This is a genomic window from Rhizobium sp. BK591 (genome assembly GCF_014195045.1).
Classification (GTDB): Bacteria; Pseudomonadota; Alphaproteobacteria; order Rhizobiales; family Rhizobiaceae; genus Rhizobium; species Rhizobium anhuiense.
In genome coordinates this window covers 263,063-378,310 of sequence record NZ_JACIAZ010000008.1, presented here as the reverse complement: position 1 = coordinate 378,310, position 115,248 = coordinate 263,063, and the positions used below count along the sequence as shown (strand labels likewise).

The following is a 115,248-nucleotide window of genomic DNA, read 5'->3' as shown; positions in this document are numbered from 1 at the left end:
GCTTCCTTCAGCCGCAGCGCCTCTTCCACCGAGATCTCGTCGAACGGGTTCATCGACATCTTCACATTGGCAAGCTCGACACCCGTGCCATCCGGACGAACCCGGATCTTCACGTTGTAGTCGACAACCCGTTTGACTGGCACGAGAATTTTCATCGGTTTTCCCTATGCAAGCGTGTAGGCGGTTTTGACCGAGGTGTAGAATTCCGCGGCATATCGGCCCTGTTCGCGCGGGCCGAAGGACGAGCCCTTGCGGCCGCCGAACGGCACGTGGAAATCGACACCGGCCGTCGGCAGATTGACCATGACCATACCGGCTTCGGCATTGCGCTTGAAATGCGTCGCATGTTTCAAGCTGGTGGTGGCGATCCCGGAGGAGAGGCCGAAGCTGGTATCATTGGCGACGGCGAGCGCCTCGTCGTAATCCTTCACCCGGATGACGGCGGCGACCGGGCCGAAGATTTCCTCCCGCGCGATCCGCATCTGGTTCGTCGCTTCGGTGAAAAGTGCGGGTTCGAGATAGAAGCCGGGTGTCGCCCGTTCCAGCCTGTTGCCGCCGAAGGCGAGCCTTGCGCCTTCCTGTCGGCCGATATCGATATAGTCGGTGTCCTGCCGCAACTGGCCTTCATCGACGACGGGGCCGATATGCGTGCCGCTCTTCAGAGCATCGTCGACGACAAGCCCCCCAAGACGTCTGGTAAGTGCCGCCACGAAGCGGTCGTGAATGCCTTCCGTCACGATCAGTCGTGAGGATGCCGTGCAACGCTGGCCGGTGGAGAAGAAGGACGAATTGACGGCCGCCTCGACGGCGACCTCGAGATCGGCATCGTCAAGGACCACGAAGGGGTTCTTGCCGCCCATCTCCAGCTGGAACTTGCGATTATGCTCGATCGACGCGAGCGCGACACGCTTTCCTGTCGCTGCCGACCCGGTAAAGGTCAGGGCGTTGATATCGGGGCTGTCGAGCATCGTCTGGCCGACCACGCTGCCGCGTCCCATGACGAGATTGACGACACCGGCCGGCGCGCCCGCCCGGTGAAGGATCTCGACCAGGGACCAGGCCGAGCCCGGCACCAGATCGGCGGGTTTCAGGACGACCGTATTGCCATAGGCAAGGGCCGGCGCGATCTTCCAGGCGGGGATGGCGATCGGAAAGTTCCAGGGCGTGATCACTCCGACGACGCCGACCGGTTCGCGGGTGATGTCGATGCCGACGCCGGGGCGAACCGAGGGCAGCGTTTCTCCCGACAGCCTGAGAACCTCGCCCGCAAAGAAATCGAAGATCTGGCCGGCGCGGGTGACTTCGCCGATTGCCTCGGGCAAGGTCTTGCCTTCCTCGCGGGCCAGCAGGCGTCCGAGCTCCTCCTTGCGCGCCAATATCTCGTCGCCGGTCTTCTTCAGAATGGCATGGCGGATCAGGATCGGCGCTTGGGACCAGGCTGGCAAAGCCGACTTTGCGGCCGCGATGGCAGCCCTGACGTCATCGGCATTGGCGCGGGCAAATTCGCCGACGACGTCATGGGTGTTGGACGGGTTTATGTTCGCCGAAGCGTCGCCGGCAACCCATTCCCCGGCGATCAGGTTCTTGTGCAGCATGGAAATCCCTGCGTTCAGTGCAGCCCGAGATAGGCCTTGCGGACGTCTTGGTTGTCGAGAAGGGCGGCGCTGTCGCCGGAGAGATGAATGCGGCCGTTGACCATGACATAGGCCCGCTGGGAGAGCTTCAAGGCGTGATTGGCATTTTGCTCGACGAGAAATATCGTTTTGCCCATTGCGGCGATTTCCCGCAAAACCTCGAAAACGCGCTTGACGATCAGCGGCGCCAGGCCGAGCGAGGGTTCGTCGAACAGGATCAATTCGGGCCGCGCCATCATGGCGCGGGCGATGGCGAGCATCTGCTGCTCGCCGCCGGACATGGTGCCGGCGGTCTGGTTTCGACGTTCCTTGAGACGCGGGAAGAGCTCGAACATGGTGTTCCTGTCTTCTTCGAAATGGGCCATGCCGATCGGTGTCGTGCCCATCATCATATTCTCCTCGACGGACATCTCCTGGTAGATCTGCCGGCCCTCCGGAACGAGCGCGATGCCACGCCGGGAAATCCTGCTGGTCGGCATATGGGAGATATCTTCGCCACGATGCAGGATCTTGCCCGATGAGGCGCGCGGGGCGCCGAAAATAGAAGAAAGCAGTGTGGTCTTGCCGGCGCCGTTTGCACCGATCAGGCTGACGATCTCACCGGCGGAGATGTGGACGTTTACCGCCTTCAGCGCTTCGACCGCGCCGTAATGGGCATGGACGCCGGCGAATTCGAGAAGCGGTACCTGCGTGTCGGACGATTGGCTCATGCTGGTACCTCTTCTTCGCTGACACCGAGATAAGCGGCGACGACGGCCGGGTCATTGGCGACATGCTCAGGCGTGCCGTCGGAGATCACCTCGCCATGATCGAGCACGACGATGTGGTTCGAAATGCGCATGACGAGGCCCATGTCGTGTTCGATGACGAGAACCGTCTGATCGTGATCGTCACAGAGCCGCTGGATGACTTCCGCCAGATCCAGCGTTTCGGAGGGGTTCAAGCCCGCGGCTGGTTCGTCGAGGCATATGAGGCTCGGGCCCGTACACATGGCGCGGGCAATCTCGACGCGGCGCTGCCGGCCGTAAGGCAGTTCACCGGCCAGGCGGTTGGCGTCGTCGGCAAGCTTCATCTGCCCGAGCCAGTAATAGGCACGGTCGATGGCCTCTCCCTCGGCCTTGCGGAACGCTCCAGTCCGGAAAACACCGCTGAGGATGTTGTTGCGGGTGGTGAGGTGCTGGGCGATCAGAAGGTTCTCGATAACCGACATTTCCTTGAACAGGCGGATGTTCTGGAACGTCCTGGCAATCCCGGCGCGTGTCACGAGGTGCGAGCCGCCGGTAACCGGTTTCGTCACCAACTGGCCGATATCGATCGGGCCTTCGCGTCCGTTCAGCATGATGCGGCCTTCGCTGGCGCGATAGAAGCCGGTGATGCAGTTGAACATCGTCGTCTTGCCGGCGCCGTTGGGACCGATCAGGGCGGTCACCGCGCCGCGTTCGACCGAGAAGCTGACGTCCCGGTTGGCGACGATGCCGCCGAACCGCATCGTGACATTCTGCACGTCGAGGATAGGTCCGTTCATCGTCCCGCCTCCGCCTTGCCCTCAAAGGACAGTTCGGTTCCGATGCCTTCTTTCATCGAGCTCGGAAAGAAGGCCGGGCGCTTGATGCGGACCAGGCCACGCGGTTTCCAGATCATCATCACCACCATCAGAATGCCGAAGACGAGAACGCGGTATTCGGCGAATTCGCGCAGAAGTTCCGGAAGAATGGTGAGAACGAGCGCTGCCGAGATGACGCCGGCCGTCGATCCGAGGCCGCCAAGGACGACGATGGCCAGGATGAGGGCGGATTCGAAGAAGGTGAAGGATGTCGGATTCACGAAGCCCTGCTGTGCAGCAAAGAAGACGCCGGCCAGGCCACCTGTGGAGGCGCCGAGCATGAAGGCCGTGAGCTTTGTGAAGACGTGATTGACGCCGAGCGAACGACAGGCGATCTCGTCTTCGCGCAGCGCTTCCCACATGCGGCCGAGAGGGATGACGCGCAGCCGCTCCACGGCGTAGATGACGAAGCAGACGACAAGAAACAGCACGAAATAGAGAAACCAGAACCGGTAGTCCGCGCTGTAGGGGATGCCCAGATATTCATGAATGGGAACGCCGCCCTGTTTGGCGGTACGAGTGAATTCGAGGCCGAGGAAGGTCGGTGCCGGAACCGGAGCGCCGTTCGGCCCGCCGGTGAAATCAAGCCAGTTGTTCAGCACAAGACGAATGATCTCGCCGAATCCGAGCGTGACGATGGCAAGGTAGTCGCCATGCATCTTGAGAACGGGAAAGGCGAGGACCATGCCGAAGAGGCCGGCCAGGAATGGGGCGAGCACCAGAGCGCCCCAGAACCCGATGCCGAGATATTGCGATCCGAGCGCCAGGAGATAGGCGCCGACGGCGTAGAAGGCGACGTAGCCAAGATCGAGCAGGCCAGCAAGCCCGACGACGATGTTGAGCCCCAGGCCGAGCAGGCAATAGATCAGGGCGAGGATCGCGATACCCAGGAGGTATTTGTCGGCAAAAAACGGCAGGCTCAGCCCTGCGAGAAACAGCACGGCAAGGAGCAGCGCCGGCGACCTTTCCTTGCCGGTCATGACGGTCACGCCGGCACCGTTGCCTGCGATGCGCCGGGTGAGTTTTCGGCCGACGCTGCTCATCTGGAACAGCGAGAGTGCTAGACGTCCTGCCGTGACGACGGCAGCCAGCAACACCGCGCGCATCAGTTCGTTGGTGAACGAAAATCCTTCGAGCACCAGTCCCGAGATCGGGCCGAACAGGATGAGGGAGACCGTAAAGGTGAGGAGCGCTTTCCTGACGAGCGCGCGAAGGCGGTTGGATTCCATGGTTTCTTGCTCCTCTCTCAGACTTTCTGGATTTCCGGCCGGCCAAGCAGGCCATACGGTCGGAAAAACAGGAGGGTGATGAGCAACGCAAAGGCGAAGACGTCCTTGTAGTCGGTGCTGACATAGCCTGCGAACAGAGCCTCGGTCAGGCCGAGGACGATACCGCCGAGCACGGCGCCGGGCAGTGAACCGATCCCGCCGAGCACTGCGGCCGTGAAGGCCTTGATGCCCATCACGAAGCCGATGAAAAAGTTGAAGGAGCCGTAATTGAAGGTGACGAGCGTGCCGCCGACGGCGGCCGTGGCCGCGCCCATGACAAAGACGGTCGAAATGATCCGGTCGGTGTTCACCCCCAGTATCGCGGAGATCCGGATATTCTGCTGGGTGGCACGGCATTCGCGGCCGATCCTGGTGTAGTTGATCACATAGGTCAGTATGCCCATGGCGATCAGCGACGCGAACAGGATCACCGTCTGCATATAGGTGATCTGTGCGAAGTGGACATCGCCACCGATGCGAAACGCACCCTGGATGAGTGTCGGCACGCCCTGGTCGCGTGCGCCCTGAGCGATCTGGACATAGCTCTGCAGCATCAAGGAGATGCCGATGGCCGATATCAGCGGAGCAAGCTTGGTCGAGCCGCGAAGCGGCCGATAGGCGACGCGTTCGATCACCCAGCCATAGACGGCCGTGATCGCGCAGCTGATCACCAGCACGGATATCAAGGCGAAGGGAACCGACTGAACGCCGAAATAGCCAAGCACGGCGAGTGTGATGGCGGCGATATAGGCCGATACCATATAGACGTCGCCATGGGCGAAGTTGATCATCCGGATGACGCCGTAGACCATGGTGTATCCGACCGCGATCAGACCGTAGATCGTCCCCAGCGTGATGCCATTGAACAATTGTTGAACCAGGATGTAAAAGTCCATGGTGAACCCCTCTTATGGTTTTCGGGGATGGATAAGCCGGCCGAACCTTGCGGTCCGGCCAACTCGGGCAAAATGCCTTACTTCACCAAGACAGGGGTTCCCTTGTCGTCGAAGTTGTAGAAGACGAACTTGAAGTCCTTGATGTCGCCCTTGGCGTCCCAGGTGATTTTGCCGATGGCAGAATCGACCGTGTTGTTGCGGAGATAGTCGGCCTGGGCCTTCAGCTCGTCGCCGGCCTTCAGCGCAGCGACGATGGCCTGCGCATTGGCGTAGCCATAGAGCACGTAGTTGGCCGGCGTGATGTTGGCTTTCTTCAGCGCATCCTGGACGCCCTGCGTGGAGGGATCGGCCAGCGGATCGGGCGTCGCCGAATAATAGACGTTCTTCAGATTCTCAGGCCCGCCGGCGGCTGCGACGAGTTCCGTCTGCGCGAAAGCATCGCCGCTGACGACGACTACGTCGACACCCTGTTCCTTCAGCTGGCGGATCAACGGACCGCCTTCGGGAATGAGACCACCGAAATAAACGGCATTGGCGCCGGAGCTCTTGATCTTGGTGACGAGCGCGTTGAAGTCACGTTCGCCACGGGTCAGGCCTTCGTACATCACCGGCTTGATTCCGCGTGCTTCGATCGTCTTCTTGACGGCGTCCACCAGGCCCTGGCCATAGGTGTCCTTGTCGTGGATGAGCGCGATCTTGTCCCGCTTCAGCGTATCCAGGATGAAGCTGCCGGCGACGACGGCCTGCTGGTCGTCACGGCCGCAGCCACGGAACAGGTTGTCGAAACCGCGATCGGTCACGGTCGGATTGGTCGAGGACGGCGTCATTTCGAGGATGCCGGCATCATTGTAGATTTCCGAAGCGGGGATCGTGTTGGACGAGCAGAAATGCCCGATCACGGCCTGGACCTTGTCCTGATCGACGAAACGATTGGCGACGGCAACGGCCTGCTTCGGTTCGCAGGCGTCGTCACCCTTCACCAGTTCAATCTTCTTGCCATTGATGCCGCCCGACGCATTGACGTCGCTGACATAGGCGGACACGCCGCTGAACACCTGCTCGCCGAAGGTCGCATTGGCGCCGGTATAGGGGCCGGCGACGCCGATCTTGACCGTGTCGGCGGCCAAAGCGCTGGAAAACAGCAAGGCGGAGGCCACAGCGGTGGCGCTCAGAAGTTTCGAGATGGATTTCATGTGCTTTTCCCTCTGGTTGAAGCTCTCTGGTTTTGGTGGCTCTTGACGCGGTTTAGTCCGCGTTCATGCTTCGCATCAAAGGCGAAGCTATTATTTTTGTTGGATAATTTCTCTTTCCCGAAGTTGCGGAGAAGAGCGGATTTCGAGATTTTCGATCCTTTTCTTAATTGACACTTATATGATAAGTGACATATACGAAGATCGTCAAGCGGAAATGTTGCAGTGTCGTTTGCAACAGTGAAGAATGGCACGGCGCATGGCCGCGCGAGCGCGGCCTCCAACGTTAAGAAAGCGGGGAACAAGACGGTGAGCAGCACGCCACGAAACTGCCGGGTGGGCGTCGATATCGGCGGCACCTTTACGGATATCGCTCTCGACCTCGATGGGACGCTCCACTCGACGAAGATCCTGACGGATTATACGGCACCGGAGCGGGCGATCCTCAAGGGCGTGAAGGCCGTCGCCGACATGGCGGGTATCGCTCTTTCAGAGATCGGTATCCTCATTCATGGCACGACGCTCGCCACCAATGCGCTCATCGAGCGGCGCGGCGCCAAAACCGCCTTCGTGACGACGGAAGGTTTTCGTGACGTGCTCGAGATGCGCACTGAGAACCGTTTCGAGCAGTATGATCTCAATATCTCCCTGCCGCCGGCGCTCATTGCCCGCGCCGACCGCTTCGTCATCCGGGAGCGTATCGATGCGCAGGGCAAGGTTCTGCTCGCTCTGGATGAGGCTTCGGTCGCAGCCGTCGTCGAGAAGGTTGCCGCCGGCGGCTATGAAAGCGTCGCGGTCGGCTTCATTCATGCCTATGCGAATGGCGCGCACGAAGTCGCCGTCCGCGATGCGATCCTGAAGCGCCTTCCCGGCATTTCCGTTTCGATCTCGTCGGAAGTTTCGCCGCAGATGCGCGAGTTCGAGCGCTTCAACACGGTTTGCGCCAATGCCTATGTCAAGCCGGCGATCAAATCCTATCTCGACCGTCTCGTCGTGTCGCTGAAGGAGATCGGAGTCGGCTGCCCGGTCTTCATGATCCATTCCGGCGGCGGGATCGTCTCGGTCGAGAGCGCCTCCGAGTTTCCGGTGCGTCTGGTCGAATCCGGTCCGGCGGGCGGCGCGATCTTCGCGGCCGACATCGCCCGTCAACATGGTCTCGATACGGTTCTTTCCTTCGATATGGGTGGCACGACCGCCAAGATCTGCCTGATCGAAAACCAGGTGCCGAAGACGGCCAAGACGTTCGAAGTCGCGCGCACCTATCGATTCCGCAAGGGATCCGGCATGCCGATTTCCATCCCCGTCGTCGAGATGGTCGAAATCGGCGCGGGCGGCGGTTCGATCGCTTCGGTCGACGCAATGCGCCAGATCCGCGTCGGGCCGCACTCGGCGGCCTCGGAGCCCGGCCCGGCCTGTTATCAGCGCGGCGGCAAGAACCCCACCGTCACCGATGCTGACCTGATCCTCGGCAAGCTCGATCCCGCCAATTTCGCCGGCGGCGCCATCCCGCTTTCCGTCGAGGCGAGCCGCCGCGCGATGAGCGACGATATCGGCTCGGTCATCGGCCTCGATCCGGAAGCATCAGCTTACGGCACCTGCGAAATGGTCGACGAAAACATGGCCAATGCCGGCCGCGTCCACACCGTCGAGAACGGCAAGAACATTTCCGATTTCACCATGATCACCTTCGGTGGCGCCGGGCCGCTGCATGCCGCGCGCCTCTGTGAAAAAATGGGTATCTCGACCTTCCTCGTTCCGCCGGGTGCCGGCGTCGGTTCGGCGATCGGCTTCCTCAAGGCGCCGTTCGGCTATGAGTCCGTCCGCAGCGCCGTCTTCAACCTGTCGAATTTCGAATATTCCGAGGCCAACCGGCTCCTGCAAGCCATGAAGGCTGAGGCGCTGGGCTTCGTCGAAGGCGGGCTCGATGCGGGCTCCCCGGTGATCGAACGCACGCTGTTCATGCGTTATGCCGGGCAGGGCTGGGATATCCCGGTCCCGCTTGCCGATGACAATTTCGACGCCGCGAGTGCTGAGACGATCGCCGCCTCGTTCGAAAAGGAATATGAGCGTTTCTTCGGCCGCGCCATCGAAGGTCTCGATATCGAGATCGTCAGCTGGTCGGTCAAGGCGAGTTCGCCGCTGCCGCCGGTGGAGCGCGTATCCTCCATCGCCGAAGGCAATGTCGTGCAGCCGGGCAAGACCCGCCGCCTGTTCGAGGCTGCGCAGGGCGCCTATCTCGAAGCGGGCATTCACGAGCGTACCGGCCTGACGCCCGGCGACGTGGTCAAAGGCCCCGCCGTCATCGTCGAGCGCGAGACCTCGACGGTTCTCACCGCCTCTTTCAAAGCCGTCGTTCAGCGCGATGGCTGCCTTCTCGTAACCCGGATCTGAGGATAGTCACATGAACCAATCCATGATCGATATCCATATGCAGGTCATGTGGAACCGGCTGATCTCCGTCGTCGAGGAGCAGGCGCAGACGCTGATCCGCACGGCCTTCTCCACCTCCGTACGCGAGGCGGGCGATCTGTCGGCCGGCGTCTTCGACCTGGAAGGCCGCATGCTGGCGCAGGCGGTTACCGGCACGCCCGGTCACGTCAACGCCATGGCAGAATCCGTCGCGCATTTCATTGCCGATATCGGGCCGGACAATATCTTCGAAGGCGACGTCTACATCACCAACGATCCATGGAAGGGAACGGGCCATCTGCACGACATCACCGTCGTCACGCCCTCCTTCCATCACGGCAAGCTGGTCGGTTATTTTGCCTCGACCGCGCATGTCGTCGATGTCGGTGGTCGCGGTTTCGGCCCGGATGCCCGCGAAGTCTATGAAGAGGGCATCTTCATCCCGATCATGAAATTCTTCGAGCGCGGCGAGCTGAACCGGACGCTGATCCATATTGTGCGCAACAATGTTCGCGAAAACGATAAGGTCGTCGGCGACTTTTATGCGCTCGCCGCCTGCAATGAAACGGGCCATCGCCGGCTCGTCGATATGCTGACGGAATTCAATCTTCCTGATTTGTCGACGATCGGCGGCTTCATCCTCAAGCACAGCCGCGAGGCAACGCTGGAGCGGCTGCAGAACCTTCCGCATGGCTCCTGGAATTATAGCCTCGATCTCGACGGCTATGATGAGCCGGTGCATCTCGCCGCAAAACTTACCATCGGTCCCGAGGGGGTCGTGGTCGATTTCGATGGCACCTCCGGCATGAGCAAGTTCGGCATCAACGTGCCGCTCGTCTATGCCAAGGCCTATGCCTGTTACGGCATCAAATGCGTCGTGGCGCCGGAAATTCCCAACAACGCCGCCTCGCTCGCACCCTTTGACGTCGTGGCGCCGGAGGGCTGCATCCTCAATGCCAAGCGGCCGGCGCCGGTCGCCGTCCGCCACGTTCTCGGCCATTTCGTGCCGGACCTCGTGCTCGGCGCGCTGCATCAGGCGCTTCCGGGCCAGGTGCCGGCGGAGGGTGCCAGCGCACTCTGGAACCTGCATATGAGCGTGCGCCCCGTCTCCGATCAGATCGGCGGCAAGGGCGCGGAAATCCTGATGTTCAATTCCGGCGGCTCCGGCGCGCGTGCCGCTCTCGATGGCTTGAACGCCACCGCCTTTCCGAGCGGCGTGCACACGATGCCGATCGAGGCGACGGAAAATGTCGGCCCCGTCATCATCTGGCGCAAGGAGTTGCGCGAGGGGTCCGGGGGTGCCGGCGCGCAACGCGGCGGTCTCGGTCAGATGATCGAGATCGAAGCGGCCGAAGGCTTCAGCTTCCGCTTCTCCGCCATGTTCGACAGGCTCGGCCACCCCGCACGCGGCCGCGAAGGCGGACAGAGCGGCACGGCCGGCGCCGTTGTGCTCGACGACGGTACGGTTCTCAAGGGCAAGGGGCTGCAATTCGTACCGGAAGGCCGGCGCCTCGTTCTGTCGCTTCCGGGCGGCGGCGGTTACGGCGATCCGGCAAATCGCCCGACTGACGCGATCGAACACGACCTAAGGCATGGATACATCACCGAAGAACAGGCTGAAGCCTACGGCAGGGGCCGGACCCAGGGAGGCAAGGCATGAATATGATTGCATTCGAAAGCACGCGCGTCGCGACGATCAAATCCTCGCCGTCCATGGCGGTGTCGATCGCCGCCAAGGCGATGCGGGCCAAGGGAGAGCATGTCGTCGACCTCTCGCTCGGCGAGCCCGATTTCGATACGCCCGATCATATCGTCCAGGCGGCGATCGAGGCGATGCGCAAGGGGCTTACCCGCTATACCGCGCCGGACGGCCTGGTGGAGCTGCGCGAAGCGATCGTCGCCAAGTTCAAACGCGAGAACGGCCTTGACTACGCCATGGATGAGATCTCCATCGGCAACGGCGCCAAGCAGATACTCTTCAATGCATTCCTGGCAACGCTGGAGCCCGGCGACGAGGTGGTCGTGCCGGCGCCTTACTGGGTCTCCTACACCGACATCGTCATCCTGCATGGCGGCATTCCCAAAACCGTGCCTTGCGGTGTCGAGGATGCCTTCAAAATCACAGCCGAGCGGCTGGAAGCAGCCATCACGCCGAAGACGCGATGGTTCCTGTTCAACTCTCCCTCCAATCCGACGGGGGCGATCTATACGGCGGACGAACTGAAGGCGCTTGGTGCGGTGCTGGCGCGCCATCCCCACGTGGCGATCATGTCGGATGAGATCTACGAACATATCGTCTGCGGCGAGGTGCCCTTCACGTCCTTCGTCGTCGCTTGCCCGGAGCTGAAGGACCGGACGCTCATCATCAACGGCGTATCCAAGGCCTATGCCATGACGGGATGGCGCCTCGGTTATGCGGCCGGCCCGCGGGAACTGACCAGGGCCCTGAACAAGCTTCAGTCCCAGAGCACGACCTGCCCGTCCTCCATCACCCAGTTTGCCGCCGCGGCAGCGCTCAATGGTCCCCAGGACTTCGTCACGACGGCGGTTGCCGAATACAAGGCGCGCGGCGAACTCGTTGCAAGGGGCTTCAGCGCGATACCCGGTCTTGAGGTGCGAGCACCGGAAGGGGCCTTCTACCTCTTTCCAAAATGCGCCCACTATATCGGCAAGACGGCGCCCGACGGCGCCAGGATTTCCAACGATACCGAATTGGCCTCCTATCTCCTGAGGGAAGGCAAGGTCGCAACCGTTCCGGGTGCCGCTTTCGGTGTCGAACCCTATATTCGCCTTTCCTTCGCGACATCGCGCGACAATCTTGCCATTGCCATCGAGCGCACCGCCGATGCACTGGCCAAACTTCGCTAAAGGGAAAATTCGATGACCGATTATCAGCGCACGCTTCTGACCGGCGCGGCCGGCGCTCTGGGAACCCAGTTGCGCGAATCCGGAACAAGGCTCGGCAAGATCGTCAGGCTGTCCGCACGCAAGCCCTGCGACAACCTCGCGCCGCACGAGGAAGATTTCCCGGCGGACCTTTCCGACTTCGACGCCGTTTCCAAAGCCGTGGAGGGTTGCGACGCCATCATTCATATGGGCGGCCAGGGGCTGGAAGCTCCCTGGAACACCATCCTCAACGCCAATATCGTCGGCAGCTACAACATCTATGAGGCGGCGCGTCAGCATGGCGTCAAGCGCATCGTCTATGCCAGCTCCGTTCACGCCATCGGGTTTTACGAGCGCACCGAGACGATCGACGGCAACGTGCCGACCCGCCCGGACAGTCTTTACGGCGTGTCGAAGACCTTCGTCGAAAACCTCGGCCGTTACTATTTCGACAAGTTCGGGATCGAGACCGTGAGCTTGCGCATCGGCTCGTCCTTCCCTGAGCCGACGGACCGGCGCCATCTCATCACCTGGCTTTCCTATCGCGATTGCCGCCAGCTCGTCGAAAAGAGCCTGTCGGCCGAACGCGTCGGCTTCATGGTCGCCTATGGCATGTCCGACAACAGCCAGGCCTTCTGGGACAACCGCACGGCGGCATCGCTTGGATACAAGCCGGAAGACAGCGCCGACGATTACGCGGACAAGGTCTTTGCGAAGACGAAACAAGGCGATCCCAACGATCCGGCGGTGCGCTTCCAGGGCGGCAGCTTTGCCGCTGCCGGCCATTATGAAGACGAGAAAAAGTGAGACGCCCCGATGCAAGCTTCCAAGTCGTCCTATGACGTGGTGATCGTCGGCGGTGCAGTGGTCGGCAGTTCGACGGCATATTTTCTGGCGACCAACCCCGATTTCAACGGATCGGTCCTGGTGATCGAGAAGGACTGGACCTATCAGCGGTCGGCCACCGCGCTCTCTTCCAGCTCCATCCGTCACCAGTTCTCGAATGCGATCAATGTCAAAGTCTCGCAGTTCGGGACGGAGTTCATCCGCAACTTCAAGGAAAACGTCGCCATCGACGACGACACGCCGGAGATCGGTTTTCATGAGGCCGGGTATTTGTTCCTCGCCGAGGACGAACGCGGCGATCAGGTTCTCCGGCGCAATCACGAGACCCAGATCTCCTGCGGGGCTGATGTGACGCTGCTCGATCCTGACGGCCTCGGCCGGCGGTTTCCCTGGCTGAACCTGGAAGGGCTGACGCTCGGCAGCACCGGCGAACGGGGTGAGGGCTGGTTTGACAGCGTCGGCCTGCTGCAGGGCTTCCGCAAGAAAGCGCGCTCTTTGGGCGTCGAATATATCGAAGACGAAGTCGTTGCCGTCAACAGAGAGGGAGACCGCATGGTTTCCGTGTCGACGAAGAGCGGCCAGACGATCGCTTGCGGCACGATGGTCAACGCATCGGGCACCAACGGTAAAAAGGTCGCCCGCATGGCCGGGCTCGACGTTCCCGTCGAGCCACGCCGACGCTCGCTGTTCGTCGTCGATTGCCGCACACCGCTCGAAGGAAAGGTCGGCCTGACGATCGACCCCACCGGCGTTTTCTTCCGGCCCGAGGGCAAATTCTATCTGATGGGTACCTATCCCAAGCACGATCCGGAGGTCGATCCCAACGATTTCGACGTCATGCACGACGAATTCGATGAGGAAATCTGGCCGATCATGGCGAACCGGGTTCCGGCCTTCGAGGCGATCAAGGTCGTCAATTCCTGGGCCGGCCATTACGACTATTGCACCCTCGATCACAACGTCGTCCTCGGACCGCATACAGAGGTCAGCAATTTCCTCTTCGCAAACGGCTTTTCGGGGCACGGTCTCCAGCAATCGCCGGCGATGGGACGGGGTCTCTCGGAACTGATTGCCTATGGCGGCTTCAAGACGCTCGATCTTTCGCCATTCGGCTACGAACGAGTGACGGCAAACCGGCCCTTCCTCGAAGACGCCGTCATTTAACGCACAAGGAGAGGGGCTCCCGATGAGAAATGAGACATTGAAGCGCAGCGGCGGCCAGGTGCTCGTCGATGCCTTGCGCATCCACGGTGTCGGGCGCGTGTTCGGCGTGCCGGGCGAAAGTTATCTTGCCGCCCTCGACGCCTTTCACGACATGGAAGACGCCATTGAATTCATCGTCTGCCGGCAGGAAGGCGGGGCTGCCTATATGGCGGAAGCCTACGGCAAGATGACCGGCAAACCCGGTATCTGCTTCGTGACCCGCGGGCCGGGCGCGACCAACGCTTCCGTCGGTGTGCATACGGCTTTCCAGGATTCGACACCGATGATCCTGTTCGTCGGCCAGGTGGCGCGCGACCAGATGGAGCGCGAAGCGTTCCAGGAGATCGATTATCGCCGCATGTTCGGCCAGATGGCGAAGTGGGTCGTCGAGATCGAGGATGCCGCCCGCATTCCCGAGCTCATCAGTCAGGCATTCCACAGAGCCGTCAACGGTCGGCCCGGGCCGGTGGTCGTCGCTCTTCCGGAAGACATGCTGACCGATATGGTCGATGTCGCCGACACCCCGACTTACAAGAAGGTCGAGGCCTTTGCCGGCGAACCGCAATTCGAAGAATTGCTCGGCCTTCTCTCCGAGGCGAAGCGCCCAATGGTCGTCGTTGGCGGCGGCGGCTGGACGCAGCAGGCTGTTGTCGACCTGAAGGCGTTCTCGGAAGCCTTCAGCCTGCCGATCGCCGCGTCCTTTCGCTGCCAGGATCTGTTCGACAATAGGCATGAGAATTATGCCGGCGATCTTGGCCTTGCCGCAGGGCCGAAGCTGATCCGCCATGTGACGGATTGCGACCTGCTGATCTCCATCGGTGCCCGTCTCGGGGAGATGACGACGGGCGCCTATACGCTGATCGACATTCCAGTGCCGAAGCAGTTGCTCGTTCATATCCATCCGGGCGCGGAAGAATTGGGGCGCGTTTATCACGCGCGATTGCCGATCAATGCCAGCGTTGCGGGTTTCCTGTCGCAGGCGGCAAAGTTGAATCCATCATCTGCGCCGGTGTGGAAGGATTGGACCAGAACGGCTCATGCCGACTACCTCGAAAACCTCGCGCATCCCGAGGTCCCGGGTCCCGTGCAGATGGGCGACATCATGGAATGGTTGCGCGGCCATCTCAAGCCCGACGCCATCCTGACCACCGGCGCCGGCAACTATTCCGCCTGGGCGCATCGCTTCTATCAGTACCGCACCTTCCGCACCCAGCTCGGACCGACGAACGGTTCCATGGGCTACGGCGTACCGGCGGCGATCGCCGCCAAGATCACCGATCCCGCGCGCACGGTCGTTGCCTTTGCCGGCGACGGATGTTTCCTGATGAACGGTCAGGAACTTGCAACCGCCATGCAGTATGACGCTCGGGTGATCTTTCTCGTCATCAACAACGGCATGTATGGCACGATCCGCATGCATCAGGAGCGCAGCTATCCCGGCCGTGTCTCCGGCACCGGCCTGACGAACCCGGATTTTGCAGCGCTGGCGCGGTCCTATGGCCTCCACGGCGAGACCGTGGAAAAGACCGAGGACTTCGCCGGCGCCTTCGAACGCTGCGAGGCGTCAGGCAAGCCGGGCCTCATCGAAATCCGGATCGATCCGGAAGCGCTGACACCGAAAATGACACTGACGCAAATTCGCGAACAGGCGATCGCCCAGGGAAAGTGATTACGGCTAAGTGATTGCGGGGAAGTGATCGCAGGAAAACGCACCGCCTGAAAAGCAGGCGGTGCGCATCAATCCTCTGTTTCGCTGCTCGCCGGCTCATTGAGCATCGTGCGGTAGCGATGGAGGCTTTCCTCCAGATGGACGATCAGCGCAGCCTTGGCAGCCTTGGCATCACCTTGGGTGATCGCGGCCAGAATAGCGGCGTGTTCCTTATTGATCTTCTTCAGGTAGGTGCTGTAGCCGCGCGCCGATTGGCGATGTTTGAGCACGAGTTCGAAATTGATGCTCTCTATCACCGCTTCCAGAAAACTCGGGAAGTGGGGATTGCGGGTGGCGCGGGCGATCGCAAGATGGAATTCGAAGTCGGCGCGCGCCTCGACCTCGGCATCGTCCGTCACCAGGTTTTCAAGGTTGTCATAGGCGCGGGCGATCTCGGCCAGCGCCTCCGGCGTCCGCCTCGACGCTGCAAGGGCAACGGATTGGATCTCGACGCCGAGCCGTAATTCCAGGATCTGCATCGCCGAGCGAATGTCCTCGATGCGGCTGATCTCGAAATTGAGGGTCTTTGCGTCCTTCTCGCTGACATAGACCCCCGCACCCTGCCGCGCTGTCACCCGTCCGCCCACCTTGAGGGAGGTGAGCGCCTCGCGAATGACAGTTCGGGAAACCCCGAACTCTTCGCATAGCTGGGCACTTGACGGAATTTTCTCGCCCGGGGCATAAAGACCGGAATCGATCCGTTCCATCAGCTTTGCAACGACGATTTCCGCGAGATTGCCTCGTTGCGTGATGATTGACACTGGTTCGCTCCGGTTTTCACGATCAAATTTAGCACATATCACATATCATGCCACGTCTGATTGTGGGATGCCGGCGTTTTCAGACATTATCTTATCGATGACCTGAAAGGGGTGCGGGATGCGTTTGTTGTCGATTTCCTTCACCTGGGAGCGGCACGAATATCCGGTGGCCATGAGACTGTCTGTATCGCCTGATGCATCGACCTCCGGCTTCCAGCTCATCGCATAAAGGCGCTCGGAGATCGGCCGGTTGCGGGCCTCGTGGCCAAAGGTGCCGGCCATTCCGCAACACCCCGTTTGTGCCGCCTGAAGGTCGATGCCGAGGCTTGCGAACACTTGTTTCCATTGTGCGACGGAAGAGGGCGCATTGGTGCGTTCGGTGCAATGCGCCATCAACCGGAAGTTTTTACCCTTGGCGGAGGAGGGTGACGCGGCAAGCCGGTCAAGAGTGGTGACCAGCCATTCCTGCGGAAGAAGAATAGCCGCCTTCAGCATGCCCTTGTATTCGCTGCGAAAGGCGAGCGTCATCGACGGATCGAGCCCGACGAGCGCCACACCCGCTTCATCCAGCCGCTGAAGATAATGCGCGGTCCGCCCGGCCGCAGCCTCGAAACGTCCGAGATAGCCATGAACGTGCAGCGCTTTGCCATTAACGTGGGAAGCGGCGAGGAAGGGCGAGAGCCCCATTTTCCGCGCAAGCCTGATTGCGGCGAGGGCGACCTCAGGATCGAAATAGGCGGTAAACGCATCGGCGACGAAGATAACGCTCTGCCCCCTCTGGCGCGGCGACAAGGCCTCGATCCGCGACGGGGTCGCAAGCGGTACCCCAAGGCGGGCGGCCTCTTTCGCCAGAGAGATCCGCGGCAGGCGGGGCAGGGACGTCAGTCCGGCGACGCGCATCATCATCCTGCCGGCGCGCGTGCTGACGATAAGGTTATAGGCAGGTCGTATCCGCTGAACCAGGGGCAGGGTGGTCTCGATGGCGGCGACGAGCGGATCCTTCAGCGGACGGAGGTAACGTCCGTAATAAAGTTCGAGGAATTTGGAACGGAAGGCCGGGACGCTGACTTTCACCGGACATTGCCCCGCGCAGGCTTTGCACGCCAGACAGGTGTCCATCGCAGCGCGGACCTCATGGGAAAAGTCGTCACGATTTTGGGGGTTCAGCGAGTTGAAGGCGCGCCGCGCCAGGTTCGCCAGCGGACCGCTCCGCCGCAAGCGTTTTGCCTCCTCGCGAGCATCGATGCCCTTCTCGGCAAGCAGCTTCAGCCATTCCCGCATCAAAGCCGCGCGGCCCTTGGGCGAAAAGCGCCGATCGCGTGTCGCCTTGTAGGAGGGGCACATGGGGCTGGTTTCATCGAAGTCGAAACAGGCGCCGTTGCCGTTGCAATAGGCGGCGTTGTCGAAGGCCGAGCGGATCTCGTTGCCGATGATGCGGTCGGTCTCTCCTCGCAGCGGCACGTCGTCGATCTTCAGCAGCGCCTGGCCGGCAGGGGCTGCAATCTTGCCTGGATTGAGGCGGTTTTCCGGATCGAAAGCCCGTTTGATCTCCTGCAGGCTGGGATAGAGATCGCCGAAAAATTCCGGCACATATTCGGAACGCACGCCTTTGCCGTGCTCTCCCCAGAGCACGCCGCCATATTTGCGCGTCAGCGCCACGACGGCGTCGCTGATCTCCCGAACCAGCCGGACATGGTCGTCGCGGGTAAGGTCGAGTGCCGGCCGCACATGCAAGACGCCGGCATCGACATGGCCGAACATGCCGTAGGAAAGGCCCGCGCCATCGAGAAGCGCGCGGAATTCGCGGATATAGGGCGCGAGGTTTTCCGGCGGCACGGCCGTATCCTCGACGAATGCAACCGGTCTGACTGGCCCTTCCACGTTTCCAAGCAGGCCGACCGCCCGCTTGCGCATCGACCAGATCGCCTCGACATCGGCATGACCTCGGGCGATCGTGTAACCGGCATGGCGTGCATTTGCGCCGGTGGCAAGCGCTGCAGTCACCTCGGCGAGTTTGCGTTCGAGTTCGGCTTCATCGTCGGCCAGCACTTCGGCGATATTGATGCCGTTGGTCGCTCCGCCCGCGTCGTCCGGAAAAAAGCGGGCAATGCCGGTCCAGACGATGTCGCCTCTGGCGAGGCCGAGAACCTTTTCGTCGACCGTTTCCACCGAGGCGACGTTCAGCGCCACGAGGCTGCGGGCATCCTCCAAGGCGGTGTTGAAGTCGCCGTAGCGGATGTTGATCAGGGCCGCATGGGCGGGGATCGGCAGAAGGTTGAGTTCGGCTTCGGCGATCATCGCCAGCGTTCCCTCCGAGCCGCAGAGGATGGCATTGAGGTCGAAGCGCCCGTCGCTTCGGAAGATGTGAGCGAGGTCGTAGCCGGTCATGTAGCGGTTGAGTTTCGGAAAGATCTCGGCGATCCGGTCGCGCTTTTCCCGCGCGATCCGCTCGACTGTCCTGTGGATCTCGCCGACACGGTCCTGGCGCGCGACGATCTCCGTGAACGCCTCCGGATCGAGCGGGCGCGACCACCAGTCGGAGCCATCTACAAGCACGATGCGCAATCCCAGTACATGGTTGCTGGTCTTGCCGTAGAGGCATGACCCCTGGCCGCAGGCATCCGTGGAAACCATGCCGCCGATGGTGGCGCGATTGGAGGTGGAGAGTTCAGGCGCAAAAAACAGGCCGTAAGGCTTTAAAGCCTGGTTCAGTTGATCCTTGACCACGCCCGCCTGGACGCGGGCAATTCTCCTGACCGGGTCGATTTCGAGAATGGAATTCATGTGTCGCGAGCAGTCGACGACGATGCCCGATGTGAGAGATTGGCCGTTCGTGCCGGTTCCGCCGCCGCGCGGCGCGACGGTGATCCCGCGAAAAGCCGGCTCCGACAAGACGGCCGCCGTGATCTGCAGGTCTTCGACGCCTCGGGGGAAAAGGATGCCGGTCGGCTCGATCTGATAGATGGAGTTGTCGGTCGAAAAAACAGTCCGGCTCGCCGCGCCGGTTTCGATGTCGCCATCGAACCCCGCCTCGATGAGCCGCTGGAAGAATCCTGCAGGAGGAAGGGGGATTGAACCATGCGGCCGGAGGCGTGGAATCATTGCGAAACCTTCAGAATGCACTTGAGCTTTGTCAAGCTTGGCATATAAGTGATAACATACAATGGCAGCTGCGCAACGCAAAACACTGAGGTGGAACTTTGAAGAACCAGACCGCAATCATCGTCGGCGGCGCTTCCGGACTCGGCTTGACGACGGCCAAGCTGATGATCTCGCATGGGGCGACCAGGATCGGGCTCATCGATCGCAATGAGCAGCTGCTTGCCTCTTCGGCCGAGGCGCTTCGTGCTCTCGGCGCCGAGGTTGCGACGGCCGCTGCCGACATTTCCCGGGCGGAAACGGCTCATCGTGGGTTCAACGAGATCGCCGGCAAGCTCGGCCGGATCCATGTGCTCGTCAACAGCGCCGCCATCTATCCGAGACGTCCTATCCTCGAGATCACCGACGAGGAATGGGACCTCGAAAATGCGATCAACGTGAAGGGTACCTATCATATGATGGTGGCTGCCGTTCTTCATATGCGCCAGCACGTGAACGCGCCCGAGGTTACGGGGCGGATCGTCAATGTGACCTCGGTCGATGCTTTCAAGGCTCATCCCCAGAATGCGCATTATGCCGCAACCAAGGCGGCTGTCGTCAGTCTGACGAAATCCTTTGCCCAGGAATGCGCCAAGGACCAGATCCTTGTCAATTCCGTAGCGCCCGCCGGTTTCGCGACGGATCGCGCCAAGGAGCTCGGATTCCTGCCGGAGCTGGCCAAAGCCAGCGCCCTTGGCCGCGCGGCCGAGCCGGTCGAAATGGCGGAATGGATCGTCATGATGGCATCGAGCCGCAACACCTATGCAACAGGCGAAAACGTCGTCGTCAGCGGAGGCTACATCTATGTCTGAGCCGCTGCCCTATCGGGTCGCCGTGGTCACCGGTGCGACGAGCGGCATCGGTCGCGCCACCGTCGACAAGCTGTGTAAGATGGGGCTGACGGTCTATGCCGTTGGCCGAAGCGCCGAGGCTCTTGAAGAACTCGCTGGGGAAAGCGGGGCGAAGCCGATCCGGGCCGATGTGCGCGATACCGCCGAAATCGTCAAGCAGCTTCACGGAACTGAGGTCGATATCCTGATCAACAATGCCGGCATTCTCTCGACTCGGGCGACATTCAGCGAGATCGAACCGTCCGAAATCGATGCCATGATCGACATCAATCTCAAGGCGCCGATGCAGCTGACCCGTGCATTCCTGCCTGCCATGGTTGAGCGAAAGCGCGGCCACCTGATCTATATCGGCTCGAGCGGCGGCCAGGCGCCGTATCCGAATATGGCGGCCTACGGCCCGTCGAAGGCCGGGCTCAGCCTGTTTTGCGACAATTTGCGCTGCGACCTGCTCGGGACCTCCGTTCGGGTAACCGAGGTGGTGCCGGGCCGCGTCCAGACGGAACTTTATCGAACCGCAATGGCGGGCAATCAGGCGCGGACGCTGCTCTATGACGGCTACCGTCCGATACAGCCTTCACACATCGCCTCGATCATCTCGAGCGCCATCGAGCTTCCCGTCTTCGTCGACGTGTCGCGGATCGAAGTCTTCCCGACGGACCAGGCGACCGGCGGCGGCACCATGGTCAAATTTCCCGGGCCGTAGGCGGGCGCTCGCTTGTTTCGAAGAGACCGCGGGCCGCCTCGACCATCGATTGCAGCTGATTGGGGTCGCGTACGCCCTGTCGGTAGATCTCGATGATGATGCTCGCCATTCGTTCGGCTTCATCGCTGTCTCTTGCTATTGCGTAATCGGCGCGCAGCTTGTCGAAGACGTGCTGGCAGGTTTCAAGATCGCGGGAGTCCAGCGGTACCTGCGATCGGTTTTTGATCGTTTGAACCATCTCTATTCCCTCCGAAAGGCCCGCCAGCGAGGCCGGCGGGCCGGCAGATGTGTTAGAAATCCATGCCCGGGCCGGCGGGCAATGGCGGCGGCGCGTCCTTCTTGGGTTTCTCGGCGATCATGGCTTCGGTCGTGACGAGAAGACCGGCGATGGAGGACGCGTCCTGCAGCGCGGTGCGAACAACCTTGGCCGGATCGATGACGCCCTGCGCATAAAGGTCGCCATATTCGCCGGTCTGAGCGTTCCAGCCGTAGGCGAAGTCACTTTTCTCGCGCAGCTTGCCGACGATGACCGAGCCTTCCGCTCCGGCATTTTCGGCGATCTGCCGCGCCGGCGTCTCGAGCGCGCGGCGAACGATGTCGACACCGACACGCTGGTCGCTATTGGCGGTCTTGAGGTTGTCGAGCGCCTTGACGGAGCGCAGCAGCGCCACACCGCCGCCCGGCAGAATGCCTTCCTCGACCGCCGCCCGGGTTGCATGAAGCGCGTCGTCGACGCGGTCCTTCTTTTCCTTCACTTCGACTTCCGTCGAGCCGCCGACGCGGATGACGGCAACGCCGCCGGCGAGCTTGGCAAGACGCTCCTGCAGCTTCTCGCGGTCGTAATCGGAGGTGGTTTCTTCGATCTGGGCCTTGATCTGGGCAACACGGCCTTCGATGTCGGACTTGGCGCCCGCGCCGTCGACGATCGTGGTGTTCTCCTTTTCGATCGACACCTTCTTGGCACGGCCGAGCATGTCGAGCGTTACGGATTCGAGCTTGATGCCGAGGTCTTCGGAGATGACGGTGCCGGCGGTGAGGATGGCGATGTCTTCGAGCATGGCCTTGCGGCGGTCGCCGAAGCCAGGCGCCTTGACGGCAGCGATCTTCAGGCCGCCACGCAGCTTGTTGACGACGAGGGTTGCAAGAGCTTCGCCTTCGACGTCTTCAGCGATGATGAGGAGCGGCTTGCCGGTCTGGACGACGGCTTCGAGAACCGGCAGCATCGACTGCAGGTTCGACAGCTTCTTCTCGTGGATGAGGATATATGGGTCTTCGAACTCGGCCCGCATCTTGTCGGCATTGGTCACGAAGTAGGGGCTGAGGTAGCCGCGGTCGAACTGCATGCCTTCGACGACTTCGAGTTCGGTTTCGGCGGTCTTGGCTTCTTCAACGGTGATGACGCCATCATTGCCGACCTTTTCCATGGCTTCCGCCAAAAAACGGCCGATTTCGGCATCGCCATTGGCGGAGATCGTGCCGACCTGGGCGATTTCGGCATTGTTGGAGATCTTGCGGGCGTTGGCCTTCAGTTCCGCAACGATGGCGCCGACGGCGAGATCGATGCCGCGCTTCAGGTCCATCGGGTTCATGCCTGACGTGACGGCCTTGGCGCCCTCTTTGACGATCGCCTGGGCAAGCACCGTTGCGGTCGTGGTGCCGTCGCCGGCGATGTCGCTGGTCTTCGAGGCGACTTCACGGACCATCTGGGCGCCCATATTCTCGAACTTGTCTTCGAGTTCGACTTCCTTGGCGACGGAGACGCCGTCCTTGGTGATGCGCGGCGCGCCGAAGGACTTGTCGATCACGACGTTGCGGCCCTTCGGGCCGAGCGTCACCTTCACGGCGTTGGCCAGGATGTCGACGCCGCGCAGCATCTTCTCCCGGGCTTCGGTGCTGAATTTGACTTCTTTAGCGGCCATGTCCTCACTCCTTCATAGGCAGCCAGAGCAATTCCGGGAAAGGTGCGAAGCGGTTTTCCGTTCGGAATTGCGTCAGAAATAAAATATTGGAGCTGTTCTGCTTTTCTACGACAAGCTGAAGCGCTCCAGCGTTGACGAATGTTCGCAGGGACCTCAGGCGGCCTGCTGCTGTTCGCCCTGGGTTTCGATGACGCCCATCACGTCGCTTTCCTTCATGATCAGCAGGTCTTCGCCATCGATCTTGATCTCGGTACCGGACCATTTGCCGAACAGGATGCGATCGCCGGGCTTGACGTCGAGCGCCTGGATCTGGCCGGCATCGTTGCGTGCACCAGGGCCGACGGCGATGACCTCACCTTCCTGCGGCTTTTCCTTGGCAGTGTCGGGAATGATGATGCCGCCCTTGGTCTTGTCCTCTGACGTGACCCGGCGGACGAGAATGCGATCATGAAGCGGTCGGAACGACATGTCTTCCTCCATCGACAAACAGTGATGATGTTGCTCCCCCCGGGCCGGACCGGATGACCAATCCGGGGCGGGTGCAAGGTTCCGCACGAGCGCGCCTTGCGCGACTGATCTGGTTCGACGGCACTGCAATTTCAAGAGGGAATGAGAGAAAAATTAGCACTCTCCACCGGCGAGTGCTAACGTATTGCAGGGAACAGAAAATCGGCTCCCGCGTTCGGACTACAAGGTGGATGACACTGTGTCGAATGCGCGTTCAAGCCGCATCGAGGCTTGAATCCGGAATTTGACATTCCCAACTGTCTCATGATCGAGGCTTGACGAGCTCGATCACCGTCCCACGTCTTTTGGAGTGAGTGACATGGAAGAAAAGACCAATATAATCAGAGACCTCAGCATTGAGGAACGTGAGGAAATCTTCGTCGATATCGCTCGCACGCTGGAGGATACGGCGCGTGAGGCTCTTGTCGAAGGCAACATGCAGTTTGCGGCACTGTCCAACAACATGGCTGAAGCGATCCGCGTCAACGCCGACGAACTGGCCCGTGACGATCCCGACAATGCCGAGCTCGTGTTGCTGCAGGCGACGGCGATGATTTCGCAGTTCGAGGCCGTGCACCCCTATCGAATGGTGAGTATGGCCGTTCATTGATTGCCGCCGGCGCGTGCGGCTCGATCGCGCGCTCAAATCAATCGCCACCCACGCGGAACTCTCACTGCTTGCGAAGGTTATTGGATCACAACATCGAAGGGTGATCCATGATGACCGTCAAATCCACCGTGCCGCCCGAGAGCGGGACCGACGACGCGCGTTCCGCCGACACCGAACGGACCGAAGCCGATCGCAAGAGGGCATTGGAAACTGCCCGGGAGGCCGAACGCTTCTGGAAGGAACGGGTGGAGACGCTTTCAAAGGACGAGCACAAACGGGTGGAGGATTTTCTTCCAACCATCAACACGCCGTGAAAGTGGCTGGGCCTGTTCTTCGGACGGCTTATTTAAATGCGCTTGGAGGAGATCATGGCGATAGACAAGCACGAGCAGATACGTCGCCGTGCCTACGAAATCTGGGAGGCCGAAGGCCGCCCGGACGGCGCCGACCAGCGTCACTGGTTGCAAGCCTGTGATGAACTTGCGGGCGAGGATGAGCATGAAACACTGCAGAACCTGCTCGATGAAGACGACAGGGATGATGCAGCACTGCTCCAAGGCGCCGGCGAGAGCGGCGATTTCGATCGGCGACAAACGCCTGTCCAGGCCGCGGCGGTTCCCGTCCCTGACATCGAGATGACGACGGGCGAGAAGCCTTCCCGACAGAAGATCGGGAAGACCGAGGGCCCGTGATCGCCATGCAGCATCTCGACCATGCCATCCAAGTGGCTCTTACAGCCCATGAAGGTCAGGCAGACAAGACCGGCCGGCCGTTCTTCGAACATTGCCAGCGGGTCGCACTTCTCGTTTCCGGCGATGAGCGGCGGACGATCGCCTACCTTCATGACGTGGTCGAGAAAGGAAGCGGCTGGACGCTCGACAGGCTGAGGGAAGATGGCTTTGCGCCAGCGATCATCTCCGCCGTGGACGCTCTGACACGGCGGCCGGACGAGCCGGACGACGACTTCGTCAGACGCGCGGCATCCAACCCGCTGGCCTTGCCGGTCAAGCAGGCCGATCTCGAAGACAATCTCCGGCAGGCCGAACAGACCGGCAAGAACACCGAAAAGTACCAGCGCGGCCTGGATCTCCTGCGCGACATCAAGAGCCGACAATAGGAGCTCGGACAAATTTGCGCAGTTCGCCTGGCCGCCAAGATCGATAATGGGCCGATGGCGACCGTAACCTGACTTCCGCTGGTGCAGCGAAGGTTTTGTGCCTCATTTCATGTTTTGTTGGTAAACCACACTGTCGGGACGCCGAGCACGCCTCCCGTGCGCATCGCCGTCTTCAGTTCGTCCAGCTTGCTGAACGCCTGAGCCGCTTCAAACGTCGCAAACTCATGGGTGACGGTAATATCGTTCGGGTTGTCGATGGCGCGATAGACGGCTTGCGCTGTCACCCCATTGGCCTTCTGAACCTGATGAAACGCATCATATACCTTGCGCCAGGCGGCGTAGTCGGAGACCTCGTGCCTCACGAATAATGTCGTCATATCATCCTCCCCGATTGCATTTCCAAGTCTCGTGGATGGCTATTACGATTGAACCAGGAACATCATGGTCTCGGGCAAGACGCCGTCACTCGCCATCGCATCGGCGGCTGCCTTGGTCTGCATGAAGGCCATCAACTTTTCCATGTCTGCGACGTCCATGACCAAACCAACGCGGTTGGAGTTTTGCGGGTCTGTAAACGTACGAATGTTCGTGACGCCGATGGGTTCCAATACCTGTTTGCGGATGGGTGAAGCGAGCCAGTGTTTCGTGTCCTTGACGTCGTGACAGATCATTATGGTAGGCATTGTGTCCTCCTCTCAAGATCTCGGAAAACTGAAAGCTAAGTATGCTGTTGCGCTTTGCCGGATTTCATTACAGCAATGTTGCGAAGAGTGGGTTTTTCTTATTCATTAGTTGGAGATGTAAATATAACTATTGAGTAATTCGAAAATGTTATGCGACGGCGGCGTCGGGCGCGCATTGGGTTTTTGCAATAGCTTTGGTGACGGTTCCGGAGTCAGTGAGTGTCATTGGCGCTAATGACTTGGTCAATTTGACTTCCCTCCGATTGTCGCATCAATCTGACAATAGGATACGCCGCGTGCGAGATGGCAGAGGTTTGGAATGATCGAACGCCAGCCATTTGATCTCAAAGCCTATGTCCACGACATCGGAACAAGGCCGTGCTTTATCTGCGGCTTGCTCAAGAACGACCCCGCTTTCTTTCATCATCGCGTTTTTGAAGACGATGAGACGATCATTTTCCTGAGCAAATATCCCACGTTACCCGGCTATTGCCTTGTCTGTCCGAAGGAGCACCGTGAGGATCTGGCGCGAGACATGTCGAAGGATGAATATCTTCGACTACAGGGCAAGGTGCATGTCTTGTCGCGCGCCCTCAAAAGCGTGTTCGACGCCGAGCGAATTTATGTGCTTTCGCTCGGCAGCCAGCAAGCCAATAGTCACCTGCATTTTCATGTCGTTCCCTTGCCTTCAGGCGTGCCTCTCGAAGAGCAGCAATACCATGCGCTGATGGCGGAGAATGGGGTCCTGCACATACCTGACGATCAAATGGCAGAGTTGGCACAGCGCATCGCAGAAGCATACCGTGCCGAGTTGACCGCACGATAGTCACTCCTGTTCCCCCAATCCCAGGCTATGACTGGAGGGCGAATGCCGGCACCCGCTCGCCGTTCTCGCGAAAGAGCCGCTCCAAGTCTTCGAGGCGAGGGCAGGCAGGCGGATTATCGAGCGCTTGTGCCCAGTTCTCGCGGCTGGGCAATGCCATTGCCGCGGTCACGAGCACGGTGGTTCCGGGGCCGATTTGGCCGCGCAACTGCGGCAGCAGGGTCTTGGCGTGGATGAGATTGGTATTCGGGATCGGGCTCATCGCATGGCCGGCCCTCGGATCGGGCGATAGATCCACGATCGCGCTGACATCGGTCTGTCCGTACCAGACGGCTCGGCCTTCCCCTGCATCGGAACGGTCGGCATTGAAGTCCGCGCGTTCGATCGCAAAGCCGCCCTCGATTGTGCTGAGGGCGCGCGGCGTGGCGATGCGGTGGATGCGGATATGCCAGGGGTTTTCGGGAAGCAGCCAGGTTTCGATGGTGACATCGTTCCAGGGGCGCCAGCGCGAATAGAGGCGATTGTCGGCGATGAGCGCCTCTTCCATAGTTTCGCGCATGCGAAAATGGACGCCGTCGTCGGAGAGGCCGAGCATGCCGTCGAAGCTTGCGGCGGCAAAATTCCGGTCGTCGGCTTCGATGTTGAAGGCGTAGCGCGTGGAATAGACGAATTTCGAATATTTCTCGTTTGCGCCGAGCATCTTGTCATGCTGCTGTCCGGAGGAGAGCACGACCACATTTCCTGGCGTGTGCATGGCGACCATGCCCGCCGGTTTCAACGCAACCGGCTCCGGAAATTCCGGCTGCGGCGCCTCGTCGGCGGTCCAGAAGGGGTGATCCCCGGGAAGAGCCAGCGGTAGGAAGAATTTCAGCGCCCAATAGGGCGAACCGGGCGAATTGTAGCTCTCGCTCATGAAGAGATTGGGATAACCGTAGCCGACGGAGAGAACGCCGTCGCGCTCGGCAATCGGCATCGCCGACCACCAGCGGATATGGCGCATGTAATAGCCCTTGATCTCGGCCCAGGGCAGCGCTTCGACGCCGGCAAAGGCAAGCGCGCCCCAGAAACCACCGGCCGCGAAGCGGTAGGTCTGGCTGCGGCCGAAGGCAAGGGCTGCGCCATCGGGGCCGAACCAGTGGCGGATATCCCCGGCAAAGGTCTGGGCGCGATCCCGGAAGCGGTCCTTGCGCGCTTCGTCGCCGCGCGCCAACACGGTATAGATCAAGCCGTAGAAATGCATGGCGAAGGGGATGTAATGATCGACCCGACGCACCGGCCCGTCGCGATACCAGCCTTCCCCGAGGTCGAAGGCTTCCAACTCGTCGAGATAGGCAAGGGTTTTCCCGTGGTCGAAGGCGACACCAACGCGCTCCAGCCCGAGATCGATGAGGACGCGGAAGAATTTCCAGTTGTTGTCGATGAATTCCAGTTCGCGCGCGCTGAGAAGATAGGCGGCGACGGTCTTCTTTTCGCTATCGCTGAGCGGTTTCCAGATGTGTTCGGGGACAAGTGCCAGCGCGAAACCGACGGCGGCGAGCTCGACCAGTCGCTGATTGCGGTCGGCAAGATCGCCCCAATATTCGGGATGAGCGGGGTTCGTGCCGTTCGCCAGCCCGCGCCGATAGAGGTCCCAATGCGGGAACGCGCCGCCGCCTGCAGCGAACGGAACAATGCCCCAGAGCGGCCGTGCAAATCCTTCCAGATCCGCCGCCGCCCGGTCGAAGATCGCGCCGGCCGCACCGAGGCGCACACGGGCGCCGCTTTCAGAAAAATACGGCAGGAGCGGCTCGAAGAGATCGGTGACGGCCTTGGCGAGGTCGTCGCGGGTCTTCAGCGGATTGCCGAAGAGCGGATTGGCCCGGGCGGGATCATATATCATTGTCAGGCTCGAAATTCATGAAAAACTGGATCGGCCGCGGGCAGATATTGCCCGCGGCCGTCGACATTTCTTGACGTCTACTTGATGGCCTTCACGCCGTCGGTCATTTCCTTCAACCCGTCGTCGACGGACGTGTTGTCGGTCATGATTGCGTCATGCGCACGGTTGAGCACGACCTCGATCTTGGCGGCGTTCGGGTTGACCGCCATCTCCAGGTAGGTTTTCGTCGGCTTCAGCGCCGCCTTGCTGGCCTCGTCCTGCGGGAAGCCGGGCGTTGCCGCGATCGTGGCGCTGACGTCATCCGTCTTGAGCGCGGGGAACGTGCCCGTCGACGCGATAACGGCCGCACCCTCGGGACCGGTGACGAACTTGATGAAGTCGAGTGCGGCATCCTTGTGGTCGGAATTGGCGTTGACCGCCAGGCCGGAAATCTGGGCGGCCGTCGTGCCGGCCGCGACGCCGTCGGGATGCGGGAATTTCACGATGCCCCAGTTCTTGCTCTTCGATTCACCTGATTTCACCTTGGTGATCTGGGTGCCGACGAACCAGGTTCCCATCGGCAGCATGCCGATCGTACCGTTGAAGAAGAGCGCCGAATAATGCGTGTTCGACGTCTTCAGGAAGGCGTAGGAGGGAATCGCGCCATCCTTCTGTAGGGTGAGCGCCCTCTCGTACCAGGGCTTCAGGAAGTCATACTCACCGTCGACCAGCGTGTGTTTTCCGTCGAGGACGCCGGGCAGCTGGACGGTCGACCGCCAGGTATGCAGGAGCGCGCCATAGGTCTTGTTGGTACCCATGCCACCCGTAAGCTTCTCGGCGGTCGCGTCGAATTGCGCCCAGGTCATGTCATTCGTGGGGTAGGGCACGCCGGCTTTGTCGAATATGTCCTTGTTGTAATAGACGATCCAGAAGTCGGAGCGGAACGGCAGCGAATAGATCTTGCCGTCTATGGTCAGTTCCTCGATCAGGCCGCCATAGGGAGCCGGGTCGATCTTCTGATCCTTCACGAAGCTGCTGAGATCGGCGATGTTGCCGGCGCGCACCAGATTGGTGTAGCCCGGCACGTCCTTGATGGTGACGATGTCGATGTCCTTGGAGCCGCCGGTCAGCTGCGTCGAGATCATCTGCTGATAGTCCTGCGAGCCGAGGTCCATCTGCTCGAATTTCACGTTGGGGTGTTTGGCCTGATAGGCTTCGATCAGCGGCTTGTAATAGGCAGTCTTGTCCCAGTCCCACAAAGCCCATTTGAGCGTCACGGCGTCCTGGGCAAATGCTGCCCCGGCCGTCGTTGCAGCCAAGCTGAAACCCGCCAAGGCAAGTTTCATCGTCCTCCCAAATTTATCCAAATACATTCCCGTTCTCCTTCCCTGGATCATCTCTGGATCAGTTATTTATGAAGCGTTTCGTGCATGCGGTTTGCGGTACGGCGGCAGCTCGAGAACCATCACCGCCGCCCGATGGGCGCCGAATACGACGGCGAACATTCCGAGTGAAAAATTGAAGGTTGCCGGCATGAACACGGAAACCGGATAGAAGAGGATATGCGCCAGCCAGAGGCTTGCAACGAAGGCGAGCGCTGCAAGCGCCGGGAGCGGACGGATGATGGAGGCGAGCGCGGCGAGGCGCAGCAGCCTGGAAGCCGGCAGATCGCGCATCACCATCAGAATGATGAGATGGCAGGCGAGAACGGTGACGAAGGCGGTGGCGACGAGGGCAATCGCCAGCGGCACGCTCAGCAGCAGGTTGTCGCGCGCGCCGGCGGTATAGGCAACGATCGCATGGATGCCGATTGCAAGCCCGCCCGCGAGCACCAGCCCCCAAGCGGTGGCGCGCCAGAAATAGCGCAGAAAAGCTTCGGTGAAGTCCCGCAGCAGGTAGGTGTTGCGATCTTCCACAAAGGTCACCGAGACCCGGGCCATGGCGACCAGGGCTGCCGGTAGCGTCACCACGAGGAGCGAGGCCAGGATGAACAGGATGTTGAGCTTGACCATCTCCCACCATTCGCGGACGAGGATCTCGGCGAACAGCGCAAGGCCGGTCTTCTTCGGAGCATCCTTCGGAATGCCCGGTCCCTCCCTCGTCCACATCTCCCGCAACCACTGCATAGCCGTCTCCCGCAGGCGCCTCAGTATAGAATCGAACGTTCCGTTTCCTTGTCGAACAGCTGCGCGTTGGTCATATCGGCGACCAGCGTCGCCTCCTCGCCGATATCAGGCCGGTAGCGCGGCGAGACGCGGGCGATGAGATTGCGTCCGCCCGCCACCATGTTCAGGTGCACTTCAGAGCCCATGGGTTCGGCAAGCTCGACGACCGCCTTGAGGGGCGCCAGGTTCTCCGGTGCGATGTCGGCCGGCGGCAGTTCGTGGAAATTCTCGGGGCGGATGCCGAGCACCAGTTCGCGGCCTTCGTAAGGAGCGATCCTGTTCTGGTCGAAATGGGCAGGCAGCGGCAGTTCCCGGCCGTCGAAGACGGCAACGTAGCCTTCGCCACGGCGCAGGATGGTCGAGGGCAGCATGTTCATCTGCGGCGCGCCGATGAAGCCGGCGACGAACATGTTGACGGGGCGGTCATAGAGGTTCTGCGGTGTGTCGACCTGCTGGATATGCCCGTCCTTCATGACGACGATCCGGTCCGCCATGGTCATGGCCTCCACCTGATCGTGGGTGACATAGATGAAGGTGGCATTGAGGCGCTTGTGCAGCTTGGTGATTTCGGAGCGCATCGTGCCGCGCAGCTTGGCATCGAGATTGGAAAGCGGCTCGTCAAGAAGGAAGACGGCGGGATTGCGCACCATGGCGCGGCCGAGGGCGACGCGCTGGCGCTGGCCGCCCGAAAGCGCCTTCGGCTTGCGGTTCAGGAGATGACTGATGTCGAGGATCCTGGCGGCATCCTGCACCTGGGCATCGATGTAATCGCGCGACACCTTCCTGAGCTGGAGGCCGAATGCCATGTTCTTGTAGACGGTCATATGCGGGTAGAGCGCATAATTCTGGAAGACCATGGCGATATCCCGATCCTTGGAAGGAACGTCGTTCATGACGTCGCCGCCGATCTTGAGCTCTCCTCCCGATATTTCTTCGAGGCCGGCGATCATCCGCAGCGTCGTCGATTTGCCGCAGCCGGAGGGGCCGACCAGGATGATGAATTCCTTGTCTGCGATCTCGAGGTCGATGTCGTGGACGACGGTAAGCGCACCGTAGCTCTTGTTCAGCTCTTTAAGCGAAATGCTGGCCATCGGGTTCTCCTGAATTCACCAATAGGAAGACCAGCTGCGCGAAAGGCGCGTCAAAGCTTCCATGTAATAATAGTCTCCCCAGGAGACGCATTCATCGACGCCCTCGCCGCGGCAGGTGTTGAAGGGCGATTTCTTCGAATAGGTGGCGTGCAGCACCAGGCCGTTCGAGACGGTGGGATCCTTGACCGCATAGTGATCGGCAAGGCTCTTCATCATGCGCCGCGCCAGTATGTGATAACGCTCGGCCGGCTCCGGTTCGACGAGATCGGCCATCTCCAGAAGACCGCAGGCGGCGATCGAGGCCGACGAGCTGTCGCGCGGCTCGCCGTCGCCGTCGGAAAAGACGAGATCCCAATAGGGCACCATGTCGGCCGGCAGCCGGTTGAGATAGAAGGCAAGCAGCCGGTCGAAGGTTTGGCGATATTCCTCGATCCGCTCATAGCGATAGGAGAGCGCCATCCCCGAGATTGCCCAGGCCTGTCCGCGCGCCCAGGCGCTGTCGTCCCGGTAGCCCTGCTTGGTCGCGCCGCGCACCGGCGCTCCGGTGACCGGGTCCATGTAGAAGGTGTGGTAGGTGGAATCATCCGGCCGAACCGAATTGGCGAGCGTGGTGCGGGCGTGGGTGAGAGCGATCTCGCGGTATTTCGGATCGCCGGTCTCGCGGCTTGCCCAATAGAGAAGCGGCAGGTTCAGCAGGCAGTCGATGATATAGCGGTATTCTTCCGCCACCCCCTTGCGGCCCCATGCCTGGATGAACTGGCCGACGGGCTGGAAACGCTCGATCAGCTGGTCGGCGGCGAGCAAGGCGGCCCTGCGGCCATCCTCGTCTCCGACGAGCTTCCAGGCGGCGATGCAGGACGGCGAATAGAGGAAGCCCATATCGTGATGATCGGTCTCGATGCGGTTCACGATCCGATGCAGGAACGATTGGACCTGGATCTGCGCCGCATGTCGGAAGACCGGATCGCCACTATGCTCGAAGGCGAGCCAGAGTTCGCCGGGCCAGAAGCCCGCGGTCCATTGAGTGTTCGCTACAGCCGGATAGAAATTCCCGACACTCGAATGGTTCTGCGAAGCATAGGTGAAAGTAGGAAGGTTGCGGCGGATCTGCGCGACGGCAAGATCGAGCGCGGCTTTCACTTCCTCGTCGGTGATCGGTTGCGGGGCGACGGACGGAACGGCGTTCATGGATTTAACCCTTCAGTCCGGTCGAGGCGATGCCCTCGACGAAGAAACGCTGGAGAGAGAGGAAGACGATGAGGACCGGAATGAGGGCGACGACGGAGGCCGCCATGATCAGCCCGTATTCGGCCGAATATTGCGAGATGAACATGCGCAGGCCGATCTGAACGGTCTTCAGCTCGGTCTTGGTCAGATAGATCATCGGCCCGAGAAAATCGTTCCAGGTGGTGACGAAGGTGAAGATCGTCAGCGTCGAGAGCGCCGGCTTGGAGAGCGGCAGCATGATGCGCGCCCAGATCTGGTACTCGTTCATGCCATCGATGCGGGCCGCTTCGCAAAGCTCGGTCGGGATCGACATGTAGAACTGCCGCATCAGGAAGACGCCGAAGGCGGTAAAGGCCTGCAGGCAGATCAGCGCCAGATGAGTGTTGTTGAGGCCGAATTCGCGCATCAGCAGGAATTGCGGCACCATATAGACCTGCCAGGGCATGGCGATGGTGGCGATATAGCCGAGGAACAGCGTGTTCTTGTAGGGGAAATTCAGCTTGGCGAAGGCGTAGGCGGCAAAGCTGGAGGTCAACAGCTGCAGCAGCGTGACGATGATCGTCAGTTTCGAGGTGTTGTAGATGAAGAGGGCGAGCGGGATCTTCGTCCAGATATCCACGTAATTCTGCCATTGCGGCTCCGCCGGTATCCACTCGATGGGGAAGGCGAAGACGTCGCGGCTGAGCTTCAAGGATGCCGAGAGCATCCAGGCGAAGGGCATCAGCATGACCACCGTGACCGTGATCACGATGGCATAGAGGAGGACCGTTTTGGCGGTGACTCTGCGTCCTGCGATCCTCATGCCTCGTCCTCCCTCTGGCGCCGGAACTGGAAGACGGTGACGGCGAGCACGAGGAAGAACAGAACGAGCGCAACCATGCTGGAATAGCCGAGATCCCAGGAAATGAAGGCTTCGTTGTAGATGTGGTAGACGAGGACGAGGGTCGAGGTGCCGGGACCGCCCTGGGTGATCATGTAGATCTGGTCGAAGACCTTGAACGACTGGATCGTCAGCATGACGGTGACGAAGAAGGTCGTCGGTCCGAGCTGCGGCACGGTGACATGGATGAACTTCTGCCAGGAATTGGCGCCATCGAGATCGGCGGCCTCATAGAGCTCCGAATTGATGCCCTGCAGACCGGCCAGATAGATGACCATGTAATAGCCCATGTTCTTCCAGATGCCGAAGAGGATCACCGTCACCATTGCCCAGTGGCGATCGGCAGCCCATCCCGGCATGTTCTTGGGATCGAGGCCCAGCGTGTAGAGGATCATGTTCACCGGTCCCATTTCGGGATTGAAGATCATGTTCCAGACGACCGCGACGGCCACCAGCGAGGCGACATAGGGAAAGAACATCGCCGTGCGGAAGAAATCGCGTCCGACAATCTTCTGGTTGAGGAGGACGGCGAGGCCGAGCGCGCAGAGCAGCGTCGCCGGCACGGAGGCGACCGTATAGATGACTGTGTTCCAGAAGGCCGCGATGAAGGCCTTGTCCTCGAAAAGTCGCCAGAAATTGTCGAGGCCGGCGAAGGTAATCGCATTCGAGCCGTCCCAATGCATGAAGGCGAGCACGAAGGCAAACAGGATCGGGCCGAGCGTGAAGACGGCAAAGCCGAGGAAGTTCGGCGCGATGAAGGAATAGGCGACGAGCGCGCTGCGTATCCTGCGCTGGCGCTTGGACAAGACGGTGGCTTTCCTGCCGGAAGTTGCCAGAGCGCCATCTCCAGCGATGGCCGAATTCGATATGGACACCGATGCCTCCTCTTCCTCTCGCAACCACATAGCACAGTTCCGATACTGGTCAAACAAGTTCTGAATAGGTCATACGAATTTAATAGAAAGCGCAAAATACATATGATAGGTGAGCATGCAGGCCAAACGCTCATCAATGCTTTCCGGTGCGGGGAGGGACATGTTCAGCGAGATTTCAGGGGAGCTGCCGGATGTGCTGGGCGATTTCACGCCTGGGTCGATTTGCTCAGATCGCGCCATATGGAACTCCGTGCCGCAGACGGTCCGGGAACGGATCATTCGCGACGCCGAAGAGACGCTTGCGCGCGCCTTTCCGCTCATCACCGCCTCGGATTACCGGGAGTTCACCGCAACGGGCAACCGCTCGCGCTTCGAGGAGCTTTATTTCACGCGGCGCCGGATGCTCAACAATCTGGTGCTCGGCGAACTCGTCGAAGGCGGGGCGCGGTTCCTGCCTGGGATTGTCGACGGCATCTTCCTGATTGCCGAGGAGAGCGGCTGGCAGCTCCCGGCGCACAACGCCTATGAACGAAGCGGCGCGCGGCTGCCGCTTCCCGACAATTCACAGCCTGTCGTCGATCTCTTCGCCGCCGAAACGGCGGCGCTGCTTGCCACCGTCGTCGCCTTGCTGGGCGACGCGCTCGACGGCATCAGCCCTGAAATTACCGCCCGGGTGGAACGCGAGATCCAGATCCGCATCCTCTCGCCCTATCTCGGCCGGCATTTCTGGTGGATGGGCCGCAGCGAGGAGCGAATGAACAACTGGACGGCCTGGATAAGCCAGAATGTCCTGTTGACGGTCTTCTCGCTGAAAACCGACCAGCCGGCGCGCCGTGCTGTTGTCGAAAAGGCGCTCGGCAGCCTCGATGCTTTCCTGAAGGACTATGCCGAGGACGGGGCCTGCGAGGAAGGCGTGCTCTACTATCGCCACGCAGCACTCTGCCTGCATGGCGCGCTGACCATTCTGGATGGCGTGGCGCCGGGCCTGTTCGGCAAGCTCTGGCAACAGCCGAAAATCCGCAGCATGGCTGAATATATCGCCCATATGCATGTGGCCGGCCGCTATTATTTCAACTTCGCCGATTCCTCCGCGGTGGTCGAACCCTGCAGTGTGCGGGAATATCTGTTCGGACAGGCGGTCGGTTCGCAGGTGCTGGCTGAGTTCGCCGCGGCCGATAGGGCGGCCTCCGGAAGCTCGCACCTGCCCGGAGAATGGAACCTCTGGTATCGCGTGCAGGAAGTGCTGATCGGCCCGACGCTTCCCGATGCCGCCCCGCCGCATCCTGCGTCCCGACGCGATATGTTTTATCCCGGCATTGGCCTGTTCATCGCCCGCGACGAGCAGTTTTCGCTCGCCGTCAAGGGCGGCAACAATGGCGAGGGCCACAATCACAACGATGTCGGAAGCGTGACGCTCTACAAGAATGGGCGCCCGTTCCTGATCGATGTCGGTGTCGAGACCTATACCGCAAAGACCTTTTCGGCGCGGCGCTACGAGATCTGGACGATGCAATCGGCGTTCCACAACCTGCCGACATTCGCAGGCGTCATGCAGTCGGCCGGCGACACATTCGGCGCGCGAGACGTCGAGGTCGGGTTTGACGAGGAGCGCGCGCGCATATCGCTCGATATAGCAGGCGCCTATCCCGCCGAAGCAGAGCTGCACAGCTACCGGCGCATCGTTTCCCTGCTGCGCGGCCGCCATGTCGAGATCGTCGACAGCTATGACGGCGGCAAGCCGGCGGTGCTGTCGCTGATGACGTGCCTGGCGCCGACCGTCGTCCCGGACAGGATCGATCTCGCCGATCTCGGCAGCATTTTCGTCGATGGCGGTGGCGAGATCGAAATCGACGAAATCGACGTGGAGGACGCCCGGCTGAGATCGGCCTGGCCCGGGAAAATCTACCGGCTGCGCGTGCCGTTCGCCGGCAGGGTTCTGAGATTGCGGATCGTATGAGGAAGGCGAGCATGGAATTGACGTTGAAGATCGTGGATGCCGATGGGCTGGTGCTGGCAAGCTCCACAGGGCGGGAGGAGACCTTCCTGGTCTATCGACAGAGCTATCGCGAAGGCGATCGCGTGGTCTTGGAGGTCTCCGAGCCTGGACATGTCTTCCTCGCCCTCGATGGCGCGATCCAACCCGGCCTGGTCTATATGAAGGAATGCGCCTATGCCCTCGCCGTGCCCTTCGGCGACAAGCGCAAGCCCTATTCGCCGAATGCCTTCCGGGGTGATCTCCACCGGCTTTCGGCGCGAAGCGCGCGCCCCGACGAGATCGTGCAACGCCGTAATCTCGCTCTGAACCCCTGGGACGATCATGCCAACCGGGCGCTGTTTCCGCATGCGCGCGCCAATGTGGAGACCCGGGGCGAAGCGGCCTTTGCCGCGCGCAACGCGATCGACGGCGAAAAGGCCAACGACGATCACGGCTTCTGGCCCTATACGAGCTGGGGCATCAATCGCGATCCGCAGGCGGCGCTGAAGCTGGAATTCGGCCGGCCGGTCAGCATTGACGAGATCGTCTTCTATCTCCGGGCCGATTTCCCGCATGATTCTTGGTGGAATGAGGCCAGCGTCACTTTCTCGAACGGCAGGACCTCCCGCTTTCCCTTGGTGAAATCGGGTGTTGCTCAGAGCTTTTCCATAGAACCCTGTATCGTCGAATGGGTGGAATTGCATGGACTGATCAAGGCCGAGGATGCCTCGCCCTTTCCGGCGCTGACCCAGATCGAGATCTGGGGAACGGAAGTGCCGGGCGCCGTCGATCGGGACGTCGCAGTTGCGGCCGAAGATAAACCAGAGCCGGCCGCTCTTCCTCTCAACTTATGACCCCACGGATGCGCTTCCGCCAAGCACTCTGCACATGCTAAGGAGGTCGGATGCGACTGCTTGTGGTGGAGGACAACAAGGATCTGGCGGCCTGGCTGGGGAAAGCCCTGCGACAGGCGCAATATGCTATCGATATTGCCCACGATGGCGAGGATGCGGAGCACATGCTCAAGGTGGCGGAATATGCCGCGATGATCCTCGACCTGGCGCTGCCCAAGCTTGATGGCTTGACGCTCTTGAAACGATTGCGGCAGTCCGGGAACAAACTGCCGGTCATCATCTTGACCGCGAATGCGAGCCTGGACGGTCGTGTGGCGGGGCTCGACAGCGGTGCCGACGACTATCTCGCCAAGCCCTTCGAAATTGCCGAACTCGAGGCGAGGATCCGTGCGGTGGTCCGCCGCGGCCAGGATCGGGCATCCTCCGAGATCACCGTCGGCAATTTGCGCTTCTCCGGTGGAACGCGGCAGTTTTTCGTCGCAGGCGAACCGCTGCAACTGACGCCGCGCGAATATGCCGTTCTTGAACAGCTCGTCATGAAGCTCGGCAACACGATCTCGAAAGCCGCTCTTTCCGAAAGCGTGTTCGGTTTCGACGACGAGGCGGATCCGAGCGCCATCGAAATCTACATCCACAGGCTGCGAAAGAAGCTCGAGAGCAGTTCGGTTCAGATAGCGACGTTGCGCGGGCTCGGTTATCTCCTCCGACATGTCCAGTAGCCTCGTCACAAAGCTGGGCGCCACGATCGCGCGGCTCAGCCAGAGCCTGAGGGTACAGCTGCTCTGCTGGGTGCTGCTCACTCTCTTCGGCGCGATTGGTTTCAATCTTTACGACAGCTTCTGGACGGCGGATGCGACAGCAAAGCTGGTGACGGATCGAACGCTTCTGGCCTCTGCCCGCGTCATAGCTGAAGCCGTCCGCGTCGATGAGGGTGGCAATGTTCAGGTGGACGTGCCGCCTTCCGCGCTGGAGATGTTCGATACAGGCTTCGGCGACCGGGTATTTTACCAGGTCATCACTGTATGGGGCAGTCTGGTGAGCGGTCTTCCCGACCTGCCGTTGCCAGCCGTACAGCGGGCGGGCGAGGATCGTGCGTTCCATGGTGCCGATGTGCGCGTCCTGATGCTCGACCATCCTGTCGTCGGCCTTCCCGATGATGGCACGATCTCGGTCACCGTCGCCGTGACGCATAACAGCCAGTATGCGATGCGAAGGCAGCTATGGCTTTCGGATTTTTCGAAGCAGTTCGTGCTCGTCTTCGTCGCAAGCCTGGTGACCATCCTCGGGCTTCAGCGGGGCTTGGCACCGGCTCTGAGACTGCGGGACGCCGTGCGCCAGCGCGGGCGCAACCGTCTCGATCCGCTGCCGCCCGAGATGGTGCAGAGCGAACTGCGACCGCTCGTTCATGCCCTGAATGACCATATGGAGCGTGTCCAGAACCAGATGGCCGCACAGCGACGCTTTGTATCGAATGCCGCGCATCAACTCAGAACGCCGCTCGCGCTGATTTCGACGCAGGCGAGCGTGGCGGCCCGCGAAGCCGATACGGCTCGCCGCGACGAGGCGCTTTTCGCCCTTCGCACCAGCACGAAGCAGATTTCGCGTCTTGCCAGCCAGCTCCTCACCTTGTCACGGGCCGAGCCCGGAAGCCGCCGTCCGCGCAGCGATACGACCGATCTCAGCAAGGCTGCCCGCGAGATCCTGGAAGCGCATGCCGAAGAGGCGCTCAAGCGCAACATCGATCTCGGACTGGAAGCGGACCGACCGGTCATCGTCGAAGGCGACGCTACGATGCTGCGCGAGATGCTGGTCAACCTCATAGACAACGCCATACGCTATACCTGTGCCAATGGACGGGTGACCGTCGCGATCGGCCAGGCGAACGGCAACGCCGTCGTCACCGTCGAGGACGACGGACCGGGTATTCCGATCGGCGAGCGCGAGCAGGTTTTCGAACGCTTCTACCGGATCATGGGGACCGAAGCCGAGGGGAGCGGTCTGGGGCTTGCGATCGTGCGGGAGGTTGTTGAAGGCGCCGGAGGTTCAGTCTCGCTCGATGACGCGGAAGGCGGTGGGCTGGTCGTGACGGTGCGGCTTCCGCTTGCTTAAACCTCAAGTGCATCAAATGACAGAAGGCCGGGCATGCACCCGGCCTCCTGTTCGATCTGCCTTGGGAGGAGGTCGGATTGGATCACTGCGTATCGAGATGCTGCTGCGGGCGCCACTTCGCCAGGCGGTTCTCGATCAGCGTCATGATATATTCGGCAAAAAGCGTGACGACCATGACGAGGAGGATTGCCGCGAACATGCCGGCGGCATCGAACGTACCCTTGGCGATCGAAATCAGCTGGCCGATGCCGAACCGGGCACCGACGAATTCGCCGACGATTGCGCCGATGATCGCGAAACCAAAGGAGACGTGCAGACTGGCGAAGATCCAGCTCATCGCCGAGGGGATGACCACCGTGCGGGTGACCTGCCAGTCCGAGGCGCCAAGGATGCGCGCATTGGCGATCATGTTGCGGTCGGCCTCGCGCACGCCCTGGAAGGCGTTGGCAAAAACCACGAAGAACACCATGATGAAGGCGAGAGCAACCTTGGACGGCAGGCCGAGACCCATGATCATGATGAAGATCGGGGCGAGAACGACGCGCGGGATCGAGTTGATCGCCTTGATGTAGACGGAGAAGATGTCCGACAGGAAGCGGTTGCGGCCAAGGCCGATGCCGACGAAGACGCCGGTGATCGAGCCCGCGAAGAAGCCGATCAAGGCCTCCTCCATCGTCACCCATAGATTATACCAGAGCGAACCTTCCGTGGTGCCTTCGGTCGCCCATTCGTAGAGGCGCTCAACGACGCCGCTCGGGCTCGAATAGAAGAACGGGTCGATCCACTGCATGTTGGAAGAAAGCTCCCACATGCCGATCACGAAGACCAGGATGGCAATCTGCCAGAAGCGCACCGCGGTGTTGCGCCGGCGCATCGCCTTCAGCGCCGACGCCTCGATTTCCGAGTCCGACGTGCCCGGCCGAAACAGGGTGGCCGAACCGGCCTCAAGAGTGGTGTGTGCCATGATATCCTCCCTCAGGCCGCTTCGCTCGCGCGCCGGTAGCTGGTCTCCACCTCCTCGCGGAGGTCTTCCCAGATCGTCTTGCAATAGTCGATGAAGCTCTGCTCGTAGCGGATTTCCGACACGACGCGCGGGCGCGGCAGATCGATCGTATAGACCGACTTGACCGTCGCGGGGCCGGCGGTCAGGACATAGACCTTGTCGGCGAGCGCGACAGCCTCTTCGAGATCATGGGTCACGAACACCACCGAGGCCTTTCGCTCCGCCCACAGCTTCAACAGCTCTTCATGCATGACGGTGCGGGTCTGGACGTCGAGGGCCGAGAAAGGCTCGTCCATCAGCAGAATTTCCGGCTCGTTGATGAAGGTCTGTGCCAGCGAGACGCGCTTGCGCATGCCGCCGGAAAGCTGGTGGGGATAGTGATGGACAAACTTCGAAAGGCCGACGCGGGCCAGCCAGTCGCGTGCGCTCTTTTCCGCTTCAGTGCGCGACTTGCCGCGAAACAGCGGGCCGGCCATGACGTTGTCGATGACGTTTTTCCAGGGAAAGAGCGCGTCGGTCTGGAATGCGAAGCCGACACGCGGGTCGATGCCGGTGATCGGGCCGCCCATCAGCCGGACTTCGCCGGCGCTCGGGCGTGCAAGACCCGTCACGAGGTTGAGGGTCGTCGATTTACCGCAGCCGGTGGGGCCGACGACGGCGACAAACTCTCCGCGGGCGACGGTCATGTTGAAATCGCGCAAGGCGGTAAGGGACTTGCCGGTCGGCGAGACGAAGCGGCGGCTGACATTGATCAGCTCGATCGCCGGAATCTGGTTGTTGTCATGTTGCATGATGATACCTGAAGCGTGCCTTTGGGCGCGTGCACGCAATGCCCATGGATCGATCGGTTGGCCGCTTCCGGTTGGTGCCGGAAGCGGCGTGACGCCCTACTTGACGTTCTTGACGAATTCCGTCGTGTAGGTCTTGGACAAGTCGATCTGCTTGCCCTTGACGTTCTTGGAGAACTCCGAGAGCACGGCAAGCACGGTTTTCGGACCGTCTTCCGGCATGACGCCATCGGGCGTGAACATGCCCTTGCCCTCGTCGAGAGCCTTGATGTAGCCGTCCTTGTCGCCGACGTAGAAGTCCTTCGGCATCTTGTCGGCGATCTCGGCGGCGGAATGCGTGTTGATATAGCGCAGCGTCTTGACGAAGGCGTTGGCGAGCTTCTGTGCCTCTTCCTTGTGCGCGTCGACCCAGGAGGCCTCCATGTAGAGCGAGGCGGCCGGATAGGTGCCGCCGAGCGCCTGACGGGTCGACTCGACCGTGCGCATGTCGACGAGCACACTCGCTTCGCCTGTTTTGACCATGCGCGAAATCGTCGGCTCGGTGGTCATGCCGGCCTGGATCTGGTCCTGTTGCATGGCGGCGATGAAGGTGCCGCCGGCGCCGACTGGAACCGTCACGACGTCGCCGGGCTTCAGGCCGGCCTTCGAGGCCATGAAGAGGGTCAGGAAGTTGGTGGACGAGCCGAGACCGGTGACGCCGAGGCTCTTGCCCTTGAAGTCGGCCGGCGACTTGATGTCGGGATGTTTGCTCGAGACCATCTCGACTTCGCCCGGCGCCTGGCTGAACTGGACGATGGATTCGACGAATTTGCCTTTGGCCTGCAGGTCCACACAGTGGTCGTAGAAGCCGACCACGCCCTGGACGGCGCCGGCCAGAAGCTGGTTTTCAGCATCGACGCCGGCGGCTTCGTTCAAGAGCTCGACGTCGAGACCCTCGTCCTTGAAATAACCGAGCGATTCGGCAAGTTTGGCGGGCAGATAGATCTGCTTCTCATAACCGCCGACCATGATGGTGATCTTGTCGGCTGCGTTTGCGGCACTCGTAGCGAAAGATGCTGCGGCGAGAAGCGTCGAAAAGGCGACGGTGTGAAAAAGGCTGCGTGAAGAACGCATGGAAATCTCCTCCTGTGGTTTGCTCGCATCGTCGTCTCGCCACCCTTGACCCGTGTCTCCTCCACGATGCTGCCCCTTCCTATGACGTCGAAGCTTTCAACTAGCTTTCAGCTGCAGCCGCGACCGTGCCGTGCTCGGCGGGCCATCATTCAGACGATTCCAGGCTCGGCGCAGCTGCCGCGCCGAGCCGAAGCCGGCGCGCATGGCGACGGCCTCCATGTCCAGTCGCGAACCGGCGAGCATCTCGCGGGCAAGAGCCACGCGCATACGGTTGACGAAATCCGTAACGCTCATGCCCGTCTGCTCGTTGAACAGCCGTGAAAGGTTGCGCGGGCTGGCGCCGCTGAGGCGGGCGAGCAATGCCACCGACCAGTCCCGAGAGGGGTCGGCGACCACTGCATCCTGCGCACGATGAATGACCGGGTGGATATGGTTGCGACCTTCGAGCCAGGGCGAAAGTTGCGGATCCGAGCCGCCGCGCCTGAGATAGACGACAAGGTATCGCGCCACCGCAAGCGCACAGGCATGTCCCGCCGCTTCGGCGACGATATGCAACATGAGGTCTATGCCGGCGGTGATGCCGGCGCTGGTGAGGCGGTCTCCATCCTCGACATAGAGCCGGTTGTCCCGGACGCGCGCCGTCGGCGCGAGCCGGATCAGATCTTCCATGCAGCCGTGATGGGTGGTGCACTCGCGGCCGTCGAGCATTCCGGCCTCGGCAGCGAGCAATGCGCCCGAGCAGATCGAGACCAGTCGAATTCCTGGACGAATGGCGCGCTGCAGCCATGCGACAATGGCAGCCTGGTCGGCGCGTTCCTGTTCGTCCCGCCGATGGCTGCTTTCCATCGGAACGTCGGTGCTGCCGGCAATGACGACAAGCGCGCTATCGGGCAAGCATTCCGGCAATGCTGCGACGCCCGTAACGGCAAGGCCGATCGAGCTGCCGACCGTCGCCGACGGGCCGATATAGGTGACGGTGAAGCGCACTGTGGGCTGTTCGAGGTTTGCCTTGCGCAGCACTTCGATCGGACCGGCCACGTCGAGCAGCAGCACGCGCGGCGGCACGACGACGAAGACCGGAATATCGAAGGGCTGCACGGCGTCTGTCATGCGGCGAGTGGCTTTTCACGCCCCGCCAGGGCCTGTTCGACGGTCGCGATCCGAGCGAAACGGCCTGACAGGACCAGTTCGGTCCGGTCCCGGATTTCTCTCGCACTCCAGGTGCGCCCTGTGGCGTCGGTCATCGGGAAGGTCAGGGTCGCTTCGCCGACATAGTCGACTTGATAGCCGAGATCGGAGGCGTGGCGGGTGGTGGTCTCGCAGCACTGTTCGGTGCGGATGCCGGAGACGAGGAGACGACGGACGCCGTTCTCGGTCAGCCACACGTCGAGACCCGAACCGACCAGGGCGCTATGGCGGTTTTTCCTGAATGTAGCCTTCGGCGCGATCCTGAGCGGTGCGAGTGTCCTGACGAACCCGGATGCCTCCGAAAACGGCGCGTTTTCATCGACATGGAAGATCTGGATGACGGGTATTCCGTCGGCTTCCGCGCCGTCGATCAACGCCTGCTGACGATCGATGTAGGCGGATGCCAGGTTTTCATCCCAGTAATCGCGTTGTCTGAAAGACTCTTGGGCGTCGATAACGAGAAGGACAGTATCATGGCCGGACATTTTTTGCTCCATGGCGGTTGATCATGAAGCCATATTCGGCAATTTGATGGCACGGGAAAATGCGCGCGCCGGACAAATAGCGGACAATTCGCGCCAATCGCTACGGGCGCTTTCAGACAGTTCCTGGGCCGACTATCAGCTGGTAAAGCTTCGCAGATCCCTCAGCAGGTTGCGGTACCTTGCCTGGCTGCCGACCAGATGCTCGCGCATCGCATTTCGGGCGGCCTGATCGTCCCTGTCGGAAATGGCGACGACGATCGCCTCGTGCTCCCTATGGATCAGCCTTCGGTAAGCAGTCTGTTCGGCTGTCCTTGTTTCCGGGACCAGCCTGGACTGCGGGATGATCGCCGAGCCCTGGGACTCCAGGAACTGCCGGAACAGCGGATTGTTCGTAGCTTCGGCGATGGCGGCATGGAGTTCGAGATCGGCCTCGCGAATGGATTGGTCGCTCTCGATGCACTGGAGAATTTTCCGGTGGCATTCGAAAATCGCCTCCTCCTGCGCGGGCGAGCGGCGCAAGGCCGCAAGACCGGCAGCTTCGATTTCGACAGGCGTTCTGATCTCGAGCACTTCCAGATCGGAAACAACGCGGGCCTTGTCGGCTTTCCCAGCGGAGACAGCCGGATCGGCGCCGAGGACGAAGATGCCTGCCCCCTGGCGCACCTCGACAAGCCCGTCGGAGCGAAGCGCGGCCACCGCCTCGCGCACGACGGTCCGGCTGACGCTGTGCGTTTCGGTCAGTTCATGCTCGCTCGGAAGCTTGTCGCCGGCAGAATACTGGCCGCTCAATATGGCTTGCCGAAGGCTTTCGCCGACCTGTGAGACCAGCGACCCGGAGCCTTTGCTGCGATCCTTCATCTGCATAGCCACGCCTGCCCCCGCATCGGCTTGATCCGAATGCCGTCCAAACGCGCGGCACTGCGAAACTCATGATTCATCACACATGTATGACAAATTTCGCACTCTTTCAATGGCCGCGGCAGTCGGGCTTGTTCCTTGGCGGTTTTTACTCGGAGATCAGCCGCTGTGTTTTATCGCAAACTCTCGGCATTCCGTCAGTCCGCCGACATGTTTCGAGCTTTTCTGAGATATAGGTGACTGGATATAATCAGAATTAATCGCTATGATTATAAGTGATTGACAAGGAGTTTTCGATGGAGACCAAAGTTCTGACTGCCCATGTTCCACTGCCGCTTGCGCAGAAGGTCGATCAACTTGCATCGCGGCTCGAACGCTCGCGCGGCTGGATCGTCAAGCAGGCACTGACTGCATGGATCGACCAGGAAGAGGAGCGTCGGCGTTTGACGCTTGAGGCGTTGGCCGACGTGGATAGTGGAAACGTTGTCGATCACCAGGCTGTTCAGGCCTGGGCTGATAGTCTTGACAGTGACGAGCCGATTTCGTTGCCCCGGTGATGGAAGTCAAATGGACGAACAAAGCGGTTTCGGATGTTACCCGCTTATACGACTTTCTCTCTCCGGTCGACCGGCGGGCTGCGGCCCGAACCGTACAGGCGCTGACGGCAGCCCCTGCGCGGCTGCTTGAGCAGCCACGTCTCGGCGAGCGACTCGAGGAGTTTGATCCTCGAGAGGTTCGCCGCATTCTCGTCGGCCGTTACGAGCTCCGCTACGAAATCCAGCAGTCGACAATCTATGTATTGCGGCTTTGGCATACGCGGGAAGATCGGTAGAAGCGCTCACAGCCGCCTGGTCGATTCCCCGCGCACGAATCTCGGCGTCAGGATGAAATCCTCAGGCGGCGCGGCGGCGCCCTCCGGGCTTGCTATTCTTGTCAGCAGACGTTGTGCCGCCAATTCCCCGAGCTTCTGCGCATCCTGCACCACCATGGTGATGCGCGGCGTGATGACGTTGCTCCATGGCACGTCGTCGACCATCGCCAGCGACACGTCGTCAGGGCAGCGGAAACCCATCTCCTGCATCACCTGCAGTGCGGCCAGGCCCGTCATGTTGTTGGCGCCGATGATGGCGGTCGGCCGGTCGCGGCGCGTCAGCAGCCGCATCGCCTGCGCATGGCCGCCGGTCCTGGTGTAGCCGCCTTCGACCACCAGCGAAGGGTCGATCTCCACACCGGCGCCGGTCATCGTGTTCAGAAAGCCTTTCAGGCGCTCGTCGGCGGTGTGCAGACCGGAAGGCCCGGAGATGAAGCCGATACGCCGGTGGCCGAGTTGCAGCAGATGTTCCGTCAGGATGGTGGTGGTCAGCGGATTGTCGGAGCCGACGAAATCGCGCTCTGCACCCTCCACCTTCTGGTCGAACATCACGATCGGCGTCTTGAAGTCGCGCAGGAACGTGGCGTATTCCTCGCCGCGCCCGTTTGCCGCCAGCGCAATGCCGGCGATCTTCTGCGCCTCCAGCCGCTCCAGCAGTGCCCGCTCGAGGTCGGCCCTGCCGGAGGAGTCGGCGATCAGGACGAAATAGCCGTGATCGAGCGCCTGGTGCTCGATCTCGCGGCGGATGTCGCCGAAGAACATGTTGCCGAGATTGGCCGAAACGAAACCGATCAGCGAGCTGCGTCCGCGCGCCAGCGTCTGGGCCACCGGGTCGATGCGGTAGCCCGTCGAATTTATCGCCTGCTGGATGCGGTCGAGCGTCTCGGCGCCGACCCGCTTCGGGCTGTTGAGCGCGAGCGAGACGGTCGAGATGGAAACCCCCGCAATGCGCGCTACGTCTCGTATCGTGGTCATGTCTGTCGAACCGGTTCTAATGCATTGTTATGTCCGATTTTATTGATCGGCGCAACATCCATGCCTCAAACTGGTTATTCCGCAGGGCTTGCATTTCTAAAACTGCGACCGCGAATTTGGCTTGACAGGTGCTGGATCAAGTAAGATTGTTACTCACCGAACCGGTTCGATATGATATTGAGCCGGAAAGCAGGGAGGAGAAACCTGTGACGAATTCGGAACGCCTGTCGGAAAATCCGGCATCGGAAGGAGCGGGCAAGCACGCCTGGTTCAGCCACGACCGCCTTGGCATGTTCATCCATTGGGGCCTCTATGCCTTGGGAGCCCGGCATGAATGGTTGAAGAACCGCGAAGAGCTGACCGACGACCACTACCAGCGCTATTTCGAAAATTTCGATCCTGATCTCTACGATCCCAAGGAATGGGCCCGCCGGGCACGTCTTGCCGGCATGAAATATGTCGTGGTGACGACCAAGCATCACGAGGGTTTCTGCCTCTGGGACAGCAAGGTGACGGGTTACAAGGCGACGAACACGCCCTGCGGCAAAGATTTGCTGACGCCGCTGGTCGAAGCCTTTCGCGCCGAAGGACTGAAGATCGGCTTCTATTATTCGCTGCTCGACTGGCACCATCCGGACTTTCCGATCGATGTCCACCATCCCTTGCGCAACCATCCGCAGGCCGAGGCGCTGAATGCTGGCCGCGATATGGCCAACTATGCCGCCTATATGCGCGAACAGGTGCGCGAACTTCTGACCGGTTTCGGCCGCATCGACATCATCTGGTTCGATTTCAGCTATCCCCAGCGCGAATATCGCGGCCTGCCCGGCAAGGGGCGTGCCGATTGGGAGAGCGAGCGCCTGCTCGCACTGGTGCGTGAATTGCAGCCCGGCATCATCGTCAACAACCGGCTCGATCTGCCGCCCGGCAATCTGCCCGACGTGACGACGCCGGAGCAATATACGCCGCGCGTGGCGCCCGCTATCGCCAGCCAGGGGGTGCTCTGGGAAGCCTGCCACACCTTCAGCGGCTCCTGGGGCTATCACCGCGACGAGGATAGCTGGAAAAGCCCGGAACAGATCATCCAATTGCTCATCGATTCCGTCGCGCTCGGCGGCAACCTCCTGATGAATGTCGGCCCGACCGGCCGCGGCACGCTCGATGCGCGCGCCATCGGCGCGCTCGAAATCTACCAGAACTGGATTGAGGTCAACGCACGCTCCATTTATGGGGCCGGGCCATCCGACTATCCGGTGCCGGCCGGCTGCCGCTATACCCAGCGCGGCAACCGCCTCTACCTGCATGTCTATAATTGGCCTTATCGCCACATCCACATCGAAGGCCTCGCCGACAGGATCGCCTATGCGCAATTCCTGCACGACGCCAGCGAAGTGCGCTGGCTGAGCCACACCAAGGATGTGGATTCCAATATCGGCGTGATGGTGCCGGAAGGCATGATCACACTCGAACTGCCGGTCCGGCGCCCGGACGTTACCGTGCCGGTGATCGAGATCATCCTGAAGGCGTGAGCTCGATCGCACTCGCGTGTCCTTTGCGTTCATGGAGGGAGGAGAAACCCATGAAGGTTCTGAAGAAAACGCTTTTGCTTGCCGCAATCGGCAGCAGTCTTTTTGCCACAGCCGCATCGGCCGAACAGGTCAACCTGACCTGGCAGATGTGGACCGGCTCCGAAGCCGACACCAAGGGCTGGCAGCACCTGGCCGACATGGTGACGGCCAAATATCCCGATATCAAGGTGACGCTGACGACGACGGGCTGGGTCGATTACTGGACGCGGCTGCCGGTGTTGGCAGCGTCCGGCCAGCTCGCCGACATCGTTTCCATGCAGTCGTTGCGCATGCCGAATTTCTATTCGCTGCTCGAGCCGCTGAATGACCGAATCGCGGCCGACAAGTTCGACGTCGGAGCCTTTACCCCCTCGATCATCGGCGGGATGTCGGTCGACAAGCAGCTTTACGGTCTGCCCTATGATGTCGGTCCGTGGGTCATCTACTATAACCAGGATGCGCTCGAAGCCGCCGGCATTCCCTTGCCGAAGCCGGGCTGGACGCTGGCCGAGTTTACCGATACCGCCAAGAAATTGACGAAAGACGGCAAGTACGGCTTCGGCATCACCCCGGTCAACTATTCGGTCCTGGCCTCGGCCTGGGGCGATAAATATGTCAACAACGCCGGAGAGCTCGACCTGACCAATCCTGGCGCCGTTGCCGCTGCCGACAGGCTGATCGGCTTTGCCGCCAAGGATAAGATCGCGCCGCTGGTGCCGCCGAGCGCCGATGTCGGCACGGTCGTTCAGGGCCGGTTCAATTCGGGCAACGTCGCCATGTATATCGATGGCCCCTGGTCGATTATCGGCATGAAGGACCAGGCGAAGTTCAAGATCGGCCTCACCACCTTGCCGCGCGCCGAAGGCGAACTTTCAGCCGTGACCGCGGGCTCCGGTTTCGGCATTGCCACGACAAGCAAAAACAAGGATGCGGCGTGGAAGGCGATCCAGGTGCTGACCAGTCCCGAGGCGCTGCAATATCTCGCCGAACAGGGGCGCGCGCTGCCGGCGCGCACGGCCTCGCAATCCTCCTGGTATAAGGTGGCGGCCAAGGACATCACCAATGGCGGCGAGGCGCTCGATTATTCCCTGGCGCATTCGGTGCCCTATGTGATCACCAACAATTGGGCGGCGGTGGAAAACCTCTTCAACCAGTATTTCCCACCGGCTTTCGCCGGCAGCGCCGATGCCAAGCAGACGATGGAGTCGATCCAGAGCCTCGCGCAGCAATAGGATGGCGCGGCAGGATTGCCGCGCATGGAGGAAGACATGTCGCAAAGCGCCGTCGCCGAAATTCCGTTGCAGCCCGGTCAGCCACGGCGCTTTCTGAAGCCTGAGACGCAGACGGCCATGCTGTTCCTGCTGCCGAGTTTCCTCGGCTTCATGATCTTCATGGCCCTGCCGATCCTGGCGTCGCTGGCGCTCTCCTTCACCAACTGGCAGCTGCTTTCGACGCCGTCCTTCGTCGGCTTTCAGAATTATATCAAGCTGTTCACCGTCGATCCGGCCTTCTACACGATATTGAACAACACGCTGTTCTTCGCCGTCGAGTATCTGGCCGTGAATATCATCGTCTCGCTGACGCTGGCGGTGTGGATATCCAGCCTGAAACACGGCAAGGCGATCTTCCGGGTGATCTTCTTCCTGCCGACCTTCACCCCTACCATTGCCGCCTCGGTGGTGTGGCTGCTGATCTTCACGCCGGACGGGCTCGCCGACAGCGTCATCCGCGCGCTCGGCCTCGGCCTGCCGAATTTCCTGCTGAGTTCGAGCTGGGCGATGCAGGCGGTCGTGATCGTCACGCTCTGGGCCAATGTCGGCTACAACGTCGTGATGTTCAACGCTGCGCTCGATCTGGTGCCGAAGCATTATCTCGAGGCGGCGACGATCGACGGAGCCAATGCCTGGCAGCGCTTCTGGCGCATTCGCCTGCCGCTCATCTCGCCGACCATCTTCTTTGCCACTGTCATGACGGCGATCACCTCGCTGCAGGTCTTCGACGAGATCTTTGCGATGACGCGCGGCGGCCCCGGCTCGGCGACGTCGACACTCGGCTTCGCCATCTACCAGAAGGGCTTCGCCAATTTCCAGATGGGCTATGCCTCAGCTCTTGCCTGGGTGATGTTCGTCATGATCATGGCGCTCACCATCCTGCAGTTCCACATGCAGCGCAAATGGGTGCATTATGACGATTGATCCGAGCTCACGGCACCCACATTCCGTCTCTGCGGATCGCCGCCGCATCTTGCGTGGGATCGGCACCTTCCTGAGCTATGCGGGGCTTTCGCTGGTCGCGCTGCTGTTCCTCTTTCCCTTCTTCTGGATGGTGTCGAACGCGGTGCGCTCGAATGCCGAGGTCATGGCCGTGCCGGTCCGCATTCTCCCCGAGGAATATCATTGGGGCACCTTCGTCGAGGCTTTGGTGTCGCTGCCGTTCGGCACGTTCCTGTTGAATTCCTTCATCGTCGCCTGCGGCGTCACCGCGATCGTGATCGCGGTATCCTGCCTTTCCGCCTATGCGTTCGCACGGCTGCGGTTTCCGGGCCGCGAAGGACTGCTGCTGACCTTTCTCAGCACGCTGATGATCCCCCAGGTGATGCTGGTCATCCCGCTCTTCCTTCTCGTCAGCAAGCTCGGCTGGATCAACACCTATCACGGCATGATCCTGCCGGTCGCCTTCTCGTCCTTCGGCACCTTCCTGCTGCGCCAGTTCATCCTCGGCATTCCCAAGGATCTCGACGAGGCGGCGATGATGGACGGGGCCTCGCGCCTGCGCATCCTGGTCAGGATCATCGTTCCGCTTGCCATGCCGGCCATCGGTCTCCTGGCGCTCTTCACCTTCATCGCGCAGTGGAAGAGTTTTCTCTGGCCGCTGATCGCCACCAGCGGCCTCGAAAAAGCCACGCTGCCACTCGGCCTCACCCTGTTTCAGACGCAGCAGGGCACCGCCTGGAACTACATCATGGCGGGTGCGACGATCTCCATGCTGCCGGGCGTCGTGCTCGCCATCGTGCTGCAGAGGGTGATCTACAAAGGCATCAGCGTCGGCTCCGGCTTCGGTGGGCGCTGATGTCTATAAGTACAAGGACTTAAGCGCATTGCGTCAAGTTCGATGCGATGTCCTTGAAGTCCGGCCGATTGCCGCCGAAGAACGCGCTGCTCGCGTTGCAAGATCATATCCCCTGCTTAACGTTTGTTTCCGGTCGAAAAGTAAAATTTAACCAAAATTTGAAATAACGCAGTTGTATCCGAATTGCGCAGGGGAATTCATGAAAACGGCCACGCTTGCATCCATCGCTCTGGCGATATCGGTCTCTGTTGCCAATGCGCAGACGATCGCGGTTTCGATGACCAATCTCGACAAATTCAGAGAGATGCTTCTGAACGGCGTCGTCTCGCACGGGAAGACGATATCAGGCCTCAAGCTCGTCACCGCGAATGCCAAGGGCGACAACGAACTGCAGAAGAAGCAGGTTCAGCAGTTCGTCGCCGACAAGGTCGATGCCATTATCATGATGCTGTCTGATGGCGATCTCGGGCCGCAAATGACCAAGATCGCAGCGGATGCCGGCATTCCGCTGATCTACATCAACACGACGCCCTCCAATCTTTTGGACTTGCCGGACAATCAGGTCGTCGTCGCCTCCGATGAGAAAGACTCCGGTACGCTCGAGACGAAGCAGGTATGCTCTCTCCTCAAGGGCAAGGGCCGCGTCGTCGTGCTGATGGGGGAGGTCTTCCATGTGGCTGCCCGCACCCGCACCCAGGACATCACCGATGTCATTGCGACGCCGGAATGCAAAGGCCTCGAGATCGTCGAGCGGCAGGCGGCCTATTGGTCACGCGATTATGCCGATCAGCAGATGCAGGAATGGCTGGCGGCCGGCGTCAAGTTCGATGCGGTTATCGCCAATAATGACGAGATGGCGCTTGGTGCGATCCGCGCCATGAAGAGGGCCAATATCCCGATGAAGGACGTCGTCGTCGGCGGCGTCGACGCGACCGACGACGCGCTCGCCGCGATGGTGGCCGGCGATCTCGACGTCACCATTCTCCAGAGCGCCGTCGGGCAGGGCGCTGCCGCTGTCGACGCCGCCGTGAAACTGATCAACAAAGAGAAGGTGCCGCGCGAAAACAACGTTCCCTTCGAACTCGTCACACCTGAAAACATTGCCGCCTATCTGCCGAAGAGCCAGTAAGCATAAGAGGACTATCATGTTGCATTTCTGGAATAAATTCGGCATTCGCGCGCAGATCACCTCCGGCTTCGTGCCGCTGATCCTGTTGATGAGCCTGCTCACGGTCAGCGCCATCTCGGGCATGAACGGCCTCGCCGCGATCTTCGCATCCTATCGCGTCACGGCCGGTCAAAGTCTCGCCATCTCGGACTACAGCGAGCAGCTGAACGAAATTCAGATGTCGGCGGAAGCGTTCCGCTCGACGCCGACACAAGCCGTGGTCGACAGCTTTCGCGCCGGCGTGAAGGCCTTCGAGGCGGATGATCCGCGTTTTGCCGGCAACAAGGAGCTGCAGTCCGGCCTTGCGGCGATCCGTCAGGAGATCACCGCCTATGGCAAGGCTTTCGAACAAATTGTTTCCCTCCAGGCCCGACGCGACATGCTGATCTCCAAGGTCACCGAATTCGGCCCCTGGACCAGCATCGCGCTCAACGACGTCGTGCGCAGCGCCTGGCGCCAGAACGACGTGGCCCTGCTGCAGATGACGGCGGCGACGCTGGAGGCCCTGAACCGCAGCCTCTATTTCTCCGAACGCTTCGTGCATTCCGATGATTTCGCCGCCTATGATACGGCGCAGGCAGCACTCGCCGAAGCCGTGGCGCTCAACGATGCCGCCGCCAAGGCTGCAAAGAACGAGCTGCAGAAGAAGCGCCTGATGGGCGCCGGCCAGCTCATGCAGAACTACACCGCCCGTCTCGGCGACATGAAGGAGGTGCTGCAGGCTGCCGGCAATATCCGCCAGACGCAGCTGAACGTGCTGGCGCCGAAGATATCAGGCGAGTTCAAGAACCTGCAGGCGGCAGTGACCGGCGCGCAGAAGAACCTCGACGGTTCGGTCGATGCAACGGTTGCCTCCGCGACCAGCACGACGCTGGTTATCAGCGGTCTCCTGATCGTCATCGGCCTGGTGCTTTCCTATTTCGTCGGCCGGCTGATTTCCTCGGCGGTGCGCAACATGGCTCAGTCGATGGAACAGCTTGCCCGCGGCGAGGAAGGGATCGTCATCACCGGCGTCGAGCATCGCCACGAATTGGGCGCCATGGCCCGGTCGCTGAAGGTCTTCCAGGAGACAGGCCGCGCCAAGCTGATCGCCGAGGCCAATGCCGAACGCGCGCGCCTCGCTGCCGAAGAGGAACGGCTCCGTCAGGAGGCCGAGCGGCTCTCCGACGCGCAGGTGATGGAACATGCCTTCCGCCAGATCTCCGTCGGGCTGGACGCATTGTCGAAGGGCGATCTCACCGTCCGCGTCGGCGAAGTCGATCATCGCTACGTCAGGATCCGGGATCATTTCAACAACTCGGTTGCGAGCCTCGAAGAGGCGGTGGATTCCGTCATTCGCGCGGTCGCCACCATTCGGTCCGGCCTTGCGGAAATCTCCACGGCGTCCAACGATCTCGCCCGCCGCACCGAGCAGCAGGCAGCGTCCCTGGAAGAAACGGTGGCGGCGCTGGGTGACGTGACCCGTGGCGTCAACGGAACGGCGGAGGGCGCAAGCCGCGCCCAGGGTGTCGTGGCAACCGCCCGCACCAATGCCGAAAAGGGCGGCGAGATCGTTGCCCGCGCCATCGACGCGATGACGGAAATTCAAAATTCATCGTCGAAGATCGGCAACATCATCAGCGTCATCGATGAGATCGCCTTCCAGACCAACCTGCTGGCGCTGAACGCCGGCGTGGAAGCGGCGCGTGCCGGCGAGGCCGGCAAGGGCTTCGCCGTCGTCGCTCAGGAAGTCCGCGAGCTCGCCCAGCGCTCCGCCAACGCGGCAAGGGAGATCAAGCAGTTGATCTCCACTTCCTCGGCGCAGGTCAAGACAGGCGTCCAGCTGGTGGGTGAATCCGGCCTGTCGCTCGAACAGATCGTCGAGCAGGTCACCGCCATGAATGCGACCGTGGCCGAGATCGCCGTTGCCGCCCGCGAGCAGGCGACGAGCCTGCGGGAGGTGTCGGCCGCCGGCGACCAGATGGACAAGGTGACGCAGCAGAACGCCGCGATGGTTGAAGAGACCACGGCCGCCGCCCAGAGCCTGACGCATGAAACCGAAAGCCTTGCCGAATTGCTGCGGCGCTTCAGGACAAGCAGCGGCCGGGCATCGGAGCATCGGCACTACGCCTTGGCATCCTGACCTTCCATCGATGCACGAAAGTAAGCGCCGCCGCCCGAAAGGGCGGCGGTCGCGTCAGTGGTTCCCGGATGCCGGACCGTGCGGTGCGCCGGCAATGCTCTTGCGAACGTGACGGACCGCCGTCCAGACGGCAAAGAGCACGAGCGGGATGGCGCCGAGTACGGCGAGCTTCGCCACATGCGGATCGACACCCAGTTCGGAAATGCTTTCCAGGCAGATCTTCGCCAGCCCGACGGTATAATAAGTGATGGCGATGACGGAGAAGCCTTCGACCGCCTGCTGGATATGCACCTGGATGCGCGCCCGCTCTTCCATCGACGTCAGCAACGACGCGTTCTGATCCTCGAGCTGGACCTGCACGGTCGTCCTGAGAAGGTCTCCAGCCAGGCTCACGCGTTCGGCGAGTTCGTCGAGCCGGCGCTCGGCGGCTTCGACCGAGCGGACGGCCGGTTGAAAGCGCCGGTCGATGAAGGTGCCGAGCCTCTGGCGCTGCTCGACGCGTGTCTCGCGAAGCTCCGACACTCTGCTCGCGACAATTTCGGCATAGGCTTTCGTCGCTCCGAAGCGGTGGCGGGCCAGCGCCGAGAAGTTGAGAACATCCGACGAGAGCCTGGTCACCTCGGAAAGCAGCGCCTTGTCGACCTTGATAGCACTCTGCATATGCGCGATCAGCAAGTCGAGGCGCCGGTCGAAGACGGAGAGCTTCGAGACCGTCTCGCGCGCCATCGGCAATGCCAGCAGCGCCATCATCCGGTATGTCTCGATCTCCAGGAAACGCCTGACCATGCGGCCGGTGCGATAGGCGTTGAGGTTGCGGTTGAAGAACAGGAATTCGACGAAACCGCTGTCGGTCAGCCGGAAGTTCGAATGCACTTCCGCATCGCCGCCGCCGACCTGAGAGGCGACATAGTCGAGTTTCGGTTTTTCCGGACGCTGTCCGTCCTTCTCGTCCCGCACCAGCACCCGAACGGCTGCAATGATCTTTCCGTCGATCTGGCGGCAGCAGGCCTGAAAGGCTTCCGGCGGCTGGCTGCCGGGTTCGGCCGATGCCGGAACGACGAAGGTCAGCGTCAGGAACTCGGTATGGGCCTCCCACTTCAGCCGGCCGTCGCCGAAACGGCCGATGCCGTGGTTACCCTCGCGAGTCGTGGAGACATCTTCCAGCCCCGGCAGCGAGACTGGGATTGAAGGAGGAGCATTCTCGCCGACGATGGCGACGTGCCAGACATCGGTGTCGCCGTCGAAATAAAGCGACGGCCGCGCGTGCAGCTCGTTGTGAAGTTCCCTTCGCAGCGGATGCTCGGAGCCCATCGGCATGGAAATGCACCTCTATACGGTAGGCAGTCGCTGGGTCGCCGGACGTAACCGGGTTGCCGGCACTTGTGAATTAACGGACCCGCAGGCTGGCGCAGACCGACAACGCCTATAGCCTCTCGCGGGGCTCGTGTCACGAGACCTTCGCCGGCGGATGCGGAGGCTGCGCATGACCGCGACATCCGGCCGCGCGTTCAAAGCAAGCGCCAGGCGATAAAGCTTCCAAGCAGCTGCGCGCTGCCGCCCGCCGTCATCGCGACGATGAAGGCAGCTTCCGCCTCCCCCAGGAAGGCGAAGATCGCCCCGAGCAAAGCGACGCCTATCGTCGCCCCGACCATGCGGGCAACATTGATCAGGGCGCTTGCCGTGCCGGCGCGATCGGCGGTGACGGTCGAAACCGCAACCGCCGTCAGAGGCCCCGTCGCCATGCCCATCCCGATCCCGGTCAGCAACAATCCGATCTCTTCGGCGATGAGCCAGTCGGCCAGAAAGGATGAGCCGAGCAGGAGGTTGCCCAAACCCATCAGCGCCAGTCCAGCAGATATGGTGCGGTTCTTCCCAAGGTGTTCCGAAATCGAGCCGGAGAAGGGTGAGATCGCGATGAAGCTGAGAGCCATCGGCAGCAGCGACAGTCCGACCTCCACCGAGGCCAGGCGTCCGAGGCCGAGGGAGGCGAGCGGAAAAAGAAAAAGCGTGCCGTACATGCCGAAAGTCATTGCGGCCGTTCCGGCCATGGCACCGCGGAACTGCCTGCCCGAAAACATCGAGATCGGAACCAGAGCCTTCTGCTCCAGGCGCTTCTCGACGATGATGAAAAGCAGCAGAAGCAGCGCGCCGGCGATTGCCATGAGTGCCATCCATAAGGGCGGCAGATGCGATGATTCGATTGCGGCGAGGGTCAACACGGTGAGAGATACGATCCCCAGCAATTGCCCCGGCATGTCGAAGGACCGGCCTTGCCGATCGGCACTTTCCGGAACGAAAAACCGTGCTGCCGCCGCCGCGATCTGCGCGATGGGAATGACGACGAAGAAGACGGATCGCCAGCCGAAATCACGGATGAGGAGGCCGCCGAGGCTCGGACCGATCGCCAGCGACATTCCATTGCAGCCGGCCCAGATTCCGAGCGCCCGGGCACGGACCTTCTCATCCCGGTAGATGACCCGGATCAGCGAAAGAGAAGCGGGCAGGAGGAGGGCAGAGCCGAAGCCGGTCAGGGCCCTCGCCGCAATGAGGACCGCGATGGTCGAGGCGAAAGCGCAGCCAAGGCTCGCCAGGGCAAAAACAGCGCAGCCGATCACGAACATCAGGCGCCGGCCGTAAAGATCGGCGAACAGGCCGCCGCTGATGAGAAGTGCGGCGTAAACGAGATTGTAGGCGTCGACGACCCACTGCAGCTCGGTGACGGAGGCCCTGAGATCGAGCCCTATCGGCTGAACCGCCAGATTGACGACCGATGTATCGACCTGCGCTACTATCACGCCGAGGCAAAGAATGGCGAGAGCGGCCGGCTTCAACTGCGAGTAAGCTTGGGTGCCTTGTTCGATTGAGTGCATGACGCTGCCTTTCCAGTACGGCGCCGTGCGTCTTTTCAGACGCGCAAGGGACGCTGCAACACTTTGAAGGCAGACGTAGCGTGGTTCAGGCCGTCGACAATTCGAAACTGGTCGAAGTGTCCGTAGGGAAAATGAAAAGCCACGGCCCTGTTGCGAGGCCGTGGCTGCTGCATGCGCGCATTTTGCGGGACAACGCGTGACCGGGTTACTTGGCGGCGAGTGCCCCGTTGACCTTGTCGACGTCGGCACTCATGGCCTTGAAGGTCTCGTCGAGGGAAAGCTCGCCGACGATCAACTGGCTCATCCTCTGGACGATCAGCTGATAGATGGCGGAGGATCCCTTGAGACGTTCCAGGTCCCGGGCTGCCTGCGGCACGCTATTGCGGCTTCCGAGGAAGACGGCCATGGCGTCCTTAGCATTCTTGCTCTCGAGCTTGTATTGCGGGTCCTTGATGTCGGCGCCCGTCAGGATGACGTAGTTTTCGGCGATTTCACGCTGGACCTTTTCGGAGCCGAGGAACTCGATGAACGCCGCCACGGCTTCCGGATACTTGGTGCGCTTGAAGCCGACGATCGCGGTGCCGCCCGGCATCGCATAGCAGCCGGCATCGCCGCAGGGGGCGCTGATCGCCGTCCAATCGAAGGCGTCGCCGATCTTCTTCTGGAACGGATTGACCATCCAGTTGCCGGCGAGATAGGTCACGACGTTGCCGTTGACGAATTCGTCGCCCATGTTCTTGTACTGGGTTCCGCCGGCAGCGCCCCACATTTCCTTGGGGAAGGAGCCGTCCTTCGTCCAGCCGTAGAGATCCGTGACATAACGCTTGGCGGCATCGTCGGGGAAGAAGAACTTGCCGTCCTTGACGTAGTTCGATCCGTAGGAGAATGCCGCGCCGGAGAAGCGATGGCCCGAGCGATCCATCGTGAAGGGGATCTGGGCGCCGGTCGCCTTGGCGACGCGCGCCGAGGCTTCGACGATGTCCTTCAGCGTGGCGGTGGGCTTCGGAAGCGGTTCGCCGGCCTGTTCGAAGAGCGTCTTGTTGACGAAGGGCAGGTTGAAGGTCTGCGAGGCGATATAGCCGTTGATCGACTTCGGATCGTTGACGCCGGGGAAGCGAAGCGTGTTCAGGCTGTCGCCGTGCAGCTTGGCAAAGCCGTCCGGGTCTTTCATGTAGGGACGCATGTCGAGGTAGTAGGGCGCAAGCTGCCAGTCGGTGATCTTGGCGATGTCAGGACCTTCGCCGACGGCGAGCTGCACCGGCAGCTGCTTGGCGACCGCATCATAGCCCGACGAGACGAAGTTGACCTTGACGTCGGGATGCGCCGTCTCGAATTCCTTGCTCAGCGCTTCCATCCGCTCGACGTAAGCCTGGTCGTCGTCGGTAAACAGAAAGGTGATCGTCTTGGTTTCCGCCATGGCCGCGCCGGCCCATGCGAAAGAAACGGTAGCCAGCGCCAGTGCGAGGGCTCCTGAGAGATAGGTTTTCATTTTCATCCTCCCATGAAAACATTTTCATCAATCGCGGCGTCAGCCATCGATAAATGAATTTCATATACTTGACATTCGTCCCGTCAAGCTATTTTCTGAGGCAATAGCGATGTTTTTGAGCATTTTTCAAAAACAACGCACCCAAATGACCTAATGAAAATATTTTCATAGGATTGCGGAGGAGGCGGTCTGTGAAAACGGAATGCATCAAGCGGCCGGACGATATGGCGCCGGCATATGGCGTGGCCGCGGGCCAGACGGTAACGGCATGGGCGGTATCCGGCCTCATCGCCAGCTATTTTCCGGGCGAGCCGGCGCCGGCCGAAGACCGCGTAAACTATCGTTTCATCAACGGTTTCGTCGATGTCGGCGACCTGCCTTGCCGCAAAGCCTTCTGGTCCACCATGGTGGGGCGGCCGCTCTCGCCCTACACGTCCTGGCCGACCGAGAGCCTCTATCTTCCCGGTTCGAACCGCCGCGTCGAGTTCACCGGCTTCTGGCATGTGCCGACGCATCTCAGGCGATGGCTGAGGGGCACGTTCAGGACGGAGACCGCGCGAATGCTCAATCTCAGACTGAAGACCTGCGGCGGCGTTCGCATATGGGTCAACGGACAGGAGGCGGTGCGCTTCGAACCCTTCAAGCGCAATGTCGAGAGCGCAACCGACATAAAGCTGACGCTCGAAGCCGGCGACAACCACATTCTCGTTCACACCGAAGACCTGGCCGAGCGCGACACGACGTGGTTTTTCGAGCTAGAGCTGCTGGATGAGGAGCCGCTCTGCGTGCTGTTGCCGGTATCGCTGGACCAGGATGAGGTTCGCGAGCTGGAAGCCCTTGTGCGCGGCGTTCGCCCGGCCCGCGACGTCTTCGTCAACCAGCCGCTGGAGATCATCTTCGACACGGCGCCGGAGCGCGACCTGCCTGTAGAGCTCAAGGTCATCGGCCATGGTCACGAGCGTCCCGTTCTCGCGCATTCGAAACTGACCCTGCATGCTCATCAGAACCGTCTGGTCGCCGAGAATGTCTCTGGCATCGCAGATGGTTATCACGGCATCCACATGACGATCGGTTCCGGTACGGGCTCGGTCACCCGCGTCATCGATGCCGCCTTCATGAGCAGCATTTCGCCGTTGCCGGCCGAGACATCGCTTTCTGCCCGCAAGCGGCAGGCGCTGGAATACAGCGCCCGCTTCGGCGCCAACCGCGTCGGGCGTCTCATTGCGATGATGGAAACCGGTCACCACGACCAGGAAAGCTTCGACCGCATCATCGACGCAACGCTCGCCTCCATCGATGCGCGGGAGGATTGCTCGGATTTCATCATGGTGCCGCTGTTGTGGCTGCTCGGCGCCTATGCCGACCGGATGCCCGCGGCGGTGGTCGATCGCATCCGGCATTCCGTTCTCTCTTATCGTTACTGGGTCGACGAGCCGGGCAACGATGCGATGTGGTTCTGGAGCGAGAACCATGTGCTCTGCTTTCACACGAGCCAGCTGCTGGCCGGACTTCTTCTGCCCGACGAGGTGTTTTCAGCCTCGGGCAGGACGGGCCGGCAGCAGGCGGAACTTGGCCGCGCGCGCCTCGCGCGCTGGTTCGACAGCGTCGAAGCCCACGGATTGGCGGAGTGGAACTCGGCGGCCTATTACCCGATCGACTTCATCGGCCTGCTGGCGCTGGAGCGCTGGGCCGAGACGGCGATTTCGGAGCGCGCCCGCGGCCAGATCGATCTCATCTTCCGCATGATCGCCCTTCACACGCTCGCAGGCGTTCCGGCCGGATCGCAGGGCCGCGCCTACGACAAGGAACTGCGCGCCGGCCCGCTGACAGAGCTTGCACCTTTCGCCCAGGTCGCCTTCGGAACCGGCTGGCTGAACAATGGCGTGGCGGCATTGACCATGTTCTGCGTCGGCGGCTACGAGCCGCCGGCCGATCTCGCCGAGCTTGCGTCGCTTGCCAGGACCAGAAGCGTCGAGGCGCGTTACAGCCAGGGGCTCGAGAGCGGAAAACTCGTGCTGTTCAAGAACGAGGCGGCGCAGCTTTCGACCGTCGTCGATCACAAGACCGGCCAGAAGGGCCATCAGCAGCATGTGCTCGACATCCGGCTCGCCGGCCACCCCATGGCGAGGCTCTGGGTCAACCATCCCGGCGAGGACGATCCCTGGGGCAATCAGAGGCCGTCCTATTGGGCCGGCAACGGCATTCTGCCGCGCGTTGCCCAGCATCGTGACGTCGCCCTGCTGATCGAGGACACAAGCGATGCGCGGCACGCATGGACGCATGCCTATATCGGTCGCGACGGCCTGGACGATCTCATCACCGAAGACAAGTGGCTGATTGCGCGATCGGGCAGGGGATTTGCCGCCCTCTGGGCGTCGAACGGCCTGGAGCTGATCACCGACGGCCCGACCGCCGGGCGCGAGGCGCGCTCCTACGGGCCGCTTTGCGGCTGGGCGGCCGTCGTCGGATGCGGCAGCTACGATGCCTTCAAGGCGTTCATCGAACGCCTGTGCCAGACGACGGTTTCCTTCGATCCCGGGCTTCGGCGGCTCGCGTTGACGCCGCCGGGCGGCCCGGCGCTCTGCCTGTCCTATGCCGACGGTCTTTCGATCGCCGGCAAGGCGAGGCCGTTCACGTACGATCAGCCACACCCGATCCTCACCCACGACAGTGCAGCCTCCGGGGCCGGCACTGACGGGCCGTTCTACTCCTGAAACATAGGTCTCCAAGCATGAACACAACATCTGTCGATAACGCCGCTCTCCTGACGACGATCGATCGCGTTGCAACGGCTTTCAGCCGGCTCAAGGGCATCAAGGAAGGTCTCGTGACCGGAAATTCCGCCTCGGGAATCCAGTTCGACGAATGGGACTGGGAAGTCGGCGTCGGTCTTTACGGTTTCCTGCGGCGCGCCATTGCCACCGATGACCAGAAAGCGCTGCAGGAGCTTGTTGCCTGGTATGCCGGCCAGATCGAACGCGGCCTGCCGCCGCGCCAGATCAACAGCACGGCGCCGATGCTGCCGCTTGCGATCCTCGTCCAGCATGTCGACCGTCCCGATTTTCGCGCTCTTGTCGAGGACTGGGCCGAATGGCTCGTCAAGGAATTGCCGAAGACCGAAGACGGCGGTTTTCAGCACGTCGTCAAGGAGCGCCTCAACGACGGCGAATTGTGGGACGACACGCTTTTCATGGCCTGCCTGTTTCTCGCCCGGGCCGGCGTGCTCTGCGAACGCAGCGACTGGATCGACGAGGCCGTCTATCAGTTCGTGATCCACACCCGCTACCTCTCCGATCCGGTCAGCGGCCTCTGGTATCACGGCTGGACCTTCAACGGGCGGCACAATTTCGCCAATGCCTTCTGGGCGCGCGGCAATGCCTGGATCACCGTTGCCATCCCCGAGCTCTTCGATCTCGTTCCGACGCTCGGCGAGAAGGACCGGCGTTTTCTGTCGAACGTCCTCGTCAGCCAGGTGCGCTCGCTGAAGGAATGCCAGCGGCCGGACGGGATGTTCACGACGCTTCTGGACGACCCGTCCTCGCCGCTGGAAACCTCGGCCACGGCAGGCATTGCCTATGGCATATTGCGCGCCGTCGATGCCGGCATTCTCGACGATAGCGACAAGGCCTACGCGGAGCGGGCGCTTGCGGCAGTGCTGGCGCAGATAGACGAGGAAGGTGTGGTCCACGGCGTCTCGGACGGCACGCCGATGGGGCATGACCTCGATTTCTACAGGCGCATCCCGAACGTGCCGACGCCTTACGGCCAGGCGCTGACCATGCTGTTGCTGACGGAAGTCGTCCTCGAGAACGGCGATCGCCAATGAGCCCCGTGTCTCTTGTCGCGATCGAGCCGGCGGAGGGCGACGATACGGTCCGCCTGCAGGCGGCCATCGACGGCCTGTCGGCTTCGGGCGGCGGACGCGTGGAGCTCATGGCCGGCATCCATGTCTGCCGGGGGCTCCAGCTCAAGTCCGGCATCGACCTTCATCTGGCCGCCGGCGCGATCCTGCGTCCCGTTGCGGATTACGAGGCCTATGCGCATACGAGTGTTTCGGTGATCGCCGAAAAGTCGGACCGCGGCATGATCGTCGCTAGGGATGCACGGCGGATCAGCCTGACGGGGGCGGGGCGCATCGAAGCCGGTTGCGACAGCTTCATCGTGGGAGACGACGAGACCGTCGGAACCTTCATTCCGGCCGAGTTTCGTCCGCGCGTCGTAGTATTCGAGGGCTGCGACGAGGTCGAGATCAGCTCTGTCCATATTAGCCGCTCGCCGATGTGGACGCTGCATTTCGTCAATTGCACCGATGTCGTCGTCAGCAACGTAACCATCGACAACGACCGTCGCCTTCCCAACACGGATGGTATCGTGCTGGATGCCTGCCGCGGCGCCGTGATCGAGGACTGCCGGATATCGACGGCCGACGACGGCGTATGCCTGAAGACGAGCATCGGCCCCGATCGTGTCGCCATCGGACGATGCGAAAACATTCTTGTCCGCCGCTGCTCCGTTCAGAGCCTCAGCTGTGCGCTGAAGATCGGCACGGAAACCCATGGCGACGTCACCAACGTCGTGTTCGAGGATTGCAACGTCTCATCCTCCAACAGGGCGCTCGGCATATTTTCCCGCGATGGCGGCCGGATATCGAATGTGAGGTTCTCGCGAATTGCGGTGGAATGCCGCGAGACCCCCGATGGTTTCTGGGGCTCAGGCGAGGCGCTGACCGTCAATGTGGTTGACCGCATCGCGGAGCGCACGGCAGGCGCCATCGAAAATCTCATCGTCGAGGATATCACCGGCCGGATGGAGGGGGCGATCACGGTCATTTCGACCTCGTCGGCCGGCATCCGGAACGCATCATTGGCGCGTATCGCCATCGACCAGCAGCCGGGGCAACTCGGCACGGCACGATCCTACGACCTGCGCCCGACGAACGCCGACCTTTCCCCGAAAGCCGATGGCGGCGGCCGCGCCAATGCCTGGACCCGCGGGTCGGACGGGCGGGTGATCGGCCTTGAGAACTATCCGGGAGGAATGCCGGCCGTCTACGTGGCTGATGTCACCGGGATCTTGATGAACGAGGTGCGGATCACAAGACCGACACCGCTGCCGCAAGGCTGGAACAAAAACGACGCCGTCTTCGAAACGGCGGCACCTGATGGGAGTGGGGCATGGCAGAACTGAAGCTTTCCAACGTCAACAAGTCGTATGGCTCTGTCAAAGTCCTGCATGACGTCGAGCTCGATATCAAGGACGGCGAGTTCGTCGTCTTCGTCGGTCCGTCGGGATGCGGCAAGTCGACCCTGTTGCGCGTCATCGCCGGTCTCGAAGAGGTGACGACGGGCGCAATCGCGATCGGGAGCCGCGACGTCAGCGCGCTCTCGCCGGCCGAGCGCAAGATCGCGATGGTCTTCCAGTCCTATGCGCTCTATCCGCATATGAGCGTTCGCAAGAACCTCGCTTTCGGCCTGGAGAACCTGAAGTTCAAGCGCGCCGAGATCGAGGCGCGGATTGCCGAAGCCGCCAGGATGCTGGCGATCGAACCCTACCTGGACCGGCGTCCGAAGCAGCTTTCGGGCGGCCAGCGTCAGCGCGTGGCGATCGGCAGGGCCATCGTGCGCGAACCGGACATTTTCCTCTTCGACGAGCCGCTGTCGAATCTCGACGCCGCCTTGCGCGTCCAGACCCGCGCCGAGATCACCAAGCTCCACCGCGACATCAAGACGACGATGATCTATGTCACCCATGACCAGGTCGAGGCGATGACGATGGCCGACAAGATCGTCGTGCTGCGCGCCGGGCGGGTCGAGCAGGTCGGCGCGCCGCTGGACCTGTTCGATAGCCCACGCAATCTGTTCGTCGCCGGCTTCCTCGGTTCGCCGCGCATGAACATCATCAAGGGCAAGGTTTCAGGCATCGGCGAAAACGGCGTCGCCATCGATGTCGGCAACGGCGGCAAAATCGTCAGCGATGTCGATCCTGCGGGGATTGCCGTCGGGCAGGCCGTTCTCGCCGGCATCCGGCCCGCGCATTTTTCACGCTCCAGCGAGCAAGGTCTGCCGTTCATCGTCCAGTATCACGAGGGCCTCGGCACAGAAACCTATGTCTACGGCAACCTTGCAGGCCAGGATGAGCAGATCATCATTCATGAGGCCGGCCATTTCGCGCCGGCGCCGGGTGATCACATCCTGATCGACGCCGCCCCGGGACGGGTTCACCTGTTCGATCCCGAAAGTGGCCTGGCTTTTGCCCGGCGGCCCGGACAGGGGAGGCGCTGAACATGGCGGCGCTCAAGGCAGGTGCATTGCTGTCCCAGGCAGGCGAAACGGCGATGCGGGTGGTCGAAGCCCCGATGAATGTGGTCGAGCGCATCTTCGGCCGCAAACGCATGCCATGGCTGTTCCTGGCGCCGAACCTCGTTCTGTTCGCCATTTTCACGTTCCTTCCGATCGCGATCGCGATCGGTTACGCCTTCACCGGCGGCACGAACCTTTTCGTCTCGGAGCGGCCCTTCGTCGGCCTGGATAATTTCCGCACACTGCTTTCCTGCGGCAATTATCTGCAGCCGGGAACCTGCCAGGAATCGCTGTTCTGGACGGCTGTGTGGAACACGCTCTGGTTCGTGGCCCTCAATGTCGTCGCCACCTTGCTGGTGGCGCTGATCACGGCACTGATCCTCAATCGGGCGATTGTCGCGCGCGGCTTCTTCCGGGCGATGTTTTTCTATCCCGTTCTGCTGTCTCCCGTCGTCATCGGCCTCATCTGGAAATGGTTCCTCGATCGCAACGGGCTCCTGAACGCCTTCTTCCAGATGATCGGCGTTCCCCCTGAGATCTTCCTGCTCGACGTCGGCTGGTCACGCTTCTTCGTCGTCGTGGTCTCGGTCTGGTTTCACATGGGTTTTTATACCCTCATCCTGCTCGCCGGCCTTCAGGCTATTCCGAAGGAGCTTTACGAGGCTGCCTCCATCGATGCTGCTTCACCGCGCCGCACGCTTTTCAGGATCACGCTTCCCCTGCTGGCCCCGAATCTCTTGGTCGTGTTCATTCTTTTGATGATCAAATCGGTCCAGATCTTCGACGAGGCCTGGGTTTTGACCAATGGCGGCGGTCCCGGCACGGCCAACAGCTTCATCGTGCAATATATCTACCAGATGGCATTCGGCAGCGATCTCCGTCTCTTCGGTCTCGCATCCGCCGCATCGGTTCTGATGGGGCTGGTGCTTCTGGTCCTCACCCTCATACAGCTGCGCATCGGCAAGCGAATGGAGTCCTGAGATGAACAGCCGTATGAATCCGATCAGTTTTCTCACGCGCACCCGCCGGGCCGGACGCATCGATATAACCGACATATTGTCATGGGTCTGGCTGATCGGCGGAACCTTCGCGGTGCTGGTTCCCGTCCTCTGGGCGGGCCTCTCCTCGCTGAAGCCGGCGGCCGAAATTACCCGGTTTCCACCGACCCTGCTTCCCCGGGCCGCCGTGGAGCAGACCGTACCCGGCTTCGACAAGCCGCTCAGCCTCTGGCAGGTCACCGTTGACGGCCAACAGCGCGAAATGGCCATGGTTCGGCGCATCGGCCTCAAGGCCCAGATGGTCGACCCCGCAAATCCGGGACAGCCCGTCAGCGTCGACGTGAAGGGGCTGACGCCGGTGCAGAAGCTGACGGTCGCCACGGAAAATTACACCGATCCGCTGACGCGCTTCAACTTCCTGACCTTCCTCAAGAATTCGGTCTTCGTCACCTTCGTCGCAACGCTGCTGACGCTGATCGTCAACGCCATGGCGGCCTTTGCCCTGTCGAAATACAAATTTGCAGGCGACACCGCGGTCTTCGTCATCATCATTTCAACCCTGATGATCCCGCTCGCCGTCGTCATGGTGCCGGCCTATCTCGTTATCGTCGGGGTCGGGCTCGCCGATAATCTCTGGGGCGTCATCCTGCCGACGGTCGCCTCTCCGACCGCCGTCTTCCTGCTGCGGCAATATATGCTGACCATACCCGATGAGCTGATAGAGGCGGCGCGCGTCGATGCGGCGAGCGAATTCTGCATCTTCTGGCGTATCATCCTGCCGCTGACGGCGCCGGCACTGGCGGTGCTGGCGATCTTTTCCGTGCTCTGGCGCTGGAACGATTTCCTCTGGCCGCTCATCGTCCTCAACAGCCGCGAGAATTTCACGCTGCAGGTCGGTCTGAACGCGTTCCAGGGCGAGTTCTCTGTGCAGTGGCATTATATCCTGGCAATGACGTTCCTCAGCCTGCTGCCTGTCACGGTCGTCTTCCTGTTCCTGCAGAAGTACATCACCACAGGCATTGCCGGAACAGGGATGAAGTGAACGGCAAGGCGGGGAGAAAGATCTCCTCGCCCCGTCGGAGAACCCATACTGCGTCTTCCTCCCGACTGAAGCGCGTCGCATTGAACTTGTTTCATGCGGCGCGCTTCGGTCTTTGTTGTGCGAGGCCCCCAAGGCGGCCGGCCATTTTTCGAGCGACACGCACCGTCGCCTAGGCACAGAGGTTCGCACGTGATCGCCTGGATCTCTCCAATTCCGTTTTACGAAAATGCCGGGAATTCAGCCTAGTGCCCGGAACTAGACATTAGCGCGGCGGCGCGACGCTACCCCTCAAGACGAGATGGCATCCGAGCTCCAGGCGATGGGCCGGCCGCTGCGGGTCGTTGGCGATCAGCCGCTGCTCGATGAGCGCCAAAGCGGCGGCGCCGAGCCTGTCGGTGGGAACGCTGATCGTCGAAAGCGGCGGACGGCTGAATTCGCCGGGGACGATGTCGTCGAAGCCGAGGACGGAAATCGCTTCGGGCACACGGATGTCGCGATCGGCCAAGGCCTTCAAACAGCCGAGCGCCAGATTGTCGGCGGCGCAGAAGACGGCCGTCGCTCCTTTCATTGTGGGATCGCGGTCGAGCAGCGCGTTGATGGCAGCCTCGCCATGCCTCGGCTCATATCCTTCGGCCTCGACGATCATATCCTCCGGCACGGGAAGCTGAGCGGCGAGATAGGCATCGGAAAAGCCGTCATACCGGCGCTGGATCGTGGTGCGGCCCTTCCAGGTCAGGTGCAGGATGCGGCGATGCCCGAGCCCCAGCAGGTGCTCGATGCCGAGCCGCGCGCCGAAACGGTTTTCGGGCGTGACCGTATCGACCAGCATGGCTGGATCCTCGCCGTTAACGAGGACGACGGGCATGTCGGGGAAGGCGAGGCTTCGGATCAGTTCCGGCTGATCGTCGTTCAGGATCACGATGCCGTCGGCGCGCTCCGTGAGCGCGATCTGCCTGACCTGAGCGCCGTCGATGCGTCGGCCGGTGCTGACGAAAGGCACGATCCTGATGCCGCGGCGCTCGCACTCCCGTCGAAGGCCGTTGAGGATCGTCCAGCTCACCAGGTTGAGATCGCTCTGCGGCGCGGCGTCGTCGGGAATGGCAAGCAGCAGAACGCGCAAGGCCGCGATCGTCGCCTTCTTCCTCCGGCGGTCGAGGTAACCCAGGCGTTTGGCCGAGTCGAGAACCCTCTCGCGCACCTCGATCGTCAGCGGCGCGGTTCCGTTCAGCGCGTGCGAGGCCGTGCTCAGCGACACGTCGGCATCGCGCGCGACATCCTTGAGATTGACTTTGCGTTCCACTTTTTCCGTCACGAATTGAGGCTATGCCTTCGAAGGCATCGCTAACTCGATGTTTTCACATAAAAACTTGAGAAAAGCTATGCGCTTTGCGCGGTATTTTTCGTCATTCTGTGATCAGTGAGGCTTGGCCAGCAGGCCGTGCAGCAGCAGGTCGAAATAGGCCCGCAGGAAGGCCTCCTTGTTGGGGGGCGGCTCGCGGCGGTCGTCGAATATAAGCCTGAGAACCGTCGTCGTCAGGATGGGTGCGACCACGATGTCGGAGAATTCCACCGGAATTGCCCGAAATTCCCCCGACGCCACGCCCTCCAGAATGAGGCCGTCGACCTTGGCGATGATCGGCGCAATGAACTCATCATGGTGGCGGTCGATCAGGTCGGGAAACCGCTGCCCTTCGGATATGACGAGCCGCGTCAATTCGCGGGTCGTGCGATCCTCGGCAATTTGCTCGTAAAGCAGGCCGAGAATGGAAAGCAGCCTGTCGGTAGCGCTGCCGCTGAGGCCCTCGGCCGTCTCCAGCAACTCCTGAAACGGCACGGAGAAATGGTGGATCATCGCTTCGAAAAGCTTCTCCTTCGTCTCGAAGTAGACATAGACCGTGCCTTTGGTGACGTTGACCCTTTCGGCGATGTCTTCCACACGCGTGCCCGAAAAACCGCTTCTGACGAATTCTTCGAAGGCCGCATCCAGGATCTGGATGGGCCGCAGCGCTTTCTGTTCCGCGCGTGTGAGTTTCTTCGGAGTTGCCATTTTTTTCCTTGCCTCCCGTGTCGTGCGCGCCTCGTCCCCTGCGGCACAAAGTTTCATTGACTAATGCGTCAGTCAATTATATAGCAGCTGCCGTTGAGAGCAAGAGGTCAACTATGAGAACCATTCTGGTCGCCACAGCGATCGTATGCGCCATCGGTCTCGGATCATGCAGCGATGCGGGCGGGCCGACTGAGTCCACCCCGCGGCAGGTCACCGTCGTCGTCGCCAAACCCGAGCCGCTGGTTGAGGGCGGTGCGATCACCGGGGAAGTTCGCGCACGTGTCCAGACCGATCTGTCCTTCCGTGTCAGCGGCAAGATCATCGAACGGCTGGTGGAAGTCGGACAGTCCGTGAAGGCGGGGCAGTTGCTGGCGCGGATCGATCCGGAAGAGCAGAAGGCCGAACTGGATGTGGCGGCTGCCAATCTTCAGTCGGCTGAAGCCCAGCAGACCCAGGCACAGCTCGCCTATGACCGTCAGCAGAGCCTATTTCGAACGCAGGTGACGACGCGCGCGGCGCTCGACCAGGCGCAGGAGGCGCTTCTGACCGCGCAGGCATCGACGAAGTCGGCGCAGGCGCTGTTGGAAACGGCTCAGGACACTTTGTCCTACACGGAGCTGAAGGCGGATGCCGACGGGATGATCACCGCCCGCAATGCCGAGGTCGGGCAGGTGGCGCAGGCCGCGCAGGTCGTCTTCACCCTTGCCCATGGCGGCGACCGCGATGCCGTCTTCGAGGTGGTCGAAAGCGCGTTCCTACGCCCGATCGACGGCGACGGAACTGTGACCCTTCTGTCGGACCCTTCACAGAAGATCGCGGCGAAGGTGCGCGAGATTTCGCCGACCATCGATTCCTCCACCGGAACCATCAAGGTCAAGGTTGCGATATCGAGCGACGCGCCCATTCCCCTCGGCGCTCCCGTCGTCGGGAGATTCAATTACGTCTCGCAGAACGTCATCCAGCTTCCCTGGTCCGCCATGACGTCCAAGGACGGCAAGCCGGCCGTCTGGATCGTCGATCCCGCATCCTCTGCGGTTTCGGCAAGGGCTGTGGATGTCGCCGGCTACGAGACCGGCAGCTTCATCGTCAAATCAGGCGTGTCGGCGGGTGACGTCGTGGTGACCGACGGGACCAAGTTCCTCAGGCCGGCTGAAATCGTGTCTTATGTCAAGGAAGCTTCCAAGTGAGTATTCGTCCCAAGATAGTCGCCCTGATGATGGGTACGGCCCTGATTTCCTCCTGCACGAAGCAGGAGGAAAGCAAGGAGGATGCGCCCCGTCCCGTGCTGTCGATGACAGTCAAACAGACGTCCGTTTCGAGCCTCAGCCTGACCGGCACGATCGAACCGACGATCGAGACCGAACTCGGCTTCCGGATTCTCGGGCGGATGATCGCCCGCAATGTCAATGTCGGGGATATCGTCAAGCGGGGCGACGTCGTCGCCGCCATCGATCCGCTGGCGCTGGAGCTTGCCGTGCGTAACGCACAGTCGGACGTGGAGAACAGCGACGCCCAGCTCAGAAACGCGGTGACCACGGAGCAGCGCCAGCGGGCGCTGGTGGAGTCGCGTTCCGGCACGGAAGCCTCGCTCGAAGAGGCCGAGCAGGCGAGACGGACGGCCGCGGCCGCCGTCGCCAAGGCGCAGGCCAACCTCGACAAGGCCAAGGAGCAGCTCGGCTACGCGCAGCTTCAGGCGGAATTCGATGGCGTGGTGACGGCGACCTCGGCCGAGGTCGGACAGGTCGTCTCGGCCGGCCAGACGGTCGTGACCATCGCCCGGCCGGACAGGCGCGACGCCGTGGTCGATGTGCCACAGGCAGCCGCCCAGAAACTGAAAATCGGCGCGCCTTTCGAAGTGACGCTGCAGCTCGATCCGACCATCCGCACATCCGGGGTGGTGCGCGAGATCGCGCCGGAGGCGGAGACCGCCACCCGCACGAGCAGAACCAAGATCGCGCTCAGCGATCCGCCTGAAACTTTCAGGCTCGGCTCCGTCATCTCGGCCTCGGCAACCATTGCCGCCGATCCGCAGATCGTTCTGCCTTCCTCTGCCATCCTTGTCGGCAGCGACGGCCCGAGCGTCTGGATCGTCGACGCGCCGGCCAAAAAGGTATCGCTGCGCCGCGTGACGATCGACGGCGACGTCGAAGACGGCGGTACCGTCCGCGTCACCGAAGGGATCGCCGCTGGAGAACGGGTGGTCGTGGCAGGCGTGCATAAACTTGAAGATGGCCAGACCATCAGGATCGACCAGGAGATCAGCCAGTGAAGTCCTTCAACCTTTCCGACTGGGCGCTCGAACACCGTTCGCTCGTCTGGTACTTCATGATCGTCTTCATTCTCGCAGGCACCTTCTCTTATCTGAACCTCGGCCGCGAGGAAGACCCGAACTTCACGATCAAGACGATGGTGATCACCGCCCAGTGGCCCGGCGCCTCCGCCGAAGAGGTGACGCGGCAGGTGACCGACAGGATCGAGAAAAAGCTCCAGGAACTGGAATCGCTCGACTACACCAAGAGCGAGACCGTTGCCGGCCAGACGACCGTCTTCGTCGAACTGCTGCCGACGACCAAGGCCAGGGATGTCGCACCGACCTGGCTGCGCATCCGCAACATGATCGCCGACATCAAGGGCGATTTCCCGAGCGGGGTCGTCGGTCCCTTCTTCAATGATCGCTTCGGCGACGTGTTCGGCAATATCTACGCCTTCACGAGCGACGGACTGACCCAGCGGCAGCTTCGCGATCTCGTCGAAAATGCCCGCTCCGAGGTTCTGACCGTGCCCAACGTCGGCAAGGTCGATGTGATCGGCGCTCAGGACGAGGCGATCTATCTGGAGTTCTCCACGCGCCAGATCGCAGCACTCGGCATCGACCAGCAGTCGGTCATCCAGACCCTGCAGGCGCAGAATGCCGTCACCCAGTCCGGCTTCGTCGATGCCGGGCCGGAGCGCATCGCCCTGCGGGTGAGCGGACAGTTCACTTCCGAGGAAAGCCTCCGGACGATCAACCTCAGGATCAACGACCGCTTCTTCCCGTTGACCGATGTCGCCACGATCAAACGCGGCTACGTCGATCCGCCCTCGTCGCTGTTCCGGTTCAAGGGCCAGCCCGCCATCGGGCTTGCCATCGGCATGAAGCAGGGCGCCAATCTCCTGGAATTCGGCGAGGCGCTGGACGCACAGATGAAGCGCGTCGTCGCCGATCTTCCGATCGGCGTGGACGTCCACCGCGTTTCCGACCAGCCTGCCGTCGTCGACGAAGCGGTGTCCGGCTTTACCCGCGCACTCTTCGAAGCAATCGTCATCGTGCTCGTCATCAGCTTCATCAGTCTCGGTCTTCGCGCCGGCATGGTGGTGGCGATCTCCATACCTCTCGTGCTCGCCATCACCTTCGTGGTGATGGAATATTCCGGCATTTCGCTTCAGCGTATCTCGCTCGGCGCGCTCATCATCGCGCTCGGACTGCTCGTTGATGACGCGATGATCGCCGTCGAGATGATGGTTGCCCGCCTGGAGGCGGGCGACGATCTCAGGAAAGCCGCCACCTACGTCTACACGTCGACCGCCTTTCCGATGCTGACGGGAACGCTCGTCACCATCGCGGGCTTCATTCCGGTTGGTCTCAACAGCAGCGCCGCCGGCGAATTCACCTTCACGCTGTTCGTGGTCATCGCGGTGTCGCTGATCGTTTCCTGGGTGGTGGCGGTGTTGTTTACTCCGCTTCTCGGCGTCACGATCCTGCCGAAGACCATGAAGTCGCATCATGAGAAGAAGGGGCGCTTCGCCTCGATCTTCTCCTGGCTTCTGGGGCTGGCGATGCGCTGGCGCTGGGTCACCATCATCCTCACGGTCGGCGTCTTCGGCCTTTCGGTCGGCGGCATGGGGCTGGTGCAGCAGCAGTTCTTCCCGAACTCGGACAGAACCGAGCTCGTGATCGACTGGAATCTTCCCCACAACAGCTCGATCGCCGAGACCAACAGGCAGATGGCCAAGTTCGAAAAGGAGATGCTGGCCGACAATAAGGATATCGATCACTGGACGACCTATGTCGGCCAGGGTGCGCCCCGCTTCATCCTGTCTTTCGACGTGCAGACACCCGATGTCACCTTCGGACAGACGATCATCGTCACGAAAGGGCTCGAGGTGCGCGACAAGGTGCGGGCGGAGCTGCAGGACTATCTGACAAAAACCTTCCCCGGCACCGACGCCTTCGTGAAGCTTCTCGACATCGGCCCGCCGGTGGGCAAGCCGGTTCAGTACCGGATCAGCGGCCCCGATATTCAAAAGGTTCGCGACATCTCGCAGCAATTTGCCGGCGTCGTCGGCTCGCATCCGCTGCTGTCGAACATGGTCCTGGACTGGAACGAGCCGTCCCGCGTGGTGAAGGTCGACGTGCTGCAGGACAAGGCGCGCCAGCTCGGCGTTTCCTCGGAGGATATTGCCACCGCCCTCAACGGCATCGTCGAAGGCTCGACGGCAACGCAGGTCCGCGACGATATCTATCTGGTCAACGTCATCGGGCGAGCCAGGGCATCCGAACGGGACTCCATCCAGACGCTGCAGAACCTGCAGCTTTCCACCTCCAACGGCAAGGTCGTGCCTCTTTCGGCCGTGGCGAACTTCCGCTACGAACTCGAGCAGCCGACGATCTGGCGTCGTGACCGGCAACCCACCATCACGCTCAAGGCTGCCGTCATCGGTTCGACACAGCCGGCCACCATCGTCGACCAGCTGAAGCCGAAGGTCGAGGAGTTCCAGAAGAACCTTCCGGTGGGATACAAGGTGGAAGTGGGTGGCGCGGTCGAATCCAGCGCGGAAGCCCAAGGGCCGATCGCTGCGGTCGCTCCGCTGATGCTCTTTACGATGGCGACGATCCTGATGATCCAGCTGCAGAGCTTCAGCCGTCTCTTCCTGGTGTTCGCCGTCGCGCCGACGGCCCTGATCGGCGTGGTCGCAGCACTCTTGCTAAGCAACGCCCCCATGGGCTTCGTCGCGATCCTCGGCGTGCTGGCGCTGATCGGCATCCTGATCCGCAACTCGGTTATCCTGGTCGTCCAGATCGAGCATCTGCGCAGCGAAGGAATGGCGCCATGGAAGGCGGTCATCGAGGCCACCGAACACCGCATGCGGCCGATCATGCTGACGGCCGCCGCCGCCACCCTCGCGCTGATCCCGATCTCGCGCGAAATCTTCTGGGGGCCGATGGCCTACGCCATGATGGGCGGCATCGTCGTCGGCACCGCGCTCACCCTGCTGTTCCTGCCTGCGCTCTATGTCGCCTGGTTCCGGATCCCGCGCGATGAAGACGTCCAGGCCGACGCCGTTGCAGAAGCATGAGCACGCGTGTCCCCGAATATCGCATGCGGCCGCCAGGGCGGCCGCTGCATCTCCTGGTCTCCGAGGGGACGGCTCGATGACGGAACTGCGTTTGAAATGGCTTCCGAAGGGCGCGCCGCCGATGCTGGCCACGATCGGTCTGGCAGTGCTCGCCGGTTGCGCCACGAGGCCCTCGCCAGAGGTCTTGAACCCGGTCCATCTGGCGGTTCATCGCGATGAAGCCTCTCATGCGGATGACGTCGCACCGGATCGCGTGAGCGTTCTTGCCGCGACCAACAGAACTCCCGACAGTGTGCGGGGCGGCTTCGGCAGTGCATGGGCTGACAATCTCACCTACGAGCAGTACGCATTTTCGGTCCCTTCCGGCAGGAAGAATACCGCCATCACTTACCCCAGCGCAAAACCGGATCCCGAACGCCAATTTGCGGTCGTCGAGCGCAAGCAGCTGCCGAAGGACGCCTTCGTGCATCAGGCGCTCGCCTCCGTGCAACCCGACGGCACCGTCGGCATCTTCGTGCATGGCTACAACTACAGCTACCAGGAGGCGCTCTATCGCACCGCCCAGATCGCCGCGGACGCCAACATTCCGGGTGCACCGATCCTATTTTCCTGGCCCTCGGCTGCGGCCGTTGCCGGCTATGTCGCCGACCGGGATGCGGCGCTCTCCTCGCGCAGCGACCTCGACGCCCTCGTCAGATCGCTTTCGGCTTCGGGGAAGGTGAAACGCATCATTCTTTTCGGCCACAGCATGGGCGGGTTCCTGGTCATGGAAACGGTGCGTCAGCTCAAGCTGGAACATCGCGATGACGTCATCGCCAAGCTGGCGGTAATCCTGGCCGCCCCTGACATCGACGTCGATGTCTTCCGATCCCAGCTGAAGGATATCGGGCGCATGCCGCTCCCGATATCCCTTCTCGTATCGAAGGACGACCGGGCGCTCGTGGCTTCGAGTTTCATCGCGGGGGAGCGGCCGCGCGTCGGGCGCCTCGATATCGACGATCCCGTCATCGAGGAGGCTGCCTTGAAGGAAAGGCTTCGGGTCATCGACATCACTTCGATCCAGGCCTCCGACGGGCTGGGGCATGATCGCTATGCATCGCTCGCCAAGTTCGGCGCGCAGCTCGCCTCCTTCGAAAGCGGGCGGCGTTCGACCGCCGGTGATGTTGGTGCCTATGTCTTCGATGCCGCCGGCGCCGCGGTGGCAAGTCCGTTTCGCCTGGCCGGACGTGTCGTCGGCGCGCAATGAATGGACTGAAGCAAGAGCCGGCGGCGATGGCTAATCCTCAGGCATCGCCAAGAGATGTGTACAATGTGACTATCAAATTGTCAGATGCCCAAATGAAGAGCAGACTTCCGCCTGTGGTCAAATTGACCTCGAGGATATGGGAGGGCATTCATGAGCGTACGAAATCCGTCTCCCTCGTTGTATAACGAGGATCTTGCACCCGCCGAGGAGCGCAAATGGGGTGCATTCAGCATCTTCAATGTCTGGACATCTGATGTCCACAGCCTGTGGGGCTATTATCTGGCGGCGAGCCTGTTCCTGCTGTGCGGCAGCTTCGTCAATTTCGTCATCGCCATCGGCATCGGATCCCTCGTCATCTTCTTTCTGATGAGCCTGGTCGGCAATGCCGGCGTGCGTACCGGCGTACCCTTTCCGGTTCTGGCGCGCGCCTCCTTCGGCACATTCGGGGCGAATGTTCCGGCACTGGTCCGCGCGGTGGTCGCCTGCTTCTGGTATGGGGCGCAAACCGCGGCCGCGTCCGGCGCTATCGTCGCCTTGCTGATCCGCAACGAAAGCCTGCTCGCCTTCCATCAGAACAGCCACCTGCTCGGCCACTCGACCCTCGAAGTCATCTGCTACGTCATCGTCTGGGGTTTGCAATTACTGATCATCCAGCGGGGGATGGAAACGGTTCGCAAATTCCAGGATTGGGCCGGTCCCGCCGTCTGGATCATGATGCTGATCCTCGCAGTCTATCTGGTCGTCAAATCCGGCACCTTCTCTTTCGGTTCCGAAATCCCGCGCGAAGTGCTGATCGAGAAGACCAAGGATGCCGGCGTGCCGGGTGAACCCGGCTCGATCGCGGCGCTTGCCGCCGTGGCGGCCACCTGGATCACCTATTTCGCGGCGCTCTACCTGAACTTCTGCGATTTCTCGCGCTATGCCACGAGCGAAAAGGCGCTGCGGAAAGGCAACCTCTGGGGGCTGCCGATCAATCTCCTGGCGTTCTGCCTCGTCGCGGGTGTTACGACCACGGCCGCCTTCACAGTCTATGGCGAGGTCTTGCTACATCCCGAAATGATATCGGCGAAATTCGACAGCTGGTTCCTGGCGCTGCTTGCGGCGCTGACATTTGCGATCGCAACGCTCGGCATCAACGTCGTCGCGAACTTCGTGTCGCCGGCCTTCGACTTCGCCAATGTCTTCCCGCGGCAGATCAACTTCAAACGCGGGGGATATATCGCCGCCCTGATCGCTCTCGTGCTTTACCCGTTTGCTCCCTGGGAGACGGGTGCGGCGCATTTCGTCAATTTCATCGGATCGACGATGGGGCCGATCTTCGGCATCATGATGGTGGACTATTACCTTATCCGGAAAAGCCAGCTGAATGTTGAGGCGCTCTACCATGAGAATGGCGAGTTCCGGTTCCAGAGCGGATGGCACGGCAGCGCCTTCGTCGCATTTGCCGTGGGGGCGCTGTTCTCCTCGATCCTGCCGACCTTCACGTCCATCCTTCCGGACTGGTGGGGCACCTACGGCTGGTTCTTCGGCGTCGCCATCGGCGGGGCGATCTATTTCGTGTTGAGAATGGGCGCGCGCCGCAATCCCGCCTTCGCGTCATGACCGAATGAAAAGGCGCCCGGCAATTGCCGGGCGCCTTTCATATCCGATTTCCTGCCGCCATGTGTTTTAGCGGCGTGCGGCGACCGCATGCATGGTTGAACGGGCAGAGGGCTGCGCCATCGTTCTGGCCGTCGAGCGAAGGGCTGCGGACTGGCTGGAGGCCCCATCGTCGAGCCTGAACTGGGCGATAAGTTCGCGAAGCTTCTGGGCTTGCTGCGCCAGCGAATCGGATGCCGCCGTCGACTGTTGCACCATGGTCGCATTCTGTTGCGTCGTCTGGTCCATCCGGTTGACCGCAACATTGACTTCGCTCAGCCCGATGGACTGCTCTTTCGCAGAGGTGGCGATCGAATCCATATGGTGATTGATCTGGGTGATGAAGCCGCCAATGGTCTTCAGGGCCTGGCCGGTATCGCGCACCAGCTTGACGCCGCTTTCCACTTCCTTCGAGGAGTTCTGGATCAGGCCCTTGATTTCCTTGGCAGCGCTTGCCGAGCGCTGTGCGAGTTCGCGCACTTCCTGGGCGACCACGGCAAAGCCCTTGCCGGCCTCGCCGGCTCTTGCCGCTTCGACGCCGGCATTGAGCGCCAGAAGGTTGGTTTGGAAGGCGATTTCGTCGATGACGCTGATGATGTTGGAAATCTGCTGCGACGAGGTCTCGATCCGCTCCATCGCCTCTTCGGCGTGGGAGACCACTTCCGCGGAGACCCCGGCACTGCGATTTGCCTCCGTGGCGACCGTACGCGTCTCCTCGGTTCGCTTGCTGGAGTTCGATACGTTTGCCGTGATCTCTTCCAGCGCTGCCGCCGTCTCTTCGAGCGAGGCCGCCTGCTGTTCCGTACGCTTCGAAAGATCGCTCGCCCCTGAGGAGATTTCCCGCGTGCCTTCGTCGATCGTGCCGATGCTTTCGGAAATTGCTCTCAGCGTCGCGCCAAGCTGGTTGACGGACTGGTTGAAGTCATGGCGCAGCGCCTCGAAGTCGGGGGCGAAGGCCTCGTTGAGCTGGAAGGCGAGGTCGCCTGCGGCCAGTCGCTTCAAACCGGCGGCGAGACCCGAGGTGGCGATGCGCAGCCGCTCCGAGGCGTCGGCTTCCGCCTGCTGCTGAGCGGCAATGCGATCGCCTTCCGCCCTGTTGCGGCTTTCCTCGGCTTCCGTTTCCATGCGCTTGTTCGTGATCGCGGCCTGGCGGAAGATCTCCACCGCGCCCGCCATCGATCCGATTTCGTCGGCGCGGTCGGCAAACGGAATCTTCGAAGCGGTGTCTCCCTCGGCCAGCCGCCGCATCGCGGCGGTGATGCCGGTAATCGGGTTGGCGATGCCGGTCAGCACGAAGGCGACGGCGCCGAGAACGAGCAGTCCTGCAACGCCGATTGTGGCAAGCAGGTAGAATTCTATGGAGTCGAAGGTTTCCTCGCTGAGTTCGGCAGCCTTGTTGCTGCCGCTGACGTCCAATTCGACCAGGGTCGTGGTGGCTTCCTTGAGCTTGTCCGAATAGGAGCGCATCTCCCCGCCCAGATATTGCCCGGCTTCTTCGGTCTTGTTGGCGCGGGAAAGGGCGAGCAACTGCGAGCTGCTGGCGATGTAGCCTCCAACGCTCTCTTTGATCGTCTTGATCAGGTCGCGCTCGTGCTCGGATGAAGCCAGCGAAAGATAGGCGTCCACCGATTTGCCGACGGTATCCTCGGCGACTTTGATGGCCTCTTCGCGGGTTTTCTTTTCCGCATCCGATTGCGCGATGATGTGATCACGATAGGCAAGGCGCAAATTCGTCATGGCGAGATTGATCGCCTGGGAAGCCTGCACGCTCGGCAGCCAATGGGCAGCAATTTCTTCGGTGGAGCCGTTCGTCTTTCGAAGGCCGTCGACCGCGAGATAGGCGACAAGGCCGAAAAGAAGAGCTATGCCGCTGAAAATCAACAGCAAACTCGATTTTATGTTTGGACGACGCATTGAAAGTCCCCATCGAAGGTCCGGCCTCATACCGGTTTGGCTGAGAACTTTTGTATCGAAAAAAATTTAACGATTTGTTCCGGGATGTAAAAAAGCCGTTTACCAGTTTTCCGGAATATCGCCGCTGCCTTCGGTCTCGGGATCCCGCTCAGACTGGAAAATGGCTATCCATGCGTCGTCGGCGATGCTGGGAGCCAGATAATGATGAAGCGCATTTTTTCCGCCTATCTCGCACTGATCCTGCCGGTGCAGGCAGCCGTTTCGCAACCCGCTGACGAGGCGGGAGCGCGTAAAGCCCGGTCTATCGCCCAGCTTCGATCGGAAGGCGTTCCGACCATCGATCATCTGCCGACCATCGAGCCCGAAAACGAGGGCACCCGCCGCAATACCAAGGCTGTCGTTCAGCGCACGATCGCCCTTGCAATCGTTGCCGTCAAAGGCGAGACCGGCGACCACGCAATGGGTCAGGCTCTCATCCGCCAGTTTAACGCCGCAGGTTTTTTCACCCCGAAGGAACAGGCGTTCATGGACGATCCGGATCCCTCGGATCAGGAGCGGACGAATTTCGCCTGGCGGTACGAGGGTGTCCACGTCATGCTGTGGGCGCTCGGAATCTCGCCGGACCTCGAGCGTCCAGACCATATTTGCGATGTGCCATTCATTGCGAACACGCTTCGCGAACTGGGGACGGAAGGGCTCATGCGGCGTGCCAGGCTGCGCCCGCAGAAAGAGCTGCTCGACGCCGCCGACCTTGTCTACCGTTACGATTGGGCCGCCGTGAACGCGCGGCTGAAGGGCGAAGAGCCACCCGCCAGATTGGATAAGGGCGTGGTTTACGAACGGCATTACGCCCTCAACTGGCTGACCGGTTACATGGATCAGGACTGGGACGATATATCCACGGACACATGATGCGGCCCGGGTCCGGCCACGAAAAGCGCCTAGTCAGCCGCCACCGAGGCGGATGATGCATGTTTTACCAAATAGCATTATGATCGGCTGCGCGCCGGGCCGGCGGACGAGTTGGCCGCGGATATGTGATGCGTAGGGATGGGAGGGTGGCAGGATTGGAACAGCTGAAGGATCTGGACAGTATTCCCAAGTGGGGAGGGAGCGGTTCGACATCGCCGCCGTTTGAACGGCCCGGTGTCGTGGCTGCCGCCGTTTACCAGCATGGGCAACGCATTCGGGACATCAGGATCGAAGAGGCCGGGAGAATGCCATCGTCTGGATCGGCCTGCACGAGCCGGATGAAGTGCTGCTGCACCAGGTTCAGGCCGAGTTCAATCTCCATCCGCTGGCGATCGAGGACGCAGCACAGCCCCACCAGCGCCCGAAACTGGAGATCTATGGGGACGCGATGTTCATCGTCGCCCGGACTGCGCATATGAAGGATGACGAAATCGTCTTCGGCGAAACGCATCTGTTCGTCGGTCGCGGCTATGTCGTCTCCGTTCGCCACGGGGACTCGTCCTCGTACCTTGCGGTGCGGCTACGATGCGAGGCCACGCCCACGGCGCTTGCCCACGGCGAGAATTACATTCTCTATTCCATCCTCGATTTCATCGTCGACAATTACATGCCGGTGATCGAGGTCGTGCAGGAGGAGGTTGAGAAGCTCGAGGATCTGGTGCTGCGCGAACAGCTGGCAAAATCCGACATCGAGCGGCTTTACCTGTTGCGGCGCAAGCTGCTGCGGCTGCGCAACGCCGTGGTGCCGCTGGTCGACGTCTGTCGGCGCTACGAGCATATCGATCTTCCCGGCATGGATCCGACGCTCCAGTCGCTGTTTCGCGATGTGACGGATCACGTGCGCCGGGTCCAGGAGGATATCGACGCGCTGCGCGAGGTCCTCGCTTTCGCCTTCGAGGCCAGCGTGATGATTGGCCAGACGGAGCAGACGGCGATTGCCCGCCAGCTCGCCGCCTGGGCGGCGATTCTCGCCGTCCCCACCGCAATCGCCGGCATCTACGGGATGAATTTCAGCGATATGCCGGAACTGAAATTCCAGTATGGCTATTTCGTCGTGCTAGCCGTCATCGCCTTCTTGTGTCTGTTCCTCTTCACTTTCTTCCGTCGGAGGAAATGGCTCTAGATACGTGAGCGCTGCGGACACGCGGCAGACGGGACGTCTGCATTGGCGAGGCGCGTCAGCACAGCGCCTTCAGCAGTCGATCCCGATGGCTCCCGATATAGTCGATATCGCTGAGATAAAGCCGGGCGTCTCCTGCATTCACGTCCTCGACGAATGTCTCATCTCCGGTTGAGGCGCTCGCCAGCATGAAATCGACGAGCGCCTGAAGGCGCCGGCAGATCGTTTCGGGGAGCTGGAGCCGTTCCTCCGCCGTCGCCCCATAGGCCATGCAGAAGATGTCCGCCCGCCGCAGTTGTTCGTCGAGGTCGAATGGCACATGCGGATTGGCGGGATCGGATAAGGGCGCCCAGCGATAAACCGAATAGGCCAGATCCCATACCCGCGGTGCGGGATGGGCGGCGTCGAAATCGATGATCCCGACAGCCTCATGCTCTGCCGTGGCGACATTATAGGGCGCATAATCTCCGTGGCATATGATCTCGCACGGCTCTTGCGGCGGCAGCATCCATGTCTGGACCTCGCGATCCCTCTGCAGAAACCCTTGAGATGCCGAATGAAAATCGCGCAGGAGCCGGGCTGCGGAAACCAGCATGCGCTCCGATCCGACAAACGGATCGTTCAGGTCTTCGCAGACACGCCCGGCGACATAGCTGACGACTTCCTGATTTTCGCCGGTTATCTCAATGGGATCAGGTGCTCTCGCAAAGCCGCTGCTCCTCAGATGGCGTAAAAACCGATGCACCGTCGGCGTCCATGCGCCCGATGGTCGGATGACGGTATCGCCGTCGCGCCAGATCTGCGCGGTTCGCCCGCCCTCCAATGGTTTCACTTCGCGATCTCCAAAGATATTCTAGGCGGATTTCAGTCTTTCGATATGGGCCTGAACCGTCGCGCCGAGGTTTGTCTCATGACAGCTCCGGTAGAACGTCACCGTGTCGGAAGGCATTCCGTCGGGGATGGGGACGAAGTCTTCCAGCCGCAGGCCGCTTGAGCTGCCGAGTTGTGAATCCGCCAGCCGGCATTCGCTCAAACTGCCGACACGATCGGCCAGGGCCTGGAAATAGGCCAGGTTCTCATCGACTGCCGAAGGAGAGTACGTGCGGCCGTGCGCAGGGATGACCAGTCTGGCTTTGAGGTGGCGTATGCGCTCGAGCGAGGAACGGATCAGGCGAAGGTCGCCAGCAGTTCTGCTCCAGACTTCGGGAATGGGGTATTCCACCGCGTCGACGGCCAGGCAGGTGCGAAGTTCGGGAATCCATATGGCGATATGGTCGGGCGTATGTCCTGGCGTATGAATGAGCTCCAGCGTCAGATCGCCGCCGTTGAGGGTCATCGAGCCTGAGAAGGTAATATCGGGACCGATGAGGTCGACGTTCCGAAATCGCGATTCCTGGCTCGCCTTGTCGCTGAGGACTTCTCGTGTGGAAGGGTCGCGCAAACGGTCGAGCGCGGCGGCATGCGCGATAATCGGCGCGCGCCCGGCAATGGCGGCATTTCCCCAGAAATGATCCCAATCCATATGCGAATTGACGACGACCAGCGGACGAGCCTCGGCCCTTTCCTCGAGCAGATCCAGCGCCATCCGGCACAGCTCGGGCGTGCCAAGCGTATCGATCAGGACGTTGAATCTCTCGGTCCGGACGAACACGGCATCCACTTCGTCGCCGACCCGGACGATCACGATGCGATCGTCGAGTCCGGGGTAGGAGCGCAATTCCACCGATGCATTCACGTCTGGTCGCCTCTGTTGCAATCGCAGTGATCTCATCCGGATATATCAAATCACGTTCGGACGCCTGCTCTTTCAGGGGGAGGCGGGATCTGTGGCGGCTTTCGTCTGATTTGGTTCCTGCTTCACGGGGACGTGTACGTCCCAGCGTTTCATCACAGAGTTCGGCACGGCGACCGTGCATATCACCATGACGCTCGGCTTCGAGCGGCCAAGACTCTTCGGCGTCCACTGTGTTTCCAGTGGGACCGCACATCGGGGAACCAGCGTCTTCAGATTGGGCTCCAGCACTTCCCATTGCTGATCCCCCCTGGCGTTCTCGTGCGAAATGAAGCGCCTGGCCTCCTCGCGGATTTCGAACAGGCCATGCGTGTGCTCCGTGGAGTGATCGGTCTCGATGCTCCAGGAAGCCAGACCCAAGGCGCAAGCCGACAGGGCTGCGCCAAGTTGTATCGATCGAAGCAATGGTACGTCGTCAGCAGCCAAATGGGTCACCCTCCCGGGAGGCAGAAGACTACCCAAAAACGGCACGAACCTTCAAGGCTTCGCCGCAGTGCGAGCGCCTTGGAACGCGCCCCATCGATCCCGCGCCAACGCGGCCGACGGTATCTGGCGCATCGCGAATTGCCAGTTTTAGTGGAACAACCGCCGCCAAAAAAAGTTTGCCTCTAAACCAACTCGAGGCGGCGGACGATGTTATTCTCTGCGAACCAGGGTGTGTTGAGCACCCCACCCCGGATTTATTATGTCAATCCACTCCTTCTTCAGGGTGTCGATGCGTGGCGCGAGGTTTTCGACCATGCGGCGGAGATGGGCTTCGACCGTGTGCTGACCGCACCTCTCTTCGATCGGGGCGGGGAGCGCAGCGTCTTCGCCTCCCAAGATCTGGATTGCCTCGATCCTCAACTATCGCTCGGACGCGAGGTCGAGGATGGAGTGGGGTTTCTGGCGGAGGCTGCCCGCAAGAGCGGTGTCGCCTTGATGATGGACTTGATGCTCGACGGCAAAGTCCGGGCTTCCCAAGCGGACTTTCATCCCGTCGACCCCCGGCGCTCGCCATTAGACCCCGAGGACCCGATATCCGCGATGGGCGCAGAGCGCCAATCGCAGCTGTTGGCGGAATGGACTGAACGGCTGCGGTTGCTGACCGAGCTCGGCCTCGCCGGTTACCGGACGCTCGGGATTGATCGCGTCGCGCCGGCGATTTTCAGATCGCTGATTTCGGCAATCCAGGAGAAGGCGGACGCGCAATTTCTCGCCTGGACGCCCGGTACTGATTTTGGCGTGAGGGACGCGGTCAGGGATACAGGCTTCGATGGATGTTTTTCATCGATGGCCTGGTGGGATCTCGACGAGAGATGGTTCATCGAAGAATACCGCGTCCAGGCACCGTTCGGCTGGCAGATCGCTTTTCCGGAGCCGCCATTCGCCCGGCGGATCGCGCACGGAACCGAGAGCCGCGAAGTCCTCGAACGGCGCGCGGTCAGGGCGCTGCGTCTTGCTGCCTCGCTCGGCGGCGGCCTGATGGTTCCGATGGGCTTCGAATATGGTGCAACCACGCCACTCGATCCGACCCATGGGAATGGAGCCGGCTTGCGAGGGATGCGCCATGACCTCGCTTTTGATCTTTCCTCCGAAATTCGCCTTGCAAACAATGAGATCGGCAAGAACCCTCATGCGCGTGCCGCATCGCTGCGGCTGATCCGCAACGCCAATGGCCCGGTCTCGGCACTTCTGCAGTCCGAGGCGGAAGACCTGCGCAGCGCCGAGAATGTACGCTTCATCCTGCTCAATAGGGATCTTCGGAAGAGCGCACCCGCGCCGGTGACGGCCCTTCGCGAAGCGGCTTCCGGTTTTCTTCCCGTCGCGACCGACGGCGCGCCGCTGCGGCTGCGGGCCGGGGAGGCCCGGGTGGTTGAATGTAAGGCGCCGTCGCCGATCACATCCCAGCCGATCCTCGAGATCGAGCAGGCGGTCGCGTCGGCGCGGCTCGCCATCGAAAACATCATGCCGAGGGTCGACGACGGGCGCTTTCCCGTCAAGCGGGTGGTCGGCGACATCGTGGCCGTCGAGGCGGATATAATTGCCGACGGCCACGACCCGCTCGTCGCAGTCCTGCTCTGGCGGCCGGTCGATGCTGCGGACTGGAACGAGACGGAGATGCAACTGGTCGAAAACGACCGCTGGCGCGCCGAATTCCTGCTGGAGCGCACCGGACGCTACGAATTTGCCATCGAGGCATGGAAAAACCCGTTTGCGATCTTTCGTTACGAACTGACGAAGAAGAACGATGCCAGGCTGGACCTGAAGCTCGAACTGCAGGAGGGCCTGAACCTCGTCCGCTCGGCTGAGACGCATGCGGGTGCTGCGCTCCGCACCGAATTGCAGGCCCTCGCCGACAGTCTCGAAAGGGCGTCCGATGTCGAGCGCACGGCGATCCTGCTCGATGCCGGGACATCCGGATTGATGGACAGGGCGGACAGCCGGCCGTTTCGGCTTCGCTCAGAGGCAAGCACCGTCGATGCCGAACGGAAGGCGGCCGCCTTTGCCAGCTGGTATCAGATCTTCCCGCGCTCGCAGAGCGGCGATCCGGACCGGCACGGCACTTTCGACGACGTCATCCCCAGATTGCCCGCCATCCGCGATATGGGCTTCGACGTGCTCTATTTCCCGCCGATTCATCCGATCGGTTCGACCAACCGGAAAGGCCGTAACAACAGTTTGAAAGCCGCGCCGGGCGATCCCGGAAGCCCCTATGCCATCGGCTCGGAGGACGGCGGCCACGATGCCATCCATCCCGAGCTCGGCGAGTTCGAGGATTTCCGCCGGCTGGTCGAGGCGGCAAGCCGGCATGGTCTCGAGATCGCTCTCGACCTCGCGATCCAGGCGTCGCCGGATCACCCCTGGCTGAAGGAGCATCCCGGCTGGTTCGACTGGCGTCCCGACGGCACGATCAAATATGCCGAAAACCCGCCGAAGAAATACGAGGATATCGTCAACGTCGATTTCTACACGAAAGACGCGCTGCCTTCGTTATGGGTGGAGCTCAGGGATGTCGTCCAGCTTTGGGTGGATCAGGGCGTCAAGCTGTTTCGCGTCGACAATCCGCACACCAAACCCTTTCCGTTCTGGGAATGGCTGATCGGCGATATCAGGGCGCGTCACCCTGATGTCGTCTTCCTGTCGGAGGCCTTCACCAAGCCGAAGGTCATGTACCGGCTGGCAAAGATCGGCTTCTCCCAGTCCTACACCTACTTCACCTGGCGCAATGCCAAATGGGAGCTCGAGCAATATATGCGAGAGCTGACCGAGACGCCGGCGAAGGAGTTCTTCCGCCCGCATTTCTTCGTCAACACCCATGATATCAATCCGGATTTCCTGCAGAATGCGCCACGTCCGGCCTTCCTGATCCGCGCAGCCCTTGCCGCCACCCTGTCGGGTTTGTGGGGCGTCTATAACGGTTTCGAACTTTGCGAGGGGCGTCCTGACGCTAAACGCAAGGAATATGCCGACAGCGAGAAGTACGAGATCCGTGCCTGGGACTATGACCGGCCGGGCAATATCATTGCCGAAATCAGGACGCTCAACCGCATCCGGACCGAAAACACCGCGCTGCATTCGCATCTCGGGCTGACGCTGCTGAATGCGCGAAATGACAATATCCTGTTTTTCGAGAAGGCAAGCCGTGCCCGCGACAATGTCCTGCTGATCGCCATCAGCCTCGACCCCTACAATTTCCAGCAAAGCGACGTCGAACTGCCGCTCTGGCACTGGTCGCTCGGAGACGGCGGCACGCTGGATGCCGAAGATCTGATCGTCGGGCATCGTTTCAAGTGGACCGGGAAATGGCAGAGCATCGGGTTCAACCCCGAGGTCCTGCCCTATGCGATCTGGCGTATTCGCTCAAGGGAGGCATGAATGGACGCGATGAATGCCGATGGCTCACACCAGCCGCTGTGGTACAAGGATGCGATCATCTACCAGCTGCACATCAAGTCGTTCTACGACGCCAATGGCGACGGGGTCGGCGATTTTGCCGGCCTGCACCAGAAGCTCGATCACATCGCGGCCCTCGGCGTCAACGCCATCTGGCTGCTGCCGTTCTTTCCCTCTCCGCGCCGCGACGACGGCTATGACATTGCCGATTATGGCAATGTCAGCTCCGATTACGGGACGGTGGAGGATTTCCGCGCCTTCGTCGATGCTGCTCACCAGCGCAATATCCGCGTCATCATCGAGCTCGTCATCAACCACACCTCCGATCAGCATCCTTGGTTCCAGCGCGCCCGCCAGGCGCCAGCGGGATCACCGGAGCGCGACTTCTACGTTTGGTCGGATACCGATCAGAAATTTCCGGAAACGCGGATTATTTTCATCGACACGGAAAAATCCAACTGGACATGGGACGCCGTTGCCGGCGCCTATTACTGGCACCGCTTCTATTCCCATCAACCCGACCTGAATTTCGACAGCCCCCTCGTCATGGAGGAATTGCTGAGGGTGATGCGCTTCTGGCTGGAAACCGGCATAGACGGATTTCGTCTCGACGCGATCCCCTACCTCGTCGAGCGCGAGGGAACGATCAACGAAAACTTGCCGGAAACCCATGCAATCCTCAGACGCATTCGCGCCGCTCTCGACGCCACCCATCCCGGCGTGATGCTGCTTGCCGAGGCCAATCAGTGGCCGGAGGACACGCGCGAATATTTCGGGGACGGCGACGAATGCCACATGGCCTTCCACTTCCCGCTGATGCCACGGATGTATATGGCGATCGCCAAGGAGGACCGGTTCCCGATCACCGACATCCTGCGTCAGACGCCGGAGATTCCCGACAACTGCCAATGGGCGATCTTCCTTCGCAACCACGACGAGTTGACGCTCGAAATGGTGACCGACGCCGAGCGGGACTATCTTTGGGAGACCTATGCATCCGACAAGCGCGCCCGCATCAATCTCGGCATAAGGCGGCGCCTAGCGCCGCTGATGGAACGCGACCGCCGGCGGATCGAACTGATGAACGCGTTGCTTCTGTCGATGCCGGGAACGCCGGTGATCTATTATGGCGACGAGATCGGCATGGGGGACAATATCTATCTCGGCGACCGGGATGGGGTGAGGACGCCGATGCAATGGTCTCCGGACCGCAATGGCGGCTTCTCCAGGGTAGACCCGGCGCGTCTCGTCCTGCCGCCGGTCGCCGATCCGCTCTACGGTTTCGAGGCCGTCAACGTCGAGGCGCAGAGCACGGACGCGCATTCGCTGCTGAACTGGACGCGCAAAATGCTGGCGCTGCGCGGCAGGCATCCGGCTTTCGGACGTGGTTCGCTGCGGTTCCTCTCACCGGAGAACCGCAAGATCCTTGCCTATCTCCGGGAATATGAAGACGAGACCCTGCTTTGCGTCGCAAACCTCTCGCGGCTGCCACAGGCCGTCGAACTCGACCTGTCGAGCTTCGAGGGCCGCGTGCCCATCGAACTGACCGGCATGTCACCCTTTCCGCCGATCGGTCAACTGACCTATCTGCTTACGCTGCCGCCCTACGGCTTCTTCTGGTTCCAATTGGAGGCCGATGCCGACCCGCCGGCATGGCGCACCGCGCCGCCGGAGCAGCTTCCAGATCTGGTGACGATGGTCATCCGCCGCGGCCTGCTCGATCTTGTCGATGAACCCAAGCTTGCGCGCGCCCTCAGCACTGAAATCCTGCCTGCCTATCTCGCGAAACGGCGGTGGTTCGGGGCGAAGGACCAGGCGCTTCAGGCAGCGCGTCTGATCTCCGCGACGCCGATCCCATTCGCCGACGGTATCGTTCTCGGTGAATTGGAAGCCGTACTGCCGAACCATAGCGAATCCTATCAACTGCCGCTGGCGGTCGCCTGGGACGATGCGCAACCCTCCGCGCTGACCCAGCAACTGGCGCTCGGACGGATTCGCCAGGGCAGGCGCGTTGGCTTCCTCACGGATGGATTTGCCGTGGAGGCGATGGCGCGCGGCATCCTGCGCGGACTTCGCGACCGCTCCCGCATCACCGGCCGCACCGGCACCCTCGAATTTCTCGGCACGGAGCGGCTCGATCGCCTTGAAGTCACTGACGACCTTGCGGTCCATTGGCTTTCGGCCGAGCAGTCCAACAGTTCGCTGATCGTCGGCGACCTCGCGATGATCAAGCTGATCAGGCACATCTTTCCGGGTATCCATCCGGAGGTCGAGATGACGCGCTATCTCACCCGCGCCGGCTATGACCACACGGCGCCCCTGCTCGGCGAGGTCGCGCACACCGATTCCAGCGGACGCCGTTCGACCTTGATCATCGTCCAGGGCGCGATCCGCAATCAAGGCGACGCCTGGAACTGGATGCTGAACAATCTGCGCCGTGGGGCAGACGAACTCGTGCTGAACGACCCGGCCGTCCAGCCCGGCGACGACGTCTTCCGGTCGCTGATCAGTTTCGTCGCGATGGTCGGCCTCCGGCTCGGCGAACTGCATGTCGTACTCGCCGGGGAGACCGATGACGAAGCCTTCAGTCCGGTGGTCGCAGGCGACAGCGAGGTCGAGGCGATGAAGAAGGCCGTTGCCGGCGAGGTTGCCTATGCCCTGTCGAAACTTGTCGAACGCGAGGAGAACGCCGATCCGGCGATCGACCTGCTCGCAGCACCGCTTCTCGCGCGCCGTTCCGAACTCGCCGAGCTCGCCGCGACGCTGGCGGCGAGCGCCCGGCATACGCTGATGACGCGCACGCATGGCGATTTCCATCTTGGCCAGATCCTCGTCAGCGAGGGCGATGCCGTCATCATCGACTTCGAGGGGGAACCCGCGAAAAACCTGACCGAGCGCCGCGCCAAGACCAACCCGCTGCGCGATGTCGCCGGGCTTTTGAGATCGCTGAGCTATCTCGTGGCCACCGCCCAACTGGATAACGACGCAGTCATCGAACACGAGAACGAAGTCCGGCGCGAGGCGATCGCCCGCTTCGGGCGCCATGCCGAGGAGGCTTTTCTCGATGCCTATTCGCAGGCGGTCTCCGTATCGAAGGAGCTTGACATGCCAGCCAATCAAAGACGGAGGGTTCTCGATGCCTTTCTTCTCGAAAAGGCCGCCTACGAGATCGCCTATGAAGCCCGCAACAGGCCGAAATGGCTTCCGATCCCATTATCCGGCTTTACCGAAATCGTATCGCGTCTGGCGGGGGTGAAGGCATGAATGTTGAACGTTCGGAACTTCTATCAGGCATCGGACAGGATGCGTTATGGGCCCTGATCGAGGGACGTCATGGCGATCCGTTTTCGATCCTCGGTCCCCACGAAAGCGGTGGCATGACGATCGTGCGGGTCTACCTGCCCGGCGCCGAAGCGGTCGATCTCATCGAGGCGGCGAGCGGTCGGGTGGTGACGCCTTTCAGCATCGCCCATCCGTCCGGCCTGTTTGCGGCAGTGGCCGCGTCGAGGACGGGATATCGGCTGCGGATCACCTGGCCGGATGCCGTCCAGATCACCGAGGATCCCTACAGTTTCGGCCTGCTGCTGGGAGAACTCGACCTCCATTTGATATCGGAAGGCACCCACTACAGCCTGAGCCGGACGCTCGGCGCTATGGCGATGTCGATCGACGGCATATCAGGGGTCCGCTTTGCCGTGTGGGCTCCGAATGCGCGCCGTGTCTCGGTCGTCGGCGACTTCAATGCCTGGGACGGGCGGCGAAACCCGATGCGGTTGAGACCGTCGGCGGGCGTCTGGGAACTGTTCGTTCCGCGCCTCGCCCCCGGCGAAAGATACAAGTTCGAGATCGTCGACGCGCAGGGGACCTGCCTGCCGCAGAAGGCCGATCCGGTGGCAAGGGCGAGCGAGGCCGCCCCGTCGACCGCATCCATCGTCGCATCGTCGACGCCGTTTCGATGGAGCGATGACGGCTGGATGAAGGGCCGATCCCTGCAAGACAGACTGGAGGGCGCATTCTCCGTCTACGAGGTGCACGCCGGCTCCTGGCTTCGCGACCAAAAGGATGGCAACAGGTCACTCGACTGGGTCGAGCTCAGCCAGCGGCTCGTTCCCTATGCCCGCGACATGGGTTTTACCCATATCGAGCTCCTCCCGATCATGGAGCATCCCTTCGGCGGCTCCTGGGGTTATCAGCCGCTCGGCCTGTTTGCGCCCACCGGCCGATACGGAACGCCTGAGGATCTCGCCTATTTCGTCGACCGGTGCCATGGCGCCGGGCTCGGCGTCATCCTCGACTGGGTGCCGGCCCATTTTCCCACAGACGTCTGGGGGCTTGCTCGCTTCGACGGCAGCGCACTCTACGAGCACGAAGATCCGCGCGAAGGCTTTCACCGCGACTGGAACACGCTGATCTACAATCTCGGCCGCAACGAGGTGAAAGGGTTCCTGATCGCCAGCGCGCTCGAATGGCTCGAGCGTTACCATATCGACGGTTTGCGGGTCGATGCGGTTGCCTCGATGCTTTACCGCGACTACAGCCGCAACGAGGGCGAGTGGATTCCCAACCAATATGGCGGTCGCGAAAACCTGGAAGCGGTCGCATTCTTCAAGCACCTGAATAGCATCATTCACGAGCGCTGCCCGCACGCGATGATGATCGCCGAGGAATCGACGGCCTGGCCCGGAGTGACGAAACCGCCGGAGCAGGGAGGACTCGGATTCGACATTAAATGGAACATGGGCTGGATGCATGACAGCCTGAGCTACATCGAGAAAGATCCGATCTACCGGAGCTATCACCACGGTACGATGACTTTCGGGATGATCTATGCCTATTCCGAGCGCTTCATGCTGCCGATTTCCCATGACGAGGTCGTCTACGGAAAGGGCTCGCTGCTGACCAAGATGCCGGGCGACGAATGGCAGAAATTCGCCAATCTGCGCAGCTATCTTGCCTTCATGTGGGGCCATCCCGGCAAAAAGCTTCTGTTCATGGGCAGCGAAATCGCCCAGCCGGGCGAGTGGAACCATGACGGTTCGGTGACCTGGGATGTACTGGACCGGCCCCAGCATGTCGGTATCCAGCGGCTGGTGCGCGATCTGAACAGCCTTTACGGGCAAGAGCCGGCATTGCAGTTCGGCGACTTTCACCCGGAGGGCTTCGAATGGGCGGCAGCCGACGACGCCGTCAATTCCGTTCTCGGGATGCTCCGTTACGCGCCCGCCCGCGCTTCGTCGTTCCTGGTCGTGTCGAATTTCACGCCGGTGCCGCGTTACGGTTACAGGATCGGTGTGCCGAGCGACGGTGTGTGGATCGAACGGATAACGACCGATGCACGGGAATATGGCGGCTCGGGTCTGGTCAATGGCGCGGTCTCGACTGAACCCGTGGCGGCCCACGGCAGGCCCGTCTCCCTGTCGCTGACGCTGCCGCCGCTGTCGACGATGTTTCTGCAGGGGCCGTCGCCTTGACGAGGTCTCAGGCCCTTGCGGCTTCGCGGTCGTTTGGCATCATTCGGCATGCGGAGCCGCATGAATGAAAGGCCAGGGGCTCGCCTCGGATCCCTTCTCGACGGGAACCTCGATGAGAACGGGTTCGTCGAGTGATAGGGCTTTCTCGAGCGCGTCTTTCAATGCGCCGGGGCTCGTCACCCTGAACGCGCGAATGCCGAAGCTCTCGCCAAGGGCGACGAAATCCGGATTGGTGAGGTCCGAGCCAAGATAGCGGCCCTTATACGCCTGCTTCTGGTCGCGCAGCACGTTGCCAAAGGCAGAATTGTTGAAGACGACAGCGATGACATTGATCTTGTGCTGGACGGCTGTGGCAAGTTCCTGAACGCCGAACAGGAAGCCGCCATCGCCGGAAATGGAAATAACGGCTTTGTCGGGATGAGCGACCTTGACGCCCAAGGCCGTGTTGAAGCCGAAACCCAGATTGTCCTGATAACCGCATGTGACGTATTGGCGAGGGCCATAGACCGGGAATGCAAATCGGGCGGTAAAGCCCATCTGGCAGATTTCCTCGACGAAGAAGCCGTCCCTTGGCAGAGCTTCGCGGATGGCATCGAGATAGGCGAGCTGCGGCTGTACTGCCGAGAAGCGAGACCTGGCCTCTGTGTTGAGGTCGGCAAATTCGCGTGTGCGATCCTCGCGGCTGGAACCTGCCACGGCATCGAGCAGAGCCTGTGCTCCCGCCTTGGCATCCGAGACGATGCCCACATCGGGCTTGAGGCGGACCATTTCGGTCGGATCGATATCGATGCGGATGACCTTGAGACCTTTGGGCAGCCACTTCCATCGCATGAACTGCAATTCGAGCCGGCTGCCAATGCCGATCAGGACGTCCACCTTCTTCCAGTATTCGTAGGCGGCGACGAAATTCAGATAGTTCGGATGGTCGTCGGCGACGATGCCCTTGCCGGAGCGATGGCCGGTGACGGGGGCCTGCAGCAGTTCTGCAAGTGCTGCGATCTCGGCGCCGGCATCTGCCGCACCGCCGCCGACCATGATCATCGGGTTCTTGGCACCTGAAATCAGTGCCGCTGCGGCGGCGATCGCATCGGGGTTCACGACCGGAGAAAGCGCTCTCGAACCGACGGGAAGGTCGATTTCGGGGCCGGATTGTCCAAACACGTCCCATGGCGCTTCGACCGCTCCCGGACCTTGGCGGCCCGAGAGCATTTTACTGACGACCCCGGCCATGACAGGACCGGTTTCGGACTGGTGATTGATGCGTTCCGCCGTCTTGGTGATTCCGCGCATCGTGGCGAGCTGATCCGGCAATTCGTGCAACTGCCCTCTGCCTTGACCGATCAAATGGGACATGATGTTGCCGGTAATGCAAAGCACTGGCGCGTTGGCTCCATAAGCGGTGCATAGAGCTGCGCCGGAATTGAGGACGCCCGGCCCAGGCACGACGGTATAGGCGCCGATCCGACCGGTGGACTTGGCATAGCCGTAAGCCATGTAGCCGGCGCCCTGCTCGTGCCGGGTGTGAATGAACCGAACCTTATCGCCGGCGCCGTAAAGGGCATCGTTGAAATCATACATGTGGGCGCCGGGGATGCCGAAGACCGTGTCGATCCCATGGGCGACGAGGGAACGGGTCATCGCCTGACCGGTCGTTTCTTTCCTGCTCATCTGAAGACTCCAATGCGGGCGTTCGGCTAGGCGACTGCCGATGATTTCAGGCAGCCTTCGGCTCGAAGCGCCGCGACAATGGCGCCGGCGTCGGCCGGCTGCATGCCGGCAAGGTTCATGCGCCCAGAATCCGCCATGTAGATACCGTGGCTCGCTCTGAGCGCGACGGCCGTATCCTTCGACATGGCGAGATTGGAGAACAGACCGCGCTGCCGGGCGATGAAGGCCAGATCAGGGGAGGCGGCGGCGAGCGCTGCCCGGTTGCCGTTGACACGCTGGCACATCTCTTCGAGCTCGGCGCACCACATGGCCGTCATCTCGGCGCTCTCGAGAATGGTCCTGACGATGGCGGCGCCATGGTCGGGCGGCATGGACCAGTTCACACGGGCAAGTGCCGCCATGTTGCTTTCGGCTTTCCTCAGGTCATCTCCATTGCGGGCCATGACATAGAGCGCGCCGACACGCTCGCGATAGAGACCGAAATTCTTGTCGCAGGAATAGGCGATCAGCGCCTCATCGACTGCGTCGAGGACCATGCGTGCCGGCGCGGCGTCCTGTTCGAGGCCGTCGCCAAGCCCCTGATAGGCGAGATCGATGAACGGCACCAGCCGATGCGCGACAAGGAGCTCGGTAATCTCTAGCCACTGTTCCATAGTGAAGTCGATACCGGTCGGATTATGGCAGCAACCGTGAAGGAGAACGACGTCGCCTTCCCGAGCGGAAGACAAGGCGTCGATCACGCTTTCGAATATCACCTGCTGCGACGCCAAGTCGACGAAGGCGTACTCCTTTACCGGCAAGCGCGCCGAGCTGAAGATCGGCGCATGATTTGGCCAGCTTGGCGTCCCGAGCAGAACCTTCGCCGATGGATTTGCCGCCTGGATAAGCTCGGCCCCGAGACGCAAGGCGCCGCTTCCACCGGGTGTCTGAATGCCGACGAGGCGTTGCGTAAACGTCGGCGATTTTCCGAAGATGATGGGCTGCAGCAGGCGCACGAATTGCAGGTCGCCTTCCGGCCCGAGATATTTCTTGCTGTCCTGGGTCTCCAGGAGAAACTGTTCCGCCGCTTTGACGGCACGCATCACCGGCGTGCGTCCCATGGCGTCACGATAGACGCCGACGCCAAGGTCGATTTTTCCGGGGCGATCGTCGGCCTGGAAGGCCTTGATGAGTGCAAGCAGGCTGTCGGCCGGCCGACTGTTCAGTTCGTCAAACACAAGTCCACCTCGTTTCTTGAATTCTGGCTCGCAGACTAGCTGAACTTTCACGACGAATTTCTGCGATTATCTCCCTGAAACCGCGCCATCATGCAGACAATCGGCGCGATATGGCTATGATGTGCAGAAATTCACCGTTCGAGGAGGGCGGCCATGCTTGACCCATTCGATATCAAATTGCTTGCCGCCCTCCAGCAAAACAGCGAGGTGACGCAGAGCGAGCTGTCTCAGAAGGTCAATCTCTCTGCGACCCAATGCGCTCGCCGTTTGGAAAGGCTGCGCAACGAGCAATATATCCAGAGTGTCGTCGCCATCCTCAATCCGGTGAAACTGGGTTTTACCGTCGTTGCCCATACGCTCGTCAGCTTGAGAGCACATACGGAAGGCGGCAACGAGCGGCTTCATCGCTTCATCGAGACCGCGCCGGAGATCCTGGAGTGTTATTCGCAGACCGGCGACGCCGACTTTCTGATGAAGGTCATGACGCGCGACCTCGAACATCTCAGCCAGTTTCTCGAAAGAATGATCCGGGTCACCGACAATCTGGCGTCGGTCAAGTCAAGCATCGTCCTCAAGACACTGAAAAAGACGACCGCTTTGCCGCTGCAGATCGTGACCTGAGACGCTCTCACCTGAGATAATGGATATGCGGGCGCGAGTGATAGGGTGAGGCTTCGATGCGGGCTTCGACGGAGAAGACGTCGCGCAGAAGGGCCTCGCTCAATACGTCCTGCGGTGCGCCGGTGGCGACGATCCTGCCCTGCTGCATGATGATCAGCTGGTCGCAGAACATGGCGGCATGGTTGAGATCGTGCAAAGCGACGATGCTGGTGATCGGCAGGCCGGAGACGAGCCGCATCAGGCCGATCTGGTGCTGGATGTCGAGATGGTTCGTCGGCTCGTCGAGGATCAGCTCCTGCGGCGACTGAGCGAGTGCCCTTGCGATATGGGTGCGCTGCTTTTCGCCGCCAGAGAGATTCTGCCAGCGATCGTCGCGTTTCTCCGCCATGCCGGCGCGCGCGAGCGCACTTTCGACCGCCTCTTCGTCGGCCTTGGTCCAGCCCGAGAACATCGACCGGTGCGGGAACCTTCCGAGCTTGACGACGTCGACCACCTTCAGATTGGCATTCGTCGTGGCATGCTGCTCGACAAAGGCGATGCGCCGGGCGATCGAGCGGCGGCTGATCGTGCCGATATCGCTGCGGTCGAGCGTGACGCGGCCGGCATGCGGCCGCTTCAGGCCGGCGAGAAGCCTGAGCAGCGAGGTCTTGCCCGAGCCGTTCGGCCCGAGCAGGCCGAGCATCCGGCCGGGCTGCGCCTCCAGGGAGACGCCGTCCAGAATGGTCTTCCTGCCAATTTTCCAGGTGAGGTTGTCGGCCTTGATGCTCATGTCGCGCGCTGGAACCGGTAGAGGATGAGGGAGAAGAAGGGAACGCCGACCAGGGCCGTGACGACGCCGATCGGCAGGATCTGGTTGGGAATGAGGGCGCGCGCGGCGATGTCGGCGAGCACCATGAAAATCGCCCCTGTTATGGCGCAGGCCGGCAGCAGCCGGATATGGAGCGGTCCGACGACAAAGCGGGCGACATGCGGCACGACGAGGCCGACGAAGCCGATGGAGCCAACCATACTGACGATCGTCGCCGTCATCATTGCGGTCAGCGCGAAGAGCACCATGCGGGCGCGGCCGACATTGACGCCGAGCGAGGATGCCGCCTCGTCGCCGAAAGCGAAGGCGTCGAGCACGCGCGCATAGAACAGACAGGCGGCGAGGCCGAACCCGACGACGATCGAAACCAGCGCGAATTCCGGCCAGCGCACGCCGCCAAAACTGCCGAGCAGCCAAAACATGACGTCGCGGGCCTGCTGCGCATTGGCCGAGGTGGTGACGATATAGGAGGTCGAGGCGTTGAAGAGCTGCGATGCGGCCACGCCAGCGAGAATGGTGCGGTCCGCGCCGCCGCGCGTGCCGTTCGACAACAGTGCGACGAAGAAGAAGGCCGCGAAGGCCCCTGCAAAGGCGCCGGCCGATAGCGATACCGCGCCCGAGCCGACGCCCAAGATGACGATCGCGACGGCGCCGGTGGAGGCGCCGGCGGAGATGCCGAGCACATAGGGTTCGGCAAGCGGATTGCGCAGCAGCGACTGCATGATCGCGCCCGACAGCGCAAGGCCCGCGCCGCAGAAGGCGGCGACGAGCGCGCGGCTCAGGCGATAATCCCAGATGACGGTCTCGTGGATGCGGTTCAGTTCGACCGCGGTCCATCCGAGCCGGTTGGTGACGGCCGAAAAAGTGGTCGCCAGCGGGATCGGCAGGTCGCCGATGCCGACGCTGACGCCGACGGCGACAGCGATGAGGCAGAGGGAGGCGAGCAGCAGTGCGGTGGCCGCTCCCAGCTGCCGGAAGAGACTGCCCGCTTCCGTCACTTCAGCAGACCGAGAGCCTTCAGCTGCTCGGCCACCTGCTCGGCGCCGTAGATCGTGCGGATGGTCGGGTTCATCGCCTGGCCGTCCATGACGACGATCGCCTTGTTCTTGACGGCTGGGGTCTGGCTGACGGCCGGGTCGGTGTTCAGGAACTTGATCTTGGCCTCCGGCTTGTCGAGTTCCCAACGGTTACGGTCGAGGCTGGCCACGACGATCACGTCAGGATTGGCGGCGATGATGCCTTCCCAACCGATCGTCGGCCATTCGGCTTCCGCTGATATCGCATTATGCCCGCCGAGCAGGTCGGCGATGAAGCCGGAGGCGCTGTTCTTGCCGCCGACATAGGCATCGGCCGACGGGCTGGGACTGGAGAACCAGAAGACATAGGACAGGTTCACGCCGTCCTTGGAAACGCCGGAGCGAAGCTTGGCCTCACGCGCCTTGAAGTCGGCGATCAGCGCCTGGCCGCGGTCGGCGACGTCGAAAATCTCAGAGAGTTCGTCGATCTCCTTGTAGAGAAGATCCATGTTCCACAGCTCGCCGCGGCTGCCGTACTGGTCCTTGACGTCCTTGGTGCTGAGGCAGGTGCTGGGCGAGAGATAGGTGGCGACACCGACCTTGTCGAAATCGTCGCGCTTGGCGACCTTGCTGTTCGGCCCGACCAGGCTCGGCAAGGCCACCGCCACGAAGTCGGGATTTTCGGCGAGGATCGACTCGAAGGTCGGCATTTCGACGGTCAGGAGCTTGACCTTGGCATTGGCCTCGGCGAGCTGCGGCAGGACCTTGCTCGGCCAGAAGGCGGTGCCGACCATCTTGTCCTGGAGGCCGAGCAACAGCAGGATTTCCGCGCTGTTCTGGCCGAGGCCGATCGCCCGCTCGGGCGCCTTCTTGAAAGTTACCTCAGCACCGCAGTTTTCCAGCGTCAACGGGTAGGTCGTCGAACCGGCCAAAGATGGATTTGCGGCAAAGCCGATCAGGGCGGAAAGGCCGCAGGCGGCCAGAATTGATTTGAGGCTGGTCACGAAGAAATCCCCGGTGCGTGAGTGTATGCGGCCGGGGTATAGCCTTGGGAGTAGCCAGAAAACAAGACAGAATAAATCAACTTATCGCAAAATTCGAGAGCAGAGCACATGCGCCGGGGCAACGCCGGTTCCTCAGGTTACCTCGCTCGTTTCGATGCGCGCGGTCTTGCGGGTGGCGTGGAGGAAGGCTCCAACGAAGGCGATCGCGAACAGAAGAACGATGGTCGGAGCGGGTGCGCTATCGATGAAGAAGGAAAGATAGACGCCGGCAAAGGCCATGACCACCGCGATTGCGACCGACAGAGCGAGCATCGCACTGAATCGGCGCGTCAGCAGATAAGCGATGGAGCCTGGTGCGATCAGCAGCGAAATGGCGAGAATAATCCCGACCGACCGGAGTGCAGCCACGATCGTCAAGGAGAGCAGGCAGAGCAGGCCATAGTGAAGGAGATTCACCCTCAGTCCGACCGCTCTGGCCTGCGCCGGATCGAACGCATGCAGCAGCAGGTCACGCCACTTGACGGCGATGATGGTGGCCGTCAGCATCGCAACGGCTCCCGTCTCCACGATGTCGGGAAACCCGATGCCGAGCATGTCCCCGAAGAGGATGTGGTCGAGATGCACCTCGGACTGGATCTTCACATAGAGAACCAGGCCGAACCCGAACATGCCCGAAAACACGATGCCCATCACCGTGTCCTGCTTGATGCGGCTGTTATCCTTGAGGAAACCGGTGGCAAGCGCACAGACCATCCCGGCTGCAAAGGCGCCGATGGCGAAGGGAAAGCCCGCGATATAGGCAATGACCACGCCCGGGAATACGGCATGGCTCATGGCGTCTCCCATGAGCGCCCAGCCCTTGAGCACAAGGAAGCAGGAGAGCAGCGCCGTCGGGATGGCGATCAGCACCGAGATGATCAGGGCGTTGATCATGAAATCGAACTGGAACGGCGCCAGCAGGGCGGTGAGACCATTCATGGGGATACCTCCAGAGCTTGTGCGGCTCTGCGCCGGCTTGCCAGCATTCCGTGCTTCGGCGCCAGGAAGAAGGCGGCAAGGAAGATCAGCGTCTGGAGGACGATGATGATGCCACCGGTCGCGCCGTCGAGGAAATAGCTCACATAGGCGCCGATGAAGCTGGTCGCTGCCCCGATCGCCACGGCGATGACGAGCAGCCGCGGGAAGCGATCCGTCAGCAGGTAAGCCGTCGCGCCCGGCGTCACCACCATGCAGATGACGAGAAAGGCGCCGACGGTCTGGAGTGCCGCGACCGTCGATGCCGACAGCAGCGTGAAGAACATGATCTTGAGCCGCGTCGGGTTAAGTCCGATTGAACGGGCATGGGTCTCGTCGAAGAAAACGACCATCAGGTCCTTCCATTTCACCAGCAGGATGGCGAGCGAAACGAAACCGATGATGGCAAGCTGGAGCGTGTCTTCGGGCGTGATCGCGAGGATATTGCCGAGCACGATCGTCTGGATGTTCACGGCAGTCGGCCTGAGCGATACCATGAACAGGCCAAGCCCGAAGAATGAGGAGAAGATCAGGCCGATGATGGCGTCCTCCTTCAGCTTGGTGCGCTGGTTGAGGAAGAGCATCGCTGCGGCAGCCAGGCCGCCGGAGAAGAAAGCGCCGATCGAGAAGGGAAGTCCGATCATGTAGGCGCCGGCGACACCCGGCACGATGGAATGGGAAAGTGCGTCGCCAATCAGCGACCAGCCCTTGAGCATCAGGTAACAGGAGAGGAAGGCGCAGACACCGCCGACAAGAGCCGATACCCACATGGCGTTCAGCATGTAGTCATAGGTGAAGGGTTCGAGAATGCCGGCCATCAGGCTTGTCCATCGCTTTTGTTCGCCGGGGCCGGCGCGAGCAGCTTGCCCTCCCGCAGGACCAGCGGCCGCTCGTCGTCAGTGAGGATGCCGACGGGATATGGCTTGCCGCCGGAGCCATTCAACACGAGATGGCGAAGCACCCCGCCGAAGGTTCTTTCGAGATTTTCCTGCGTAAAGGTCTCGTCTGTCGGTCCGTAGGACAATACGGTGCCTTTGATCAGCACCGTGCGGTCGCAGAATTCCGGCACGCTGCCGAGATTGTGCGTCGAGACCAGCATCACCCGGCCTTCGTCGCGCAGCGAGCGGAGCAACTTGACGATGGCCTCTTCGGTCTTGACATCGACACCGGTGAAAGGCTCGTCGAGCAGGATGACGCGACCGTCCTGCGCCAGCGCCCGAGCGAGGAAGACGCGCTTCTTCTGGCCGCCGGACAGCTCGCCGATCTGACGCTTGCGGTATTCGCTCATGTTGACGCGGGCGAGCGCCTTGGACACGGCTTCGTGGTCGGCCGCCTTCGGTATTCGCATCATCCCCATGTGGCCGTAGCGCCCCATCATGACGACGTCCTCGACCAGCACCGGAAAATTCCAGTCGACTTCTTCCGATTGCGGCACATAGGCGACGAGATTTTTCCGCAGCGCTTGTTCGACCGGCATGCCGAGCACCGAAATCTCCCCCCTGGCCAGACGCACGAAGCCCATGATCGCCTTGAACAGGGTCGACTTGCCGGAACCGTTGACACCGACGAGCGCGGTGATGGTGCCAGTGGGTGTCTGGAAGCTGGCGTCGCGCAGCGCCGTGTGGCCGTTGCGATAGGTGACCGTGGCATCCCTCACGGAAATGCCGGCCCCCACATCCGAAGATGCGGGGGAAACCGGGGAGACGATCGCATTCATTGCGACAGGCCTTCGGCTAGGCCCTTGACGACAGTGTCGGAGGTCACGCGCAACAGGTCGATATAGGTCGGCGTGGGACCGTCAGCGTCGCTTAAGGAGTCGACATAGAGAACACCACCATAACGGGCGCCGGTCTCGCGGGCGACCTGGCGGGCCGGCTTGTCCGACACCGTGCTCTCGCTGAACACGGCAGGGATCTTATTGGCCCTGACGGCATCGACGACTTTGCGGACCTGTTGCGGCGTGCCCTGCTGATCGGCATTGATCGGCCACAGATAGAGCTCCTTCAAGCCGAAGTCGCGGGCGAGATAAGAGAATGCGCCTTCGCTCGACACCAGCCAGCGCTTGTCCTCGGGAATGGTATCGAGCTTCTCGCGGATCGGCGCGATGGTCGCCTCGATCTCCTTCTTGTAGGCCTCGGCATTGGCCTTGTAGATCGCGGCGTTCTTCGGGTCGTATTTGACGAAGGCGTCGCGGATGTTGTCGACATAGATGATCGCATTCTTCGGCGACATCCAGGCATGCGGATTGGGTTTGCCGCTATAGGGACCTTCACTGATGCCCATCGGCTCGACGCCGGTCGAGACCACGACGTCGGGAACATCCTTGAGATTCCGATAGAATTTCTGGAACCATAGCTCGAGGTTGAGCCCGTTCGACAGGAGGATCTGCGCGCCCTGCGCCCGCTGGATATCGCCGGGCGTCGGCTGATATTCGTGAATCTCAGCACCCGGCTTGGTGATCGATTCCACGATCGCCGCTTCACCGGCCACGTTCTTGGCCATGTCGGCAATGACGGTGAAGGTGGTCACAGCTTTGAATTTCTCCTGCGCGGCGGCACCGCCAGCCATCACGCCGAGTGCGGCGATGGCCGCCAGCCCGGTTACGACCCGGCGTCTCATTCGACTAAGCATGAACTTTCCTCTCTCTTTGCGTCATCCATCGTTTCCCGATCTCGCCTTGGCGCAGCGTCGACCGCAATCAGTCCGCTGATGCAAATGCGACGCATTGGCAATTGCTGCTGATAAGCCTGCCCCTATCTATTCTGCAATTGCGACTGATTTGCAACAAGGATTTTCGAGAAAGGAGCGGAACGAGAATTGTTCCCGCCGACACGCGTCGAACAACGCGTTGGTTTCTATCGCGGATCTATAGAGGAACAGACCGAGCCGGTTGCAACCGCTCGACTGATTTCAGACCATCTAAGCCTGCCACTGAGGCGCGGAGCGGGGACCGCGACTCGAACATGGTCATCAGCTCATCTTTCCCACGAGCTTGGCATAATCCGAAAACGTCAACTGTTCGCCTCTCCCGCTTGCCTCCTCGGCGAGTAGCAGCACTCGTATGGGAAACAGGATCGCGGCGCGGTTGGCATCCGAGAGCTCATGGTCGTCGTCCTCCTCGATGGCCTTCTTGGCTTTCGAGAGCGCGGCATTGAGTTCCTGACGGGTGAGCAGGTCCTTCTCGACGATTGCGTCGCATATCGACGCCATTGCCATGATCAGGCCCTTGAGCTGAAGGTTGGCCGTGTTCATAAGAGCTCCGAGGAAACGAGGGGCCACTTGATGACGCTCCGGCGCATCGCCGATTGCGCCGGGACATTGCTACGTCAGTCCGGTTGAACCGGCCGGATCGTGTCGACGGTAACTTCACCGTCGACGATCCCGCGCGTGACATCGCGCCGGTTCCGATCGATCTCGATGACGGTGTAGAGCTTGTCGTCCCGAAAGGCGCTCGCATTGGCCGTTGTGACATCCTCGGCGGGCGCCGCATCCACTTCCATGAAGTCGAGCTCACGAGCCGCAGCGACGATCCTGGCGTCGCCCGCCGTCCTGGCGGCGACGATGACAATACCGTGCCCTGGGGAATTGTCCCATCGCGGATCGTCAGGCGCCGCGATGGGCTCCAATCGGTAGATGTTGAGCATTTCGCCGCCAGCGCCGGACGCCGCCTGCGCAGCCGCGTCCTCGATTTGCGCCTGGCTCTCGACCGACTTTCCAAACGTGTTCGGGTTGGTCGCGTTGTTGATCTCTTCCTTGCCTGTTCTCGAGACGTTCGACATGTCGCTCTCCATTCGGGGTGGAAACGACGGCCGGCGGGAAACTGTTCCCGCGCAGGCGAAGTTTACGGCTGACGGCAGGACATATCGGTCTGTACAACCGCGCGGTCCGGCCATACCCTTTTTCCACTCGGGCACTAAATTATCTCCAGTCGAACAGGGGGGATTTTCGTGAGTAATCAAGCCAGTGAATTTTCGCGGGATAGCATCACGCCGGACAGCATCAATGGGCACGACCACAAGACGATGGCGTTCGACGACGCCAGCGCGCTTCTGGAGGTCCTTGTCGCGGTCAGGCGCGGCGATTTTTCCGTGCGGATGCGGTCGGATCTCACAGGCGTCACCGGCAAGGTCGCCGACGCTCTCAACGACATCATTGCCGCCAATCAACGCATGGCCCAGCAGCTCGAGCATGTGGGTCAGGTCGTCGGCCGGGACGGGCGAACGAGCACGCGCGTGCGCTTCGGCCTGTCTGATGGTTCCTGGTCCGAGATGGAAGGATCGATCAACGGCCTGATCGACGATCTCCTGTGGCCGACGACGGCCGTGACCCGGACGATCACGGCCGTTGCCAAGGGCGACCTGTTGCAGACCGTGCCGCTCGATGTCGACGGGCGGGCGCTCAAAGGCGAATTCCTGCGCTCGGCCGATATCGTCAACACGATGATCAAGCAGCTGAGCGTCTTCACATCGGAAGTGACGCGCGTTGCCCGTGAGGTCGGCACGGACGGAAAGCTCGGCGGACAGGCGCAGGTGCCCGAAGTGACGGGTGTCTGGAAGGACCTCACCGAAAGCGTGAACTCGATGGCGTCGAACCTGACGGCGCAGGTGCGCAACATCGCTGAGGTGACGATCGCCGTTGCCAATGGCGACCTCTCCAAGAAGATCACCGTCGACGTGCGCGGCGAGATCCTGCAACTGAAAGAAGCGATCAACACGATGGTCGACCAGCTCAGGTCCTTCGCCTCGGAGGTGACGCGCGTCGCCCGCGAAGTCGGCACCGAAGGCAAGCTTGGCGGACAGGCGCTGGTGCCGGGTGTGGCCGGAACCTGGAAGGATCTGACCGACAGCGTCAACGCCATGTGCGGCAACCTCACAGCCCAGGTGCGTAACATCGCCCAGGTGACCACTGCCGTGGCGCGCGGCGACCTGTCGCGCAAGATCACCGTCGACGTCTCGGGTGAAATCCTGGAGCTGAAGGAAACCATCAACACGATGGTCGACCAGCTCAACGGCTTTGCCGGCGAAGTGACGCGTGTGGCGCGTGAAGTCGGCACCGAGGGGCGGCTCGGCGGCCAGGCGCAGGTGCCGGGCGTTGCCGGCACCTGGAAGGACTTGACCGACAACGTCAATTCCATGGCCTCGAACCTGACGGCACAGGTGCGCAACATTGCCGAGGTCTCGACCGCGATCGCCAATGGCGACCTGTCGAAGAAGATCACCGTGACGGTGTCAGGCGAAATCCTCGAGCTGAAGGAGACCATCAACACGATGGTCGATCAGCTGAACGCCTTCGCTTCGGAAGTGACCCGCGTGGCCCGCGAAGTGGGTACGGAAGGCCGGCTCGGCGGCCAGGCCAATGTGCGCGGCGTCGCCGGCACCTGGAAGGATCTGACCGAAAACGTCAACTCGATGGGCGGCAACCTGACGGCGCAGGTCCGCAACATCGCCGAGGTCTCGACCGCGATCGCCAATGGCGATCTGTCGAAGAAGATCACCGTCGACGTGAAGGGCGAGATTCTCGAATTGAAGGAAACCATCAATACGATGGTCGACCAGCTGAACGCCTTCGCTTCGGAAGTGACACGTGTGGCCCGCGAAGTGGGAACGGAAGGGCGACTTGGCGGCCAGGCCAATGTGCGCGGCGTCGCCGGCACCTGGAAGGATCTGACCGACAGCGTCAATTCCATGGCCTCCAACCTGACGGGGCAGGTGCGCAACATCGCCGAAGTCGCGACCGCCGTCGCCCAGGGAGACCTTTCCAAGAAGATCACCGTCACCGTGTCGGGGGAAATCCTCGAACTGAAGGAGACCATCAACACCATGGTCGACCAGCTCAACGGCTTTGCCGGCGAGGTGACGCGCGTGGCGCGCGAAGTCGGCACGGAAGGGCGGCTTGGCGGCCAGGCGAACGTGCTTGGCGTCGCCGGCACCTGGAAAGACCTGACCGACAGCGTCAATTCCATGGCGGGCAATCTGACGGCACAGGTGCGCAACATCGCCGAAGTCTCGACCGCGATCGCCAATGGCGACCTGTCGAAGAAAATCACGGTGTCGGTCTCGGGGGAAATCCTCGAGCTCAAGGAAACGCTGAACACCATGGTCGATCAGCTGAACCGGTTTGCCTCCGAAGTCACGCGCGTCGCGCGCGAGGTCGGCACCGAAGGCAAGCTCGGCGGTCAGGCGCAGGTGCCGGGCGTCGCCGGCACCTGGAAGGACCTCACCGAAAACGTCAATTCCATGGCCTCCAACCTCACCGGCCAGGTGCGCAACATCGCCGAAGTCACGACCGCCGTGGCGCGCGGCGACCTGTCGCGCAAGATCACCGTCGACGTGAAAGGGGAAATCCTCGAACTGAAGAATACCATCAACACGATGGTCGATCAGCTGAACGCCTTTGCCGGCGAAGTGACGCGTGTGGCGCGCGAAGTCGGCACCGAAGGCAAGCTTGGCGGCCAGGCGCAGGTCTCCGGTGTCGCCGGCACCTGGAAAGACTTGACCGACAGCGTCAACTCGATGGCCGGCAACCTGACGGCGCAGGTGCGCAACATCGCCGAGGTCGCGACCGCGATCGCCAATGGCGACCTGTCGCGCAAGATCACCGTCGACGTGCGCGGCGAAATCCTGCTCCTGAAGGATACTTTGAATACCATGGTCGATCAGCTTCGCTCCTTTGCCGGCGAAGTGACGCGTGTCGCCCGCGAAGTCGGTACCGATGGCAGGCTCGGCGGCCAGGCCGTCGTTCCCGGCGTCGCCGGCACCTGGAAGGACCTCACCGACAACGTCAACCTGCTTGCCGCCAATCTGACGACCCAGGTTCGAAACATCGCCGAAGTGACGACGGCCGTGGCGCGCGGCGACCTGTCGCGCAAGATCACCGTCGACGTGAAGGGGGAAATTCTCGAACTGAAGAACACCATCAATACGATGGTGGACCAGCTCAATGCTTTCGCCGGCGAAGTGACGCGTGTTGCCCGCGAGGTTGGCACCGAAGGCAAGCTTGGCGGCCAGGCGCAGGTGCCGGGTGTCGCCGGCACCTGGAAGGACCTGACCGACACCGTCAACGTCATGGCCGCCAACCTGACCGAGCAGGTCCGCGGCATCGTCAAGGTGGTGACGGCGGTGGCGAACGGCGACCTCAAGCAGAATCTCACCGTCGCATCCAAGGGCGAGGTGGCCGCCCTTGCCGAAACCATCAACAACATGACCAACACGCTTGCGACCTTTGCCGATCAGGTGACCACGGTGGCGCGCGAGGTCGGCGTGGAAGGCCGCCTCGGCGGTCAGGCGAATGTTCCGGGCACAGCAGGCACCTGGAAGGACTTGACCGGCAACGTCAACCTGCTGGCCGCCAACCTGACGACGCAGGTGCGCGCCATTGCCGAAGTGGCGACCGCCGTCACCAAGGGCGACCTGACGCGCTCGATCAAGGTCGACGCGCGCGGCGAAGTGGCCGAGCTCAAGGACAACATCAACACGATGATCGACAATTTGCGCCTGACCACCGAGCGCAATACCGAGCAGGACTGGCTGAAGACCAATTTGGCGCGCTTCACCAATATGCTGCAGGGCCAGCGCGACCTGACACTGGTCGGCAAGATGCTGCTGTCGGAGCTCGCACCTCTGGTCGGCGCCCATCAGGGGGTCATCTACCAGGTGGATGCCGACGAGCGGCAGCCGGTCTTGTCGTTGCTCTCCGTCTATGCGCAAGGGGTTGAGGCGGCGCATCCGGCCCGGCTCGAATTCGGCCAGGGACTTGTCGGGCAATGCGCCAGCGACGCCCGCCGCATCCTGGTCACCGACCTCCCCGATAACGTCGTTCCAATCAGTTCCGGGGTGTTCACCACCCTGCCGAGAAGCGCCATCGTGCTGCCGGTGCATTTCGAGGGCCAGGTGAAGGCGGTCATCGAGCTTGCCTCCGCCGGCGAATTCACCGAGCTGCAGCTGTCCTTCCTCGATCAGCTGACGACATCGATCGGCATCGTCCTCAACTCCATCGAAGCGACCATGCAGACCGAAGGCCTGCTCAAGCAGTCCCAGCAGCTTGCCGCCGAGCTTCAGACGCAGCAGCGCGAGTTGCAGCAGACCAACGAGCAGCTCGGGCAGAAGGCGCAGCAGCTGGAGGAACGCAACGTCGAAGTCGAGGCGAAGAACCAGGAGATCGAGCAGGCCCGGCGCGCGCTGGAGGAAAAGGCAACCGAGCTCGCGCTGACGTCGAAGTACAAATCCGAATTCCTCGCCAACATGTCGCATGAGCTGCGCACACCTTTGAATTCGATCCTCATCCTCGGCCAGCAGCTCGGAGAAAATCCGGATGGCAATCTGTCGGGGAAACAGGTCGAGTTCGCCAAGACGATCCACGGCGCGGGCACCGATCTGCTGAACCTCATCAGCGACATTCTCGACCTGTCGAAGATCGAGTCCGGAACGGTCTCGGTCGATGCCGAGGAGATCTTCGTCAGCAACCTGCTCGAGATGATGGCGCGGCCATTCCGGCACGAGGCCGAAAACCGCAACCTGTCTTTCGCAGTCGATGTCGGCGCCGATGTCGCAAAGAGCCTCATCACGGATTCGAAGCGGTTGCAGCAGATCCTCAAGAACCTGCTGTCGAATGCCTTCAAGTTCACCGCGCAGGGCGGCGTGACGCTTCGCGTCGCTGCGGCAACGAGCGGCTGGTCGTCCGATCATCCCTCGCTCAAGCACGCGCCTTCGGTGATCGCCTTCGAGGTCGTCGATACCGGCATCGGCATACCGCCTGAAAAGCAGCGCATCATTTTCGAGGCCTTCCAGCAGGCGGATGCTTCGACGAGCCGCAAATATGGCGGTACCGGCCTCGGCCTGGCGATCAGCCGCGAACTGGCAAACCTCTTGGGCGGTGAGATCCAGCTGCGCAGCACGCCCGGGGTTGGCAGCACCTTCGTCCTTTACTTGCCGCTCACCTATGTCGGCGCCGGCGCGGTTGCGCCGAAGTCCGTTCCGCCGGCAAATGTCGTGGAATTCGCCGAAGCGGCCGCCAGCCGCCGGGCCGAAAAACCTGCCGAACATGTCGAAGACGATCGCCACCAGATAGCAGCCGGCGACTCGGTGCTGCTCGTCGTCGAGGACGATGCGCATTATGCTCGCGTCCTGGTGGATCTCGCCCGCGACAACGGCTTCAAGGTTCTGGTGGCGATGCGCGGCAGCGATGCGCTTGCACTCGCCCAGGACTACAGGCCGGCGGCGATCTCGCTCGACATCTTCCTGCCCGACATGCTTGGCTGGACCGTACTCAGCCAGCTCAAGCAGAATCCGCAGACGCGGCATATTCCAGTCCAGATCATCAGCCTCGACGAGGATCGCCAGCATGGTCTGACCCGCGGCGCCTTCGCGTTCATGAGCAAGCCGACGACGCCGGAAGGGCTTGGCAAGGCGCTGTCGCGATTGAAGGCCTATGCGCAGCCGCGCCGCAAGCATCTGCTGCTCGTGGAAGACAACGAGGCCGAGCGTCTGAGCGTCACCGCCCTTCTCGGACATGACGACATCGATATCACCAGCGTCGGCTCCGGATCGGAGGCTCTCGCCGTCCTTCGGCATAATGCCGCCGACTGCGTGGTGCTCGACCTTTCCCTTCCCGACATGTCCGGCTTCGACGTGCTGGAGCAGATTCGCGACGACGCCGAGATCGGCGAGGTGCCGGTGGTCGTGTTCACCGGCCGGGAGCTTTCCGCCGAGGAAGACGCGACGCTGCACAGCATGGCCCGCAGCGTCGTGGTCAAGGGCGTCGAGTCGCCTGAGCGCCTTCTGGATGAGACGGCCTTGTTCCTGCACCGGGTCGTCGCCGACCTGCCGGCCGCAAAGCAGGCAACTCTGCGGGATTTGCACAGCTCGGATGAGGATCTGGTCGGTGAAACCGTCCTGCTCGTCGACGACGATGCCCGCAACATCTTCGCCTTGAGCAGTGTCCTCGAACGCCGGGGAATGAAGGTGCTGACCGCGACGACCGGCAGCGAAGCCATCGACGTCATCAACAACGAACCCTCTGTCGCGATCGTGCTGATGGACATCATGATGCCTGGAATGGACGGCTATGAGACGATGCAGGTCATCCGTTCGGAGCCCCGGTTCCGGCGGCTGCCGATCCTGGCGCTGACGGCCAAGGCGATGAAGGGCGACCGCGAGAAATGCCTGGAAGCGGGCGCCTCGGACTACCTGGCGAAGCCGGTCAATACCGAACAGCTTCTGTCGGCTCTTCGCATGTGGCTGCATCGTTGAGGATCTGGCCATGAACCCCGTCAACATCCTCCTCGTCGACGACCAGCCGGCCAAGCTCCTGAGTTACGAGGTCATTCTCGAAGAACTCGAAGAAAACCTCATCAAGGCGCAATCCGCCCGCGAGGCCTTCGAGCACCTGTTGCGCACCGAAATCGCGGTGATCCTCGTCGATGTCTGCATGCCTGAACAGGACGGGTTCGAGCTCGTCAGCATGATCCGGCAGCATCCGCGCTATCAGAACACGCCGATCATCTTCGTCTCCGCCGTCATGCTCGCCGAACCGGATCGGCTGCGTGGTTATGCGGTGGGCGCGGTCGACTACGTCTCCGTCCCGATCGTCCCGGAGGTGCTGAGAGCCAAGGTGCGGGTCTTTGCCGATCTCTACAGGAAGACGCGGGAGCTCGAACGCCTGAACGCCGAGCTGGAGGCCCGCGTTCACCAGCGCACAGCCGAGCTCGAGGCCTCGGCAGCGCAGTTGCGTGAACTCAACGAAGAGCTCGAACATCGGATCGATCAAAGGACACGGGAGCGCGAGGAGGCGCTCGCACAGCTGTTCGAGGCGCAGAAGCTCGACACGATCGGTCACCTCACGGGTGGCGTCGCCCACGACTTCAACAACCTCCTGATGGCGGTTCTCGGCAGCCTAAATCTTCTGAAGAAACGGCTTCCGCCGGATGAACGCAGCGAACGCCTGGTGACGAACGCGATCCAGGCGGCCGAGCGCGGCACGGCACTGACCCAGCGCCTGCTTGCCTTCGCGCGCCGTCAGGAGCTCAAGCCGCAGGCGGTGGATTTCCTCAGGCTATTCGAAAACGTCGAGGATCTCCTCGCCAAGGCGGTGGGGCCGCGCATCGAAATCCGCAAAAGCATCCCGGCGGATCTCGCGCCCCTGCTGGTCGACAGCAACCAGCTGGAACTGGCGCTGCTCAATCTGTTCGTCAATGCCCGGGACGCACTCGAAAGTGGCGGCGCCGTGACGGTTGCCGCGGCGGCCGAAGAGAGCCGGCCGGCCAGCCTCGCGGGCGGGAATTACATCAGGATATCGGTGTCGGATGATGGCGAGGGAATGGACGAGGCAACGGTCTCGCGTGCTGCCGAACCGTTTTTCACCACCAAAGGGGTCGGCAAGGGCACCGGTCTGGGCCTGTCGATGGTTCATGGCCTGGCGGCGCAATCCGGCGGCTCGATCCAGATATCGAGCGTAAGGGGCAAGGGCACGACCATATGCCTGTGGCTGCCCGTCGCCGAAACCTTCGTCAATGTGTTGCCTGCCGTCGAGCCTTCGGCGACGGAGCCGTTGAAACCCTCGTCTCGGCCGCTTGCCATTCTCGTCGTCGACGACGACGCGCTGGTCAGGACGGGAACCGTAGCGATGCTGGAGGATCTCGGGCACCTGCCGCAGGAAGCGTCTTCCGCGTCCCAGGCTTTGGAATTCTTTGCCGGCGGACAGGATTGCGATCTCGTCATTACCGATCATGCCATGCCGGGTATGACGGGCGCGGAGCTTGCGCGTCACCTTCGCTCTTCCTTTCCAGGCCTGCCGATCATCCTTGCCTCTGGCTATGCCGAGTTTTCCGAAGACCATGGCCTCGGCCGGATGCTGCGGATGAAGAAGCCATTCACGCAGGAGCAACTCCAGGCGGCCATGGACCAGGCGCTCTCAGGCAAAGTCGCGGCGGCCTGACTCAAAGCGTAAGGCGACCGGGCCCGGCCATCCTGGTGACAGCGGCCGCTTTCGTGCGTCCGCTTGCGGACGAAACTTTTTGCTCCGGCAAAAGTTACCCAAATCCCATCCCGATTTCATCGAAGGCTTTCCCTTGACCAAAATGACGTTCGGCCCCGCATTCACCGAAGAGGGCATTCTGTTTCGCCTCTGGGCTCCCTTGCATGATAGCGTGTCGCTGAAGCTCGAAGGCGCTGGCCTGCGCCCAATGCAGGCGGCTGACGATGGCTGGCACCGCTGTGCGGTCGCGGATGCCCATGCCGGTACGCTTTATCGCTTTGTCCTGCCGGACGGCTCCGAAGTTCCGGACCCCGCCTCGCGGTTTCAGCCGCAGGATGCGCACGGTCCGAGCGAAGTGATCGACCTTGCCACCTGTCGCTGGAAGACGGATGCCTGGGCGGGCCGCCCCTGGGAGGAGATGGTCATCTATGAGATGCATATAGGCTGCTTCACGCCTGGGGGCAGTTTCAGGGCGGCGATCGAGCGTCTCGACCATCTGCAGCAACTGGGCGTCACGGCATTGCAAATCATGCCGGTCGGCGAATTCCCGGGCCGCTACGGCTGGGGCTATGACGGCGTGCTTCCCTACGCTCCGGACAGCAGTTATGGCCGTCCGGAAGATTTCATGGCGCTGGTGGACGCAGCGCATGCGCGCGGCATCTCGGTTTTCCTGGATGTGGTCTACAATCACTTCGGACCGGACGGCAATTTTATCCCGTCCTACGCGCCGCTCTTTACCGACCACCACAAGACGCCCTGGGGCCACGGCGTCAATTACGACGGCGACGGATCGGCGATGATCCGTGAATTCATCATTCAGAATGCCCTCTACTGGATCACCGAATTCAGGCTCGATGGTTTCCGCTTCGATGCCGTCCATGCCATCAAGGACGACAGCGCCGAGCATCTGCTTCACGCGCTTGCCCGCCGCGTCAGGGCGGCGGCGGTCGGTCGGCATATTCACCTGATCGTCGAAAACGAGGAAAACGACAGCGAGTTGTTGTCGCGTGACGAAAACGGCGAGGCGAGCCTCTTCACCGCACAATGGAACGACGACGTGCACCATGTGCTGCATATCACCGCGACGGGCGAAACCTTCGGCTATTATGCCGATTATGCCGAAGACCCCGGCAAGCTCGGCCGGGCGCTGGCGGAAGGCTTCGTGTTTCAGGGAGAGCATATGCCCTATCGCGGCGGAAGCCGCGGCAGGCCGAGCGGTCACCTGCCGCCCACCGCTTTCATCTCCTTCATCCAGAACCACGACCAGATCGGCAACAGGGCGCTGGGGGACCGGGTTCTGGCTTCGAGCCCGGTGGATGCCGTCAAGGCCGTTACTTCAATCTACCTGCTGGCGCCCGAGATCCCGATGCTGTTCATGGGCGAGGAATGGGGCGCCAGAGAGCCTTTCCCCTTCTTCTGCGATTTCGACGAGGATCTGAACGAGAAGGTCAGAAGAGGCCGCCGCGAGGAGCTGTCGCGTCTGCCGGGCTTCGACGCAGACGATCTTCTCGACCCGACGGCGCCATCGACCTTTGCCGCCGCCAAGCTGGATTGGTCGAAATGCGCTTCCTCCGATGTTCTTGATTTTTACAGGACGCTTCTCGGGCTCCGGCACCGAAGGATCGTGCCCTTGCTGAAAGGCGCCGGCGCCGGAAAGGCGGTCTATCGCTCAGCCGGAAGCGCGCTCGCGGTGGATTGGACCCTGGCGCAAAACCGGCGTCTTCATCTGCGCGCCAATCTCGGCAACGAGGCGGTGCCGCTCTCCTTGCAGCAGGACGACGCTGAGACGATCTTCCGTCTCGGCGGCAGCGACGGCGATAATCTCGCGCCTTGGACGGTGATGTGGAGCATCAGCGAAGCGTGAGGGCGGGCTGACAGGAAGGCGATCGAACGATGAAATCCGCTGAGTTCGACAAGCTCGCTCGCCGGCACGGCATCAGCCCGACCAGGCCCAGTCCGGACAACCGGGAGGTGACGGTATCGGGCGAGACCAAGCGGAAGATCCTCTCGGCATTGAAGATCGACGTGACGGGAGCGGTCGATCACGAGGCCGGCGCGCCGCGGCGGGAGCCTAGGCCGGCACGCAGGAAGATTCCCACGTCATTTCTGCCGGATTTCCTTTCCGCTACGCGGGTCTGGGGTGTGAGCCTGCAGCTTTACGAGCTCCGTTCGGCACGCAACTGGGGCATAGGAGACTTCGAGGATCTGGCCGATATGGCGGATCTCATGGGATCGCTGGGCGCCGATTTCATCGGCCTCACCCCGCTTCACGCGCCGTTTCTCGCGGATCCCGAGCGTTGCAGCCCCTATGAGCCCTCGAGCCGCCAGCATCTCAACCCGCTCTATATCGCGGTCGACCGATTGCCGGGTTTTGTCTGTAGTCCGGAACTCGAACGGCAATTGGCAAGCCTTCGCCAAACCGATCTCGTCGATTACGTCGGAGTAGCAGAGATCAAGCTCGAGGCCCTTCGCAATCTCTGGCCGGCCTGGCGACAGCGCCGCGTCAGTGACAAAACATACGACCCGGCCGATTTCGACGCTTTTGTTGCGCAAGGCGGCGACAGCCTGCGCCTTCACGCGCTTTTCGAATGCCTCTCCTTTTCCATGGTCGAGCGCGGCTCGGGCGCCGGCTGGCAAAGCTGGCCGGCAGACTTCCAGCACTTCGACAGCGCCGCTGTCGCCGAATTCGAGCGTGGGCATGCGGACGATGTCCGCTTCCACATGTGGCTGCAATGGCTCGCCCATCGGCAGCTAACGCAGGCGGCGGACCGGGCTGGGAAGGCCGGCCTGCGGATCGGGCTCTATCTCGATCTGGCCGTCGG

Annotated in this window: 92 protein-coding genes and 2 pseudogenes (1 of these 94 running past the window's edge); 46 read left to right on the top strand and 48 right to left on the bottom strand. The window is 61.6% G+C overall.

The window, feature by feature from the left end:
* The 7 genes and pseudogenes from FHX10_RS30445 to FHX10_RS30415 form a co-directional block, all read right to left on the bottom strand.
* A pseudogene (locus FHX10_RS30445) lies at window positions 1-155 on the bottom strand (electron transfer flavoprotein subunit beta/FixA family protein); the annotation flags it as partial.
* A 9-nt stretch (window positions 156-164) separates the two neighbouring features.
* The gene (locus tag FHX10_RS30440) at window positions 165-1,595 is read right to left on the bottom strand and encodes an aldehyde dehydrogenase family protein (RefSeq protein WP_028757613.1); all 1,431 of its coding nucleotides are present in this window, start codon (window positions 1,593-1,595) and stop codon (window positions 165-167) included.
* Between the two features lie 14 nt (window positions 1,596-1,609).
* Window positions 1,610-2,344, bottom strand: coding sequence for an ABC transporter ATP-binding protein (locus tag FHX10_RS30435; protein WP_028755658.1), 735 nt, complete (start codon window positions 2,342-2,344; stop codon window positions 1,610-1,612).
* Window positions 2,341-3,159, bottom strand: a complete 819-nt coding sequence (locus FHX10_RS30430) for an ABC transporter ATP-binding protein (protein ID WP_063473535.1) — start codon at window positions 3,157-3,159, stop codon at window positions 2,341-2,343. Before FHX10_RS30430 ends, FHX10_RS30435 begins: the two co-directional genes overlap by 4 nt.
* A complete protein-coding gene (gene livM / locus FHX10_RS30425; protein WP_097543715.1) occupies window positions 3,156-4,466 on the bottom strand; it encodes a high-affinity branched-chain amino acid ABC transporter permease LivM in 1,311 nt (436 codons plus the stop codon). The genes FHX10_RS30430 and livM overlap by 4 nt, the downstream gene beginning before the upstream one ends.
* A gap of 17 nt (window positions 4,467-4,483) precedes the next feature.
* Window positions 4,484-5,401 (bottom strand): ABC transporter permease subunit, encoded by a 918-nt coding sequence (locus FHX10_RS30420; protein WP_028755661.1) that lies wholly within the window; start codon window positions 5,399-5,401, stop codon window positions 4,484-4,486.
* A gap of 77 nt (window positions 5,402-5,478) precedes the next feature.
* On the bottom strand, window positions 5,479-6,594 hold the full coding sequence (locus tag FHX10_RS30415) for an ABC transporter substrate-binding protein (RefSeq protein ID WP_029868369.1): 1,116 nt from the start codon (window positions 6,592-6,594) through the stop codon (window positions 5,479-5,481).
* 306 nt (window positions 6,595-6,900) lie between these two features.
* Between FHX10_RS30415 and FHX10_RS30410 the strand changes: the two genes are divergently transcribed.
* The 6 genes from FHX10_RS30410 to FHX10_RS30385 are packed head-to-tail and all read left to right on the top strand — an operon-like array spanning window position 6,901 to window position 15,604.
* Window positions 6,901-8,982, top strand: coding sequence for a hydantoinase/oxoprolinase family protein (locus tag FHX10_RS30410; protein WP_029868370.1), 2,082 nt, complete (start codon window positions 6,901-6,903; stop codon window positions 8,980-8,982).
* A 10-nt stretch (window positions 8,983-8,992) separates the two neighbouring features.
* Window positions 8,993-10,660 (top strand): hydantoinase B/oxoprolinase family protein, encoded by a 1,668-nt coding sequence (locus FHX10_RS30405; RefSeq protein WP_029868371.1) that lies wholly within the window; start codon window positions 8,993-8,995, stop codon window positions 10,658-10,660.
* A complete protein-coding gene (locus tag FHX10_RS30400) occupies window positions 10,657-11,868 on the top strand; it encodes a pyridoxal phosphate-dependent aminotransferase (RefSeq protein ID WP_028756392.1) in 1,212 nt (403 codons plus the stop codon). The genes FHX10_RS30405 and FHX10_RS30400 overlap by 4 nt, the downstream gene beginning before the upstream one ends.
* A 12-nt stretch (window positions 11,869-11,880) precedes the next feature.
* Entirely contained in the window at window positions 11,881-12,693 is an 813-nt protein-coding gene (locus tag FHX10_RS30395; protein WP_047618800.1) for an NAD-dependent epimerase/dehydratase family protein, read from the top strand.
* A 9-nt stretch (window positions 12,694-12,702) separates the two neighbouring features.
* Window positions 12,703-13,896 carry an NAD(P)/FAD-dependent oxidoreductase gene (locus FHX10_RS30390; RefSeq protein ID WP_063473538.1) on the top strand — a complete coding sequence of 398 codons (1,194 nt, stop codon included), beginning with the start codon at window positions 12,703-12,705 and terminating at the stop codon, window positions 13,894-13,896.
* A gap of 22 nt (window positions 13,897-13,918) precedes the next feature.
* Window positions 13,919-15,604 carry a thiamine pyrophosphate-binding protein gene (locus FHX10_RS30385; RefSeq protein WP_184390655.1) on the top strand — a complete coding sequence of 562 codons (1,686 nt, stop codon included), beginning with the start codon at window positions 13,919-13,921 and terminating at the stop codon, window positions 15,602-15,604.
* 68 nt (window positions 15,605-15,672) lie between these two features.
* On the opposite strand, the gene FHX10_RS30380 is transcribed toward FHX10_RS30385, so the two are convergent.
* Both FHX10_RS30380 and FHX10_RS30375 read right to left on the bottom strand, forming a co-directional pair.
* Window positions 15,673-16,404: a FadR/GntR family transcriptional regulator gene (locus FHX10_RS30380; RefSeq protein WP_029868376.1), complete on the bottom strand. Its 732-nt coding sequence runs from the start codon at window positions 16,402-16,404 to the stop codon at window positions 15,673-15,675.
* Between the two features lie 45 nt (window positions 16,405-16,449).
* Window positions 16,450-19,506, bottom strand: coding sequence for an FAD-binding and (Fe-S)-binding domain-containing protein (locus FHX10_RS30375; RefSeq protein ID WP_063473540.1), 3,057 nt, complete (start codon window positions 19,504-19,506; stop codon window positions 16,450-16,452).
* Between the two features lie 98 nt (window positions 19,507-19,604).
* Between FHX10_RS30375 and FHX10_RS30370 the strand changes: the two genes are divergently transcribed.
* Window positions 19,605-20,354, top strand: coding sequence for an SDR family NAD(P)-dependent oxidoreductase (locus FHX10_RS30370; protein WP_029868427.1), 750 nt, complete (start codon window positions 19,605-19,607; stop codon window positions 20,352-20,354).
* The gene (locus FHX10_RS30365) at window positions 20,347-21,096 is read left to right on the top strand and encodes an SDR family oxidoreductase (RefSeq protein ID WP_063473541.1); all 750 of its coding nucleotides are present in this window, start codon (window positions 20,347-20,349) and stop codon (window positions 21,094-21,096) included. Before FHX10_RS30370 ends, FHX10_RS30365 begins: the two co-directional genes overlap by 8 nt.
* Here FHX10_RS30365 and FHX10_RS30360 read toward each other — a convergent pair.
* From FHX10_RS30360 to FHX10_RS30350, 3 genes are all read right to left on the bottom strand, one after another.
* On the bottom strand, window positions 21,077-21,334 hold the full coding sequence (locus tag FHX10_RS30360) for a hypothetical protein (RefSeq protein WP_047618812.1): 258 nt from the start codon (window positions 21,332-21,334) through the stop codon (window positions 21,077-21,079). The genes FHX10_RS30365 and FHX10_RS30360 overlap by 20 nt on opposite strands.
* 52 nt (window positions 21,335-21,386) lie before the next feature.
* Complete coding sequence (gene groL / locus FHX10_RS30355) at window positions 21,387-23,015, bottom strand: chaperonin GroEL (protein ID WP_063473542.1); 1,629 nt, start codon at window positions 23,013-23,015, stop codon at window positions 21,387-21,389.
* A 153-nt stretch (window positions 23,016-23,168) separates the two neighbouring features.
* A complete protein-coding gene (locus FHX10_RS30350) occupies window positions 23,169-23,483 on the bottom strand; it encodes a co-chaperone GroES (RefSeq protein WP_029868431.1) in 315 nt (104 codons plus the stop codon).
* Between the two features lie 358 nt (window positions 23,484-23,841).
* Between FHX10_RS30350 and FHX10_RS30345 the strand changes: the two genes are divergently transcribed.
* From FHX10_RS30345 to FHX10_RS30330, 4 genes are all read left to right on the top strand, one after another.
* Window positions 23,842-24,132 (top strand): hypothetical protein, encoded by a 291-nt coding sequence (locus FHX10_RS30345; RefSeq protein ID WP_029867897.1) that lies wholly within the window; start codon window positions 23,842-23,844, stop codon window positions 24,130-24,132.
* A 107-nt stretch (window positions 24,133-24,239) separates the two neighbouring features.
* The gene (locus FHX10_RS30340; RefSeq protein WP_029867896.1) at window positions 24,240-24,446 is read left to right on the top strand and encodes a hypothetical protein; all 207 of its coding nucleotides are present in this window, start codon (window positions 24,240-24,242) and stop codon (window positions 24,444-24,446) included.
* 54 nt (window positions 24,447-24,500) lie between these two features.
* Window positions 24,501-24,824 carry a DUF2934 domain-containing protein gene (locus FHX10_RS30335; protein WP_063473576.1) on the top strand — a complete coding sequence of 108 codons (324 nt, stop codon included), beginning with the start codon at window positions 24,501-24,503 and terminating at the stop codon, window positions 24,822-24,824.
* A 5-nt stretch (window positions 24,825-24,829) separates the two neighbouring features.
* A complete protein-coding gene (locus FHX10_RS30330; protein ID WP_029867894.1) occupies window positions 24,830-25,249 on the top strand; it encodes an HD domain-containing protein in 420 nt (139 codons plus the stop codon).
* Between the two features lie 107 nt (window positions 25,250-25,356).
* Here FHX10_RS30330 and FHX10_RS30325 read toward each other — a convergent pair whose 3' ends face one another.
* Window positions 25,357-25,626 carry a hypothetical protein gene (locus tag FHX10_RS30325; protein WP_029867893.1) on the bottom strand — a complete coding sequence of 90 codons (270 nt, stop codon included), beginning with the start codon at window positions 25,624-25,626 and terminating at the stop codon, window positions 25,357-25,359.
* A gap of 42 nt (window positions 25,627-25,668) precedes the next feature.
* On the bottom strand, window positions 25,669-25,932 hold the full coding sequence (locus FHX10_RS30320) for a hypothetical protein (protein ID WP_029867892.1): 264 nt from the start codon (window positions 25,930-25,932) through the stop codon (window positions 25,669-25,671).
* Between the two features lie 319 nt (window positions 25,933-26,251).
* Here FHX10_RS30320 and FHX10_RS30315 point away from each other — a divergent pair, with 319 nt between their 5' ends.
* The gene (locus FHX10_RS30315) at window positions 26,252-26,758 is read left to right on the top strand and encodes an HIT family protein (protein WP_048338436.1); all 507 of its coding nucleotides are present in this window, start codon (window positions 26,252-26,254) and stop codon (window positions 26,756-26,758) included.
* A 25-nt stretch (window positions 26,759-26,783) separates the two neighbouring features.
* Here FHX10_RS30315 and FHX10_RS30310 read toward each other — a convergent pair whose 3' ends face one another.
* The 7 genes from FHX10_RS30310 to FHX10_RS30280 form a co-directional block, all read right to left on the bottom strand.
* Entirely contained in the window at window positions 26,784-28,634 is a 1,851-nt protein-coding gene (locus FHX10_RS30310) for a DUF2264 domain-containing protein (protein WP_063473543.1), read from the bottom strand.
* 77 nt (window positions 28,635-28,711) lie between these two features.
* Window positions 28,712-29,986, bottom strand: coding sequence for an ABC transporter substrate-binding protein (locus tag FHX10_RS30305; protein ID WP_063473544.1), 1,275 nt, complete (start codon window positions 29,984-29,986; stop codon window positions 28,712-28,714).
* A 39-nt stretch (window positions 29,987-30,025) separates the two neighbouring features.
* Window positions 30,026-30,739, bottom strand: a complete 714-nt coding sequence (locus tag FHX10_RS30300) for a YesL family protein (protein WP_025554599.1) — start codon at window positions 30,737-30,739, stop codon at window positions 30,026-30,028.
* A gap of 20 nt (window positions 30,740-30,759) precedes the next feature.
* Window positions 30,760-31,869 carry an ABC transporter ATP-binding protein gene (locus FHX10_RS30295; protein WP_025554597.1) on the bottom strand — a complete coding sequence of 370 codons (1,110 nt, stop codon included), beginning with the start codon at window positions 31,867-31,869 and terminating at the stop codon, window positions 30,760-30,762.
* Window positions 31,870-31,884: 15 nt separating this feature from the next.
* Window positions 31,885-33,057 carry a glycoside hydrolase family 88 protein gene (locus tag FHX10_RS30290; protein ID WP_063473545.1) on the bottom strand — a complete coding sequence of 391 codons (1,173 nt, stop codon included), beginning with the start codon at window positions 33,055-33,057 and terminating at the stop codon, window positions 31,885-31,887.
* 4 nt (window positions 33,058-33,061) lie between these two features.
* On the bottom strand, window positions 33,062-33,898 hold the full coding sequence (locus FHX10_RS30285) for a carbohydrate ABC transporter permease (RefSeq protein WP_025554593.1): 837 nt from the start codon (window positions 33,896-33,898) through the stop codon (window positions 33,062-33,064).
* Complete coding sequence (locus tag FHX10_RS30280) at window positions 33,895-34,881, bottom strand: carbohydrate ABC transporter permease (RefSeq protein ID WP_025554591.1); 987 nt, start codon at window positions 34,879-34,881, stop codon at window positions 33,895-33,897. Before FHX10_RS30280 ends, FHX10_RS30285 begins: the two co-directional genes overlap by 4 nt.
* 130 nt (window positions 34,882-35,011) lie before the next feature.
* Between FHX10_RS30280 and FHX10_RS30275 the strand changes: the two genes are divergently transcribed.
* The 4 genes from FHX10_RS30275 to FHX10_RS30260 are packed head-to-tail and all read left to right on the top strand — an operon-like array spanning window position 35,012 to window position 39,789.
* On the top strand, window positions 35,012-36,808 hold the full coding sequence (locus FHX10_RS30275; protein WP_063473546.1) for a heparinase II/III family protein: 1,797 nt from the start codon (window positions 35,012-35,014) through the stop codon (window positions 36,806-36,808).
* An 11-nt stretch (window positions 36,809-36,819) separates the two neighbouring features.
* The gene (locus tag FHX10_RS30270; protein WP_063473547.1) at window positions 36,820-37,680 is read left to right on the top strand and encodes a hypothetical protein; all 861 of its coding nucleotides are present in this window, start codon (window positions 36,820-36,822) and stop codon (window positions 37,678-37,680) included.
* A 50-nt stretch (window positions 37,681-37,730) separates the two neighbouring features.
* Complete coding sequence (locus FHX10_RS30265) at window positions 37,731-38,399, top strand: response regulator (RefSeq protein WP_047618835.1); 669 nt, start codon at window positions 37,731-37,733, stop codon at window positions 38,397-38,399.
* On the top strand, window positions 38,389-39,789 hold the full coding sequence (locus FHX10_RS30260; RefSeq protein WP_063473548.1) for a sensor histidine kinase: 1,401 nt from the start codon (window positions 38,389-38,391) through the stop codon (window positions 39,787-39,789). The genes FHX10_RS30265 and FHX10_RS30260 overlap by 11 nt, the downstream gene beginning before the upstream one ends.
* A gap of 82 nt (window positions 39,790-39,871) precedes the next feature.
* On the opposite strand, the gene FHX10_RS30255 is transcribed toward FHX10_RS30260, so the two are convergent.
* From FHX10_RS30255 to FHX10_RS30230, 6 genes are all read right to left on the bottom strand, one after another.
* On the bottom strand, window positions 39,872-40,753 hold the full coding sequence (locus FHX10_RS30255) for an ABC transporter permease (protein WP_029733066.1): 882 nt from the start codon (window positions 40,751-40,753) through the stop codon (window positions 39,872-39,874).
* 11 nt (window positions 40,754-40,764) lie between these two features.
* Window positions 40,765-41,583: an ABC transporter ATP-binding protein gene (locus FHX10_RS30250; protein ID WP_029733067.1), complete on the bottom strand. Its 819-nt coding sequence runs from the start codon at window positions 41,581-41,583 to the stop codon at window positions 40,765-40,767.
* 96 nt (window positions 41,584-41,679) lie between these two features.
* The gene (locus FHX10_RS30245) at window positions 41,680-42,693 is read right to left on the bottom strand and encodes an ABC transporter substrate-binding protein (protein ID WP_029733068.1); all 1,014 of its coding nucleotides are present in this window, start codon (window positions 42,691-42,693) and stop codon (window positions 41,680-41,682) included.
* Between the two features lie 96 nt (window positions 42,694-42,789).
* On the bottom strand, window positions 42,790-43,803 hold the full coding sequence (locus tag FHX10_RS30240) for a GlxA family transcriptional regulator (protein WP_029733069.1): 1,014 nt from the start codon (window positions 43,801-43,803) through the stop codon (window positions 42,790-42,792).
* Complete coding sequence (locus FHX10_RS30235) at window positions 43,800-44,378, bottom strand: isochorismatase family protein (RefSeq protein WP_029733070.1); 579 nt, start codon at window positions 44,376-44,378, stop codon at window positions 43,800-43,802. Before FHX10_RS30235 ends, FHX10_RS30240 begins: the two co-directional genes overlap by 4 nt.
* Window positions 44,379-44,501: 123 nt before the next feature.
* Window positions 44,502-45,230 carry a FadR/GntR family transcriptional regulator gene (locus FHX10_RS30230; protein WP_049808181.1) on the bottom strand — a complete coding sequence of 243 codons (729 nt, stop codon included), beginning with the start codon at window positions 45,228-45,230 and terminating at the stop codon, window positions 44,502-44,504.
* Between the two features lie 290 nt (window positions 45,231-45,520).
* Between FHX10_RS30230 and FHX10_RS30225 the strand changes: the two genes are divergently transcribed.
* Both FHX10_RS30225 and FHX10_RS30220 read left to right on the top strand, forming a co-directional pair.
* Window positions 45,521-45,781 (top strand): CopG family ribbon-helix-helix protein, encoded by a 261-nt coding sequence (locus FHX10_RS30225; protein ID WP_047618843.1) that lies wholly within the window; start codon window positions 45,521-45,523, stop codon window positions 45,779-45,781.
* Complete coding sequence (locus FHX10_RS30220) at window positions 45,781-46,056, top strand: type II toxin-antitoxin system RelE/ParE family toxin (protein WP_082849646.1); 276 nt, start codon at window positions 45,781-45,783, stop codon at window positions 46,054-46,056. The genes FHX10_RS30225 and FHX10_RS30220 overlap by 1 nt, the downstream gene beginning before the upstream one ends.
* 6 nt (window positions 46,057-46,062) lie before the next feature.
* On the opposite strand, the gene FHX10_RS30215 is transcribed toward FHX10_RS30220, so the two are convergent.
* On the bottom strand, window positions 46,063-47,070 hold the full coding sequence (locus FHX10_RS30215) for a LacI family DNA-binding transcriptional regulator (RefSeq protein ID WP_029733074.1): 1,008 nt from the start codon (window positions 47,068-47,070) through the stop codon (window positions 46,063-46,065).
* Window positions 47,071-47,276: 206 nt separating this feature from the next.
* Here FHX10_RS30215 and FHX10_RS30210 point away from each other — a divergent pair, with 206 nt between their 5' ends.
* The 6 genes from FHX10_RS30210 to FHX10_RS30185 all read left to right on the top strand — a co-directional run bounded on the left by FHX10_RS30210 (window position 47,277) and on the right by FHX10_RS30185 (window position 54,997).
* Window positions 47,277-48,599, top strand: a complete 1,323-nt coding sequence (locus FHX10_RS30210; RefSeq protein ID WP_063473550.1) for an alpha-L-fucosidase — start codon at window positions 47,277-47,279, stop codon at window positions 48,597-48,599.
* 50 nt (window positions 48,600-48,649) lie between these two features.
* Window positions 48,650-49,870: an ABC transporter substrate-binding protein gene (locus FHX10_RS30205; RefSeq protein WP_029733076.1), complete on the top strand. Its 1,221-nt coding sequence runs from the start codon at window positions 48,650-48,652 to the stop codon at window positions 49,868-49,870.
* Window positions 49,871-49,906: 36 nt separating this feature from the next.
* Window positions 49,907-50,833, top strand: coding sequence for a carbohydrate ABC transporter permease (locus FHX10_RS30200; RefSeq protein WP_029867888.1), 927 nt, complete (start codon window positions 49,907-49,909; stop codon window positions 50,831-50,833).
* Entirely contained in the window at window positions 50,823-51,707 is an 885-nt protein-coding gene (locus FHX10_RS30195; protein ID WP_029867887.1) for a carbohydrate ABC transporter permease, read from the top strand. The genes FHX10_RS30200 and FHX10_RS30195 overlap by 11 nt, the downstream gene beginning before the upstream one ends.
* Before the next feature lie 199 nt (window positions 51,708-51,906).
* Window positions 51,907-52,836 carry a substrate-binding domain-containing protein gene (locus FHX10_RS30190; RefSeq protein ID WP_063473577.1) on the top strand — a complete coding sequence of 310 codons (930 nt, stop codon included), beginning with the start codon at window positions 51,907-51,909 and terminating at the stop codon, window positions 52,834-52,836.
* A 16-nt stretch (window positions 52,837-52,852) separates the two neighbouring features.
* On the top strand, window positions 52,853-54,997 hold the full coding sequence (locus FHX10_RS30185; RefSeq protein ID WP_029867885.1) for a methyl-accepting chemotaxis protein: 2,145 nt from the start codon (window positions 52,853-52,855) through the stop codon (window positions 54,995-54,997).
* Between the two features lie 54 nt (window positions 54,998-55,051).
* Here the strand turns inward: FHX10_RS30185 and FHX10_RS30180 are convergent, their stop codons facing one another.
* From FHX10_RS30180 to FHX10_RS30170, 3 genes are all read right to left on the bottom strand, one after another.
* The gene (locus tag FHX10_RS30180; protein ID WP_029867884.1) at window positions 55,052-56,314 is read right to left on the bottom strand and encodes a DUF3422 domain-containing protein; all 1,263 of its coding nucleotides are present in this window, start codon (window positions 56,312-56,314) and stop codon (window positions 55,052-55,054) included.
* A gap of 191 nt (window positions 56,315-56,505) precedes the next feature.
* The gene (locus tag FHX10_RS30175; protein ID WP_029867883.1) at window positions 56,506-57,867 is read right to left on the bottom strand and encodes an MFS transporter; all 1,362 of its coding nucleotides are present in this window, start codon (window positions 57,865-57,867) and stop codon (window positions 56,506-56,508) included.
* Between the two features lie 205 nt (window positions 57,868-58,072).
* A complete protein-coding gene (locus FHX10_RS30170; RefSeq protein WP_029867882.1) occupies window positions 58,073-59,356 on the bottom strand; it encodes an ABC transporter substrate-binding protein in 1,284 nt (427 codons plus the stop codon).
* Window positions 59,357-59,547: 191 nt separating this feature from the next.
* On the opposite strand from FHX10_RS30170, the gene FHX10_RS30165 reads away from it, so the two are divergent.
* From FHX10_RS30165 to FHX10_RS30140, 6 genes are read left to right on the top strand one after another with little or no spacing between them, the layout of a single operon-like run.
* Window positions 59,548-62,070 carry a hypothetical protein gene (locus tag FHX10_RS30165; protein ID WP_029867881.1) on the top strand — a complete coding sequence of 841 codons (2,523 nt, stop codon included), beginning with the start codon at window positions 59,548-59,550 and terminating at the stop codon, window positions 62,068-62,070.
* Window positions 62,071-62,087: 17 nt separating this feature from the next.
* Window positions 62,088-63,182 (top strand): glycoside hydrolase family 105 protein, encoded by a 1,095-nt coding sequence (locus FHX10_RS30160; protein ID WP_029867880.1) that lies wholly within the window; start codon window positions 62,088-62,090, stop codon window positions 63,180-63,182.
* Window positions 63,179-64,543 carry a glycoside hydrolase family 28 protein gene (locus tag FHX10_RS30155; protein WP_029867879.1) on the top strand — a complete coding sequence of 455 codons (1,365 nt, stop codon included), beginning with the start codon at window positions 63,179-63,181 and terminating at the stop codon, window positions 64,541-64,543. Before FHX10_RS30160 ends, FHX10_RS30155 begins: the two co-directional genes overlap by 4 nt.
* Window positions 64,531-65,637, top strand: a complete 1,107-nt coding sequence (locus tag FHX10_RS30150; protein WP_063473551.1) for an ABC transporter ATP-binding protein — start codon at window positions 64,531-64,533, stop codon at window positions 65,635-65,637. The genes FHX10_RS30155 and FHX10_RS30150 overlap by 13 nt, the downstream gene beginning before the upstream one ends.
* Window positions 65,638-65,639: 2 nt before the next feature.
* Window positions 65,640-66,635, top strand: a complete 996-nt coding sequence (locus tag FHX10_RS30145) for a carbohydrate ABC transporter permease (RefSeq protein ID WP_063473552.1) — start codon at window positions 65,640-65,642, stop codon at window positions 66,633-66,635.
* 13 nt (window positions 66,636-66,648) lie between these two features.
* On the top strand, window positions 66,649-67,695 hold the full coding sequence (locus tag FHX10_RS30140) for a carbohydrate ABC transporter permease (protein ID WP_176707322.1): 1,047 nt from the start codon (window positions 66,649-66,651) through the stop codon (window positions 67,693-67,695).
* A gap of 262 nt (window positions 67,696-67,957) precedes the next feature.
* On the opposite strand, the gene FHX10_RS30135 is transcribed toward FHX10_RS30140, so the two are convergent.
* A complete protein-coding gene (locus tag FHX10_RS30135) occupies window positions 67,958-69,007 on the bottom strand; it encodes a LacI family DNA-binding transcriptional regulator (protein WP_244604831.1) in 1,050 nt (349 codons plus the stop codon).
* Between the two features lie 102 nt (window positions 69,008-69,109).
* Window positions 69,110-69,742, bottom strand: coding sequence for a TetR/AcrR family transcriptional regulator (locus FHX10_RS30130; RefSeq protein ID WP_029868247.1), 633 nt, complete (start codon window positions 69,740-69,742; stop codon window positions 69,110-69,112).
* Between the two features lie 113 nt (window positions 69,743-69,855).
* Between FHX10_RS30130 and FHX10_RS30125 the strand changes: the two genes are divergently transcribed.
* The 5 genes from FHX10_RS30125 (at window position 69,856) to FHX10_RS30105 (ending at window position 77,927) form a co-directional block, all read left to right on the top strand.
* Window positions 69,856-70,929, top strand: a complete 1,074-nt coding sequence (locus FHX10_RS30125) for an efflux RND transporter periplasmic adaptor subunit (protein ID WP_063473553.1) — start codon at window positions 69,856-69,858, stop codon at window positions 70,927-70,929.
* Window positions 70,926-72,011, top strand: a complete 1,086-nt coding sequence (locus FHX10_RS30120; RefSeq protein ID WP_029868245.1) for an efflux RND transporter periplasmic adaptor subunit — start codon at window positions 70,926-70,928, stop codon at window positions 72,009-72,011. The genes FHX10_RS30125 and FHX10_RS30120 overlap by 4 nt, the downstream gene beginning before the upstream one ends.
* The gene (locus tag FHX10_RS30115; protein ID WP_097631273.1) at window positions 72,008-75,079 is read left to right on the top strand and encodes an efflux RND transporter permease subunit; all 3,072 of its coding nucleotides are present in this window, start codon (window positions 72,008-72,010) and stop codon (window positions 75,077-75,079) included. Before FHX10_RS30120 ends, FHX10_RS30115 begins: the two co-directional genes overlap by 4 nt.
* A gap of 76 nt (window positions 75,080-75,155) precedes the next feature.
* Entirely contained in the window at window positions 75,156-76,325 is a 1,170-nt protein-coding gene (locus tag FHX10_RS30110; protein WP_168332709.1) for an alpha/beta hydrolase, read from the top strand.
* 150 nt (window positions 76,326-76,475) lie between these two features.
* On the top strand, window positions 76,476-77,927 hold the full coding sequence (locus tag FHX10_RS30105; protein ID WP_183845424.1) for an NCS1 family nucleobase:cation symporter-1: 1,452 nt from the start codon (window positions 76,476-76,478) through the stop codon (window positions 77,925-77,927).
* 66 nt (window positions 77,928-77,993) lie between these two features.
* On the opposite strand, the gene FHX10_RS30100 is transcribed toward FHX10_RS30105, so the two are convergent.
* Window positions 77,994-79,877 carry a methyl-accepting chemotaxis protein gene (locus tag FHX10_RS30100; protein ID WP_183845425.1) on the bottom strand — a complete coding sequence of 628 codons (1,884 nt, stop codon included), beginning with the start codon at window positions 79,875-79,877 and terminating at the stop codon, window positions 77,994-77,996.
* 201 nt (window positions 79,878-80,078) lie between these two features.
* Between FHX10_RS30100 and FHX10_RS30095 the strand changes: the two genes are divergently transcribed.
* Together FHX10_RS30095 and FHX10_RS30090 are read left to right on the top strand one after the other, a co-directional pair.
* Window positions 80,079-80,789 carry a DUF4272 domain-containing protein gene (locus tag FHX10_RS30095; RefSeq protein ID WP_184390652.1) on the top strand — a complete coding sequence of 237 codons (711 nt, stop codon included), beginning with the start codon at window positions 80,079-80,081 and terminating at the stop codon, window positions 80,787-80,789.
* Between the two features lie 155 nt (window positions 80,790-80,944).
* Window positions 80,945-81,972: pseudogene (locus FHX10_RS30090) on the top strand (magnesium and cobalt transport protein CorA).
* Window positions 81,973-82,027: 55 nt separating this feature from the next.
* Here the strand turns inward: FHX10_RS30090 and FHX10_RS30085 are convergent.
* The 3 genes from FHX10_RS30085 to FHX10_RS30075 all read right to left on the bottom strand — a co-directional run bounded on the left by FHX10_RS30085 (window position 82,028) and on the right by FHX10_RS30075 (window position 84,166).
* A complete protein-coding gene (locus FHX10_RS30085; RefSeq protein ID WP_183845427.1) occupies window positions 82,028-82,801 on the bottom strand; it encodes an aminoglycoside phosphotransferase family protein in 774 nt (257 codons plus the stop codon).
* 21 nt (window positions 82,802-82,822) lie between these two features.
* Window positions 82,823-83,704: an MBL fold metallo-hydrolase gene (locus tag FHX10_RS30080; protein ID WP_183845428.1), complete on the bottom strand. Its 882-nt coding sequence runs from the start codon at window positions 83,702-83,704 to the stop codon at window positions 82,823-82,825.
* A gap of 72 nt (window positions 83,705-83,776) precedes the next feature.
* Window positions 83,777-84,166 (bottom strand): hypothetical protein, encoded by a 390-nt coding sequence (locus FHX10_RS30075; protein ID WP_097631291.1) that lies wholly within the window; start codon window positions 84,164-84,166, stop codon window positions 83,777-83,779.
* A gap of 228 nt (window positions 84,167-84,394) precedes the next feature.
* Here FHX10_RS30075 and FHX10_RS30070 point away from each other — a divergent pair, with 228 nt between their 5' ends.
* From FHX10_RS30070 to glgB, 3 genes are read left to right on the top strand one after another with little or no spacing between them, the layout of a single operon-like run.
* Window positions 84,395-87,619, top strand: a complete 3,225-nt coding sequence (locus FHX10_RS30070) for an alpha-1,4-glucan--maltose-1-phosphate maltosyltransferase (RefSeq protein WP_183845429.1) — start codon at window positions 84,395-84,397, stop codon at window positions 87,617-87,619.
* Window positions 87,620-90,901 carry a maltose alpha-D-glucosyltransferase gene (treS, locus tag FHX10_RS30065; protein WP_183845430.1) on the top strand — a complete coding sequence of 1,094 codons (3,282 nt, stop codon included), beginning with the start codon at window positions 87,620-87,622 and terminating at the stop codon, window positions 90,899-90,901. It abuts the gene before it with no gap.
* Complete coding sequence (gene glgB / locus FHX10_RS30060; protein ID WP_063473563.1) at window positions 90,898-93,108, top strand: 1,4-alpha-glucan branching protein GlgB; 2,211 nt, start codon at window positions 90,898-90,900, stop codon at window positions 93,106-93,108. Before treS ends, glgB begins: the two co-directional genes overlap by 4 nt.
* Window positions 93,109-93,147: 39 nt before the next feature.
* On the opposite strand, the gene FHX10_RS30055 is transcribed toward glgB, so the two are convergent.
* Together FHX10_RS30055 and FHX10_RS30050 are read right to left on the bottom strand one after the other, a co-directional pair.
* On the bottom strand, window positions 93,148-94,776 hold the full coding sequence (locus tag FHX10_RS30055) for a thiamine pyrophosphate-dependent enzyme (RefSeq protein ID WP_183845431.1): 1,629 nt from the start codon (window positions 94,774-94,776) through the stop codon (window positions 93,148-93,150).
* A gap of 26 nt (window positions 94,777-94,802) precedes the next feature.
* Window positions 94,803-95,993, bottom strand: a complete 1,191-nt coding sequence (locus tag FHX10_RS30050; RefSeq protein ID WP_097543745.1) for an amino acid aminotransferase — start codon at window positions 95,991-95,993, stop codon at window positions 94,803-94,805.
* Between the two features lie 153 nt (window positions 95,994-96,146).
* Between FHX10_RS30050 and FHX10_RS30045 the strand changes: the two genes are divergently transcribed.
* Window positions 96,147-96,614: an Lrp/AsnC family transcriptional regulator gene (locus tag FHX10_RS30045; protein ID WP_048338445.1), complete on the top strand. Its 468-nt coding sequence runs from the start codon at window positions 96,147-96,149 to the stop codon at window positions 96,612-96,614.
* A gap of 7 nt (window positions 96,615-96,621) precedes the next feature.
* On the opposite strand, the gene FHX10_RS30040 is transcribed toward FHX10_RS30045, so the two are convergent.
* The 9 genes from FHX10_RS30040 to FHX10_RS30000 form a co-directional block, all read right to left on the bottom strand.
* Window positions 96,622-97,383, bottom strand: a complete 762-nt coding sequence (locus FHX10_RS30040) for an ABC transporter ATP-binding protein (protein ID WP_063473566.1) — start codon at window positions 97,381-97,383, stop codon at window positions 96,622-96,624.
* Window positions 97,380-98,420, bottom strand: a complete 1,041-nt coding sequence (locus FHX10_RS30035) for a FecCD family ABC transporter permease (protein WP_048338447.1) — start codon at window positions 98,418-98,420, stop codon at window positions 97,380-97,382. Before FHX10_RS30035 ends, FHX10_RS30040 begins: the two co-directional genes overlap by 4 nt.
* Complete coding sequence (locus FHX10_RS30030; protein ID WP_047618900.1) at window positions 98,417-99,442, bottom strand: ABC transporter substrate-binding protein; 1,026 nt, start codon at window positions 99,440-99,442, stop codon at window positions 98,417-98,419. The genes FHX10_RS30035 and FHX10_RS30030 overlap by 4 nt, the downstream gene beginning before the upstream one ends.
* Before the next feature lie 132 nt (window positions 99,443-99,574).
* A complete protein-coding gene (locus FHX10_RS30025) occupies window positions 99,575-100,420 on the bottom strand; it encodes a metal ABC transporter permease (protein WP_097596088.1) in 846 nt (281 codons plus the stop codon).
* Entirely contained in the window at window positions 100,417-101,274 is an 858-nt protein-coding gene (gene sitC / locus FHX10_RS30020) for an iron/manganese ABC transporter permease subunit SitC (protein ID WP_143541136.1), read from the bottom strand. The genes FHX10_RS30025 and sitC overlap by 4 nt, the downstream gene beginning before the upstream one ends.
* Window positions 101,274-102,173: a manganese/iron ABC transporter ATP-binding protein gene (locus FHX10_RS30015; protein WP_048338450.1), complete on the bottom strand. Its 900-nt coding sequence runs from the start codon at window positions 102,171-102,173 to the stop codon at window positions 101,274-101,276. Before FHX10_RS30015 ends, sitC begins: the two co-directional genes overlap by 1 nt.
* Complete coding sequence (locus tag FHX10_RS30010; RefSeq protein WP_048338451.1) at window positions 102,170-103,087, bottom strand: metal ABC transporter substrate-binding protein; 918 nt, start codon at window positions 103,085-103,087, stop codon at window positions 102,170-102,172. Before FHX10_RS30010 ends, FHX10_RS30015 begins: the two co-directional genes overlap by 4 nt.
* Window positions 103,088-103,426: 339 nt before the next feature.
* Complete coding sequence (locus FHX10_RS30005; RefSeq protein ID WP_048338452.1) at window positions 103,427-103,708, bottom strand: hypothetical protein; 282 nt, start codon at window positions 103,706-103,708, stop codon at window positions 103,427-103,429.
* A 74-nt stretch (window positions 103,709-103,782) separates the two neighbouring features.
* Window positions 103,783-104,247, bottom strand: a complete 465-nt coding sequence (locus FHX10_RS30000; RefSeq protein WP_080759940.1) for a hypothetical protein — start codon at window positions 104,245-104,247, stop codon at window positions 103,783-103,785.
* Between the two features lie 156 nt (window positions 104,248-104,403).
* On the opposite strand from FHX10_RS30000, the gene FHX10_RS29995 reads away from it, so the two are divergent.
* From FHX10_RS29995 to malQ, 4 genes are all read left to right on the top strand, one after another.
* Window positions 104,404-110,703 carry a HAMP domain-containing protein gene (locus FHX10_RS29995; RefSeq protein ID WP_063473570.1) on the top strand — a complete coding sequence of 2,100 codons (6,300 nt, stop codon included), beginning with the start codon at window positions 104,404-104,406 and terminating at the stop codon, window positions 110,701-110,703.
* Between the two features lie 10 nt (window positions 110,704-110,713).
* The gene (locus FHX10_RS29990; RefSeq protein WP_063473571.1) at window positions 110,714-112,387 is read left to right on the top strand and encodes a response regulator; all 1,674 of its coding nucleotides are present in this window, start codon (window positions 110,714-110,716) and stop codon (window positions 112,385-112,387) included.
* 142 nt (window positions 112,388-112,529) lie between these two features.
* Window positions 112,530-114,290: a malto-oligosyltrehalose trehalohydrolase gene (gene treZ, locus FHX10_RS29985; protein ID WP_082849647.1), complete on the top strand. Its 1,761-nt coding sequence runs from the start codon at window positions 112,530-112,532 to the stop codon at window positions 114,288-114,290.
* 29 nt (window positions 114,291-114,319) lie between these two features.
* A protein-coding gene (gene malQ / locus FHX10_RS29980; RefSeq protein WP_063473572.1) for a 4-alpha-glucanotransferase crosses the window boundary here: on the top strand, window positions 114,320-115,248 show its beginning. 937 nt of this gene lie beyond the right edge of the window; the window shows 929 of its 1,866 coding nt (coding positions 1-929); the start codon lies at window positions 114,320-114,322; its stop codon lies off the right edge, out of view.

What these genes read in the sequence shown, in the direction of transcription:
- FHX10_RS30440 (WP_028757613.1), bottom strand. Translation starts at nt 1,595, where the DNA reads ATGCTGCACAAGAACCTGATCGCCGGGGAATGGGTTGCCGGCGACGCT.
- FHX10_RS30435 (WP_028755658.1), bottom strand. Translation starts at nt 2,344, where the DNA reads ATGAGCCAATCGTCCGACACGCAGGTACCGCTTCTCGAATTCGCCGGC.
- FHX10_RS30430 (WP_063473535.1), bottom strand. Translation starts at nt 3,159, where the DNA reads ATGAACGGACCTATCCTCGACGTGCAGAATGTCACGATGCGGTTCGGC.
- livM (WP_097543715.1), bottom strand. Translation starts at nt 4,466, where the DNA reads ATGGAATCCAACCGCCTTCGCGCGCTCGTCAGGAAAGCGCTCCTCACC.
- FHX10_RS30420 (WP_028755661.1), bottom strand. Translation starts at nt 5,401, where the DNA reads ATGGACTTTTACATCCTGGTTCAACAATTGTTCAATGGCATCACGCTG.
- FHX10_RS30415 (WP_029868369.1), bottom strand. Translation starts at nt 6,594, where the DNA reads ATGAAATCCATCTCGAAACTTCTGAGCGCCACCGCTGTGGCCTCCGCC.
- FHX10_RS30405 (WP_029868371.1), top strand. Translation starts at nt 8,993, where the DNA reads ATGAACCAATCCATGATCGATATCCATATGCAGGTCATGTGGAACCGG.
- FHX10_RS30400 (WP_028756392.1), top strand. Translation starts at nt 10,657, where the DNA reads ATGAATATGATTGCATTCGAAAGCACGCGCGTCGCGACGATCAAATCC.
- FHX10_RS30395 (WP_047618800.1), top strand. Translation starts at nt 11,881, where the DNA reads ATGACCGATTATCAGCGCACGCTTCTGACCGGCGCGGCCGGCGCTCTG.
- FHX10_RS30390 (WP_063473538.1), top strand. Translation starts at nt 12,703, where the DNA reads ATGCAAGCTTCCAAGTCGTCCTATGACGTGGTGATCGTCGGCGGTGCA.
- FHX10_RS30385 (WP_184390655.1), top strand. Translation starts at nt 13,919, where the DNA reads ATGAGAAATGAGACATTGAAGCGCAGCGGCGGCCAGGTGCTCGTCGAT.
- FHX10_RS30375 (WP_063473540.1), bottom strand. Translation starts at nt 19,506, where the DNA reads ATGATTCCACGCCTCCGGCCGCATGGTTCAATCCCCCTTCCTCCTGCA.
- FHX10_RS30365 (WP_063473541.1), top strand. Translation starts at nt 20,347, where the DNA reads ATGTCTGAGCCGCTGCCCTATCGGGTCGCCGTGGTCACCGGTGCGACG.
- FHX10_RS30360 (WP_047618812.1), bottom strand. Translation starts at nt 21,334, where the DNA reads ATGGTTCAAACGATCAAAAACCGATCGCAGGTACCGCTGGACTCCCGC.
- groL (WP_063473542.1), bottom strand. Translation starts at nt 23,015, where the DNA reads ATGGCCGCTAAAGAAGTCAAATTCAGCACCGAAGCCCGGGAGAAGATG.
- FHX10_RS30350 (WP_029868431.1), bottom strand. Translation starts at nt 23,483, where the DNA reads ATGTCGTTCCGACCGCTTCATGATCGCATTCTCGTCCGCCGGGTCACG.
- FHX10_RS30345 (WP_029867897.1), top strand. Translation starts at nt 23,842, where the DNA reads ATGGAAGAAAAGACCAATATAATCAGAGACCTCAGCATTGAGGAACGT.
- FHX10_RS30340 (WP_029867896.1), top strand. Translation starts at nt 24,240, where the DNA reads ATGATGACCGTCAAATCCACCGTGCCGCCCGAGAGCGGGACCGACGAC.
- FHX10_RS30335 (WP_063473576.1), top strand. Translation starts at nt 24,501, where the DNA reads ATGGCGATAGACAAGCACGAGCAGATACGTCGCCGTGCCTACGAAATC.
- FHX10_RS30330 (WP_029867894.1), top strand. Translation starts at nt 24,830, where the DNA reads ATGCAGCATCTCGACCATGCCATCCAAGTGGCTCTTACAGCCCATGAA.
- FHX10_RS30325 (WP_029867893.1), bottom strand. Translation starts at nt 25,626, where the DNA reads ATGACGACATTATTCGTGAGGCACGAGGTCTCCGACTACGCCGCCTGG.
- FHX10_RS30320 (WP_029867892.1), bottom strand. Translation starts at nt 25,932, where the DNA reads ATGCCTACCATAATGATCTGTCACGACGTCAAGGACACGAAACACTGG.
- FHX10_RS30315 (WP_048338436.1), top strand. Translation starts at nt 26,252, where the DNA reads ATGATCGAACGCCAGCCATTTGATCTCAAAGCCTATGTCCACGACATC.
- FHX10_RS30310 (WP_063473543.1), bottom strand. Translation starts at nt 28,634, where the DNA reads ATGATATATGATCCCGCCCGGGCCAATCCGCTCTTCGGCAATCCGCTG.
- FHX10_RS30305 (WP_063473544.1), bottom strand. Translation starts at nt 29,986, where the DNA reads ATGTATTTGGATAAATTTGGGAGGACGATGAAACTTGCCTTGGCGGGT.
- FHX10_RS30300 (WP_025554599.1), bottom strand. Translation starts at nt 30,739, where the DNA reads ATGCAGTGGTTGCGGGAGATGTGGACGAGGGAGGGACCGGGCATTCCG.
- FHX10_RS30295 (WP_025554597.1), bottom strand. Translation starts at nt 31,869, where the DNA reads ATGGCCAGCATTTCGCTTAAAGAGCTGAACAAGAGCTACGGTGCGCTT.
- FHX10_RS30290 (WP_063473545.1), bottom strand. Translation starts at nt 33,057, where the DNA reads ATGAACGCCGTTCCGTCCGTCGCCCCGCAACCGATCACCGACGAGGAA.
- FHX10_RS30285 (WP_025554593.1), bottom strand. Translation starts at nt 33,898, where the DNA reads ATGAGGATCGCAGGACGCAGAGTCACCGCCAAAACGGTCCTCCTCTAT.
- FHX10_RS30280 (WP_025554591.1), bottom strand. Translation starts at nt 34,881, where the DNA reads ATGTGGTTGCGAGAGGAAGAGGAGGCATCGGTGTCCATATCGAATTCG.
- FHX10_RS30275 (WP_063473546.1), top strand. Translation starts at nt 35,012, where the DNA reads ATGTTCAGCGAGATTTCAGGGGAGCTGCCGGATGTGCTGGGCGATTTC.
- FHX10_RS30270 (WP_063473547.1), top strand. Translation starts at nt 36,820, where the DNA reads ATGGAATTGACGTTGAAGATCGTGGATGCCGATGGGCTGGTGCTGGCA.
- FHX10_RS30265 (WP_047618835.1), top strand. Translation starts at nt 37,731, where the DNA reads ATGCGACTGCTTGTGGTGGAGGACAACAAGGATCTGGCGGCCTGGCTG.
- FHX10_RS30260 (WP_063473548.1), top strand. Translation starts at nt 38,389, where the DNA reads ATGTCCAGTAGCCTCGTCACAAAGCTGGGCGCCACGATCGCGCGGCTC.
- FHX10_RS30255 (WP_029733066.1), bottom strand. Translation starts at nt 40,753, where the DNA reads ATGGCACACACCACTCTTGAGGCCGGTTCGGCCACCCTGTTTCGGCCG.
- FHX10_RS30250 (WP_029733067.1), bottom strand. Translation starts at nt 41,583, where the DNA reads ATGCAACATGACAACAACCAGATTCCGGCGATCGAGCTGATCAATGTC.
- FHX10_RS30245 (WP_029733068.1), bottom strand. Translation starts at nt 42,693, where the DNA reads ATGCGTTCTTCACGCAGCCTTTTTCACACCGTCGCCTTTTCGACGCTT.
- FHX10_RS30240 (WP_029733069.1), bottom strand. Translation starts at nt 43,803, where the DNA reads ATGACAGACGCCGTGCAGCCCTTCGATATTCCGGTCTTCGTCGTCGTG.
- FHX10_RS30235 (WP_029733070.1), bottom strand. Translation starts at nt 44,378, where the DNA reads ATGGAGCAAAAAATGTCCGGCCATGATACTGTCCTTCTCGTTATCGAC.
- FHX10_RS30230 (WP_049808181.1), bottom strand. Translation starts at nt 45,230, where the DNA reads ATGCAGATGAAGGATCGCAGCAAAGGCTCCGGGTCGCTGGTCTCACAG.
- FHX10_RS30225 (WP_047618843.1), top strand. Translation starts at nt 45,521, where the DNA reads ATGGAGACCAAAGTTCTGACTGCCCATGTTCCACTGCCGCTTGCGCAG.
- FHX10_RS30220 (WP_082849646.1), top strand. Translation starts at nt 45,781, where the DNA reads ATGGAAGTCAAATGGACGAACAAAGCGGTTTCGGATGTTACCCGCTTA.
- FHX10_RS30215 (WP_029733074.1), bottom strand. Translation starts at nt 47,070, where the DNA reads ATGACCACGATACGAGACGTAGCGCGCATTGCGGGGGTTTCCATCTCG.
- FHX10_RS30205 (WP_029733076.1), top strand. Translation starts at nt 48,650, where the DNA reads ATGAAGGTTCTGAAGAAAACGCTTTTGCTTGCCGCAATCGGCAGCAGT.
- FHX10_RS30200 (WP_029867888.1), top strand. Translation starts at nt 49,907, where the DNA reads ATGTCGCAAAGCGCCGTCGCCGAAATTCCGTTGCAGCCCGGTCAGCCA.
- FHX10_RS30195 (WP_029867887.1), top strand. Translation starts at nt 50,823, where the DNA reads ATGACGATTGATCCGAGCTCACGGCACCCACATTCCGTCTCTGCGGAT.
- FHX10_RS30190 (WP_063473577.1), top strand. Translation starts at nt 51,907, where the DNA reads ATGAAAACGGCCACGCTTGCATCCATCGCTCTGGCGATATCGGTCTCT.
- FHX10_RS30185 (WP_029867885.1), top strand. Translation starts at nt 52,853, where the DNA reads ATGTTGCATTTCTGGAATAAATTCGGCATTCGCGCGCAGATCACCTCC.
- FHX10_RS30180 (WP_029867884.1), bottom strand. Translation starts at nt 56,314, where the DNA reads ATGCCGATGGGCTCCGAGCATCCGCTGCGAAGGGAACTTCACAACGAG.
- FHX10_RS30175 (WP_029867883.1), bottom strand. Translation starts at nt 57,867, where the DNA reads ATGCACTCAATCGAACAAGGCACCCAAGCTTACTCGCAGTTGAAGCCG.
- FHX10_RS30170 (WP_029867882.1), bottom strand. Translation starts at nt 59,356, where the DNA reads ATGAAAACCTATCTCTCAGGAGCCCTCGCACTGGCGCTGGCTACCGTT.
- FHX10_RS30160 (WP_029867880.1), top strand. Translation starts at nt 62,088, where the DNA reads ATGAACACAACATCTGTCGATAACGCCGCTCTCCTGACGACGATCGAT.
- FHX10_RS30155 (WP_029867879.1), top strand. Translation starts at nt 63,179, where the DNA reads ATGAGCCCCGTGTCTCTTGTCGCGATCGAGCCGGCGGAGGGCGACGAT.
- FHX10_RS30150 (WP_063473551.1), top strand. Translation starts at nt 64,531, where the DNA reads ATGGCAGAACTGAAGCTTTCCAACGTCAACAAGTCGTATGGCTCTGTC.
- FHX10_RS30145 (WP_063473552.1), top strand. Translation starts at nt 65,640, where the DNA reads ATGGCGGCGCTCAAGGCAGGTGCATTGCTGTCCCAGGCAGGCGAAACG.
- FHX10_RS30140 (WP_176707322.1), top strand. Translation starts at nt 66,649, where the DNA reads ATGAATCCGATCAGTTTTCTCACGCGCACCCGCCGGGCCGGACGCATC.
- FHX10_RS30130 (WP_029868247.1), bottom strand. Translation starts at nt 69,742, where the DNA reads ATGGCAACTCCGAAGAAACTCACACGCGCGGAACAGAAAGCGCTGCGG.
- FHX10_RS30125 (WP_063473553.1), top strand. Translation starts at nt 69,856, where the DNA reads ATGAGAACCATTCTGGTCGCCACAGCGATCGTATGCGCCATCGGTCTC.
- FHX10_RS30110 (WP_168332709.1), top strand. Translation starts at nt 75,156, where the DNA reads ATGACGGAACTGCGTTTGAAATGGCTTCCGAAGGGCGCGCCGCCGATG.
- FHX10_RS30105 (WP_183845424.1), top strand. Translation starts at nt 76,476, where the DNA reads ATGAGCGTACGAAATCCGTCTCCCTCGTTGTATAACGAGGATCTTGCA.
- FHX10_RS30100 (WP_183845425.1), bottom strand. Translation starts at nt 79,877, where the DNA reads ATGCGTCGTCCAAACATAAAATCGAGTTTGCTGTTGATTTTCAGCGGC.
- FHX10_RS30095 (WP_184390652.1), top strand. Translation starts at nt 80,079, where the DNA reads ATGATGAAGCGCATTTTTTCCGCCTATCTCGCACTGATCCTGCCGGTG.
- FHX10_RS30070 (WP_183845429.1), top strand. Translation starts at nt 84,395, where the DNA reads ATGTTATTCTCTGCGAACCAGGGTGTGTTGAGCACCCCACCCCGGATT.
- treS (WP_183845430.1), top strand. Translation starts at nt 87,620, where the DNA reads ATGGACGCGATGAATGCCGATGGCTCACACCAGCCGCTGTGGTACAAG.
- glgB (WP_063473563.1), top strand. Translation starts at nt 90,898, where the DNA reads ATGAATGTTGAACGTTCGGAACTTCTATCAGGCATCGGACAGGATGCG.
- FHX10_RS30055 (WP_183845431.1), bottom strand. Translation starts at nt 94,776, where the DNA reads ATGAGCAGGAAAGAAACGACCGGTCAGGCGATGACCCGTTCCCTCGTC.
- FHX10_RS30045 (WP_048338445.1), top strand. Translation starts at nt 96,147, where the DNA reads ATGCTTGACCCATTCGATATCAAATTGCTTGCCGCCCTCCAGCAAAAC.
- FHX10_RS30040 (WP_063473566.1), bottom strand. Translation starts at nt 97,383, where the DNA reads ATGAGCATCAAGGCCGACAACCTCACCTGGAAAATTGGCAGGAAGACC.
- FHX10_RS30025 (WP_097596088.1), bottom strand. Translation starts at nt 100,420, where the DNA reads ATGAATGGTCTCACCGCCCTGCTGGCGCCGTTCCAGTTCGATTTCATG.
- sitC (WP_143541136.1), bottom strand. Translation starts at nt 101,274, where the DNA reads ATGGCCGGCATTCTCGAACCCTTCACCTATGACTACATGCTGAACGCC.
- FHX10_RS30015 (WP_048338450.1), bottom strand. Translation starts at nt 102,173, where the DNA reads ATGAATGCGATCGTCTCCCCGGTTTCCCCCGCATCTTCGGATGTGGGG.
- FHX10_RS30010 (WP_048338451.1), bottom strand. Translation starts at nt 103,087, where the DNA reads ATGCTTAGTCGAATGAGACGCCGGGTCGTAACCGGGCTGGCGGCCATC.
- FHX10_RS30005 (WP_048338452.1), bottom strand. Translation starts at nt 103,708, where the DNA reads ATGAACACGGCCAACCTTCAGCTCAAGGGCCTGATCATGGCAATGGCG.
- FHX10_RS30000 (WP_080759940.1), bottom strand. Translation starts at nt 104,247, where the DNA reads ATGGAGAGCGACATGTCGAACGTCTCGAGAACAGGCAAGGAAGAGATC.
- FHX10_RS29990 (WP_063473571.1), top strand. Translation starts at nt 110,714, where the DNA reads ATGAACCCCGTCAACATCCTCCTCGTCGACGACCAGCCGGCCAAGCTC.
- treZ (WP_082849647.1), top strand. Translation starts at nt 112,530, where the DNA reads ATGACGTTCGGCCCCGCATTCACCGAAGAGGGCATTCTGTTTCGCCTC.